Source organism: Streptomyces sp. NPDC086787 (assembly GCF_044745865.1).
Taxonomy (GTDB): domain Bacteria; phylum Actinomycetota; class Actinomycetes; order Streptomycetales; family Streptomycetaceae; genus Streptomyces.
Genome location: NZ_JBIVBC010000009.1, coordinates 57151 through 172493 on the forward strand (window position 1 = coordinate 57151; position 115343 = coordinate 172493).

Here is a 115343-nt window from a genome sequence, read left to right on the forward strand (position 1 = left end):
CTCTTGTGGACCAGTCCCGGCCAGTGGGCCTTCATCACCACCCGGCCGTCCGGGCCGCGCAGCCGCTGGGCCGCGAGGACGGCATCGTCCTCGGTCTCCGCCCACTCCCACGGGATCTGCGGGATGCCGTAGCAGGCCAGCAGGTCGGCGCAGGTGCGCGGGTCGAGCCAGGCGCCGTCCGGATGCGCTGCCAGGAAGATGTCGGTGATCTCCTGGGCTCGGGTGGTGTCGATGCCGTCGAGTGCGGGGACCGTGCCCACGGGCCGGGAGAGCCAGGCCGCGCGGCGGGCGGCGTGAGCCAGCGCCCGTGCCGCCGCTTGCGGTTCGGCGTACGAGGGGATCGTGCCGCCTTCTACGGCGGGCAGCAGCTTGACCGGCAGGTCCTGTTCGAGGCAGACGGCCGCAACCGGTTTGGCCCTGTGCGCGGGGGCGTCGGTGAGTGCCCGGATGAGGTCGTCACCGGTCGCGGCGGCGACTGCCGTGGGTACGAGGGCCACCAGGACGGCGTCGATGCCCGGGTGGTGCGTCAGCCGGTCCATGCAGTCCGCGAGCTGTTCTTCCGTGACGGCCGCGGTGGCGTCGACGGGGTTGCCGACCGCCGCACCCTGCGGGAGCACGGCGAGCAGGTCGTCGAGGACGTCAGCGGGCAGCGGCGGCAGCGCCAGTCCCGCCTCCGTGCAGGCGTCGGCGGCGAGGACGCCTGCACCGCCGGCGTTGGTGACGATCGCGACGCGGGTGCCCGCGGGGAGCGGCTGGGAGTGCATCAGGGCGGCGGTTTCGAGGAGTTCGCCGACGGAGCGGGTGGCGGTGATGCCAGCCTGGGTGAACAGTGCCTGCCGGGTCATGGTGCGGGTGGCGGCGGCCGCGGTGTGGGAGGCGGCGGCCCGGCGGCCCGCCTCGGTACGGCCCGCGTCGACGGTCAGCACCGGCATGCGGCGGGTGACGCGGCGGGCCGTGCGGGAGAACGCGCGGGGGCTGCCGAAGGACTCCAGGTGCAGGAGGGCGAGTTCGGTGCGGCCGTCGCTCTCCCACCACTGGAGCATGTCGTTGCCGCTGACGTCGAATTTGTCGCCGAGGGAGGCGAAGGACGAGACGCCGATACCCAGCCGGGACAGCCCGTCGAGCAGGGCGATGCCGACCCCGCCGGACTGCACGCCGACGCCTGCGGTACCGGGGCGGGGGTGGTCGGCGGCGAAGGTGGCGTCCAGGCGCAGGTCGGGGTCGGTGTTGGAGATGCCGAGGCAGTTGGGCCCAACCAGGCGCATGTCGTGGGTGCGGCAGGTGGCCAGCAGCGCGCGTGCCTGGCCGGCGTCGAGGCCGGCGGTGACGACGAGCAGCGCCCGGACGCCGGCCTTGCCGCACTCCTCGGCCGCGACCGGGACCACTGCGGCCGGGACGGCCACGACCACCAGGTCGGGGGTCTTGGGCAGCGCGCTCACGGACGGGTACGACGGCACGCCGAGGATGTGGTTCACGCTCGGGTTCACGGCGAACAGGCGGTGGGTGTAGCCGCCCGCCTTCAGGTGGTGCAGGATCGCCCGGCCGACCGAGCCCGGTTTGCGTCCGGCACCGACGACTGCGACCACGTTCGGGCAAAGCAGCGGCTCGAGGCTGGCCACGTCGGCGGCCCGGCCCCGGGCCTCCACGGCCGACAGATAAGCGTCGTCCGCGTCGAGCCGGATGGTGCAGCGCACCTCGGGACCCTCGAAATGGCGGGCGGTGCGCAGGCCGAGGTCGGCGAACAGCCGAAGTATCTCGCGGTTCTCGCTGAGCGCGTCGGCGGTGAACGTGGTGATGCCGTCGGCCCGTGCAGCGGAGACCAGGTGCTCGACGAGCAGGGTGCCCACTCCCCGGTGGTGCAACCCGTCGCAGACGGCGATGGATATCTCGGCCTCGTCCTTCTCACCCGCCGTGTCGTACTCGGCGAGCCCGATCACCTGACCATGCGTCTCGGCCAGCAGGGCCCGGTAGCCGGGGTGCGCCGGGGCGCAGGCCCGGTCGGCGGACAGGGCGGCGGACTGCGGGCTCAGCGAGAAGAACCGCAGACGGAGATTCTCCGGCGACATCTCCTCGTAGAGCCCCTGCACCTGGTCGTGGTCGGCCGGGGTCACAGGACGGATGCACACGGTGGTGCCATCCGCGAGCAGGGCGTGAACCGGGGGTCGGTTGAGCACGGCGTCCGACATCAGGGATCTCCTCCAGGCTTCTCGATGGTTCGAGCATCCAGCGGGCGGCAGGGCAGTCCCAGGGGCTGTCCGGGGCCGGGCGTTGGGCCGGTCGGCCCCTGGTTGCGCTGCGACATGGCCTTGGCCTCGGGCCTGGGCGCCGCGTAGCGTCTGACCATGAACAGGCAACTGCGAAAGAACGTGGTGCTCGTTGCCGCCGGCGCGGTCGTCGCTGCAGCCCTGGCGAAGGAACTGCGCCAACCCCCAAAGGCGCGCACATGGACAGGGCGCATCTTCGGCCTCCCGTACGACTTCCGGCGGCCCACACCGGAGAAGATCGCCCGCGAGTTCTGGGATCCCGACAGCGACGCCTTCTTCACGCCGCACGCCTTCGGCGTCGGATACGGGCTGAACCTGGCCCGTGTGACCCCTGTGCTACGCCGTTGTCGTTGACCGGGTTCCAGCGGCCACCCACAACTCCTGGCCGTTGTCCATCAGACGTCGGCGACCAGCGAAGTGAGGTCCAACAGCCGGTTCGTGTAGCCCCATTCGTTGTCGTACCAGCCGAAGACCTTGACGAGAGTGCCGTTGGCCTGGGTGAGCGCGGCGTCGAAGACGCAGGAGGCCGGGTCTCCGATGACGTCGCGGGAGACGATGGGCGCCGTCGAGACGCGCAGGATGCCGTTCAGCGGTCCCTCGGCCGCCGCGGCGAAGCCGGCGTTGATCTCGTCCGCGGTGGCCTCGCAGTTCAGCACCACCGTGAGGTCGGTGAGCGAGCCGTCCTCCACGGGCACCCGGACGGCGATCCCGTCCAGCGCACCGGCCAGCTCCGGCAGTACGAGACCGACTGCGCGGGCGGCACCGGTGCTCGTCGGGATGATGCTCAGTGCCGCCGAGCGGGCGCGGCGCAGGTCCTTGTGCGGGCCGTCCAACAGGGACTGGTCGTTGGTGTAGCCGTGGACGGTGGTCAGCAGGCCACGGTCGATGCCGAAGTTCTCGTCGAGCACCTTGACCATCGGCGCGAGGCAGTTGGTGGTGCAGGAGGCGGCCGAGATGATCCGGTCGCGGTCCCGGTCGTAGGTGTCGTCGTTGACGCCCATCACGATGGTGGCGTCCACGCCCTTACCGGGCGCCGACAGGAGCACTGTGTGGGCTCCCGCCTTCAGGTGGAGGGCCGCGGAGTCGCGGTCGCGGAAGCGCCCGGTGGACTCGATGACGATGCCAGCCCCGTAGTCGGACCAATGGAGGGCTGCCGGGTCGCGTTCGGCGGTGACGGCAATACGTCGGCCGTCGACGGTGATCGAGCTGTCGTCGTGCGTGACCTCGCGTCCGATGTGCCCGAACGTCGAGTCGTACTCCAGGAGGTGGGCGAGGGTGGCGGGCGGGGCGATGTCGTTGATGGCAACGACGCGGACGTCCTGCGTGCCCGCCTCCGCTCGGTCGAGGGCCGCGCGGAGGTAGGTGCGGCCGATGCGGCCGAAGCCGTTGATGCCGACACGTACGGTCATGGTGAGGAGCTCCTTTGGAGTCGGGGGCCCACCGTGGTCGGGAGTGCCTCAGTAAGTCGTCGGTGGTGGAGGCGGCATGGCCGGTATGAAGGCGGCGAAGCTGCCGCGCGAGGGGTATGAGCAGGAACTGCTTCCCCTGCAGACCGAGTTGGTCAAGCTGCAGGAGTGGGTGCGGGCGGAGGGCGCGCGGCTGGTCGTGATCTTCGAGGGGCGGGACGCGGCGGGCAAAGGGCGGCACGATCAAGCGGGTGGCCGAGCACCTCGACCCGCGGGTGGCGCGGATCGCGGCGCTGCCGAAGCCGACCGAGCGCGAGCGGGCTCAGTGGTACTTCCGGCGGTACGTCGAGCATCTGCCGGCCGGCGGGGAGATCCTGCTGTTCGACCGGTTTTGGTACAACCGGTCCGGGGTCGAGTACGTGATGGGTTTCTGTACCGGGGAGGAGCATCAGCTGTTCCTGCGGCAGTGCCCGATCTTCGAGCGGATGCTGGTGGAGGACGGCAGCCTGCTGCTCAAGTAGTGGTTCTGGGTGAGCGACACCGAGCAGCAGGAACGGTTCCGGCGCGGGCTGGAGGTTCCGCTGCGGCGCTGGAAGCTGTCGCCGACGGACCTGGAGTCGATCACCCCTTGGGAGGCCTGCTCGGGGGCCAAGGATGAGATGCTGATCCACACCGACATCAGCGAGGCGCCCTGGTACATCGTGGAGAGCGCGACAAGCGCCGGGCGCGGCTGAACATGATCGCTCACCTGCTGGACTCCGTGCCGTATCACTAGGTGCCGCCGCCGGTGCTGGAGCTGCCGGACCGGCCGGCGTCGACCGGGTACGAGCGTCCGCCGTGCGATCTGCAGACCTACGTCCCCAATCACGCGGCCGGCCTGTAAACCGGTCATCTCGCTCATGCCCGCTGCGGTACGACGGCGACGGGACAGGTGGCGTGGTGCAGCACCGCGTGGGCGACGCGGCCGAGTTGGAGGCCGTAGTGGCCCTCGCGGCGCCGGGCCCCGACGACGAGCAGGTCGGCGTCGGCCGAGGCGTCGAGCAGGACCTGGCGGGCGTGGCCCTCGACGGTACGCCGATGCACCTCCACGTCAGCCGGGACGTCCCGCAGGGCCGCTTCCAGCATCTCCGCGGCCCACTCTTCATGCAGTCGGGCCGGTTCACCCGCCAGCAGGGGGTGGTCGGTCGTCTCGTGCGCGGGGCAGCGCCAGGCCCGTACGGCTTCCAGCGGCACGCCTCGGCGCCGTGCCTCCTCGGCGGCGAAGCGCATCGCAGCCGCGTCCACCGGCTTCTCGCCGACGCCCACGACGATGCGGCCGTGCCTGCCAGATGCGGCCCGGTTGTCGTGGCTGCCACGCAGCACGATCACGGGGCAGTGCGCGTGGCCGGCCACCGTGACGCTGACGGAGCCGAGGAGCGCCTCGGCCAGGCTGCTGCGGCCGCGTGAACCCAGGACCACGGCAGCAGCGGTGCGGCTCTCGCGGACCAGCGCGTACTCGGGTTCCTCGGGCAGCACTTCGACACTGATCTTCACATCCGCCTGACGGCCGTGCGCACGGCGCATGGCGGCCTCCACGATGTTATCGGCCCTCACCTGTTCGGAGGGCTTGCCGAGGTCCTTTGCGAGAACGGTGCCTTCGTACCGTTCCCACAGCGAGGCGTACACCAGTCGCAGCCGCAGCCCGCGCAGGGCGGCCTCGTCGGCCGCCCAGTCGACGGCGCACAGGCTCGGCTCGGAACCATCGACGCCGACGACCAGGGCGAGTTCCATCCGGCTCACCTTCCCGCGTCCAGATCGAAGACGATCCGGGCCTTGATCTCGCCACGCAGCACCGCGTCGATGGACTCGTTGACGGAGGCGAGCGGGCGGGTCTCGTGGATGACCTTGGTGCGGCCGGCCGCGTGGAGCTGGAAGACCTCGGCGAGGTCCTGCCGCGTGCCCACGATCGAGCCGATCAGCGAGGTGCCGTTGAGGACGGTGTCGAAGATCGGGACCTGGAGTGTGCCGTGAGCGGGCAGGGCCACCATGACGAGCTTTCCGCCGCGCCGCAGACCGGAGTTGACGGCCTCGAACGCGGCCGGGTTCACGGCGAGGGCGATCGCGGCGTGGGCGCCGCCGTGCTTCTTCAGCTCCTTGCCGACGTCCTGCTCGCGGGCGTCGATGACGAGGTCGGCTCCAAGTTGCGCGGCGAGTTCGAGCTTGTCGTCGGTGACGTCGATGGCCGCGACGGTGGCCCCGGCGATCTTGGCGTACTGCAGGGCGAGGTGGCCGAGGCCGCCGACACCGGAGATCGCGACGAGCTGGGTGGGCCGGACGTCGGCGACCTTGAGGGCCTTGTACGTGGTGACGCCGGCGCAGGTCAGTGGGGCGGCGTCGAACGAGGTGACGCCGTCGGGCACGGGCTGGGCGAAGTCGGCCCAGGCGAGCATCTTCTCGGCATAGCCGCCGTCGCAGCCGTACCCGGTGTTGATCTGCTGCTCGCACAGCGTCTCCCAGCCGGACAGGCAGTGCTCGCACCGTCCGCACGCCTTGCCGAGCCAAGGGACCGCGACGCGCTGCCCGACGGCCAGGTGGGTGACGCCCTCGCCGAGATTCTCGACGACGCCGACACCTTCGTGGCCGGGGACGAAGGGTGGGGTGGGCTTGACGGGCCAGTCGCCGTGGGCGGCGTGGATGTCGGTGTGGCACAGTCCGCAGGCCTCGACGCGGATGCGGACCTGGCCGGGGCCGGGTTCGGGGTCGGGTCGCTCCTCGATGACCAGGGGCTCACCAAAGGCTCGTACGACCGCTGCCTTCATGACCTGTTCTCTCCTCTGGAGGGGTGCGTCGGTGGTCTCTCAGTCGTGGGCGACGACGGCGACGGGGGCGGTGGAGTGGTGCAGGACGGCGTGGGCGACGGTGCCGATGTGGGCGCCGACGGAGGAACGGCGGATGCGGCGGCCGACGACGACCAGGGAGGCCTCGTGGGAGGCGTCGATCAGGAGGAGCGAGGGGCTGCCGTACTGCGACTGCTGGACGACCTCGACGTCGGGGTACTTCTGCCGCCAGGGACGCAGCACCTCGCTCAGGATGGTGGCGTCGCCCTTCGCCATCTCCCGCTCGACCGCGGGCTCCAGGGCCATGCCGTAGGCGTAGTAGGGCGGCGGGTTCCAGCCGTGCACGACCCGCAGCGGAACCGAGCGGCGAGCTGCGGCCTCGAAGGCGAACCCGAGCAGCGCCTCGTCGGGGCCGGCGACGTCCAGCCCGAGGACAACGGGACGAAACCCCGTGGCCGCGGACGGGATGCCCGCGCGGTCCATCTCGCGCTCGTCCCCGGCCTGCTCGCCGGCGTGGACCAGGACGACGGGCCGTTCGGTGTGCGCCACGACCGCGAGGCCGACCGAGCCGACCAGGAAGCCGCCGATGCCGCCCAGGCGGCGTGAGCCGAGGACGAGCAGTTCGGCGTCCTGCGCCGCCCGGGCCAGGGCCTCGGCGGGGATTCCGGTGAGCTGCTCCGTGGTCACCTCGACGCCAGGGTGGCGCAGCCGCAGTCCCTCGGCGGCCTCGCGGGGAATCCGCTCCGTCCAGTGCTGGAGAGTCTCGGCGCCGCGATGCGTGGCTTCGGCCAGGTGCTCGGGGATCGGCTCCCAGGCGTGGACGAGCTTCACCGGCAGTCCGCGCATCTGCGCCTCGCGGGCCGCCCATTCCGCGGCGGCGCGGCTCTCGGGCGAGCCGTCGAGACCCACCGTGATGGTGCGGGACATGTTCTCCACCTCCTGAATCGGGACCCGAGGGGGCCCGATTCCAGCGTCGTGTCGGGGGGTTGTTCGGGACAGGGGCCGCTGGTCCTTCAGCGGGGGCCATGGGCCCCGGGAGCGGGTCGGCGGGACGGGCCCGGGACGAGGTCCGTCCCACCGCGTGCGGGTCAGCGCAGCCAGGTGCGGTCGCCCACGATCGGCAGCCGCGCCCACAGCCGGCCCAGGCCCCAGGTGGTGCCCGCGCCCGCTGCCGCCACGGTGATCAGCGCGACAGCGTAGATCACGTGGTAGTCGGCGAACGGATTCGTCGACATGCTCGGCGAGCCGTCCGACAGGTGTCTGGCCGGCGGCCACTCGGCCATCCACATCAGCACCATCATCGCCGTCCCAACCACCGCGGCCGGCCACAGCGCCGCACCGGCCGTCACAGCTAGGCCGATGCCGAGCAGACCCAGCATGAACAGCCAGTCTGCCCACGTGTCGCCGGCCCACGAGTGAAACGTCGACTCCATCGGCCCGGCGGCGACGGAGTTGAGGAAGCCCTTGGTCGGCGATCCGCCGTCGATCCAGCCCTTGCCGGAGGCGGTCGCGTAACCCAGGCCGAACGTCTTGTCCAGGAACGCCCAGAGGAAGACGAACCCGGTCAGGATGCGCAGGGATGCGAGTGCGCAAGCCTGCGCGGTGTGCGCGCCCAGACGTGCCGACACAGCGGACTTGGAGCCGGACCTGTGCCGGCGGAAGGCGGCCGACAGGTGGAAGCCCGGGCTCCGGTGAGGGTCTTCGTGCACGGCCATGATGGTGATCCCTTCGGGGATGTGTGAATCGTCTTCTCCTTGACGTGTCTCACTCTCGTCCGATGCCTGACACCACGCCGGATGCCGAAGGTCTCCATCCGATGGGCTGAACGTCCCCGCATGTCGGGCCTGTTGGGCTGGAGGTGGCGAACCGGGCAGGTTGAACACCGGCGAGTGTCGCGGTAGATCGCCCAGCCATGGATGCTGGGCCCAGGCAGAGAGGGGCGGCATATGGCTGAGGACGCGGGCAGACGGTCCTCGTGGTGGCGTCGGCTGGTACCCGGCCTCGACGCCCTGCTCGGTTACCGGCGCTCGTGGCTGAGAGGCGACCTGCTGGCCGGCGTGACGGTGGCGGCGTACCTCGTGCCACAGGTGATGGCGTACGCAGGGGTTGCCGGGCTGCCACCGGTCGCCGGGCTGTGGGCGATCCTGCCCGCCCTCGCGCTGTATGCGTTGTTCGGGTCCTCCCGGCTGTTGTCGGTGGGGCCCGAGTCGACGACCGCTCTGATGACGGCCACCGTGGTGGGCCCGCTCGCCGGCGGGGACGTGGGGCGCTACGCATCGTTGGCCGCGGCCCTCGCGGTTACGGTCGGCCTGCTGTGCCTGGTCGCGCGGGTGGTGCGACTCGGCTTCCTTGCGGACCTGCTCTCCCGCCCGGTGTTGCTCGGCTATCTGACAGGGGTGGCCTTGATCATGATGGTGGACCAGCTGCCCAGGCTCACCGGCATACGGACCACCGGTCCCGAGTTCTTCGCCCAACTGTGGTCCTTCGCCAGGCACCTGTCGGGCGTCGATGCGAAGACGGTCCTCTTCTCGGCAGTCGCGCTGGTGTTCCTGTTCACGGCGAAGCGGTATGTGCCGGCGCTGCCGGGACCGCTGTTCGCGGTGGTCCTCGGCACGGCAGTCGTCACCGTCTTCGGCCTCGACCACCAGTACGGCATCAAGGTGATCGGCGAGGTGCCGTCGGGGCTGCCCTCGCTCGCGCTGCCGGCCCTGGGCGAGCTTCCACACCTCGTACTGCCCGCGCTGGGCGTCCTGATCGTTGCATACACCGACTTCATCCTCACCGCGCGCGCCTTCACCGGGCGCACCGACGACGAACCCGGCCTGGACGCCAACCAGGAGTTCCTGGCGCTCGGCGCGGCCAACCTCGGTGCGGGTGCCCTGCACGGCTTTCCGGTCAGCAGCAGCGCCAGTCGCACCGCGCTTGCCGCCTCGACGGGAGCCCGCAGTCAGGGCTACTCGCTCGTGGCCGGAGCGGTGGTCCTCGCCGTTCTGCGGTTCCTGAGCCCCCTGCTGAGCCGGACGCCTTCGGCGGTGCTGGGGGCGCTCGTCGTGTACGCGGCCGTCCGCATGATCGACCTGGCCGGGTTTCGCCGACTGGCGTCGTTCCGTCGCCGCGAACTACTCCTCGCCCTCGGCTGCCTGGCCGGCGTGCTCGCACTCGACATCCTGTACGGGGTGATCGTGGCGGTCGGCCTGTCGGTGGCCGAACTCCTGACGCGGGTGGCGCGACCGCACGACGCGGTCGAGGGGCTGGTGCCCGGGTTGGCGGGCATGCACGACATCGATGACTATCCGCAGGCCCGCACGATCCCGGGCCTGCTGGTCTACCGCTACGACTCTCCGCTGTTCTTCGCCAACGCGGAGGACTTCCGACGCCGCGCCCTGGCCACCGTCGACCGACAGACCGTGCCCGTCCAATGGTTCGTCCTGAACACCGAGGCGAACGTCGAGGTCGACATCACGGCACTCGACGCGGTGGACGAGCTGCGCCGCGAACTGGCCAACCGGAGCATCGTGTTCGCCCTGGCCCGGGTCAAGCAGGACCTGCTGGGCGACTTGAAGGCGTACGGCCTGGCGGACTCCGTGGGCACGGACCTCATCTTCCCCACGCTGCCCACCGCGGTGGCCGCCTACCGCAAGTGGAATGGCGAGCGATAGGAACCGTCCTGGACGCGACACGGAGCGGGATCGGCCATCCTCTCTGTCACCCGACCGTGAGGTCCGGATCAGCGTGCCCGACCTGGCGTGGACGATCTCGTACGCCGCGTCCAGCGCGCCGATCGCGGCCAGGCCGCCGGTGTGCTCGACGAACCGGTCAGCCGCCTCGGTCTTGGGGCACGATCAGCGGCCACACGGCCCATGCGCGACCCCGATGGTCCCGCTGCCGTGGGCCTGGGCAGCCCAACTCGTCCGTTTCCCGGTGCTCCTGGTCACAGGACATGGGTCGTTCGGTCCACGGCATGGCCCGGTCAGCCCCATCGTCAGCACCGTTGCGAACTGGACCATCGAGGGCAGGAGCTACGGCCGGACCCGCGGCACGGGTGTCGACCGGTCGGCGGTGCCATGTCCTTACGGCTCGCTCGAGATGGGTCCCGCACACCCCATGAGCCGCGAGGGCTTCCGCGCGAGTCCCGTGTTGGGGGTCAGCTGTGCGGGTGGAGGTACGGAACGGTGTCGTGACGCTCACCGGCCATGCCCGGGACACATCCCTGGTCCCCATGGCCGCGCGCCTGGTCCGGGCCGTCGAGGGCGTCGTCGACGTGGAGTTCGAGCTGACGCGCTCGCAAAGCCCTGCGGAGCCAACGGCCGCCCCCGCGAACGGCGGCGAAGACCTGTCGCGGGCCTGACCGGCAACTTCTGGCAGAACAGCGGGATCCTCGCCGGGCCGTACTGACCCTCCACCACCGGCGCCCACCGTGTCCGTGTCACCGGCCAGGGACGGAGTGGTCCCCGGTGGTGGAGGAGGCGACAAGCCGGGCGCTGAGCACGTTGCCCGGCGATTCATTCTGGTCCGCGCCGACTCCGGGATTTCAGTGCCCTTCCTGCCGCTGACGGTCCTGGACCTGGGTGGCGATGACGGCGGCCTGGATACGGCGCTCGACGCCGAGCTTGGCCAGCAGACGGGAGATGTGGTTCTTCACCGTCTTCTCGGCCAGGTACAACCGCTGGCCGATCTGGCGGTTGGTCAGCCCCTCACCGATCAGAGCCAGGATCTCGCGCTCCCGCTCGGTCAGACCTTGCAGTCCGTCGGGCTGCTGCTCCTCCTGCTGGCCGCCCCGCAGCCGGGCCATCAGCCTGGTGGTCGCACTGGCGTCCAGCAGGGACTGGCCGGCGGCCACCGTGCGTACGGCGGACACCAGGTCCGAGCCCTGGATCTGTTTCAGGACGTAACCGGAGGCGCCCGCCATGATCGAGTCGAGCAGTGCCTCCTCGTCGTCGAAGGAGGTCAGCATGAGGCAGGCAAGCTCGGGCATGCGTGAGCGCAGTTCCCGGCACACGGTCACGCCGTCGCCGTCGGGGAGACGGACGTCCAGTACTGCCACCTGCGGGCGCAACGCGGGTACCCGCACCAGTGCCTGCTCCGCCGTGCCGGCCTCACCGATCACCTCGATGTCCGGCTCGTCGTTCAGCAGGTCGCGCACCCCGCGCCGTACCACCTCGTGGTCGTCCATCAGGAAGACCCGGATCGGGTTGCCGGCGCCGGGCTGCTCACTGTCCGCCATCAAAGTGCTCCCTGGTTCCGCGTTGCGTACCGATGTCCGCTCGTGGACGGAATCGGCCCTCAGTGTCGAGAATCCTTTCTCGCACGGGGCCGAAGGACCAGGGCCGGTCGGCCCTGTTTTCCGCACATAATGCCCCTCGGCCGTGAGACATCGCTGCCACCAGGGTGCGAAACGGCCAACTGTGATGAACCTGACATTCGCAGAACGAACTCGCCACTAAGAGTGAAGGTCCAATGGCCCAACTGCTGGGGCCCGACAGCCCTGGGCCAGGACCGGTGCCCGCAGAAGTCTGAAGTCGCTGCGAAACGATCAGAAGGAGCGGAGCACATGACTGCCAAGGACACCAGCACCCAGGTCACCAGCCCGGCCGCCGTGGAGGTGCGCGTGGAGGGCGATGTGGACGAGGAGGCCGTCACATACCTCCGGGAGAAGGTCGACGCGGTCCTCGGCCGGCCCGGGGTGCCGAGCGTGAGCGGTGCGGTGAGGATCGCCAGGGCGGTGGCGCACCACGCCGAGCGGCCCTGGTCCGCCGGGGCCGAGCTCGTCGTGGGGAACACCCTCGTGGTCGCTCATGCCCAGGAAGCCACGGGACACGAACTGGCGGACCGGCTGCAGGACCGGCTGCGCAGCCAGATGAACCGTGTCCTGCACCGCAAGGAGGAGGCTCGCAGGTCGGCCACTCCGCCTCCGTGGCGCGGCGGCGCCACCGACAGCGGCCGGGAGTAGAGCCCTTCGTGAGCCTGCTCTGCGGCGCGGTCGCCCTCCTTCGCGTAGGTGTGGTTCCTGCGCTGGGCGCGGGGGCTGCCCGGACGGATCGCCAGGCCTCGCCGGACCAGTGCCGGTCAGCCCCCGGAAGGGACCATCGGCACCTGGGAGTCGGGATCAGGCGGGACGAGAGTGGAGGCGTGAGCGGCACCGAATCCCCCGCGGTGCCGCTCCGGTCCGCACACTGTCGGCCAACGCCGGCGGCTCTCGTCAACGGAGGCGTCCCCAATGACCCGTCATCAGGCCGGAATCCAGGCAACAGCGGCTGCCGACGCGCCGTCCGACATCGCCATCGCCGTGGACCAACTGGTCACGAACGGACTCAAGGCGCTCGCCGACTACGACGCCCTCACCCAGGAGCAGGTCGACCACATCGTCAAGAAGGCCTCGGTCGCCGCCCTGGACCAGCACACCGCGCTGGCCCGCCTCGCCGTGGAGGAGACAGGGCGCGGTGTCTTCGAGGACAAGGCGGCCAAGAACATGTTCGCGTGCGAGCACGTCACGCACAGCATGGGCCCGATGAAGACCGTCGGCGTCATCGCCCGTGACGACATCGAGGACATGATCGAGGTGGCCGAGCCGGTCGGCGTGGTCTGCGCAATCACGCCGGTCACCAACCCGACCTCCACCACCGTCTTCAAGGCCCTGATGGCGTTGAAGACACGCAATCCGATCGTGTTCGCCTTCCACCCCTCGGCCCAGCGGTGCAGTACGGAGGCGGCCCGGATCGTGCGGTACGCGGCCGTCGCCGCCGGTGCGCCGCAGCACTGCGTGCAGTGGATCGAGACTCCATCGGTGGAGGCGACCGGCATTCTGATGCGCCACCCCGGCGTCTCGCTGATCCTCGCCACCGGCGGCAACGCCATGGTCCGGGCCGCTTACTCTGCGGGCAAGCCCGCACTGGGCGTCGGCGCGGGCAACGTGCCAGCCTACGTGCACAGGAGCGCGAAGCTGTGCCGGGCGGTCAACGACCTAGTGCTGTCCAAGTCGTTCGACAACGGCATGATCTGCGCCTCCGAGCAGGCCGTCATCCTGGACGACGAGATCTACGACGCCGCACTGGCCGAATTCCACACCCTGCACGCTCACCTCGCGACCGCCGAGGAGAAGGCGAAGCTGGAAGCCTTCCTGTTCCCGACCGACTGCACCAACGCGGGCTGCGAGCCCAAGGTCAACGCCGAAGCCGTCGGTCAGAATCCGGCATGGATCGCAGAACAGGCCGGCTTCACCGTCCCGACCGACACCTCGCTGATTCTGGTCGAGGCCGACCGGGTGGGCCCGGACGAGCCGCTGACCCGCGAGAAGCTCTGCCCGGTGCTCGCCGTGCTGCGCGCCGACTCCGAACAGCAGGGCTTCGACCTCGCCGCCGACATGGTCGCCTTCCACGGCCAGGGGCACACCGCGGTCATCCACACCGAGGACCCGGCGCTGGCGGAGGCGTACGGCCGGCGCATGAAGACCGTACGGATCATCGTCAACGCCCCGTCGTCGCAGGGCGCCATCGGCGGCATCTACAACAGCCTACTGCCGTCGCTTACCCTGGGCTGCGGCTCGTGGGGGCACACGTCCGTGTCCAACAATGTCTCCGCCGTCCAGTTGCTGAACATCAAGCGGGTCAGCGCGCGCCGCAACAACCTGCAGTGGTTCAAGGTGCCGCCGAAGATCTACTTCGAGCCGCAGTCCCTGCGCTACTTGTCCTCCATGCCGGACGTCCACCGCGTCACGGTCGTCACCGACGCCACCATGACCCGCCTCGGCTTCGTCGACCGCGTCAGTCGCGTGCTGCAACGCCGTCACGAACCGGTCACCGTCCAGATCATCGACAACGTCGAGCCCGAGCCGAGCATCGACGCCGTGCAGCACGGCGCCCAGCTCATGCGGGACTTCCGCCCGGACACCATCATCGCGCTCGGCGGCGGCTCCTCTATGGACGCCGCGAAGGTGATGTGGCTGCTGTACGAGCACCCGGACATCGACTTCGCCGACATGCGGCAGAAGTTCTCCGACATCCGCAAGCGCGCCTTCCGCTTCCCGGTCCTCGGCACCCGGGCCCGCCTCGTGTGCGTACCCACCACGTCCGGCACCGGCGCGGAGGTCACCCCCTTCGCGGTCATCTCCGACCCCGCGAGCGGCAAGAAGTACCCGCTCGCCGACTACGCACTCACCCCAAGCGTGGCCATCGTCGACCCGCTACTCACTGCGGACCTGCCCCCGGCGCTGGCGGCCGACAGCGGCTTCGACGCCCTCACTCACGCCATCGAGGCGTACGTGTCCGTCTACGCCAACGACTTCACCGACGGCCTGGCCCTGCATGCAATCCGCCTAATCTTCGACAACATCGAAGCGGCGGTGAACGACCGCATGAGCCGACCCGACGCGCGGGAGAGGATGCACAACGCCGGCACCATCGCGGGCATGGCCTTCGGCAACGCCTTCCTCGGCATCGTCCACGCCATGTCGCACACCCTGGGCGCCACCTTCCACATCGCCCACGGCCGCACCAACGCGGTCCTGCTGCCGCACGTCATCCGCTACAACGGGACTGTTCCGGCGAAGCTCACGGGCTGGCCCAAGTACGAGAGCTACCGCGCTCCCGAACGCTTCCAGGACATCGCCCGCGCCCTCGGCCTGCCCGCCTCCACCGCGCTGGAGGGGGTGGAGTCGCTGGCCCGCGCGGTGGAGCGGCTACGCAATGCCGTGGGCATCGAGCCGTCGTTCCAGGCCCTCGGTGTCGACGAGCGCGCCTTCCTCGACGCCCTGCCCCGACAGGCCTTGAACGCGTACGAAGACCAGTGCGCGCCCGCCAACCCACGCATGCCGATGCTCGACGACATGCAGGAGATCATGCGCATGGCCTACTACGGCGACGAACCTCGGCGGGCGGAAACGGACAAGGGCCGAACGGCCCTGGCGTGAAGAACCCTCAGGCCGTTCCAATGACCTGATCGAGCCTGCCCGCGGCCGCCCGACCTGGGGCGCCGCGGACAGGCAGCCGCGCAGGCCTCGAAGGGACGTCGCACATGCCCTACCGGCGCACCGCCCGTCGCCACGGTGACAGACCACGTAGCTGCCTGGTCACGCCGACCGAAGACACACAGCAGTGAGCAACGAAACCGCACGGAAGCCACCCCATGACCCCTGACACCACGCAGACTGTCCCGACCGGGCCGCGCCGGAGCATAGAGCTGGACAGCGCCGAAGCCCTGCGGCTGCTGGGCAGCGTCTCCTTCGGCAGGATCGTCTTCACCCGCCAGGCACTGCCGACCGTCCGCCCGGTCAACCACGTCCTTGACAACGGCGACATCGTCATCCGCACCTACGAGGGCGCAGCTCTGACCGCACGCGCCGGGCAGGCCGACGGCCAAGGAGTCGTGGTGGCATATGAGGCCGACTCCATAGACCCCGACACGCACCTCGGCTGGAGCGTCGTGGTCACCGGCTACGCCCGACTGGTGACCGACTCGCATGAGCTGGCCCGCTACAAGGCACTGCTCACCCCCTGGGTGAACCAGACCATGGACTATGCGGTACGCATCCGTCCCGACCTGATCAGCGGGGTCCGGCTCACTGCGGACGAGGAGCACGATCCCGCCTGATCGCGGTGTTCGATTGCGACTGAAGGCGGCGTGAGGACTGGAGGGTTCTCACGCCGCCTTCAGTGGGATACGGGCTCTGGCTCGCCCGGCAACCTGTCAATCGTGGGGGACCACCGCGACCGGTGCGGTGGCATGGTGCACCACCGCGTGGGCAACCGGCCCGATCACCGTGCCGATCGGCGTCCGGCGCAGGCGGCGACCGATCACGACGAGGGACGCGTCGCGCGAGGCTTCCACGAGGTGCGAACCGGCCTTGCCGATCACGGCCTGCTCTGTCACGTCGACGCCCGGAAACTTGTCCCGCCAGGGCTCCAGCGCCTCGGACAGGGCACGGTGCATCTCCCCGGTGAGTTCGTCGTGCAGTTCGGCGTTGAGGTCGCCGCCGTTGTCGTAGTAGGGCAGTTCCGGGCTCCGACCGTGGACGACACGCAACCTCGTGGCACGCTGCAAGGCTGCTTCGAAGGCGAATCCGATCACGGTGTCGTTCGGAGCCGCGCAGTTGAGGCCCAAGACGACGTCCCGGAACGCCATGGCTCCGGGCCCAACGGCGCCAAGCTGGTGTTCGTCCTCGGAACGCAGGCCACCCCGCACGAGGACGACAGGCCGCCGACTGCCCGCCACGACCGGCTGGGCGACGGAACCGACCAGGAATCCGGCTATACCGCCCAGGCCTCGAGAGCCCAGCACCAATAGGTCGGCTGCCTGAGCCGCACCAAGCAAAGCCGTGACGGGTTCTTCGGTAAGACGGTCGGTGGTGATCCGCAGGCTCGGGTGGCGCCGCGCGATCGTCGCTTCGGCCTTGCGAAGCATGTGGTCCGCCCGGCGAATCCGCTCGTCCGGACTCAGGGACGGCTGGGATGCCCCACCCAGGGGCGCGTAGGGCTGCTGCCGCCCTAAGGCATGGACCAAGTGCAGCGGGAGGTCCCGGAGCAGGGCTTCCCTGGCTGCCCAGTCAGCGGCAGTCAGGCTCTCCGGGGATCCGTCCAAGCCTGCGGTGATGGTGCGGGGCATCTCGGCCTCCTTCAAAGTCACGATTTCAGTTTCGAGGTCAGGTACTTGGGGCAGGAGGGGCTTCAGGTCCCTGTACGGAGGCCGAGTGGCCCACACGCGGGTGAACTTACGGCGGAGATCGGCCTACTCACAACGCCCGTAACCCGTGTCGGTCAGGCGTGCCCAGCGCACCGCTGAGGCCGAGGTCAGGCCCGTCGACATCAAGCACAGCTGCTCTATGCGCAGTTGCCAGGGCGAGGTCAGCAGAGGTGGCAGGGCTGCGAAGAGGGCGACACCTTCTTGGCGCCGCAGTTCCGCCAGGGCCTTGGCTCGCCGGCCCGCCTCGCCAGATTCGGCAACAGGGCTTGCAGCGGCGATGAAGGCGATCAGCAGAACCCCTTCGCCCCGGTACCGGCGTGGCCGTGGTCGACGCCGACGGCAGGGGCGTCAAGACGCTGAAAACCTTCACCAAGGGACGTCCCGCGGTCGTCACAACGACGATCGAGGCCGGCCTCCAGGAGGTGGCCGAGGCGGCGGTCAAGGACGCTCACCTCCTGGGGACGGGCCAGCGCCCAGAGGAAGCCGGGCCCGCGATGGGTCCTCGGCACGCGAGTCTCCCGCCAGATCGCGCGCCGCTCCACCAGGGGGCATCTACATCCGGCGTGACAACGGGATCAACACCTTCATAGACGTTCGCAGCCGGACCACCTTCCTGCGGCCTACTCAAACTGCGCTGCCTGTTGGCTATGGGCCCCCGTCGAAAGTTCTCGACCACCAACGATCAACTGGCATACGATCATGACGATTTATTCATCAAAGGAGTCGATCGCTGATCGGTTTCCACGAGGGGGACTCATGAACACGACCCGCGCGGCGCTCGTCCTGGCTGCCACCGCGCTTGCTCCGGCCCTGCTGCTTGCCACCCCATCCTTTGCCGCAACCCCGGCTGCCACGCCGGCGTCCACGGTGGTCAACTCCGACGACGACAACGCTGTCGCCATCTTCCGCATCCTGGCCGATCCCGCGTCCGGCAAGGCCGTCAAGCGCGAGGCCGGCAAGGCCCTCGACGGCACCCCGGCCGACCGGGCCGCGTTCCTGGAGACCGGCTACGCCAAGGCCCAGGATGAGGACAACACCGTCGCCATCTTCCGCATCCTGGCCGATCCCGCGTCCGGCAAGGCCGTCAAGCGCGAGGCCGGCAAGGCCCTCGACGGCACCCCGGCCGACCGGGCCGCGTTCTTGAAGACCGGTTTCCGGCTCGCCCAGGCCGAGGACGACCGCGTCGCTGTCGCCCGGATCCTGGCCCGCCCCGGCATCAGCAACGCCCTGCGCGCCGCAGCCAACAAGGCTCTCAGCGGTACTCCGGAGGAACTGCGGTACTTCATCACCGTCGGCCAGTACCACGTCTGACCAACACCATCGGCCCCGGAGTGGCAGATGTCGAGCGGTCTGCCACTCCGGTCTGCCGCCGCCGTGGCCGCAGCGTGGACCACTCACTGGGGGCGATCGAGGAATCCGGGCGTACGCAGACGATCAGCCGAGCACACTCCAGCAACAGATGACCAGGCCCAGGCGTCGACGCAGGGCGGGGTTCAGATCAGCTCGAACGAGATCGCGTGGGACGAAAAAAGTGATCATGTCGTTGCCGGAAGCGGGCGGGACGACAGCTCCGGCGTCGAGCCCGGCAGCCTCGAAGCCGGATGCAAAGGTGTCGGCTCCCAGGGCACGTCCCCTGCGGCCCTCACCGAGCAGTGGAGGCCAGCGCATCGGACGACAGCAGCGATGACACCGCGGACGAGGGCGGCGGGGGCCCGCTGTGTATTCGGGTGACATCTTGACCTTCCCCACCTCTCAGGTTCCAGTTCTGCTGGCTACTGAGGTTTTCAGGGTGAGTTCGGTGGTTCGATGGTCAGGCTGGTGGCCCCCGCCGCAAGGGCTTCAAGACGGCCGGCCTCCAGATCGTCCGCAGCCGCCTCCAACAGCAAGGTCACTGCGGCGGCCTGCTCCGGCCCGTGAACCCGAGCCCCACCCCAGCAGGAGCCAGCACGCCTTCCGGCATCTGCTGGCAAATCAGCTGGCCCTGCCCCGCTGAGGCACCCAACCTCGCCAGCCTCTTCGTCGCTGTCGTCTTGATCCTATTCCTCTTCTTCGCCACCCCGGGAACCACCCTCCACAGGTCCTGCGGACGCGGGTCATGGAGCCGGCCGGAAGCCGACAGCCGGTCCGCTGGCCTGGCCGCCGAACCGGGTGCGTGGCCGGTCGAGGTCCTGGACGCTCTGCGCGGTGGCAGGACACAGTCACAGTCCTCCACCTTCGGCAGGACGTGTGTGCCCGAAGGCCGGAACATGGCGTCCGTTCGGCGAACCCTGTCATGCACCACGCAGTCGGGGCTGGCCGCCGTGCGGTCGGGACGGGCCGGAGCCTCGCCTGCGTCCGTCCCGACCGCAGATGGCAGGACGCACGCCTGTGCGTCGAGGGAAGGATGGGCCAAGCACACCGGGGAGCGGCCCCGCCCTGGGCCGGGCCGGTGTCACATGCGCGTGGCCGTGACCGTGAACAGTCCCCCGTCCGGATCCTGCAGCGCGGCCCAGGTCTCCGTGTCGGTCGCCTGTGGTGGCGTGACGACGCTGCCTCCCATACTGCTTGCGGCCTGTGCGGCGGCGTCGACGTCGTCCACGTCGAAGTACACATGCCAGCGGGGACGGATCTGCGGGTCCGGGACGGCCTCCACAGCGCCGCCGATGATCCCGGCGATGGCGCGCCAGCCGTGGCGCAGCACAACCCGGTCGTCTTCGTAGGCCACCTGGCAGGAGTGTGGCCGTTCATCGGCCCAGCCGAGGACCTCGGCATAGAAGATGGCCGCGTCGAGGGCGTCTCGGGTCCGCAGTTCGAGCCGGACTGGCACCTTGTGCCGGCCGGCGGTCCAGTCGGGGATGGCCTCACCCTCCCAGATACCGAAGACCGCCCCGTCCCGGTCGGCGGCGAGCGCCGCCCGTCCGGTGCCGAAGCGCAGCGGGCCCACCGCGAGCGTGGCGCTGCGCTCGCGGATGCGCGCCGCGGCGAGATCTGCGTCGTCCACAGCGAAGTACGGCGTCCAGGCGATCGGCGCGGACAGGCTGCCGGCCAGCGCTCCGATCCCTGCGACCGGGGCGCCGTCGGAGAGCGCGACCGAGAACTCCTCTCCGAGGCGGGTGGGCCGGAACTGCCAGCCCAACACCGCGCCGTAGAAGTCCTCCGCGGCGCGCAGGTCTCGGGTCATGAGGCTGACCCAGCATGGCGCACCGAAGACCGTATGACTGGAGGCAGACACCACTGTCACCCATCGCCGCGTACCGGAACGGTTCCACGGTACGCACAGCCCCGCCGTACAGCGCGGCACGCAGGCCGCGCGCCGCGGCTGAGCATGCAGGATGCCGCCCCGGCCCATTCTTTCGGATCACCTTGCCGACCAGATGAAGATGGCGGCGAAATGGAGTTTCGTAGCGAGTGGCCGGGCCGCGCGACTGTTTGAGCTTGGTGATGCACCGCTCGACGGTGTTCCGCTGCCGGTGGGCCTCCGTCGAAGGCCGGTGGGCGGCCACCGCGGTTACCCGGTCGCTTGCGGTTCGCGGCTTGGTCCGCCGGTTGCCGGAGCACCGCCCGGATTCCGCGGCGCCGCAGATGCCGGCGGATCGCCCGGGACGAGTAGGCCTGGCTGGGCAGCCACTCGCGCCCTCTTGGGGCGCCGGGCTGATCTGGCCGCAGCCGAGCAGGTGCGTTCAGCGGGAAGGGTTGTCGCTCGTCGGAGCAGGCGGCCAGAACGTTGCCGATCTCCTCGTCGGTGAGGGAGACACGCACGCCGAGCATCATGCCCCACTCCCCCGCCCCCCAAGTGGACGGCTCGCGCCGTGCGGTCTCCTCGCTCGCCCACCATCCACGCATCACCGCCCGGCCCCGATGTGGCGATCACTTGGTTGGTGAATGCCTGACTGGCAGCTACGGACCAGCTTGCTTGGGGATCAGAGTCGCCACCCCGTCCAGGATCCGTTCCAGGCCGAAGTCCAGCGGGTCTCCGCCCTGCGGCGCGAAGGCGCCCTCCGCGATCGCTGAGTGCGGGGCGGCGGCCCCGGAGCCTCGACCGCGATCTTCGGGCCGCGCACCAGATCCTGGGAGAAGCACTTCACGATCGTCCGCTGGGACATGCGCGGCTCCCTCAAGACCTTCGGCCGCAGCGACGCCGACGGACAGGGCGAGATGACCTTCGGCCGGATCTACGCGGACGCGATCGAGGTCACCGACCACATACGCACCCGCCTGCGCGTCGACAAGGTCGTCCTGCTCGGCCACTCCTTCGGCAGCGCCTTCGGCCTTCGGCTCGCCCGCGAGTTCCCCGAGCGCTACGCCGCGTACATCGGCACCGACCAGAACATCCACGACGCCGGCCGCGACGACTCCGTACACCAGGCCCTGCTTGCCCGGCTGCGGACGACCGGGAAGCGCAAGGAACTGGCCGCAGTCGAGGCGCTCGACCCCGATGAGCGCCGCTGGACCGCCCGCGAGCGCGCGATGCAGGCCAAGCTGCTGGCCACCAGCGACCCGCTGACCCTGGACACGATGAAAAGGGTCGTCATGGGGTCCATGTGGTTCTCGCCGCAGCACTCGCTACGGGAGCTGGGGCTGTTCGTCAAGGGCATGACCTTCTCGGAGCAGATCACCCTGGGCACGTCCGGGTTCGACGACTGGCCGGACGGCACCGACTTCGAGATCCCGTTCTTCGTCTTCCAGGGCGAGAAGGACGTCCTGACGTCGCCCGCGCTCGCGCGTCGCTTCTTCGACGACGTCCAAGACGCTCCCGAGTGCTGGGGAGTCCAAGGGGAAGCCGGTGCTCCTGGCTGCCTGTGAGGTCAACGTAGGCGATGAAAGTGGGACTTCGGGGTCCAGAGCGACTGGATCCACCTGCGAAGCCTCCCTCGTGGCTCTGGACCGGTCCGGCGCCCAGTTCAGAAACGGCGTCCTGGTCGAGCGCGAGGAGGTCGCCGCAGCGTGAACAGCAGAGCCTATGCTGCGGGGATGATCAAGGCCATTGAACTCGTCATATTCGACTGCGACGGAGTGCTGGTCGACAGCGAGCGCATCGCCGCACGCGTCCAAGTCGCCCTCGGAGCCGAACTTGGGTGGCCGCTGACCGAGGACGAGGTCGTGGACCGGTTCATCGGGCGCTCGCACGCGACCATCCACGAGCAGGTTTCTGCTCAGCTCGGCTCGGACACGGCCGCGATCTGGTCGGAGAGTTTCGAGCGGCTCCACCGCGAGGCCGTGGACGCAGGGCTTGCCCCGGTAGACGGCCTGCCGGAAGCACTCAACGCGCTGAGTTTGCCGACCTGCGTCGCGTCCAGCGGCTCCCACGACAAGATGCGGCACACCCTGGGCCGCACCGGGCTCTACGAACGCTTCGCAGGACGCATCTTCAGTGCCACCGAAGTCTCTCGGGGCAAGCCCGCCCCCGACCTGTTCCTCTACGCCGCCCAGAAGATGGGCGTCGATCCCGCAGCCTGCGTGGTAGTCGAGGACAGCCAACCCGGCGTCCATGCTGCCCGCGCCGCCGGCATGCGAGCCTTCGGCTACGCCGGCGGACTGACCCCGGCCGAACGCCTCGAAGGCCCCAACACCACCGTCTTCCATGACATGCGCGAGCTGCCGACCCTCATCGCCGAGCGGTAGCCACCTCTCCACCAGGCACTGCCCACCCACAAGGTTTGACAATTGCTCATCAGCTTCCGACCCTCATCCGTACTCATCCAACGATGGTCGTGCAGCATCAGGCACCCGGCAAGCGAATTCAACCCGTCGTCACAGGCGCCTCAAGCAGCAGCCAGACACGCTCCATCACTGATCGGCCGGACAGCTCCCAGCCAGTGTCCTGCTCGTGGAGCCGTTCGGCCTCTGCCTCGACACCGCGAAGCCGGCCGGCCTGCTTGAGCAGGGGCTGCAGCTGTCGGCGCGTCATCCTCGCGACCGTGGTCAGCGTAGGAGCCGCTGCCAGGATGGTCAGGCCTCCCTGGAGCACAGTCCGTCGGCGAACGCTGCGAGGAAGCCCGGGCAGAAGAGGCTGTGACCGCAGCTTGTTGTGGGCCTGGCCGGCCAGTCCTCGCACAGACGCCACGAGCAGTCCGCGCGAGACCTCGATCGCCACGGGGATCGGAGCGTCCTTATCATCACCGTGCTCGATCAGTAGGGCGGGGAGCTGGGCAAAACCGGCTGCATCGTCGCTGATCCACTGCTTGGCGAGCTGGTTCCCGCCGACGTCGGCCCACGCGTTGCCGTGGTGGTCTTCGGCTCAGTCCCCCTCGCGGAATACCTGCGTCCGTAACCCCACGATCTCCATCCAGAACCAGGCGTAAGTGCTGGGCCCATCCCTGGCCTTCGTCCACTCGTCAAGACCGGCGGTAGTCCGCCGCCCTTGACGGACCGAACGGCTCAGACGGCGACTGCCGCCACCCGAGCATGGCTGAGCGGCGATGGAGTGAGCACCAACGGTGTCCAGCGCGGTACTGATCTTGAGTCAGACACCCACCAGCTAGAGCACCAGCTGACGTCCTCATCAACTGACAGAAGAACGCGGCTCGTCAGACAAAGAGCCCCCAATCGGGTCAATCCGATGCCCCGTCAGGGGGCCCGCGTCCACGTGCCACCACCGAGTGAACCCCGCCCCCCGCCAAGCTGAAAACTGCCTGTCATGCCCGGCCGCCTCCCGAGGAACACGAGAAGAGGACCCCCCATGGCGTATGCGACGGCACACTTCCCCGCAGCCGACCCGATGCCGACGCCCTCCCCGACACGCAGCGCACGCCGGGCCCGCCGCCTCGCCTCCTCCATTACGCTCACCCTCGCCACCGGAGCGGTCACCCTCTCGTCACTGAACCCCTTCCTCGCCACCCCCGCGCACGCAGCGGACCCGTACTGCGGAACCAACACCGCCACCAGCGACACCACAGGCATCACCGCCACCCAAAGCGGGGGCACGGTCACCTGTTCCTACACCGTGTCCGGCAACACCGGCGGCGAATTCACATTCACCACCCCCATCGGCGTCATCCAACTCACCAACATCAACGCAGTCGGCGCTGCCGGCGGCCCCGGCAGCAGCCTCGGCACAGTAGTCGGGTTCGGCGGCACCGTCACGGCCACCAGCCTCACCACCTCCCCCGCGCAAACCCTCTTCGTCGAGATCGGCGGCAACGGCACAAATGCCACCAGTCCCGGTATCGGCGGCGGGTACAACGGCGGCGGCAACGGCGACAACGGTGGTGGTGGAGGCGGCGGCGCCACCACCATCCAGACCTGCGCCACGACAGCCGGAAGCCCCTGCACCAGCCTCTACGGCACCGGCAGCGAGCCCCGCCTCATCGTCGCCTCAGGCGGCGGCGGCAGCTACCTCGATGACGCAGGCAACGGCAACGGCAACGGCGGCAACGGCAGCAGCGGCAGCACCTTCGGCGGTGGCAACGGCGGCGGCTTCGGTATCGGCGGCGGAGGCGGCGGCGGGAACACCGGCTCAGGCGGCAACGGCACCACCAGCAGCGGCGGCGCGGGCGGGACGGGAGGAGGCGGCGACGGCGGCGATGCCTCCACCACCACCGCAGGCGGAGGAGGAGGCGGCGAGGATGACGATCTCTTCCCTGGCGGTGGCGGAGGCGGCAGCACCGGTGGCGGCGGAGGGACGGGTGACGCGGGGACCGGCCAGAATGGCACCGCCGGCGTGGGCGGCGCAGCCGCCACCAACAGTTTTGGGGGCGGCGGCGGTGGAGGCTTCTTCGGCGGCGGCGGCTCCTCCGGCGGCGGCGGCGGAGCCGGATCCTCGGCTTACGCCACGTCGGTGGTAAGCGGGGCAGTCGCGACAACTGACACCACCGCCACCCCAACCCTAAGCTTCACCTACGACCTCACCGGACCGACCGGACCGACCGGGCCGACCGGGCCGACCGGGCCGACCGGAGCGACCGGAGCGACAGGACCCACCGGAGCCACCGGAACAGACGGCGCAACCGGCGCCACCGGACCCACCGGCGCAGACGGCGCCACCGGAGCAGACGGACCCACCGGCGCAGACGGCGCCACCGGAGCAGACGGACCCACCGGACCCACTGGACCCACCGGCGCAACAGGCACAGACGGCGCCACCGGACCCACCGGAACAGACGGCGCCACCGGACCCACCGGACCCACCGGAACAGACGGCGCCACCGGACCCACCGGCGCAGACGGTGCCACCGGCGCAACTGGACCCACCGGCGCAGACGGCACCACCGGACCCACCGGCGCAGACGGTGCCACCGGCGCAACCGGACCCACCGGCGCAGACGGCACCACCGGCGCCACCGGAGCCACCGGAGCCACCGGAGCAACTGGACCCACCGGCGCAACCGGACCCACCGGCGCAGACGGTGCCACCGGCGCCACCGGCGCCACCGGACCCACCGGCGCAGACGGCACCACCGGCGCCACCGGACCCACCGGCGCAGACGGCACCACCGGCGCCACCGGACCCACCGGCGCAGACGGCACCACCGGCGCCACCGGCGCAGACGGCACCACCGGACCCACCGGCGCAGACGGCGCAACCGGAGCCACCGGAGCAACTGGACCCACCGGCACAACCGGCGCAACCGGACCCACCGGCGCAACTGGACCCACCGGCGCAGACGGCACCACCGGACCCACCGGCGCAGACGGTGCCACCGGAGCCACCGGAGCCACCGGCACAACCGGACCCACCGGCGCAACCGGTGCCACCGGACTCACCGGCGCAGACGGCGCAACCGGATCCACCGGACCCGCGGGACCCACCGGCGCAGCCGGTGCCACCGGACTCACCGGCGCAGACGGCGCAACCGGATCCACCGGACCCGCGGGACCCACCGGCGCAGACGGCGCCACCGGAGCCACTGGAGCCACTGGAGCCACCGGAGCCACCGGAGCCACCGGAGCAGACGGCGCAACCGGACCCGCTGGGCCGACGGTCAGCATCACCTCAGCCGTCAGCGGGAGCAGCATCTACTGGGCAGAAGTCGATACACAGGGCACAGCCTGGATTCGAGAAGAACTCACCCGCAGCCGCAACCAGTGGTACGACCTCTCGAACATCCCCGGCTATCCCCCAAGCCGCGCCACCGGCGTCTCCCTGACCACCGCCTCCGACCGTGCCCACAACAGAGACCGCACCGGAAACGATCGCCTATACATCAGCGTCCTCACTGAAAACGGCCTCTACAAAGCCACCTGCCCCACCAACCGCCCCCTGTCGGAACACCTCCTCCGGACCCAGTGCGAACCCTTCAAATTCGTCACCGGCCCGGGCGCACCCAGAAACACCAACCCCACACCCCTCCGACGCCCCTGACGAAACTCATCGCCCATGAGACAACTCCCCGAGCACACGGCTCCGGCGCACGGGAGTGTCTGGTCAACGGCGGATCCGATGATCAAGGAGACGCCTCATGAGCGCCGGAGTGAGCAGGAGCGACTCCGACAGCGCGCCGACGAGCAGCGCCAACAAGGCCAGGAGTCCTTCGACGACATCCAGGACGAGATGGACGACCGTCGCCAGCCCCCGCAGCAAGCCAGGCCCGCATCCCCACAGTGGGGGGATGCGGGCCTCCGGCATCGGAACGGCGGTCAGCCCCGCCATCCGCGGTCACCCGCGCGTGACGACCCTGCTCCACCGCCCGGAAGCGGGGTTGTCTCCACTACCCGGCAGCCTCACCCGCCGAGCGAGAACGTTGTTGTCGAAATCGAGCTGTCCGGCCGAGTCGCCACGGCCGCGCGGAACTCTGCCCTGGTCACCGGTCCCGCCTTTGCGAGCGGGTGGTTCTCGCCCGCTTCACGGTGGCTCGTCCAGGAGAGTGGTTCTCCGGGCCGATACCGTGCGACACCGCGCGACCGGCGCTGAAACCCCGTCACCAGGTGGCTTCATCGTTGCAGGCGCAGGGTTGACGGACACATCGGCGACCCGAGGCGCACGAGCCGGACAGCGGACGAGGGAGCGGTGCCATGCCTGACTATCGGTCGACGAGGCGGCTGCGCCGAGTCGGTTCCGCGTGCGTCGCCGGGGTGGTGACCGCGCTGGCGGTCCCGGCCGCTCCCGCGGTGGCGTCCACGATCAATGTGCCCTGCAGCACCGTAGCCCTCATCGCCGCCATGCTCAGCGCCGGCCCAGGTGACGTCCTCAACCTCAGCCCCGCCTGCCTCTACTCCGTCACGAGCGCGTTCTCCGGCGAGGACGGCCTGCCGCCCGTCACAAACCCGGACCTGACCATCCACGGCAATGCCGCCGTCATCGAACGCGCCACGGGCTCCGCCGGCTTCCGCCTCTTCGACATCGCGAGCGGGGGCATCCTGAACATGGACAATCTCACCGTCACGGGCGGTTCCACGGCTACGGACGGCGGCGGCATCCTCGTCCAGAACGGCGGCAACCTGACCACCGACGCCATCCTGGTGAAACGCAGCCGGACCACCCAGCGCGGCGGTGGCGTCGGCGTCGAAACCGGTGGCAGCGCCGACCTGCACAACAGTCGGGTTTTCAACAACTCCAGCGTCGGCGCGGGCGGCGGGATCGACGCCGAGGGAAACGTGACACTGCTGCAGACGACCGTGGACCTCAACCGTGCCCAGGGAGGTGGCGGCGGCGTCAACACAGACCCGGGAGCGCAGCAGCTCCTCATCGCGAACAGCACGGTCAAGAACAACGTCGGCCAGACGTCCAGCGGCGGCATCGACCTGGGCGGCGGCATCACGACGATCAACGGCACCAGCATCGTGGACAACTCCGCGCCCAACGGCGCCTTCGCGGGAGGCATCTACAACGGCCCTGCGAGTACCTTGCAGATCAGCGCCTCCGCGATCGCCGGCAATACCGCCACGGCCAATTCCGCGCCAGCCGCAGGCGGCCTCCGGTCCGACGGCTTCACCACGATCAACGGCGCCGAGATCACCAAGAACATCATCGTCGGCCAGCAGGGGACCGGGGGCGGCATCGCTCAGCTCGACGGCACCCTGACCCTGAACAACGTCGACGTGACGGAGAACCTCGCCTCCGGGCAGTCCTCCGTAGGCGGTGGCATCTTCAGCCAGTCAGCCGACGGACTCTTCCTCAACTTCTCGCACGTCGACAGCAACAAGGTGACGGGCCAGAACTCCTCCGCCGCCGGCATCCACAACGACACCACGCCGGTCACGCTGACCAACAGCACCGTGCACAACAACAACGCCGTCATCTCCCCCGGCGGTATCTGGACCAACGTCGCCTTCACCCTGAACGGGATCAACACCGTCAGCGGCAACACGCCGAGCAACTGTCTCAACAGCCCCGTCGTCGTCTGCGCCGGCTGAAGGGCGCTCGGCCCTCTTCGGTGACCGGGCCTCATGTCCGGCTCAGTTCTGGGCCCGCGCGCTCGGCCGACGGTCGTCGCGTTCACCGTTCAGCAGAACTCCGACCTGAGGCCCGGCTCGCTGGTCAGCGTCTCCACCCAGGTCATGGGTAAACCACGGCGCTTGCAGTGCTTACGGACGGTGCGGACGACGGCCGAGAGATTGCCCTGCAGGCTCTTCTTCTCCATGTCCAGGCGGCGTCCGAGCGCGGTGTAGCTCACACAGGTGTCGGGTTCCCGCGCCAGGACGTCGCGGACGCGAGTGATCGGCTGGACCGAGCCAGCGGTTCGATCATCAGCCGGCGGAAGTCCTCGACAGTCCACTCCAACGCCGGGGGCGGGTCACCGTCCGGCGATTTCTGCGGCGGGGCCGGGGAGTCGGGGGCGGGCACCGGGGCGTGGACGGCGGTGTGCCGGCGCCCGATTCGGCGCCGACTTCCGGGGTGGGGGTCGGTGTGGTTCAGACATACGTGGCTGGCCGGGAGTTGAAGGCGGCCACTCGCTGCGGATGGGGCCCGCCTTGAGATCATGGGCCCGGCCGGCAGCCGCATCCGCCTGACCTGTGGCCAGGACGTCGAGGCGGCGAACGCCCTGATGGCCGCCACCGGCGACGGCGTCAGGATCATCCGGTCCTGCCGGCTGCGATCAAGGACGGTTCGGCGTCCTCCCCAATCGGTGGCGGTCATTCGACGGCCCACCACGCCGCCGTCCACCCACCGACGAGCAGGACCGTACGTCGGGGTGGTCTCCGCCACCGCCCCCGGGCCCTCATCGAGATGGCCATGAACAACGGCTTCCCGGCCGACAAGGCAATGGCCCTGAGTCTGGCCGCCGCCGAACCCGTCCGTGGCCAGGCGTCGCCGCCGCCATGTTCAAACGGACCGGCAGGTCCACCAGCAACTCGCCCATTTCCTGCTGTACGGCTTGTACGAGGCCGACCGCGACCTGACCGCCTTCCACACCCGGTGCGGCTATACCGCCCACGCCCCCGGCGAGACCTTCCCCTGGCCCCTGGACCGTATCGCCCTGCCGTTCCGGTGCCGCCCGCGTCCGCGCCCCCAACGCGCGGGCGCCGTCGATCGAGACAGGCCCGTCGGGCATCCTGGAAAGGGACCGTCGACTGTAAGGAGAGCTGTGGTGGACGAGCGCGGGCAGGATTCGCGTGTGGTGGAGACGCCCGGGGTGGCTCCGCAGCTGCGCCTGGACGCGCTGCTGGACGACCTGCAGCAACAGGTGACACAGGTCCGGGCTGCCCGGGACCGGGTGCACACTTTGCTCGACGCGGTGTTGGCGGTCGGTTCCGACCTCGACCTGGAGGTGGTGCTCCAACGCATCGTGGAGTCGGCGGTCGCCCTCGTCGACGCCCAGTACGGGGCGCTCGGCGTGCTGGGCGAGGACGGCACGATCAAGCAGTTCATCACGGTCGGCATGGACGAGGATGTCATCGTCGGCATCGGGCCCTACCCGCGCGGTGAGGGCATCCTCGGCCAGCTCATCAGGCACCCGGAGCTGCTGCGCCTGGCAAACCTGGCGGAGCATCCGGCGTCCAGCGGCTTTCCCTCCGGGCACCCCCCGATGACCACCTTCCTCGGCGCCCCCGTCAGAGTGCGTGACCAGGTCTTCGGGAACCTGTACCTGACGAACAAGCAGAGTGGCACGGAGTTCGACACCGATGACGAGGCGGTGCTGCGCACCCTGGCAGCGGCGGCCGGTGTGGCGATCGACAACGCCCGGCTGTACGAAGACGCGCACCGTCGGCAGCGGTGGTTGGCGGCCAGTAACGAGCTGACCCGCAGCCTGCTGTCCGGTGCGGAGCCCTCTGCGGTGCTGGAGTCCTTCACGGCCACCGTGCGGGAGATGACCCGCGCGGATCTGGTCACCCTGGCGGTTCCGGTCGGCGACCGCGGCGAACTGGTCGTCGAGGCATCCTCGGGCACGCGGGCGAACGAGGTCCGCGGTCTGGTCCTGCCGGCCACGGCACTGGCCGCACAGGTCTACATATCCGGGGAGACGATCACGAGCGAAGCTGTGAGCGCCGACCCTCGCGCCGAGGGCGGTAGCGCATCGGTGGTGGAGCTCGGTCCCGCCTTCTTCGTACCCCTGGGCACTCGGGAGCGCGTCCGCGGGGTGCTGCAGGTGGCGAACCTGCCGGGCGGCGTCGACTTCACCGACCCCGTCGTCGCCATGGTCACCGGGTTCGGCAACCAGGCCGCATTGGCGCTGGACGTCGCCGAGCACCGGCAGAACGCCGAGAGCATGGTCGTGCTCAACGACCGCGACAGAATTGCCCGTGATCTGCATGACCTCGTCATCCAGCGAATGTTCGCCGGCGCGCTGTCCCTGCAGTCCACGCTGGGCCGGGTCGCCGACCGCCCGCAGGTCGGCGAGCGGATCCAGCGTGTCGTGGACGACCTCGACGACACCATCAAGATCATCCGTTCCACCATCTACGCTCTCCGTGAGCATGACCGGTCCCGTCATGGCAGTGGACTGCGCGCCCAGGTGGTGGCAGCCACCGAGCGGGCGACCGAGTCACTCGGCTTCACCCCTGCGCTGCGCATGACCGGGCTGTTGGACACGGTCGTGTCCACCTCACAAGCCGATCAGTTGCTGGCCGTGCTCGGCGAAGCCCTATCCAACGCCGCCCGACACGCGCAGGCCACCACCGTCGATGTCAGCGTCGAGGTCGCGGACGCCGCCGTGAGGCTGCGTGTGGCCGACAACGGCAGAGGGATCGACGCGGCGATCACCCGCCGCAGTGGCCTGGACAACCTTCAGCAGCGGGCCGAGGACGTCGGCGGCACGTGCAACCTGTCCGCGAACCACCCGAGCGGCACCATTGTGGAGTGGACGGCCCCGCTCTCGTCAACGGCCTGACACGCCGACGCCTTCTCCGCCCGCCTCGGCGTGCCCGCGTGTTTGGTCCGCTGGGGGGTCTGCGCGCGGGCGAAGCCGAGTACGCAATCGAACAGCGGGGTCACCCTCCTACATTCAGCAGCAGGTCGACCCCGCAACGCGCCGTCGACTCCCTCCTCCGCCTTGCAGCCGCACGCACCAGACCCCGCTCACCCCCGCCGACAAGCACCGTCGGCATCCTGCGACCTGAGCCAAACGACAGGCCCTAGCCGTCCCAGGCCCAGTCGGCGACCTCGGGCAGGTCCACCCCGTGCTCGCGGATCCACACATGGTGACGCTGCCGAGCGTCCTCCATACGCTGGCGTACGCTGGCCGCGCGGACGGCCAGGCCGGGGACGCGGTCGATGACGTCCATCACGAGGCGGTATCGGTCGAGGTCGTTGCGGACGACCATGTCGAAGGGCGTGGTCGTCGTGCCGATCTCCTTGTATCCGCGCACATGCAGGTTTCGGTGGCCGGTGCGCCGGTAGGCCAGCCGGTGGACCAGCCACGGGTAGCCGTGATAGGCGAAGATCACCGGCTTGTCCGGAGTGAACAGCCCGTCGTACTCGAAGTCGCTCATCCCGTGCGGGTGTTCCTCGGCCGGCATCAGTCGCGCGATGTCCACCACGTTCACCACTCGCACGCCCAGCTCGGGCAGGTGTCGGCGCAGCAACTGGGCGGCGGCCAAGACCTCTTGCGTGGGTACGTCGCCCGCGCAGCCGAGCACGACGTCCGGTTCGCGGGAGCCGTCCTCGGTGCCGGCCCACTCCCAGATGCCCGCGCCGCGGGCGCAGTGGACCCTCGCCTGGTCCATCGACAGCCAGTCGAAGCATGGTTGTTTGCCCGCCACGATCACGTTGACGTAGTCACGGCTGCGCAGGGCGTGGTCGGCCACCGACAGGAGGGTGTTGGCGTCCGGTGGGAAGTAGACCCGGACCGCCTCGGGGCTCTTGTTGAGGATGTGGTCGACGAAGCCGGGGTCCTGATGGGAGAAGCCGTTGTGGTCCTGTCGCCAGACATGGGACGTCAGAAGGTAGTTGAGGGAGGCGATGGGTGCACGCCAGGGCAAGTGTCGTGTGGTGCGCAGCCATTTGATGTGCTGGTTGACCATGGAGTCGACGATGTGGACGAACGCCTCGTAGCAGGAGAACAGGCCGTGTCGGCCGGTCAGCAGGTAGCCCTCCAGCCAGCCCTGGCAGGTGTGTTCGGAGAGAATCTCCATCACCCGGCCGTGCGGGTCGAGGTGTTCGTCCACGTCGAGGGTTTCGGCCTGCCATGCCTTGCCGGTGGAGTCGTAGACGGCCTGGAGGCGGTTGGACGCGGTCTCGTCGGGGCCGACGATTCGGAAGTCGCGCCGCTCGGTGGTGGCCGCCATGACGTCCTGGAGCATGTTGCCGAGGACGCGGGTTGGCTCGTGGAGGGTGCCGCCTGGTTTGTCGATGTCGACGGCGTGCTTCTCCAAGGGGGGCAGCGGAAGTTCCCGCGTCAGCAGTCCGCCGTTGGCGTGCGGGTTGGCGCCCAGGCGCCGGGAGCCCTGAGGGATGCAGGCCAGCACGTCAGGGCACGGGGCGCCGTTCTCGTCGAACAGTTCTTCGGGCCGGTAGGAGCGCAGCCACTGCTCCAGTTGCCGCAGATGCTGCGGGTTGTCACGTACGGCGGCCAGCGGGACCTGGTGGGCGCGCCAGGTGCCCTCCACCGGCAGGCCGTCGACCTCGGCCGGGCCGGTCCAGCCCTTCGGGGTCCGCAGCACGATCACGGGCCAGCGGGGCCGTTCGCCGGCACCGTCCTGACGGGCGGCGTGCTGGATCGCCGCGATGCGGTCCAGGGCGGCGTCCATCGCCTGGGCCATCGCTCGATGGACGTCTGCCGGCTCGCTCCCGGTGACGTGGATCGGGTCGTGCCCGTAGCCGCGCAGGAGTTCGTCGAGTTCGGTCTCCGGGATGCGGGAGAGCACGGCCGGGTTGGCGATCTTGTAGCCGTTCAGATGCAGGATCGGGAGGACGGCACCGTCGTGCACGGGGTCGAGGAACTTGTTGGAGTGCCAGGACGCGGCCAGTGGTCCGGTCTCCGCCTCGCCGTCGCCGATGACGCAGGCGACGAGCAGGCCGGGGTTGTCGAGGGCCGCGCCGTAGGCGTGAGAGAGGGAGTAACCCAGCTCGCCGCCTTCGTGGATCGAGCCCGGTGTCTCCGGCGCGACGTGACTGGGGACTCCGCCGGGGAAGGAGAACTGCCTGAACAGCCGGGCCATGCCGGCCGCGTCCCGTGTGATGCCGGGATAGGTCCCCGAGTAGGAGCCGTCCAACCAGGAGTTGGCGAGCACGGCGGGCCCGCCGTGGCCGGGGCCCCAGATGCACAGGGCGTCCAGGTCGCGGGCCTTGATGACTCGGTTGAGGTGTGTGTATACGAGATTCAGGCCCGGGGAGGTCCCCCAGTGACCCAGCAATCGCGGCTTGACGTGGTCGGGGCGCAGCGGTTCGGTCAGCAGGGGGTTGGACATGAGGTAGATCTGGCCGACGGCCAAATAGTTCGCGGCGCGCCAGTGGGCGTCCAGGGATCTCAGCTCATCCTGATCCAGCTGCCCGGGCATCTGCTGCGTGTCGACGGACATCGGGGGGGTCCTTTCCGTGTGGGCGGCGTAAGAGGAGACGTGTGCGCGGGTAGTACGAACCACCCTCCGCCGAAGCATGGGTGCCGGACAGGGCCGTTCGGGCCACAGCTGAGGGGCCTTCGGATGGGAGCATCCCGCGCAGCCGGCTCTCACGCCTCAACAGACACGCCAGGACGTAGAAAGGGGCGCGGACGCGTCGCCGCCACCCCATCGGGTCGAGTGGGCCGTAGAGACCGGGCTGTGTGGGTCCCGCTGCCGCGCGGCGCGGCCCGGGAATGTCGAACCTGTCGTCACCCCGCTCCGTACGCCGTGAGCAGCCGACCGCGTGCATGTGGAACACCTCCGCGAGGTCCTGCCGTGTCCCCACGACGGATCCGATCACCGACGTGCCGCGCAGGACGGTGTCGAAGATCGGTACCTGGACCGTGCCGTGCGCGGACAGGGCCACCATGACGAGCTTCCCGCCCGGCCTGAGACCGGATCCGATGGCCTCGAACGTCGCCGGGTCAGCCATTGCGATCGCTGCGTTACCACCTCCGTGCCTTCGCAACTCCGCCCCGACGTCCTGCGTCGAGCACCGATGACGATGTCGGCGCCGAGCTTCGCGGCAAGCGCCAGCTCTCGTCGGTGACGCCGACCGCGGCAACCGTCGCACCGGCGACCTTGGCGTACTGCAGGCGAGATGACTGAGGCCGCCGACCCCCGAGATCGCGACGAGCTGGGCCGGCCTGACGCCGACGACTTCGACCGCCTTGTACGTGGTGACGCCCGTACAGGTCCGCGGGGCCGCGTCGAAGGCCGAGACACCGTCGGACACCAGCGGCAAAGTCGGCCCGGGCCAGCAACTTCTCAGCATGCCCCCGTCGCACCCGTATGCGGTGTTGCCCTGCTGCCCGCACAGCGTCTCCCAGTCGGACAGGCAGTGCTCGCATCGCCCACACACCTCGCTGAGCCACGGAACGGCGACATGCTGTCCCCACAGCCGACCTGGTGCGCCTTCACCGAGCCTCTCGACCAGACCGACGTCTTCGTCGCCGGGCACGAACGGCGGCCCCGGCCTCACCGGCCAGTCGCCGTGCGCGGCGTGGATGTCGGTGTGACAGAGCCCTGACGCCTCCCGCCGGACGAGGACCAGGCCGAGCTCGGAGTCGGGCGCTCCTCGATGACAAGAGGCTGGCCGAAGGCTCGTACCACCGCTGCTCCCCTCCCTCTGGGGGGCTTCAATCGTGTGCGACGACGGCGACTGGGGCGCTCGCGTGGTGCAGTACCGCGTGGGCCACCGATCCGATGTGGGCGCCGGTGAGGGAGCGGCGGACGCGGCGGCCGACGACGACCAGGGACGCCTCGCGGGAGGCGTCGATCAGGAAGAGCGAGGGGCTGCCGAGACGGGACTGCACGACTACCTCGACATCGGGGTACTTCTGCCGCCAGGGACCCAGCGCCTCGTGCACGGCGTCGGCCTGGCTCTGCGCCAACATCGAGATGACCTGGGCATCGGGGGCCATTGCGTAAGCGTAGGACGACGGCAGGTTCCAGCCATGTACCACCCGCAGCGGCGCCGAGCGCCGGGCCGCGGCGTCGAAGGCGAACTCGACCAGTGCCGCGTCAGGGGCGCCCGCGTCCAGCCCGAGCAGGACCGGCCGGAACGGGGTGACAGCCGAAGGGACGCCCGCCGGATCGTTCTCGTGTTCGTCCACGGCATGCTCACCGGCGCGGACCAGGACGACGGGCCGCTTGGCGTGCGCCACGACCGAAAGCGCGACCGAGCCGACCATGAAGCCGCCGATACTGCCGAGGCCGCGTGATCCGAGGACGAGCAGTTCGGCGTCTCGCGCTGCGCGGACCAGGGCATCGGCGGGCGCTCCAGTGGGGTGTTCGGTGATCACCTCCACACCGGGGTGCCGCAGTCGCAGTCCTTCGGCGGTCTCGCGTGGTACCTGTTCGGCCCAGTACTGCTGAGTCTCGGCACCGAGCAACGGTGCCTGCGCGACCAAGCCCGTTACCGGCTCCCAGACCTGCACCAACTTGACCGGCAGTGCGCGTAGCTTCGCCTCGCGCGCCGCCCATTCCGCAGCGGCGCGGCTCTCGGGAGAGCCGTCGAGGCCCACGGTGATGGTGCGGGACATGATCTCCACCTCCTGAATCGGGAACCCGATTCCAGCATCGTGTGTGAAAGGCAGGGCTCGGCGGACAGGACCACCGATCCCGTCGCCCCGTTCGGGATGTCGGGCGTCGTCTCTCCGCCGCCGCCTACTCTCGTCGGATGCCCGACCCCGCGGCGGATGCCGAAGGGCTCCACATTCTGGGCCGAAAGTCCCGGCTGCCGGGAACCGTCGCGTGGGCGGGACCACCGCATACGGCCGGGTTGTGTGTTGGGCACCAGCCGCATCGCGCTGGCGGAATACAGCTGGGTCCGACAATTCCCGTCGTCCGCCCGGAAGGCGGGCCTCGCGGGGGCCGGCCCGCTGAGGGTCCCCCCTGCTCGAAGAGCTTGAGGGAGGGCGTGCCAGCCCCCGCGAGGCAGGCGGCAATTGTCAGGCACGCCCCCTAGGTCGTGTCTGACAAATGATCTCTGCGAAGCTTCGTTGTCCGAAGCCGAAGGAGGGGTCATGGGGATTGAGCTGGAACTGCACTCGGGGCGACCCACGCGAAAGGGTTCGTCCCGGGAGACCTTGCTGCGGGGCTCTTACGAGCACGGTGAGGCGTTGGCGAGTGTGCTGAGCACCCTCGACCGGCATGGCTCGGGCAAGCTCGGCTGGGTGGATCCGTACGGCGACACGCTGTTCAGCGAGCAGGAAGCTCAAGTCGCCCGCCAGGAAGTCACCGCGCTTACACGGGCGTGTACTGACGATCAGCAGAAAGCGGCTCTGCTCGACCTTGCCGAGCTTCTCGAAGCGTGTGCGGCGACGCCGGGCAGCTACTTGTGGTTCATGGGTGACTAGCCATACCTGATCATTGATCTTGTGGTTGGCCGGGGTGAACTGACCGATGCGGCGTGGGAGCGGATAGGCCCACTGCTGCCGCGTGTTGATGGTCGTGGGCGGCCGTGGCGGGATCACCGCCAGGTGATGAACGGCATGCTCTGGCGGTTGCGGACCGGGGCACCCTGGCGTGACCTGCCCGAGCGCTATGGTCCCTGGCAGACCGTCTACGAACGCTTCGCCCGCTGGGAGACGGACGGAACCTGGGCAAGGTTGCTGGAGTACGTGCAGGTCAAAGACGATGCGGTGGGCACGGTGGAGTGGACCGTGTCGGTGGACTCCACCATCAACCGCGCCCACCAGCACGCCGCCGGAGCCCGCAAAAGGGAGCACTGGCACAAGACGAACTGGAAGATCCGCTACATCCGACGCTTGGCCAGGCGCTCGGCCGGTCCCGCGGCGGGCTGACCACCAAGGTCCACCTCGCAGCCGACGGCCGTGGCCTGCCTCTGGCCATCGTCGTCACTCCAGGCAACGTCAACGACTCAACGGTCTTCGACACGGTGCTGGACGCGGTGCGAGTGCCCCGCCTGTCCGCAGGCCGGCCCCGTCGCAGGCCCGAGACGGTCATCGCCGACAAGGCGTATTCGTCACGAGCCATCCGGACCGGCTTACGACGGCGCGGCATCCGAGCGGTCATCCCGGAACGGTCCGACCAGATCGCCAACCGAAAGCGCCGAGGATCGGCCGGGGGGCGGCCGCCAGCCTTCGATCCAGAGCAGTACAAGGCCCGTAATGTGGTCGAACGCTGCTTCAACAGGCTCAAGCAGTTCCGGGCCGTGGCCACCCGCTTCGACAAGTTGGCTGCCCGCTACCTCGCTGGTCTCCGACTCGCCTCGCTCATCCTCTGGCTCCGTGAACCGTGATCATTTGTCAGACACGGCCTAGGCCGCTTTCGAGCGGGCTGTGCGCCCGTACACCCCTCAGCCGGCCGTCAGATCGGGCCGGATGAGTGTGCCGGAGCGACCGTGGACGATCTCGTACGCGGCGTCCAGGGCTCCGATGGCGGCCAGCCCTGCCGTGCGTTCGACGAACCGGGCGACGGCTTCGGCCTTGGGCCCCATCGATCCGTCCGGGAAGGCGCCCTGGCGCAGTTCCGCGGGCGTGGACCCGGCTACGGGCCGCTGGTCGGGGGTTCCGTAGTGCTCGTACACGCAGGGCACGTCGGTGAGGACGAGTAGGAAATCCGCCTTGAGGTCCTCGGCAAGCAGGGCGGCCGTGAGGTCCTTGTCGATGACGGCTTCGACGCCGGTCAGGGCGCCGGTGTCGCGGTCCGCGGTGACCGGGACGCCTCCCCCTCCCGCGCAGATCACCAGAGTGCCGCCGCCGAGCAGTTCGCCGATGGTGTCGGTTTCGAGAATGCGTTCCGGAGCCGGGGACGGTACGACGCGACGCCAGCCGCTGGTGTCCCGGCCGATGTGCCAGCCGTGCTCGCGGGCGTGGCTCTCGGCCACATTCTGGGAGTACACCTGTCCGACGAACTTCGTGGGTCGGGCGAAAGCGGGATCGTCGGCCCGCACGAGGGTGTGTGTGACGAGGGAGACGATCCGGCGGCCGGGCAGGGCGTGGTGCAGGGTACGGGCGAGAAGGGAGCCGATCATGCCCTGGGTCTGCGCGCCGAGCAGGTCCAGCGGGTATGGGGCGCTGAGTGCGGGGTCGGACTCGCTCTCCATGGCGAGCAGGCCGATCTGCGGGCCGTTGCCATGGGTGATGACGATTTCGTGTTCCTGGGCCAGGGCGGCCAGAGCGGTGGCGGCGCGGTCGATGTTGGCCTGCTGGACGGCGGCGTCGGGGTGTTCGCCGCGGTGGAGCAGGGCGTTGCCGCCGAGGGCGACGACGATGCGCATGGTGTCAGTCCTCCAGGGTGGCGACGAGCACAGCCTTGATGGTGTGCAGTCGGTTCTCGGCCTGGCCGAAGACAATCGAGGCGGGCGAGGAGAAGACCTCGTCGGTGACTTCAAGACCGTCCAGGCCGTAGGAGTCGAAGAGGTTCCGGCCGAGGTCGGTCCGACGGTCGTGCAGGGACGGCAGGCAGTGCATGAACTTCACCTCCGGGTTGCCGGTGAGGGCGAGCGTCTTGTCGTTGACCTGGTACGGGAGAAGCAGTTCGATGCGCTGGTGCCAGGTGTCGGCGGGCTCGCCCATGGAGACCCAGACGTCGGTGTGCAGGAAGTCAGCGCCGCGTACGGCGGTTTCGACGTCTTCGGTCAGCGTGATACGCGCTCCGCTGCGTATGGCCAGGGCGCGGCAGGTGGCCACCAGTGCGGGATCGGGCCACAGGGTGGCGGGGGCAGCGATACGGACATCCATGCCGAGCAGGGCGCCCATGGACAGAAGGGAGTTGCCCATGTTGTTGCGGGCGTCGCCGAGGTAGCAGTAGGCGATGTCCTGCAGCGGCTTGGTGCTGTGTTCCTGCATGGTGAGCATGTCGCACAGGCTCTGCGTGGGGTGTGCGGTGTCGGTCAGTCCGTTGAAGACGGGGACACCGGCGTGGGCCGCGAGCTCGGTGACGATCGGCTGGGCGGAGCCTCGGTACTCGATGCCGTCGAACATGCGACCGAGGACGCGCGCGGTGTCGGCTATGGACTCCTTGTGGCCGATGTGGGTGTCGCCCGGGCCCAGGTAAGTGGTGGCGGCGCCCTGGTCGGCGGCGGCGACCTCAAAGGCGCAGCGGGTCCGGGTGGAGGTCTTCTCGAAGATCAGGGCGAGGTTCCTGCCGGTGAGCCGGGGTTGCTCGGTGCCAGCACGACGCGCTGCCTTGAGATCGGTGGCGAGGTCGAGAAGGCGGTGGATCTCGGCGGGGGTGAAGTCGAGTTCGCTCACGTAGGAACGGCCTCGCAGGTCGACGGTCATGATGATGTCCTTGGTGGTCAGTGGGTCCCGTCGCCTGACGACGACACCCTGCGGGAGTGAGAAGAATGTGCGGCTGTCCGGCGGAGTCGTCCCGCCTTGACGCGTCCCGATGAGCCGTGCCGAGCCGTGGGTCAGGTGGCCGGGTCGCGTTCAATGGGGCAGCTCATGCAGCGGGGACCGCCCCGGCCGCGGCCGAGTTCGGCGCCGGCGATGGTGACGATCTCGATTCCCTGTTTGCGGAGGTAGGTGTTGGTGGTGACGTTGCGTTCGTATCCGACGACGATGCCGGGTGCGACGGCAAGGAAGTTGCTGCCGTCGTCCCACTGCTCGCGCTCGGCGCCCCGGGTGTCCTGCGGAGCGGACAGCATGCGGACCTTGTCCAGGTCCAGGGCCTTGGCGAGCGCGGTCGCCAGGTCGGAATTCGGGATCACGTCGAAGCCGGTGGCACGGGTCTCGCTGGGAAGCAGGGTCCAGGAGCGCAGGGAGTCGGCGAGGCCCGGGTAGATGGCGAACGCGTCACGGTCGACCATGGTCAGCACGGTGTCGAGATGCATGTAGGCGCGGGCGGCAGGAAGCTGGACCGCGATCAGCCGACTCGCCGTGCCGTTCGCGAAGAGCCGGGCGGCCAGGTTCTCCACCGCCTGCGCGGTGGTGCGCTCCCCCATGCCGACCATGACCGCGCCGTTGCCGAGTACGTGTACGTCACCGCCCTCCAGGGTGCCCACCGTGGAGTCGAGGAGCGGCTCCGGCGCGGCGGAGGCAAACATCGGGTGGAACCGGTAGACGGCCTCGGCGTGCAGGCTCTCTCGACGCCGGGCCGGCTTGGCCATCGGGTTCACCGAGAGCCGGTCATACATCCAGCAGGAGTTGTCGCGCGGGAAGAGGTGGTTGGGCAGCGGAGGGAGCGCGAAGTCGTCGGCGTTGAGTGCATTCCACACCAGGCTGTGCGGGCTGCGCAGTGGCAGATCGCTCTTGAGCAGGCCGCCGATCAGGTGGCCCGCGAGGGTCTCCCCGTCGAGCTCGGCGCACAGTTCACGAACCGGGTCGATCAGGGCGGGGCCGACGATGGCGGGGGTTGCGATGCGGTCGAGGAGCCAGTCCCGGGCCGCCGGGACATCGAGGGTCTGGGCGAGGAGGTCCGCGAAGTAGTGGACGCGTGCGCCGTGGTCGCGCAGCACCTGGGCGAAGGCGTCGTGCTCCTCGCGGGCCCTCTTGGCCCACAGGATGTCGTCGAAGAGCAGCGCGTCGACGTTGCGCGGGGTCAGGCGGGAGAGTTCGAGGCCGGGGCGGTGCAGGATCACCTGGCGCAGCGGGCCGACCTCGGAGTCGACGTGGAAGGTGTTCATGGGTGGTAGATCCTCTGGCTCAGGGGGTCAGTCGTGGTGGGGAAGTTCGTCGTGCTCGCTGGTCTGACTGGCGCGCTTGGTGTTCGGGCCGTGAAGGACCCGCCGGGCGGGCGGAGGCACCTCGGGCGCCCGGCGCTGCTGGGCCGGGCTCGCCACGGCCCCCGGCTGCGCGGCCTGGCCGTCGGTGGCCTCGCCGCGTTTGAGCCAGACATAGACCGGCACGCCCAGGAGCAGAACGAACAGGCCGTAGTAGACGGTCTGATAGCCGCTGCCCTGGATCGACCAGTACGAGAAGGCGAGGGCGAGCGTGGCGACACTGGTGTCACGGATCAGCCGACGGGAGCTGGTCCGCTCCCCGCCCCGCGCGAGCAGCCAGTAAAGCTGGGCGGCGGCCGAGAACAGGTAGGGGATCACAGCGGTCAGCACGCTCAGCAGCACGATCTTCGTGAAGACGTCCTGGAAGCTGGTGTAGCTGAACACGGTGATCAGCGAGGCCAGTACGGTCGAGGCGATGATGCCGAAGGCGGGGACCTCGTTCTTTCCGCGCAGTCGCGCGAAGGCCCGGGGGAACAGCCCGTCGCGGGCTGCGGCGTAGGGCATCTCGGCGCAGAGCATGGTCCAGCCGTTGAGGGCTCCAATACCGGAGAGGATCGCTGCGACGGCGACGATGTCACCTGCCCAGGTGCCGCCGAAGATGTTGTTCGCGGCATCGGTGAATGGCGCCGTCGAAACCCCCAGCTTGCTGTGTGCGACGGTGCCGAAGACCGCGAGGGTGCCCAGGATGTAGATCACCGCGCAGACCAGGGTGCCGTAGACCGTGGCCCGCGGAACGTTGCGTCCCGGCTCTCGGACCCGCCCGGCGACCACCGCGGCGGCCTCCAGCCCGAGGTAGCTGAACAGAGCGATGGCTCCCGCGGCCGAGATCGCGCCGAGGGCCGACTGGCCGCTGGCGTTGAAGGGACCGAAGTTGTCCGTGTCGATGAAAAGCAGCCCGACGGTGGCCATGAAGACCAGCGGGACGAACTTGAGTACCGTCGTGATCACCTGGAACGCGCCCGTGTTGCGTACGCCGGTGAGGTTGATCGCCGCGGGAATCCACAGTCCCGCCACCGCGAGGAGCGCTGAAATCCATTTCTGGTGACCGGTGTTGACGAACACCTCGACATAGCCGACCCAGGCCACCACGATGGCGGCGTTACCGGCCCAGGCGGTGATCCAGTACGACCACGCGTTGAGGAAGCCGGCGAACTCGCCGAACGCCTCACGGGCATAGACGTACGGGCCGCCGCTGGCCGAGACGCGCTTCGACAGCGCCCCGAAGGTCAGCGACAGCGCGAGCGCGCCGAGGGTGACGATGCCGAACGCGACGAGGGAGATGGGACCGTACGGGGCAAGTGCGGAGGGCAGCGCGAATACTCCGGTGCCGATGATGCTGCCGATCACGAGCGCGGAGGCGGCGGACAGACCGAGCGTCTTCGGCGCCGTCCCTCTTCCGCCTGGTGTGGGTCTGGGCATAGGGGTACTCCTCGCAGAGTTCGTCACGGGTGATTCGATCCGCGAACGATCTTTCTGCGCCGCGTGGAACGAGGTCAGTACCCACAGGGCCCGGCCAGCGGTCCGATGGTCCCGCGCCGTCATCCCGCCCAGCCCGCGGCTCAAACGACGGGACAGCCGGCCACGAGGCAGAGCCCTTCGGCCCATGGCACCGGTCCTCGCCGGCACTGCCGGGTTCCTTGTCCGGGTACGGATCGCCGCCCCGTCTACCCTGACCGCCTCGCCTGCATACGGTCCTGCCGCCTTCTCCGTACTGTCACAGGGGCGCTCACCCGGCGTGCCGTTTCCGTCCTGCCGAAGGACACGCTGCCCAGCAGCCACAGTGCCTCGTCGCTACGCAGCTCGCTGCTCCGGCGCGGCGCGGCGGAGGGGTCCTGGCCTTTCGCTGGTCATGGCGGGATTCCGTAGGGATTCGTCGCTCCCTGCGGTGTGTCTCCGGCGCGCGAACCGGGATGCGGACGGTTCCTGTCCACGGCACGCGAACGCGGCAACCGCCACGGACAGGACCTGATCGAGCCACTGCAACGGCCCTGCGACCTGCCGCACTGGTGACGGGCAGTGCGCGTGATCTCCCGCTTGGGGTCGGACTGCGGCGGCGTCCCGGGACTCACCGGGACAAGACCGAAAGGGGACGTCAGCCCCCAACGGCCGCAAGCCGTGCTCCCGCGCCGCTCGAGAGGTCAGGACGAAACGTCGACGCGGGGGCCCGAAGGTCCCTTCTGGCGCGCCCATGGGCTCGGGTCTGCTGTGACCATGGTCGAAACCCTCCTCAGGCCCTCACACACCAGCACCGGACCCGCTGCCGACGGGACGGCCGTCGTGGCACTGCGCGGCGAGATCGACATCTTCGTGGCACCACCCCTGACAGCATGCCTCGACGATCTGACGGCCACCGGCCGCCCCGACCTCGTGGTGGACCTCCGCGCCGTGTCCTTCATCGACTGTGCCGGGTTGCGACCGCTGTGCAGAACGCAGCAAAGAGTCATGGAGCGGCAGGGACGCCTGCGGCTCGTCACCAACAGCGACCACCTGCTGCGAATACTCCGCGCCGCCGGACTGGCCGACGCCTTCGAGATCTGCGACCGCCTGCCCGACGGCCTGACTCCCGGGCCCGGTCAGAGCCTCGCCTGAACAGCGCGCTGGGACGACCGGCGTAGCGGCCTGGGACTGGTGCTGACGGTGTCTCGCGGCAGCAACTCCGAGACTGGCCAAGCGGGCTCAGCTGTCTGCGGAGGCTACCGGGAGCGCGATCCCGCCGGCCCGTGGGAGTTCGGGTGCTCAGATGCCGACGGCTGGATAGGTCTCGATGTAACTGTCGCCGTCAGCTCCGTGATAGGTGCAGGTGCGCGCCGCCAGGTCGACGTCGAAGCGGGTGATGCCGGCCTTCCAGCAGCCCCGGAGGAACTCCGGGAAATCGGTTTCGCCTGCCTGGTCGGCGCGCAGCGCCGCAATCAGTGCCGCACGGTCGAACGGAGCTACGTCCACCATGCCGGTGACCAGCGGTTCTCCTTGCGCGGCCACGGGCCCGGCGTCGGTAAGGTAAAGCGCCGCGTTGGAGGGAACCACCATCCTGATCCCGGTGACGCCCGCCTGTCGCAAGGCTTCTGCGAAGTAGGGAAAGCCGCCCACTCGAGGGCGGACGGCGGCCGCGCTTTCCAGGGCGGCCTGCAGGTTCGCGGTCGCGGTAATGCTCATGGTGTTCAGCCTCATCGGTGGAGTGGGTGTGCCCCTTGTTGACTCACGGGACATATAATGACAACAGATTTACGTAACGACAACACATTGTCAATTTGGAGTGTCATGTCGGATGAGATCGCACTGCTGGTCGCGAACGTGTTCGAGGCCGCTGGTGCACTACGCAGATCGGGCGATGCCCTCGCGGCGGGCCTGGGACAGAGCCAGGCCCGATGGCAGCTGCTCAGCGTCGCCTCCGGGAATCCCGTGACCGTCGCACAGGCTTCCCGCCGCCTCGGTGTCACCCGTCAAGGAGTGCAGCGCATCGCCAACGACCTGGTCCGCGAAGACCTGGCCGCATTCCAGCCCAATCCCGACCATCGGACATCCCCCCTCCTGGCTCTCACCCCTGCCGGAGACCGCGTCCTGCGCGAGATCACCGAACGGGCCACCGAGGTGAACCGCATCCTCGCCACCGACCTGTCGCCCGACGAGATCACCACCGCCCGATCCCTGCTCCGGCTCCTCACCGACCGAGTACGCCAACTCGAACACACAGACGCACTCACGCGTGAGAGCGGTCGGCCCAGGCCGCCCACCTGACCGAGCCGGGGGACGTTCACAACCGCCGCGCGCCCCATGCCAGACGCCTCTGGACCGGCGCCAGCAGTTGACGCTCCAGGTCCTCAAGCACCGCTTGCGCAGCCTCCCGTTCGGCAGCCGCTGTTTCCACCTTGCTCCCCATGGGAAGCGTTGCGTTCCTGACCCACACCGCGGCCTCGCCGGGCAGCGGCCGACACCGCCGACAGCCCTACACCGAAACGGAGTTCACCGTCGTGACCGTACGTGCGGGCGTCAACGGCTTCGGACGCATCGGCCGCGCCGATCTGCGCGCCGCCCTCGACCGCTCCGACGCGAGCGTCCAGGACGTCAGGGGCGTCGCGATCAACGACATCTCATCCCCGGCCACCCTGGCCCAGCTTCTGGCGTACTCGACCTTCGGCCGCATCGGACACGAGATCCTCCACGACGAAAGCTCCATCAGCTTCGACGGCACACACATCGCCGTCACGGCCGAAGCGCGATGCCGCGTCTCTCCACCGGTCCGACTGGGGCGCCGACACGGCTAAGGGGTGACATCCGCGCCGGTGCGGGACGTGCTGGGTACACCCACCAGGCGAGCCCGTATTCCGAGGCCCGGGAAACGAATGGCGCGCCAGCGGATGTCGGGGAACTTCTGTCGCATGTCCGCGAAGCGTTGTCCGGGTGCTCGTCGGGCAGCCAGATCACTTGGCCGCGTTCATCGGAGAGCCGCCGCCGAGCGGGATGATCGTGTCCGAGGAGAAGCCGCACATGAGTTGGGCGCCGCGCTGGACGGCGTTGATGCTCGGCTCGGGTTCGACTCTGTCGATGATCTGGAGGGTGACGGGCTCGTGGCGGCGCCGGAGCATACAGCTGACGCGGTCGGTGAAGCCGAGGCAGGTCACAGTGGGGGCCGTGACGCGGTGAACGTCCGACCATGGACGCAAGGTACCGGACGGCCTGCGTCCAGCTGTCGTCGTGAGGAATCATGCTCGTCGTCGACGTCAGCGGTGGGAATCCTGGTACCGCCGCAACGGCGCAGGGCCCGTGTCCCGCCGTCTGGCGAGACACGGTGGGGCAGCGGCCCGTCCCCGCCCTGGGCACCTCGGCTGCGGAACCGTTCCGTGACCGGTGAAGGGTAGGCGGCAGCTCTCTCGCCCTGCGGGGGAAACCCCGGATCCGGGCATGCGGAATCGGCCCGTTCCGGCAGTCGCGCCACGGGCGGCAGTCCGCGCCGGGCGGCCGACCGGCCGGAACCCGGAGGTGCCGATCTCAGCGGACGGATGAGCCCGCCGCATGGTCACGCGCGGCCTGGGTCTGGGTGGCGATGACGGCGGCCTGAACGCGGCGCTCGACTCCGAGCTTGGCCAGCAGACGCGATATGTGGTTCTTGACGGTCTTCTCAGCGAGGTACAGCTTCTGGCCGATCTGGCGGTTGGTCAGGCCCTCACCGATCAGTGCGAGGATCTCCCGCTCACGGTCGGTGAGCTGAGGGAAGTCCGGCGTCCGCGGGCTGGCGTCTCGGCGCAGCCGAGACATCAGCCGGGCGGTGGCGCTGGGGTCGAGCAGGGATCGCCCCGAGGCGACCGTGCGTACGGCGGAGACCAGGTCGGTGCCGTTGATCTGCTTGAGAACGTATCCGGCGGCCCCGGCCATGATCGAGTCGAGCAGTGCCTCCTCGTCGTCGAAGGAGGTGAGCATCAGGCAGGCCAGATCCGGCATCCCGGAACGCAGCTCGCGGCACACGCTGACGCCGTTTCCGTCAGGCAGGCGCATGTCCAGGACGGCGACGTCCGGACGCAGCGCCGGGACGCGCGCGAGCGCCTGCTCGGCGCTGGCGGCCTCGCCCACGACGAGCAGATCGGGTTCGGCGTCCAGCAGGTCGTGCACACCGCGCCGGACGACCTCGTGGTCGTCCAGGAGGAACACCTTGACCGGGGTGACCGTCCGGTCCGCCGGGTTGTCTGTCATCGCTTCTCCGTACGTCCGAGTTCGCTGCCGGAAGGAGGCGGTTGAACTTCTGGCAGTCTCCGTGCGCCCCTAGCTCGCGCTGAAGGGCCGTACGGCCCCATTCTGGTGCCAACTGCTGTGACGAGTCGCACGTCAGGTCCGAAGCCACGGCCACGCACCGGTCCGACTGCGCGATCCAGCCGTACCCATGTCCGCGGTGCCGATGTCTGGATGCCGGCAGATCCGAACGGCCGGGCGGGACGGGGCGTCGCCTCCCGCCGGCGTGGCGGTGGCGTCTGCGGCAAGTGACTGGTGATCTGATGCGCCCCTCTTCCAGTGAGGCCGCGGCCGAGACAACCGTCCGCGGGCTCAGGCGGTGGTCCGCACCAGCTCAGCCGCGCCGGGAGTCGTCGTTGCCATGTCTCCGGGAGACCCGGCCGGTCCAGACGGGTTCCACCTCGGCCCAGGAGCACTGCCAGACGGTGTCGGCGCGCCGGTTCAGGCGGCCCAGGCGGAGACCGAGACCACTGGCGACAATCACAAACAGACAGCCGGCGACGAGCAGGCCGAAGTACATCGCGTCGAGGAGCAGTCGCGTCGTGCGAGGCGGGGCAGCCGAGAGCTGGCCCGTGTCCCCTGTCCAGACTCTGACGATGGACCCCGACGAGGCGTACTGGGGCACCTCCACCGAGCCGGTGTGGTGCCGCTCGGGCGGATAGGTCCATGCGACGGTGGCCTCATAGCGCACAGCTGTCCCGGAGTTGGCGTCAGTTGCTACCAAGGGCGGGGTGAGCAGGACCGCGTCGGCGCGATGGAGGTGGGGTGCCGCCGCTGCCGCGCGTCGTTGGGCCGAGTCGAAGTCCGCCCAGGCCGACGCGGCGCCGAGCAGGGCCGCCAGGCCGACCGCGAGTGCGGCGAAGAGCAGGGCACGACTGCGGGCCCGGTCCGTCGGGCGGGCCAGCTCATTGCGCTCGGCGCCGAGTGCCCTGCGCAGGTGGCGGCCCAGGACATGGGTGGGGCGAGTGCGACAGGTGCTGAGCATCGGGACATCCCTCCGGACGGGTGCGCGGTCGAGAAACACGGGAGGAGGCGGTGCGCCAATGGCACCTGCCGATCATGTGAGGAGAACTCTGCCAACAGGCTCCGGGCCAGCCCAGGGACCAACCGGGCAGGGTGGTGGACCGGTGGTCCCGACACCGAGAAAGACGCCTGCTACAGCACCGCCTAGCTGCAGGACCTCCTCGACGAATGGCTGGTGCACTACTACTCCGTGCCAAACCCGCTGCACCGCGTGGTCACCGTCTGCCGGTAGGCTGCACGTGCACAGCGGGTGAGCCAACGCGGTGCACAAGTTGCGCCAATCGGTTGATCGTACAGAGATCCCACCGCGTGACCTCTGGCATCGGGGAATCCGTTTCCGGACGTGTGAGAACCCGTTATCGGTCACCTCCCGGAGTACGGCACGAGTCCTGAGAACAGGAGCGAATGCCGTACGGACGGGGAATGGAGTCGCGGAAGCCGAAGTCCCGCTGTCGAACCGGCACCTGTCCATGACGGTCCCGTTCGCATCCCCAACCCGGCGGTCGCGCGCTCCCTTGGTCTGGTGACCTGCTGACCGCTGACGAGACCAGGCATCGCATGGCAGGTCGTTCGACATAAGACGTGGAGGAGTGCAGATGGTCAAACAGACGAGACTCGTCGGCGCGATGCGCTCGGTGGCTGCTGTCACCGCGGCCACCGCGGCCGCCGTGGTGTTTCCGGGCGCGCTACCGGCTCATGCGGCCTCAGTAGGCTGCTCAACCGGTGCGCTGATCACTGCGATCAACAACGCCAACAGCGGGATCAACCCCATTTTGGACCTTGAGCCCTACTGCGTATACGTCGTGTCCTCGGTCTCTTCGGGCGAGGACGGGTTGCCGCCGATTACCGACTTCGTCACCATCAACGGCAACCACGCCACGATCCAGCGTTCCGGTACCACCGCTTCGTTTCGCCTCCTGGACGTCACCGTCGATGGCGACTCGTCAGGATTCCTCTCGGTCAACAACCTCACCGTCATGGGTGGCTCCCTGACCACCGGAGGGCGGGGCGGCGGCATTCTTGTACAGGCCGGAGGCAAGCTCGATGCCACCGCCAACTTGACCATCCAGGGCAACTCCACCACGAGCCACGGCGGCGGCCTGGCGGTCGACTCCGGGGCCACCGCGACCCTCACCGGCAGCCTCGTCAACGACAACAGAGCCACGAACGGCAACGACGGCGGCGGCATCCGCAGCCGAGGGACACTCACCCTGGCCGGCACGGTGGTGTCCGGGAACCGTGCGACAGGTTTCGGTGGCGGCGTGTCGAGTGGCGGAACGCTGAACATCACCACCAGCACCATCAGGAACAACACGCTCGGGGGGACTCCGGCGGGTCAGGACGGCGGTGGTCTGGAGGTCAGCAATACCACCGTGGTGCAGGACAGCGTCATCCGGGACAACTCCGTCATCAACGGCGGCGGCGGGGGCGTCTATGTCAACTCTGGCGCAGATTTCACCGCACAAGGCACCACAATCTCCGAAAACACCACGAGCACCACCAACACCACTGTCAGTCCCGCCGACGGTGCCGGCATTCTCGCGGACGGTCTGAGTTCCGTGACCCTGGACAGCAGCCATGTCACCGGGAACAGGATCATCAGCGCGAACGGGCACGGCGCCGGCGTCCTGGTCTTCGCGTCCTCGCTGACAACGCAGAACACCACCACCATTACCGGCAACATCGCCTCCGGCAAGTACTCCCAAGGCGGCGGCATCTGGGCCATGGGCGGCACCGCGAACGTCTCCCTGTCCGGCACCTCCATTACCGGCAACAAGGTAACGGGTACCGGATCCTTCGCTGCCGGCATTTACAACAACGGCGGTACCGTGTCTCTGACCGGCAGCTCCGTCAGCAACAACACAGCGCCAGTCGCCCCCGCACCCGGTGGCATCTGGACCAATGTGGCCATCACCTCGGTCCCGGGGTCCACGATCACCGGAAACATCCCCACCAACTGCCTGTTCAGCCCAGCCCCCGTCACCAACTGCTCTGGCTGACCATCCCGACCGGGTCTGTCATCAGCTGGTCGTCCACAGCCTTCGCCGACACAGCCTCCGTGGGCTCAGCGGTCTCGGACCCGGACATGTTCTCACTGGTCATCGATGCATCTTCCATGTTCCGGAGTGACACCGAACGATTTGCGGTCCCGGAGCTGAGCCATGACCAACCGCATCGGCCGAGCCCGGTCCGACCGCAATCAATCCCCGGTGGACCTCCCGCCTCCCCCAATACGGCGTCAGGTCCACCGTGCCACCCGCGGCGCCGTCCGAACGCAACGCCGCCTCCGAACACGTGGTCACCGCCTGCGCCGGAACCGCCGCCGATCCCGCGAGCGGCACCTCACCGTCATCCCAAGAATGACACTTCGCCGGCACATGGGCGTTCCTCCGCCGGCTCACACCAAGTCGTCCGTTCTACGGGTGCCGAACGAGAGCACCGAACCCAGTGAGCGCATACGGACACAAAAACTGACATGCCGTCATCCAGTCGGAGGTCATACGGTCAGCTCTGGCCACTTCCCATCGGCGGCCTCGACGAACTGGTTGACCAGCTCGGTCACCGGGAGGGACCTGGCTCGGCAGCCGGCCATTGAACCGGCGGCCGGGGAACAGGTGACAACTGCTCCAGGCTCGGCCGGTGCGCGTCGGCCAAACCGAACCGCCGCGTCACCGACAAGGTGGCCACAGGGTCTCCGGTGTGTGGTTCTTCTTGGCCGCCCCTTGCCGGAGACCTCGCTCCTTCCCGATCGGGACCTACTGCCGCGCTCAACTCACTTAGAACACGCCCTATTTGCGCTTGGGCCAGATGGGGCCCTGGTCGGTCCAGATGACACCCTTGTTGCGGCAGAGACAGAAGGGGTGGCCGATGGGGTCGACGTAGACACGGAAGCCGTAGCCGTCGGGGCCGGTGCAGTCGCGCTTCAGGGTCGCGCCGAGGGCCAGGACGCGGCGCTGTTCGGCCTCGATGTCGTCGACTTCGAAGTCGAGGTGGAACTGCTTGGGGTGCTCGCTGTCGGGCCACTGCGGGGCGCGGTAGTCCTCCACCTGAATGAAGGCCAGTTCGATCCCGCCGAACTGGATGCCAGCCCAGTTCTCGTCACTGCTCTCCTTGACCGGAAGCCCCGTCACCTCGGAGTAGAAGGCTGCCAGCTTCATCGTGTCCGGGCAGTCGATGATGAAGTCGGTTAGTCGTAGCATTCCGCGATCTTGCCACAAGATCAAACGAGCCGGTGAGCAGGACTTTGAGAGAGGCTCTGATGGGCTGAACACGAGGGGTGACAGCAGCCGGCTCGGCCTGTGCAGACCTCGCGACCTTGGCAAGACTGATTCCAGAGAATGCGGGTGTGGCATGCCATGCGGCTGGGGCGTATCGACCGCGAGATCGAGGCAGTCCGGCAGATTCAGGCAGTGCAGGAGCACAGTCGACGGTTGAATTCGCGACTATCCGGGGGGGATCGTGGAGCCCGGGATCGGTGTCGACCGGCCGCCCGTGCAGGTCCACCAGGGCACTCGCCACATGGCGGGCAAGCGGTACCCCGGTGGGGCGAGAGGAGGCACGTCGGCGCCTGACGGGTAGCCACTGCCGACCCGGGCAGCAGCTCGGAATCGCGGGCCGTATCGGTTCGGCGGTGCCCGCGCGGACCGCGGGGGCCGAGCCACTGGCATTGGCTTCGGCCCCCTGTCTGTGCGGCGGGCGGTGGCCGGGGGGAAAGCCCGCCACCGCCGCTCGTGGGGCTGGAGTCTTCGGCTCAGCGCACGTCGACGAAGACCGGGTTCCCGTCGCTGTTGAAGTGCGTGGCGTCACCGAAGTACTGGATCAGCCAGACACCGTCGACGGTCGCTTTGCCCTTGAGCTTGACCCTGCCCGCCGAGTCGGTCGTTCCGGAGGCGAGGTAGGTCCATTGCTTCGAGCCCTTCTTCTGGAAGAACAGCTCGACGTGCTGGCCCTTGTACGCCCTCCAGGATGTGCTCGGATACTCCTGAAGCGTGCCCGAGACCGTCACCACGGTGTTCTTGCGGACCTTGGTGGCGGACGCTTTCATCGAGGCGACGCGGGTTTCGGTGCGGTGCAGCCGGACCGGGGCGCTCGCGGCCTCCGCGAGCGCGTCGGAGGCCAGGTGGTGCACCCGGTAGTAGCCGTCGGAGTAGCCCCACGCACTCATCGTGAACTGAGCGGGACCGGAGCCGGATCCGGAGCTGTGGGCGGTGAGAGTGGCGAGCTTCGTCCAGCCGGTCCGGCCGTCATGTGAGTACTCCAGGAGGACGGGCTCGTCGGTGGCGAGGTCGCCGACGCCGTACGTCTCCCCGAGCCGGCCGGACACCGTGACCCGGCCGTTCGCGGAGAGCGAGGAGCTCACCTTGCGGAATACGCCTTCCGCCGGCACTGCCAGTGGGCCGGTGGCGTCGCCGCCGTACAGGAAGGGCCCGCTCGGCATCGCGTACCACTCGACGGAGTGGCTGCTCGCGGCCGGGGACAGCTCGGCGGTGAAGCGGCCGTCGGCTCCGGCGGTGAGGGTCAGAGACTTTCCTCCGTGGTACTTGTCCAGCCCGACGACCACCGACGCCCCGGTCACCACCGGGGAGTTCGCGGCGGTGCCGGTCCGCACGACACCCGAGACGGTGACCGTCTGGCCGGGAAGTACCCGGGTGCGGTCGGCGGAGGCCGTGACATACACGGCCCTGCGCTGGATGTTCACGCCCCGGACGGCGTCCGCCGTGCCGTGGGCGTCGGTGGAGTCCTCGGAGAACCGGGCTGTCACGGATGTGGCGCCGGTGACCGTGAAGTCCCCGGTGGTGAAGCGGCCGTCGGTGTCAGTGGTGAGCGACCGGGTGCCGTCGGCTGCCGCCGACCTGTCGGTGTCGCGGACGACCTCGACCGTCCGGCCGTCCAGCGGCACCAGGTCGCGGCTGCCTGGCTGGACGCCGACGAGGCGTCCGGTGACGGCGGTGTCCGGGTGCTCGAAGTCCGGGACGACGGACTGGGCGAGGGCGCCGAAGCCGCCGTCGTCGGCGACGAACTCCGGCCGGAGGGTGAAGTCCAGCGCGCCGGCACCGGTACGGGTCGCGGTGTGGCCCTGGTCGTCCGCGGCGGTGATGTCGATCGCGTAGCGGCCGAGGTGCGGCATCGGACCGCCGTCCTCGGTGAGCTTCAGCAGCTCGTCGTCGGGCAGCGACCAGTGCCCGTTCTGCCCGGTGAGGGCCAGCGGGCCTGCCACGACGCCATCCTCGTCACGGATGGTGGCCGTGACGGAGGAGAGCGAGGCGCCCGCGGCGTCCGTCCACGCCGGGACGGTGAAGTCGCCGTGCTCGCCCGAGACCGTGCGGGCGGTGCCGATGCCGATCGGGCCCGCGTTGTCGGCGAAGGCGGGCGCGGCGCCGGTCAGCGCCGTGACCACGGCGAGCGCGGTGGTCAGGCTGAGGGATACGCGCTTAGCGGGCATTGACGTACTCCGTCTTCGACTCGCTGTAGAAGTGCTTCGCGTCGGGGGCGTAGACCACGGCCCACGTGCCGTCCTGGTAGGCCTTGGTCTTCAGGCTGAATCTGCCGTGGCTGTCGGTCTTGCCCTTGACGGTCCAGTACCACTCGCTCTCGCCCTTGGGCCGGAACAGTACGGTGACGTTCGCGCCCTTGTAGGCCACCCACTTGGCGCCGGACTTGTACTGCACGGTGCCCTTGGCGGTCAGCGGACCGTTCAGGCGGGGCGCGTTCGGCGTCATGTCGAAGGACGCGAAGCGGGTGGCCACCCGGGCAAGCTTGACCACCGGGGAGGTGACGCCGAGCAGGGTCGGGCTCTCCGTGTGCGCCAGCCGGTAGTAGCCGGAGTCTCGGGGCGCGCGGCCCCGCACGGTGAAGGGGCAGTACCCGGCGGTGCCGCCTTCCGCCTTGGCGGAGGCGACGTTCTGCCAGCCGCTCCGCCCGTTCGCGGAGTACTGGAGCGACACCGACTGGTCCGCGCAGGTCCAGTCGGGCAGCAGGTGGCCGGTGGCGGTGACGGCGCCGTAGGCGTCCAGGCCGATCCTGACCTTGTCCAGCTTGGCGGCCCTGGGAACGGTGACGTCGTCCTGGACCGAGCCGGCTTCCCTCAGGTAGTCCGAGGGCGCGACAAAGGTGTAGTGATGGGTTGTGTAGGTCGCCGTCACGTCGTAGGAGAAGGAGCCGTCAGCGGCGGAGGTGCCGCGGCCCATGACCCCGGTCAGATTGTGGTCCCAGGCATCGGGCCGGCGGTCGGTGGTGACGACGGGCGCCCCGGCGAACGGCACCCAGCCGTCCGGGCCGAGACGCTGGACCCCGCCGCTCATGGTGAACGTCTTGCCGCTGTGGACGCGCGTGTTGGACGCCTCACCGGTGATCCGGTATGTCAGCGGTACGACGTCAACCGACGGCAGCTCGCGAGCCGGCCCCGGGACAGTGCCCTCGGCCGGGAGGACGGCAATGGTGCCGTACTGGACCGTCCCACCAGAGGCGATCTTCAGCTCGAAGGCCCCGGAGGCATCGGTGACGACGGTCTCCGACGGCCTGTACCAGGTGCCGTCGCGGAACGAGCTCCAGGCGACCCTCACCCGGGTGCCCGCGTCGGCCGGGCGGGTGTTTCCGGTGGCCGGGTCGAACACGGTGGCGGTGCCGCTCAGCACGACCTCGCGGTGGTCGTAGTCGATGGACGCGCGGTCGAAGCCGACCTTGGCGATGTCGGTGTGCAGGCGGTAGTGGAACAGCCCCGAGACGCCGTGTTCGGCGCCCTCCCAGTGCTGGACGGTGCCACCGGGCATCCGGTAGTCGATGTCCACCGGGTAGTCGCCGTAGGCCGTGCCCTGGGGCAGGCTCAGCACCCGCTCGGTGGACCAGTCACCCTGCACGGAGTACGTCAGGTCGTCGGTCGACGCCAGCACGGCCGCGTCCGGCGCGGCGGACGCGCGGACGCTCACCTTCACCCACAGCGCTTCACCGCCGGCGGACAGGGCGACGGACAGCCTGCCGTCGTGCCCGGTGGTCAGTTGCCCGACGGTGACTCCGTCGGCGAAAGCCGGCCCCGCCGCGGCCAGCGGCCCGGCGCCCAGGCCGGTGACGATCAGAAGTATGCCTGCCGCACGTATGGCGGCAGGCCGATGTGCGCGCGAAATGCGCATCCAGGGACCCCCCACAGGTCAGAAGACGGCGTCCAGCCCTTCGGACACCGAATACCGCAGGGTAACCGACCAGTGGGACAGCAGTGGGGGCCGGGGCAGTAGGGCCAGTAGGGGTGCGGGGGTCCATCCGTCAGTGCGTCGGTGCACCGCCGACTACGACCGTCGCAAACGCCGAGACCGGAAGCGGGACCGCGGCCAAGCCGGACCCCGTTCCCGAGGACCGGCCGGCGCACGAGCCCAGCGGTCCCCGGGGCACTGATGTCCGGGTCAGATGACTCCGAGGAGTCCGTTGCTGCCGAGGAGGGTGTTCTCCTTCTGCGGGAGGCCGACGGACGGGGCGGTGAGCACGTGGCTGCGCTTGGCGGTGGGGCCGTTGCTGCCGCCGGGGAGGATCCAGACCGCGCCGGTGAAGGAGTTCTCCCCCGCGGCGGTGATGAGGAGTTCCGGTTTGCCGTCCTTGTTGAGGTCTCCGACGGCCACGGTCGTACCGAACGAGTCCTCGGTCTCGTCGGTGTCGGGGATGTCGGCGGTGTTCTGCGTGAAGGCGTAGGAGCCGCTGCCCAGGGCCCCGGTGCGGCGGCCGGGGATGACCGTGACCTGCCCGGCGTTCGTCCTGCTCGTGTCCTCCAGTGGTGAACCGATGACGATGTCCGCCACCTTGTCTCCGTTGAGGTCGGCCACCGCGAGAGCAGCGCCGAAGTTGTCTCCGCTCTCACTCGAGTCCGGGACACCGGGCGTGTTCTGTGTGAGCTGCACCGGTTTCGCGTCCCGCGCGATGCCGTTCGCCGAGCCGTACCAGAGCAGCACCCTGCCGCCGAGCGCACCGTCGGCTCCGGCGAGGTTCGGGTCGTCCGGGTCTCCGACCACGAGATCGGTGTATCCGTCGCCGTTGATGTCCCCGGTGACTGCGTGCAGGCCGTTGCCCAGCTGCTGTGCGCCTCCGTAGACGGGGTCGATGTACACCTCGCCGCCGCTCAGGCCGCTCAGCCGGAGGGTGAGAGCCACCCCGTTCGGGGAGCCGTCTTGGTCGAAGTCGCCCAACGCGACGGCTCCGACGGAAGGGGTCTCCTGGTTCGCCACGGCCCGGCCGTAGGTGCCGCGGTTGCTGAACGGCCCCGTGAAACGCATGACCCCTTCGTACCCGGCGACGAGCACCTCCGTCCTCGCACCGGGGCCGGTGCTCAGCGCTGCCACGTCGAGGCCGTAGTAGTAGCTGCGGGGAGTGGTCGCCGGCAGGTCCGTGCCGGACGTCAGCCCCTTCTTGCTGCCCCACAGGACCGTCACCGTGCCGGCGTCCCTGCCCTTCGCGGTGTCCTCGTACGGGGCGGAGACCACGAGATCGGCATAACCGTCCCGGTTCAGGTCGGCCGTCGCGGTGGCGGTGCCGAAGCCGTCGTGCGGCTCGGCCGTGTCCGGTACCCCTGCGGTGTTCTGCGTGATGGTCGCCCGCCTGGCCGTCGACAGCCCCGACCTCGATCCGTACAGCACGACCACGGCCCCGGCACCCTCCTTGCCGGCGACGTTCGCCCCCGGCGCGGGCAGCACGGCATCGCGGTAGCCGTCACCGTTGAAGTCACCGGGCACCGCTCCGTGCAGAGCCACAGCCGGCGTGGCCGACAGCAGCGGAACGCCCATGACGCCGGCGATCAGTACAGCTGCGGTTCTCCATCCGGCGCGCACGCCACGTCTGTTCCCCATGAACATGTTCCCCCTCTGCACGGCGCACCTGGCGTGCGCCGCAATCAGGGCATCGTAAGGGGAATCCCTGACTGAGGATGATCATTAAAGGGCATCGCCAGCAGCCGACGTGCGCCGCCAGACCGCAAGTTGACCCCCCTCATGGCTCGTTGAACAGTCACGCCCCTCGGCGACCAGGTGTTCGACCCAGTCGCTATATTCATTGATCACTCGGTCACGATCCATACCGGACGAACGGTGACGTCGGGACGGGTACCGGAAAGGCCTCCTGAGCCGGGGCCATGTGATCCTGTGGGGGGACACCACCGTGCGACGTACTGCTCTGGTTTCGACCGTCACTGTCACGGCGCTGGCCGTCTCGATGTTCAACGGGTCCGCGCCGGCCCGTGCCGACGCCACCCCAGGCGGTGGACCTGTCCTGGATGCCGCAGACGCCTGGTACGACTTTCCCGGAATGGTCTTCGTCACCGCTCACTCGGACAATCCGATCACCCGTATCACCGCCCACTTCACCCCCGTCGACGCCCAGGACGGCGCGCCCGAGGCCGGGTTCACCGATGACTTCACCCAGCAGTCCGGCACGGACGGCCGGTCCGGAGTCTGGCGGGCACCGGTCCACCTGGCGGAACTCGGTGAGTACCGGATAACCGTCGACATGGAGGACTCCTCCGGTGCCACGGTCACCGGCGCCGTGTCACGGTGGACACTGGAGTACCAGACCATTGTCACGGTCTCGGGCCTCACGGTGGCGCCGGCCAGGCCGGACTTCTTCCATCAGAAGGTGACCGTCAGCGGTACCGAACTCGCCGAAGACCCACGGACGCCCGACAGCCCAGTGCCGGTCGCCAACGCGCCGGTCCTGATCACCTCCCAGGGCACCTCTCCATTCGGCAGGTTCAACACGCAGACCGGCGCCGACGGGCACTTCACCTTCTCGTTCGTCCCCACCTTGCACTGGGCCGACATGACGGCGTGGCCACAAGCCTCCAGCGCCTACCCCGGGGCGATCGTCCTGAACTCGCCCGTGCAGCACATGCACCCCGTGCAGGCCCCGACGCGGTTCACGGTGAACACACACGCCCTCAACCTGCGCCAGGGCACGACGGGTACGGTTACCGGCCGTGCGGAGATCCAGACGGCGAACGGCTGGCAGCCACTGCCGCACACGTCGCTCAGCCTCATGGGTACCGGCTCCTCGCAGGGCGGCTTCGGGGGGACGGCCACCACGGACGACAGCGGGTTCTACACCCTGCGCGTTCCCTCGGAGGAACCGTTGCCGACGAGCCAACTCGTACTCGGCGAAACACCGTTCCTGCAGCCCGCCACCCAGCCCTTCAGCCTCCACGTGGCATACACGACCGACCTCACCATGGACGCCACACTCGGCGACGACTCCAGGCTTCACGTCTCGGGATACATGTTGTACAGCGATTCCCGCGCCCACTGGCCGTCCAACACCGCCGTCAGCATCGAATACTCCAAGGACGGCAAGACCGGCTGGAAGTCCGCGTCCACAATCCCAGTGAGGATCAAGCGCAACAAGCCCAACTTCCAGGAGGATTTCAGCGCATCGTTCACCGCGCCGAACAACGCTTACTGGCGTGCCCGCTTCAGCGGTAACCCCGACCTCGCGAGCAGCACCACCAAGCCCGTCCACTTGCGCCGCTACCCCACCCGGATCACTGGGTTCGACGTCTCCCCCGAACCGGTCCGCAAAAACGGCTTCATCCACCTCAAGGGCACGCTCCAGTACTTCACGGGTACCACCTGGAAGCCGCTCGCCGACGCCAGCCCCGCCCTGTACTTCCGGCCTCGCGGAGCCTCCGCCTACCGCTACGACAGCGACCTGAGCACCGACTCCAAGGGCCGAATCCGCAACATCACCCTCAAGGACGCCCAGGACGGCACTTGGGCGGTCGCCCTGAACCGCAACATAGACGACCAGTATCTGAAGAGCCCCATGGCCACGGACTACGTCGACGTGCGATGACCATGCCACGCAGCCCGGCCTCCCGCTACTCGCTCATGTACGCCGATCGTGCTCGTCGCCGGCAAGGTCGACCACGGGCACGACTGCTTGGGTGTGCTGCGGGCGGGTGCCCATGGCCCTCAGTGTCTCGAAGGCGGCTGCCGTCGGGCTGGCAGGTTCGGCTTGGTAGACCACCAGTTGCTGGTGTGGGGCACCGTTGACAGTGAACGCGGCGAATTTGATGTACAGGTCTCCGACCTGGGAATGCTTGAGGTGCTTGCCCTCCTGGGACTTGCCCTTGACGTCGTGCAGCTTCCAGAGTTCGGCGAACTCCTCGCTCTGCGCGGACAGTTCTGCTACGACTTCGGCGATGCGCGCGGATTCGGGGTGGTGTCCGTAGGCGGCCCTGATCTCAGCGACACAGGAGTGGGCAGCTCGCTTCCATTCCTGGTAGAACTCGCGCCCAGCTGGGTCGACGAACACCATGCGGGCGAGGTTGTCGAAATCCTCGAACCCGCTGTGGAGGGCCGTGGCGAGTGAGTTGGCCGCCATGATGTCGAGGGCTGGGCCAACGACGAAGGCCGGCGTGTGCTCCCATCCGTCCATCAGCTGCAACAACTGCTGGCTGACGTCCGCCTCACCCCAGTCGCGCGGCCGTTGCGAGGCAGCGAGCCGGAGGCGGTTGAGATGGTCGGTGGCCTCCGCGTCCAGTTTCAGCGCCTGCGCCACGGCGTCGAGAACCTGCGGGGACGGGCTGTTCTCACGGCCCTGCTCCAGACGGCTGTAGTAGTCGGCGCTCACTCCGGCGAGCAGCGCGATTTCCTCTCTGCGCAGTCCCGGAACCCGGCGTCGCCCGTATTCCGGCAGACCGACGTCTTGTGGCTTCAGGGCTTCCCGGCGGGCTCGGAGGAAGACACCCAAACGTGTCCCATTGCTCATGCGGCAAGGCTAGATGGTTTCCAGTCGGCAAGAAATGTCGGTGGCTCAATATGGCGCCACGTAGCGTGAGATTCACGAAGGGTAGCAGTCTGCCCCTGCCATGACTTGCTGCGGTCCATCGCACGATTTCCCTCGGGGAACCCGCAGTCCTGGGTGTAACGCACCCACCATCGGCCGAACCGTGCCCGACGTTTTCCGCCTACCTTGGCAGGATGGACAACGCAACGCACCCTGACCCGGTTGGAGGGCTGGGCCAGTTCCTCCGCTCCCGCAGAGAAAGCCTCAGCCCTGCCGCAGCGGGATTGTCCCCGTCCGGCGCGCGTCGGCGAAGGGTGCCCGGTCTGCAACGTGACGAGGTCGCGACACTCGCAGGTGTCAGCCTGAGCTACTACAGCCGACTCGAGCAGAGCCGTGAACTCGGTCCCTCTCCCCGGGTGCTGGAGGCTCTTGCCCGCGCGCTGCAACTCGGTGATCAGGACAGGGAGGAGCTCCTTAGGTTGGGCCGGCCGACAGCCCGCCGCCCCAAGTCCCCCGTCCGGATCGAACGGATCCGCCCGCACCTGCGGCAATTGATCGAAAGCTGGACCAGAACACCTGCCTTCATCGTCGGGCACGCCCAGGACCTGCTGGCCACCAACGCGTTGACCGATGCCCTCTACGGTGACTTCGCACAGCACGACAACGTGCTGCGCATGCTCTTCCTGGACCCTGCGGCGAAGTCCTTCTACCGGAATCCGGAGCGGGCCAGGCATCGTGCGGTCGCCGACCTGCAGCAGACCGCGGCCGGCGCTCCCGACGATGCCCGCGTCCTGGAACTCGTCGGCGAACTGTCGGTGCGTAGCCGCGAGTTCCGAGCCTTGTGGGCACGCGATTACCCCCGGGTTCCGCCCTACGACGTAAAGCAGATGTACCACTCCGTCGTGGGAGAACTGGAGCTGCGCCACGAGGCCCTCAACATCCGCAGCACCCCGGGACAGCAACTCATCATCCTGCAGGCCGAGCCGGGATCGCCCTCCGCCGACGGACTGGACCTGCTTGGTTCCCTCACCGCACCCGAAGCGCCTCACCGGCAGAATCCCGCACACGGCGCCTGAGTCGGAAGGCAGCACGGCGAGGTGTCTGATCCGATGGTCCTGGGCTCATTGGAAACGCTGCTCAGAATTCGCTGTCCCGCCCGGATGTACGCCTCGGCGTCCTAGGTGCGGGGCACGCAGGAATACCGTAACTTTCAAGGCTCTGCAGCGGACGGGCACACTCGAATTACGGCAACAGGGAATCCGGAAAAGAGACGCTGTCCCTTGAGATGGCCGCGTTCAGGATCCAGTCGATGGTCGTCGAGCCGGGCGTCTTCCGCACCACTTCGCCAGCTCCCTTCGGTCGCCGCGGACCGCATCGCCGACCACGACGACACCCCCGCGCACGTGACGCTGGACTGTATCGGCCGGCCGAACCACGCCCAAGTCGGTGACCTCGTCAAGGGAGCCGCGCTCATCGTCGAGGTCGCCTGACATCCCGCCGGGAGCCCTCGACTTCGGGCGCCCGCGGCCCACTCGTTCGTCAGGCGGGGGTTTCGGCAGTGGCGGTCAGAACCGCGCGGCCGAGGATGTGGCCGGCCATGGTGAAGCCGAGGACGGCTGGGGTGGCGTCGGTGGGGACGCCAATGGTGTCGACGTCGAGGGCGTGCACCACGATGAAGTAGCGGTGCGGGCCGTGACCGGCCGGCGGGGCGGCGCCGATGTAGCGGGCCGCGCGGGCGTCGTTGGGCAGTTGGAAGGCGGCCTCGGGCAGGCCCGAGCCGGTGTCGTCGCCGGCGCCTTCGGGCAGTTCGGTGACGGTGGCGGGGATGTCGGCGACCGCCCAGTGCCAGAATCCGGAGCCGGTGGGGGCGTCGGGGTCGTAGACGGTGACGGCGTAACTCCTGGTGCCTTCCGGAGCGCCGCTCCAGGACAGCTGTGGGGAGATGTCCTTCCCTCCGGGGACACCGAAGAGGCCGGAGTGCTGCTCGATCGGCCAGGCGGCGCCGTCGGTGACGGTGGTGCTGACAACAGTGAAGGAGGCCGTCTCGGGGAGTCGGGCGAAGGGGTTGTTGGCGCGCATGGCGTCGTTCCTTTCGTGTCGTGCTGTGGAGTGGAGTCGAGTGGAGTGTCGGTGCTGCGGCCTCCGGGGCCCCCAGCGGCGCCAGGGAGGCACTGCCATCGCGCTTCACCCGCCATCGAGATCGACCATAGCATCAATAATCGATTATCTATCCGATCGTCTATGATGCAGACATGAGTCAGACGACCTCCACCGCGCCATCGACGGGGAAGCAGATGCTCTCCGAGCAGGTCTTCACACACCTGCGGGACGCGATCATGCGCGGGGACCACGCCCCCGGTGACGCCCTCAAGCCCCAGGACCTCGCCAAGGAGCAGGGCGTAAGCCTGGCCGTCGTGCGAGAGGCGCTCGTGCGGTTGGTCGGCGAGGGCCTCGCCGACCGGCTGCGCAACCGCGGCTTCGCCGTCCCGGCCTTCTCCGACCGCCGCTGGCAGGAAATCGCGGAGGCCCGCCGCAGCATCGAACCGGTCGTACTGCGCATGTCCATCGAACGCGGCGACGTCGACTGGGAGGCCCGAGTACGAGCAGCCCACCATCGTCTGGCCCGCACCCCGGCGTACGCGCCGGAGGAGGGTGAGCACTACACCGACGCATGGGCCGAGGCCCACCGGGTCTTCCACCGGACCCTGCTGGAGGGGTGCGGCAACCCCGTCCTGCTGGAGACCTTCGACCGGATGTGGACCGCGAGCGAGCTGGCCCGCCGCTGGTCGGCGCACCGCAACCCCGACCGGGACGGCGCTCTGGAACATCGCCGGCTCGAAGAGGCCGCGCTTGCCCGCGACGCCGACACCGCAGCCGAGGTCCTGGCCCAGCACCTCACGCAGACCGCGGCCGGACTGACCGACCGCCCCCACGACAAGCACGCCAGAGAAGCCTGATGCGTCTCGCGCATCCGACCGCACCGCCACACCTGGTCACCGACACCGGAGCCACCACATGACTTCCTTCGAGGCGAGCACAGGCCGCCACTGCCACAACGCCGTCAGCCCCCTGCACGCAGCCATGTACTTCGCACCGGAGCGGCAGGACGAACTCGCGGCGCTCGGACTGGAGCGAGGAGCCATGTCCTACTACGCGGGCCGCGCCGCCCCGCTCGGCACGGTCGGCGCGAGCACGGTCACCGCGACGTTCTACAACTTCAACCACGATCACGTGAAGCGGTACATCCCCGCCGCATGGACGGTCACCACACCAGAGGCGGTACTCGCCGCGCTACTGCGCGGCGTGGACGGGATGCTGCGGCGACAGCTCGGGCAGGAGGTTCTCGCGTCGAAGGAGATCGCCGAGGCAGCCGGACTGGCGCTGCGCGCCACCGAGGCGTGCCGCCGCGAGGCGCGCCCGCTGTACGCCGCGCACGCCGACCTCCCGGTGCCCGAGGAGCCACACCTGGCCCTGTGGCACGCCGCGACGCTGCTGCGCGAGCACCGGGGCGACGGCCACCTCGCCGCCCTGTCTGTAGCCGGCCTGTCCGGCATCGAGGCGCTGGTGCTGCACAACGCCACCGGCACGGCACCGACATCGGCACTGTTCATGCGGACCCGAGGCTGGTCCGCGCAGCAATGGGACGCCACCCGGGACCAGTTGCGCGTGCGCGGCCTGCTGGACGAAGCAGGAGACCTCACACAGGCGGGCTCGGTCCTGCGCGGTGAGGCCGAGGTGCTCACCGACCGCCTCGACGCCGCCCCGTACGACCACCTCGGCCCGGCCGCCACCGCACGCCTCACCGAACTGGCCGGCGGCTTCTCCAGAACTCTCAGGGCAGCGGGCGCCTTCCCCGCGGTGCACTTCGGCAAGGGCTGAGGGACGGACTCTCGTAATCATGGACAGCTTCGAGATCGATGAGAACTTGGTGCGCTCTCTGGTGCGTGAGCAGCATCCCGACCTTGCGGGCTTGGACGTGCGCGAGGTGACCGGCGGTTGGGACAACCAACTGTGGCGTCTCGGAGACGAATTGGCGGTGCGCATGCCGCGCACGGAGCGTGCGCCGTCCCTCCTTCGCAAAGAGCACCGGTGGCTGCCCGTCCTGGCCCCGCGTCTACCCCTTCCGGTCCCGACCCCCGTGCGGATCGGTGAACCGTCCGCACGCTTCCCGCGGCCATGGACCATCGCGACATGGGTTTCCGGCGAACCAGCCGACCGCGCCCCGATCAGCCACGGCAGCGCTGCCGATACCTTGGCGGGCTTCCTCCGGGCACTCCATGTGAAGGCGCCCACAGACGCACCGGTCAGTCAGGATCGCGGTGTTCCTCTCAAAACGCTCTCAGACGGTTTCGAAGAGGGACTCAAGGAAGTTGCTTCCGTGGGCGATGCGGCTGACCTGTGGGGCGTCCGGGACGTATGGGACGAGGCCGTTGCGGCTCGCGATTGGGAGGGCCCGCCTGTATGGCTGCACGGCGACCTTCATCCAGCGAACGTCGTCGTCTCGGACGGGACACTCTCGGGCGTGATCGACTTCGGTGACATGTGTGCCGGTGATCCGGCGGTCGATCTCGCCGCTGCCTGGGTGCTCCTTCCCGCAGGCGCGGACGCACGGTTCCTCGACGCGTACGCACACGCGGACGAGGCGATGATCCGGCGCGCACGGGGGTTGGCTGCCGCGAAGAGCCTTTTCCTCATCCTCATGGGTCGGGCCGGGGAGCGGGGCCTGCCAGGCGGCAAGCCGGCTTGGGGACCCGCGGGGCGGGCGGCGCTCGACCGAGTCCTGGCGTCAACTTAGGAGAATGGCGGGCCAGGTCACCTGAGACCGCAAACGAATCGGGCCAGATCACCGAAGACGAGGACCAGGTCTTCCAGGGCAAGCGCGGTTCGGGTCGCCGACCGGATCCGCAAGGCAGGCGGCGGCCCCTTGGTCACCCTGACGCGGCGTAAGGCGCCGAGGAGGCCGCGCGGCTGGGCGGCTGGGCGGCTGGGCGGCTGGGTGACGTCACCGAACGCCTTGCGCTGGTCGGTCGTCCGGCGCGGTGCCGGTGCCGGTGCCATGTGTGGGCGTCATCCGTGGGAAGCATGGTCCCGGCCCGATAGGGCAGGTATGACAGGTCCGCGCCAACTTCTCCGGAAGGCTGCCACGTGAAGCGCACGTCCTGGGTCTCCTTAACAGCCCTGACCACCTTGCCGCTGGTGCTGTCCAGTGCCGTCGCCGTCGCCCGGCCGCCTGCCGTCAGCGACGCGACGACCGCCGCCGCCTGCACCTACACCTCGGCGGTCCCCGCAGACAATTTCAAGGGACTCCCCGTCTTCGACGCGAAGAAGGCCGCGAAGCCGTACAGTGCGACGCTGCGGACCAGCCAGGGCTCCGTCACCTTCAAGGCGTTGACCGACAAGGCCCCGTGCACCACCCTTTCGTTCCGGTTCCTGGCCGAGCACAACTACTTCGACCGCAGCCACTGCCACCGGCTCACCACGCAGCGGATCTTCGTGCTGCAGTGCGGCGACCCAACCGGTACCGGCAGCGGTGGCCCCGGCTACTCGTTCCCGGACGAGAACCTGGAAGGCGCCACCTATCCCGCCGGAACGGTCGCCATGGCCAACGCCGGTCCGAACACCAACGGCAGCCAGTTCTTCTTCGTTTGGAAGGACACCAAGCTCTCGCCCAACTACACGCCGTTCGGCCGGGTCACAGTCGGGCTCGACGTCCTGCAGAAGATTGCGGCGGGCGGCGAGGACGACCAGAACAGCCCCGGCGACGGCTTCCCGAACCTGCCCGTGAACATCCGGCACGTGGCCATCACCAAGCGCTGACCGGCGCGCGATCGCATCGCGCGTCGGCCGGGAACGGGACGCCGGGCGTCCAGCTTCTCCGCCGCCGTTGCCGGTGGTCCGTCCGATACCCGCACCGGACGGGCCACCGGCCGGGGGTGCCCCTATGTCTTTGGTCTAGGGAAACGGGGGTGCGTCGAGTCGGCGAGCCGGGGCAGCATGGCGGGGTGGCTGATCTGCTGTGGGATGACGTGAAGTGCTCCTTCGACCCTGACTTGATGGGGTCGCTGCCGGACGTGCGTGTCCCGGATACCTCGGTGGAGGACTGGCAGACGGTCCTTGATCTTGTCGCGGAGAAGGGCTGGAAGTGCCAGTACTCCGAGGGAGAGACGGTGTTTCCAGTGCCCCGGGCGAAGGCCGTGCTGTCCCGCCCGGCGGATGCCGAGTGCCCGGAACTGCGGGTCTGGCCGACTGCAGATGTATTGGCGATCTTCCGCTTCCATGCTGCCGATGAAGTCGACTTCGACGTCGACCTGCGGGAGTTGCAGGGCCAGGAGCGACTGGATGTGTTCTGCGACTTCCTCCGGGAGATCGGCCGACGGCTGGGCAAGCCCGTGCGGATGGACCCGGAGGGCGACGATGGCCATCCGGTGATCGGCTTCGACGTCGAGGCCGATCGAGTCGTCCTCCTCGCAGACCCGCAGGTCAGGTGACTGCGGCCGACGGCTGCGGTTCATAGAAGGTTCCGTCGCGGAGCATCGCGAACAGGACGTCGGCCCTGCGGCGGGCGAGGCAGAGCAGGTCCTGGGTGTGGTGCTTTCCCTGGGCGATCTTCTTGTCGTAGGAACTGCGGGTCGCGGGTGCGAGTCCTGCGTAGGCGGCGAGGTGGCCGGTGGTCGGGAAGGTGCTGCCGTCGCCGACCTCGATCAGGATCCTGGCTCCGGTCCTGACGCCGACGCCCGGCATGGACGTCAGGACCTTCGAAAGAGGGTGGTCCTCCAGCAGTTCCTCGATCCGCCCGGCCGGCAGCTTGCACTGATCGAGCACGGCGGCGAGCGATCCGGCCAGACTCGGGACGATCAACGCGGCCGCTTCGGTCCCCGGAACGGTGACGGTCTGCTCGTCCAGCGCGGTGAAGATCTCCTCGACCAGCCGCTCGGCCCCCCTCGGCGCCTTCGGCCGCAGCAACGTAACCAGCCGCCGATGGCCCGCCTTGCGTATCTGTGCCGGTGAGCCGAACCGCTCCAGCGAGGGCCAGGACGGCAGGGTGCTGCAACCGCGGTCCCAGGACCCGTTCCAGACCGAGGACGAAGACTCGGCCGAGGTCGCGATGCGGGCCGCGCTCGCGAACCGGTACGCCACGGTGCGTCCGTTCCTGTCGCTGCTGGGCGAGTCGAAGGCGCTGGACGCGGCGAGCGCCGGGAAACGGGTCCTGGCCGGGGTGCGCGGCCTCGGCGAGCTGCTTCCATCCAGCGTCCAGGCCCCGCACCAGCTCTGCCAGGTGCTCGGTGACGGGCATGTCACGGCTCAGCCCGGCCGGCACGTCATCCTCGACCGCGTCCCAGTCGCGCCCGTCCAGCATGCGGGCGCCCGGGTTGGACCAGCGGTGCGACGGGGCGGCGAACACATCGCGGTTGTTCAGGGCCCGGTGCAGCTGCTCCAGCACGCACACCACGTACGCGTCCCGGTCCACCGCGCCCTGCGGCAGATCCGGGTTGGCGTACACCGCCTTGCGCCAGGCCGGCGGCACGAGCTTGTCGTCTACCTCGCGCGGCAGCAGCGGCTTGACGCCCACCTTCCGCCGGGCCGGCGCCGGTAGCGACGGGCGGGTGAAGCTGAACGTCGACAAGCTCGGCGCGCCTGGCGAGCCGAAGTCCCTGACCTGGCTGCGCAAGCGGGTCGAGAGGATGCTCCCGAAGATCGACCTGGCGGACCTGCTGTTCGAGGTGAACGCCTGGACCGGGTTCCTCGACGCGTTCGTGCACCTCGGGGACGGCACGACCCGGATGAAGGACCTGTCCACCTCGGTGGTCGCGCTGCTGGTGTCGGAGGCGTGCAACATCGGCCTGGCCCCGGTGGTGAACCCCGGCTACGAGGCGCTGACCCGGGCCCGGCTCGTGCACGTCGACCAGTAACCTGCGCGCCGACACGATCGCTGCGGCGAAGGCCGCGCTGATCGCCGCCCAGGCCGAGGTGCCCGTCGTGAAGTTCTGGGGCGATGGTCTGCTCGCCTCGGTGGACGGTCTGCGGTTCGTCGTCCCGGTCCGTACGGTCAGCGCGGCGCCGTCGCCGAAGTACTTCGGGTTCAAGCGTGGCATCACCTGGCTCAACGCCGTCAACGACCAGGCCGCGGGCATCGGGCAGATGGTCGTGCCCGGCACTCCGCGCGACTCCCTGCACATCCTGGACGCGCTGCTGAACCTGGACGGCGGCGTGAAGCCGGAGATGGTGGCGACCGACAACGCCTCGTACTCCGACATGGTGTTCGGCCTGTTCAAGATCCTCGGCTACAACTTTTCCCCGCGGTTCCGCGACCTGGACGACCAGCGGTTCTGGCGCGCCACGATGCCCGGCGTCGAGACCGGCACCTACGGCGCGGTGGAGGGCCTGGCCCGCAACCGCGTGAACCTGAACAAGGTGATCACGCACTGGCCGGACATGCTGAAGGTCGCCGGCTCCCTGGTCACCAACCAGGTCCGCGCCTACGACCTGCTGCGCATGTTCGGCCGCGACGGCCGCCCGACCCCGCTGGGCGCGGCGTTCGCCGAGTGCGGGCGTATCGCCAAGACCGAGCACCTGCTGCGCGTGGTCGACCCGGTCGACGACGCCTACCGCCGCCAGATGAACCGGCAGCTCACCGTGCAGGAGTCCCGCCACAAGCTGGCCCGGGACGTGTGCCACGGCAAGCGCGGCACCATCCACCAGGCGTACCGCGACGGGATGGAGGACCAGCTCGGCGCACTAGGCCTGGTCCTCAACGCCATCGTGCTCTGGACGACGAAGTACATCGACGCAGCCGTCGCCCAGCTGAAGGCCGAGGGTCACGAGATCCGCGACGAGGATGTTGCCCGGCTCTCCCCGCTCACACACAAGAATCTCAACCTGCTCGGCCGCTACAGCTCACCGCCGGCGTCCCGCCCGCCGGCGCCCTCCGCCCGCTGCGAGACCCGGACGCGCTGGAGCCGGACGAGGACGACGAAGTAGAAGGCTTCTGACACCTCACTCACGGTCATCCCGTCACTTCTGCTGCAACGCCTGGTTCCGGCCGGGTCCGCATGCCCCAGCGGGCAAGAGATGGACCGACAGCGCCCAGTGCCGCGAAGAACGCCGCCAGCAGCAGCCAGCCTGTCGTGCCGAGGCCGAGTACCACCGTGGTGAGGATCGCGGGGGCGAGAGCCTGGCCCGCGCTGAAGCCGAGACCGAAGACACCTTGGTACTGGCCCTGTGCATGGTCGGGGGCAAGACCGAAGCCCAGGGCGAAGGCCGCCGATGACTCCCACACCTCTCCCAGACTGTGGACGAAGATCGCGGCCAGTACTAGTCCCGCCGCCGCCCAGACAGGGGTGTACGCCGCCAGCGCCATCATCGGGCAGCTGACGAGGAAGAGCAGCCCCGCCGTGCGAAACGCCAGGCCGCCGTCGTGCGGGGTCTCGATCCGCGAGCCGATCCTGGTCTGCATCAGCACACAGAACAGAGAGTTGACGGCGAACAGCGCGGCCACCGTCCAGCGCGGCGCCTCGGTGTGCTCGGAGATCCAGATCGGCAGGAGCAGCGAGACCACCGGGTACTGCAGTCCCATGGCACCGTAGAAGGCAGTGAACGCCAGGAAGGGACGATCCGCAAAGACGAGCCAGCGTCGCCGGCGTGGCGGCGCTGCCAGCACCGGATAGCGGGGCAGCAGGAGCAACAGCACCGCGCACAGGGCGAAGCTCGCCGCGTTGCCGAGGATCAGCGTGACATAGGCACCGCGGGTGTCCACGGCCAGGGCCAGCCCTGCACCCACCGTTCCCAGAACGACGCCCAGGTTGACGAACGTGCGCAGCTTGGCCCGAAACAGGGCCGGGCGCTCACCCCCGACCCGGACCACCAGCGCGCCCCACGCCGCTCCACCAGCCGCCGCGGCGATCTGGTCGGCCGTCGCGATGATCGTGAGCGCAGCCCAGCTCTCGACGCGGACGAGGGCCGCCATCGACACGGCCTGGACCGCGAGGGCCAACATCATGATCATGCGCGCCCCTCGCCGATCTGCGAGATGCCCGCCTGGTATCCCCGCGCACAGACCGATCACTCCGGCGATGGTGAGTGCGGCACCGACCTGCACCGCAGGCAGGCCCACGACCAAGGTGAAATAGAGCGCCGACGCCGCGTTGAACAGACCATTGCCGACTCGGTTGACGAAACTGGCGGCGACCAGCACGCGCTCCGGCCCACTGTCCCCCGCCATCCGGCCTATTCGACCCGCCAAGTCGCCCTTGATCATGGACGGCACGCTAGCAGCGTCCGCAGATCCAGCGGGGTAGCACCAAGGTTGCGTGCTCTGATTCCGCCAGGGGCCCGAACCAGGGCCGCGCCCCCGAGGAATCTGTCGTCAAACGATGGCGAGTTCAAGCGGTCAGCGCATCACTGCTGTTCAGGAGGTCAGCGGAGACCTCTGCCGGAGTGCGGTAGTCGTGGGTCTTGCGCGGACGGTGGTTGAGTTCGTGAGCGATGGCGTCCAGGTCGGCCTGGCTGAACGTGCGGAGGTCGGCGCCCTTGGGGAGGTACTGCCGAAGCAGCCGGTTGGTGTTCTCGTTGGTGCCGCGTTGCCACGGGCTCCGCGGCTTGCAGAGGTAGATCGGCATCCTGGTCTCGGTGGTGATGGCCTGGTGCTCGGCGATCTCCCGGCCCCGGTCCCAGGTGAGCGTCCGCCGCAGGTGGGGCGGGATGCCGAGGAGGCTCCTGGTGAGGTGCGGGGTGACCTGCTCGGCCTAGATGCCGTCCGGCAGCGCGACGATGGTCGTGTAGCGGCTGGTGCGCTCGACGAGCGCCCTCCCAATGACCGGGGGCCTTCCGGTCCTCGACCTCGGCGGGGCGGGCGGTGATGGACACCAGGCCGCGGATGATGCCCCGTCCGGTAGGCCGACGGGCGATCTTCGGGCAGCGCATGGGCCGGGCTGACCGCAGGCGCTGAGTGAGGCTGCGGTCGATTGCCTGGCGGCGACGAGGGTCGTAGAGGAGAGGTAGATCGCTTCGTGCGAGATCTGCATGGCGGTGTCACCAGGGAACTGGCGTCGCAGCCACTCTGCGATCTGATCGGGAGACCAGCACAGAGCCAGCTTCGCCTCCACCAGAGCGCGCAGAGCCGGTCGTTGGGCAAGCTTGGCCTGCTTTGGGTCGGCGCCCGCGCGCGTAGGCGGCCTCATCGGCGGATGCGGCACGGTAGCGGCAGTTCGGCGAGGTCGGCGATCGTGTGCTCACCGGAGGTGTGTTCCTTGACGAGGTGGGCCTGCTGGCGGGCCGTCAGCTTGGGCTGCTTGCCCTTCAGCTTCCCCTTCGCCCTGGCGACGGCCATGCCCTCGCCGAGCAGAGACGAAAGCCCAGGTGCTCGCGGATCTGGGAACGGTGGTACTCGATTGTGCTGCCAGTCCACGGATAGGACGCGAACTCCCTGACCGGCACTTTCATCTGCCGGGCAACGAAGCCCACCGCCTCGTCCGGGAAGTCTCCCCGGCCCCGTGGGAACCGGCCGCGCCGGGTGTAGTACTTCAGCAGTAGCGCGAACCCCAACGTGTCCCGCCCCGCTTACCCGCCACGAGCTCCATCTCGTCATCGAGCACCGTCCAGTGCTCGACCAGCTCGTCCATCCCCACTGGCTGCCGACTCATGGCCGCAGATCATGCCGGAGAAACGCAGGTCACAACCATCCCTCCATCAAAGATCCACACCTCGTTTGGGGCTCATGACACGTTCGTTAACGGCACCCGCAAGGGGGCGGCTCCGGTGCATGAAAATCATCTGGGCTCCTACGTCCATTTTCACATGAACCCCTTCAGTGACCCCATTGCGCCCTGTTGCCCATGTTGAACTTCTGGCGTAATGAATTCAGGTGAACTTAGCGGCGCGCTCTTGAATCCCGGCGCCAATATATTTTCATCCCGGGACACTCTTGGACCCTGGCTAAGCCGGGAAACGGGCTTCACACAAAGTCGCCGCGACTGGCAGGGCGCCGACGCAACTCCGGCCGCGGTAGTCGCGGACCACGAGCGATCCCGGCTCGTCGGTCTTCTCCGCGTTTTTCTCACCCCGCCGGTACACCGGGATGCCTCTCGCGAACTGGACCGAGTGCGGCAGCACCTTCCTGCCCTTCGGATTCACAGAACACAATCAAAGGAAAGGCATGGCAACTCTCACATGACTGGTCGACACCGCCACCTCCACCAACCAGGGTAAGGCCGGTGACACGCTCCACATCAACAACACGGGCCTGGGGACCACCACGAGGGTGAACTTCGGTTCGGTGACGGTCACCAGCGGACTCACCGTCACCTCAACGCAGGTCTCCCTCACGATCCCCTCGGTGCAGTGCGCCGGTCAGGTCTCCGTCAGCGTGACCAGCAACACCAACGTCACCAGCAACGCGCTGCCCTTCTTCCTCATCTCGTCACCGGCCGCCACAGGTGTGAACACCACCTGCGGACCGGCCGGCGGCGGGACGTCGGTCACGCTGTTCGGAAGCAACTTCCTCACCGGCACCGGCGTCACCGTGGGCGGCACCGCGGTCACCCCCACCCCCACCTTCTCCTCGGCCTCACAGGTCACCTTCACCACCCCGGCCCACACGATGGTCAACGCGTGCGTCGACACGGTGGACATCGCCATCACCACCGCCGGCGGCACGAGCCCTCCGACCAGCAACCTGACCCAGTTCTCGTACTACGCGGCCCCGACCATCACGTCACTGTCGCCCGCCACGGGCACGGACGGTGACCTCATCACCATCAACGGAACCTGCTTCATCAACGTCTCCACGGTGGATTTCAGCGACGGAACCAACACCTTCGCCGCGGACTGGACGAGCTTCGGTGCCGGTCAGCTCACCGCCACCGTTCCCGCCGGACTCACTCCCGGCGCCGGGGCCATCACGGTCACCACGTGCGGCGGCCCCTCCAACGCCCAGGCGTTCAACATCGTCTGATCCACCGACAGAAATGGACGGACAGCACCACGCCGCCCCCGATTCCACGGTACGTGGAGTATGGGGCGACCTGCCCGCCGCCTTGGCGGAAACCATCTGCCGAGGCGGCCAATGGCACGAAAAGGAACGCCATGGCCCCACCCGTCGTCTCCAGTGTCAGCCCCAACCAGGGACCTCCTCTTGGGGGCACTTCCGTCACCCTCACCGGTACCAGTCTGGTCCGGTTCGGCGCCACCCCCGCCACCAACGTGGTCGTCGTCAGCAGCACGCAGATCACCGCCAAGACGCCCGCCGGCAGCGGCACGGTCAACGTCTCCGTCACCACGCCGGGCGGCACCAGCACCCAGACGGTTCCCTTCACCTACACCACGGTCAGCGTTCCGACACTCACCAGCCTCAACCCCACAGCAGGACCGACGGCAGGCGGCAACACGGTCACCCTCAACGGCACCGGCCTCAACGGCGCCACCACGGTCCGGTTCGGTACCAACCCGGCCACCAACGTGGTCGTCGTCAACAGCACGCAGATCACCGCCACAGCTCCCGCCGGTACCTGCCCCGCCACAGTCAATGTCACCGTCACCACGCCAGGCAGCACCAGCAACTCGCTGCCGTACGCCTATGCCGCCGCTCCAACCGTCACCGATATGGACCGTCACTTCGGCCCGGCCACCGGAGCCAACACCGCCGTCATCTTCGGCACCAACCTGACACTCACCAGCGCTGTCAAATTCGGCGCCACCCCGGCCACCAGCATCACAGCCATCTCCGACAGCCAACTGACCGCCACGGCCCCGGCCGGATCCGGCACCGTGACCGTCACCACGCCGGGCGGCACCAGCAGCGCAACGAACGCGAACATCTACTACACCTACCTCGCAGCCCCCGTCATCCATACCCTCACCCCACCCCAAGGGCCGGACACCGGCGGCAACTCGACCGTCCTCACCGGCGCCAACCTGACCTACAGCGACACCGTGGCCTTCGCAGGCATTCCCGCCCTGTTCGCCGCGATCTCCGACACCCAGGTGATCGCCACCGTCCCCGGCGGCCCGCCCGGCACCGTCAACGTCATGGCACACACCCCGGCCGGAAACAGCAACGTCCTCCCCTACCTCTACGAGCTGACATAGCCCAGCCCCACACCTCACGGCCGTCGATATCACGCCGACCACCACAGTCCAAGACGCGCAGACCCCGTCGTCCGACCGTCGAAGGGGACATAACCCGTGCCCGGGCAGCTTTCCTGACCCGTCCGCGCAGCCGTCCACGTACAGAATTCCCGCTATGCACCAAGGAGACGCCATGGCGCCTACCATCACCACGATCAACCCCACTCAGAGCCATAACGGCGTCACCATGACCATCACCGGCACCGGGCTGGGCACCACGGTCAGGGTGAACTTCGGGGGCCTGTCCGTCTCCCCCGCAAGCGTCACGAGCGTCACCGTCACCTGCGTGATTCCGCAGCTGTGCCCAGGCCAGAGCAACGTCAGTGTGACCAACGCAGCAGGCCAGACCAGCAACTCCCTTCCCTTCTTCTACATCGGCCCCCCACAGGTCACCGCCCTGAGCCCCGCGATCGGGTCCGCCGCTGCCGTGCCGGTGTCCGTCTACGGCAACAACCTGCTCACCACCACCGAGGTGGACTTCGGCGACGTCGGCCCCGCCACCAACCTGACCGTCGTCTCGAGCAGCTCCCTTACGGTTGTCGCGCCCGCGCATCCGCCCTTCACGCCCGGCGTCTGCACGGACACGGTAGACGTCATCGTGACCACCGCAGGCGGGATCAGCGGTTCCCCCGGCCCCAGCAGTAGCCAGTACACGTATTACAACGCCCCGACGATCACCGCTCTCAGTCCCTCCTCCGCAACCCCGGGATCGGACGTCACCGTCTTCGGCACCTGCCTGATGGACATCATCGCCGTGACCCTCACCCCGGTAGGAGGCGGGCAAACGTATCAGTCCACCTTCGTCTCCATCTCCCCGTCCCAGATCGACACGGTCCTCCCTCTCACCCTCCCCAGAGGCACGTACGCCATCCAGATCACCACACCCGGCGGCCAGAGCCCCATCACTCCCGCCGGGCAGTTCACGGTCTGACCTCGATTCCCGGGAGGCGGGCGACGCTGAAGCGAACGACTCCATCGCTGGTCAAGACGGATCCCACGTCGTTGACGCAGGGCGTTTCGTTCCCGCTCGGCTGATTCCGCCTCAGTAATTCTCTCTGGCGACATCACCTCGGCCCGCGCGGGCTTCGACGACGGCCCAGGTCAAAGAGGTGGCGCCACTGCGGTTCCCTTCCTCTTCGGAGGACTCTGTGCCGCCAAGAGCATCCAGCGGGGCTCCTTGTTCGTGAGCCACACAGCTGTGGCCGGCGGGAACGCCGCTCTGACCTCAACGGGATTTCCGCACCAGGATTCGAGGCCGACCCCGGTACCCCGGACCGGTCCCCGCCTGAGTGGAGGCCGGCCGCTGCCTACGGCCCCCTGCAACCCCTGCAACCGGCTCCCCGCAGGCATACGTCGGCCGGCCGCCAACACCTCCTCGGACCCGCGGGGCGCGGACGCGGACCCGCCGTCTTAGCCGATGCAGCCGGTGACGGTGGCGGGGCTGAGAAGGCAGTTGGTGGGGGTGTTGCCGGCGAACGTGGTCGCCGTGACGCTGGTGATCGGCACGTGATCGCCGCTCGCAGCGCCGCCTCCGTACACGCCACCGGTGTCACCGCGTACGCCGGGACCGTCGCCGCTCCCGCGAGCAGCACCCCCGTCACCACTGTCACCCGACACACATACTTCGCCTGCCCATCCCGTTCCTCCGCTGCCTGGTACCGGCTCATCCGGTCCCCCGGTGCGGAACGGCAGCGCCAACCCAACCAGAAAATACCGTCACTCAAGCGGCAGACGAGACGACATCGTGCTCGCCACGAAGGTGCACTTTCCCCTGGGGGAAGGACGCAACCGCAGCGGCAACTCGCGCCGCTGGATCCTCAAAGCCGTCGAGGACAGACGAGGACAGCCTGCGACGGCTGGACACGGACTGGATCGACCTCTACCAGGTGCATCGTCCCGACCACACCACCGACCTCGAGGAGACCCTCTCCGTCCTCAGCGACCTGGTGACGGCGGGCAAGATCCGGACGTTCGGCTGTTCCACGTTCCCCGCCGAGGACCTCGTCGAGGCTCACCACGTGGCTGAGCGGCGGGGACTGATGCGGCTGCGCACAGAGCAGCCGCCGTACTCGATTCTGGCGCGCGGCATCGAACGGTCCGTGCTGCCCACCGCGCAGCGTCTGGGTATGGGAGTGCTGACCTGGTCCCCGCTCGCCTCGGGATTTCTGTCCGGCGCCTATCGTGAGGGGCGGCCCGTCGACCTCACCACCGGCCGCGCCAAGCTCACTCCGCACCGCTTCGACCCCGCCGTCCCGGGCAACGCCGCGAAGCTCGCGGCGGTCGAGCAACTCGTCGCCCTGGCAGAGGAGATGGGCCGCACCCTGCCGGAACTGGCCGTGGCCTTCCCGCTGGTGCACCCGGCCGTCAAGTCGGTGATCATCGGTCCGCGCACCATGGATCGCTCACCTCGTTGCTCAAGGGGGCGGATCTGCTGCTCGACGACGCGGTACTGGACCGTATCGACGAGATCGTGGCTCCTGGTACCGATCTCTATCGGGCGGACGGTGCCTGGCAGCCGCCGTCGCTCACCGAGCGCGCGGGGCGCAGGCGCCCGGCCGCGGACCGGGCCGCCGGGGACTGAGCCGTGCAGTCCACATCCACATCCACTTGTGGGCCGTGACCCGACTCGGCGCCGTCGGCATCCTGCGAACTGATCCAGACGACGGGCCCCAGCCCGTCAGGGCTGGGGCGGCCTGTGGCGGACATGCAGATGGCCCTCGGTCGGAAACGCGGGCGGTTGGGCAGGCAGCACCGCTTCGAGCCCGAAGTCGCATCTCTCCGCCACACGACATGAGGCATGGTTGCCCACCGCGTGGAGCAGATCCAGCCGGACCGCCGGCACCGGAGAATCCTTGCCGAAGGCCCATAGCACGACCGCCTCCAGGGCCCGGGAGGCCAGTCCCTGCCCTCGGACCTCGGCCGCTGTCCAGTAGCCCACTTCCGCGGAGCCCTCGTCCGTGACCTTCACGGTCACATGGCCGACGGCCGCGCCGAGGCCTTCAGCGCCGTCGTTCAGGACGGCGAAGCTGAACCGGGTGCCGGCGGCCCAGCCCCGACGCCGGCTGTCGATCCAGCGACGAGCATCGACTTCGTCGCTGATCACACTCGTCAGCCAACGGCGCAGGGCAGGGTCCCGGTGCGCGGACACAAGAGCGTCGGCGTCGGCGACCTGCCAGGGGCGCAGCAGCAGGGCAGGCAGGGACGCGGTCGGCACCACGGGCAGTTGGACGCTCATACAGCTCTCCGATCAGCTCTGCTGCTGATCAACAACCTAGCCGCCGGGCACCGATCGTGCCGCTCCGGACGGAGTGCGTCCCGTCCGCGCGTACCAACTCGTCGGCGGACAGGAGGGGGCGGAGCATGCGCCTGCCAAGCGCTGCTCAATAGGATGGGCCGATCCTGCCCCGCCGCCGCCGACCAGGAGGAATCCCCATGGCCACCGCCCAGCGCAGCCTGGAAGAGTTGACGATCGAACTCGGTGAGCACCGATACGACGCCCTGGCTGCCGGCTCCCGAGACGGTGACTTCGTCCTGCTCCTGCACGGCTGGCCCGAGTTCGCCAACTCCTGGACCGAGGAACTGCACGCCCTGGCCGACGCCGGGTACCGGGCCGTCGCCGTCGACCAGCGAGGCTACTCCCCCGGCGCCCGCCCGTCGGAGATCTCCGACTACGCAGTGGAGCACCTGGTGGCCGACGCGCTCGCGTTCGCCGACGCGCAGGGCGCGGACCGGTTCCACCTCGTCGCGCACGACTGGGGCGGCCTGGTCGCCTGGGCCCTGGCCTCCGCCCACCCCGAGCGGCTGAAGTCCCTGTCCGTGCTCGCCACCCCCCACCCCCGGGCGCTGAACGGGGCCGCCGCGGCCGACCCGGCTCAGTACCACCGGCTCGATTACGTACGCTTCTTCCGCCGGCCGGGCCAGGTCGCCGAGGCGGCTCTTCTGGCCGACGGCGCTGCCCGGCTGCGTCGCGCCTACACCGGCCGCGTTCCGGACGAACTGGTGGAGAGCAACGTCCGCCGACTCTCCGAGCCCGGGGCGCTCAGCTCGACCCTGAACTGGTACCGCGCCGTCGACGACGAACTCACCGTGCCCGCCGACCGCATCACCGTCCCCACCTTGTACATCTGGGGCAGCGAGGACGGCGCTCTGGGCCGTGAAGCGGCACACGGCACCAAGGACTTCATCGACGCGCCGTACCGTTTCGTAGCTCTTGAGGGTGCCAGTCACTGGCTGCCCGAGGAGGTTCCCGACCTGGTGATTCCGCCCATCCTGGAACACCTCGCAACCCACGGCGGCTGACCGTCGAACCCGGCGGGCGTTTCCCACGCGTGGCGGGAATAGCCGGTCCGGTCAGCGCTGTTGCACCGCCCAGGGGGCGGCACCGCGTGGGCGGAAGCAGCGGGACCAGTGACCGTTTGTGCGCCTGCCGCAGACTCGGACCGAGCCCTTTTCCCACAGGAGGACTGTTTGATGAACGACCGGCCCTTGACGCTCATGGCGGTGCACGCCCACCCCGATGACGAGGCCACCGGAACGGGGGGTGTCCTCGCGCGGTACGCGGCGGAGGGCATCCGCACGGTCCTCGTGACGTGTACCGACGGCAGTCGCGGTGACGGGCCGGGCGGTGTCAAGCCGGGCGATCCCGGGCACGATCCGGCAGCCGTCGCCCTGATGCGGCGTCAGGAACTCGAGGCGAGCTGCGACATCCTGAAGGTCAGTCATCTGGAGATGCTGGACTACGGCGACTCCGGGATGATGGGCTGGCCGACCAACGACGCCCCGGGATCCTTCTGGCAGACACCCGTGGCGGAGGGCGCTGCCCGACTCGCGGAACTCCTGCGCCGCCACCAACCCGATGTGGTCGTGACCTACGACGAGAACGGCTTCTACGGCCACCCCGACCACATCCAGGCAAACCGCATCACGATGACGGCGCTGGCGATGACCGGGCTGACACCGAAGGTGTACTGGACGACGGCGCCTCGCTCGATGATGCAGCGGTTCGGTGAGGTCATGCGTGAGTTCGGTGCGGACTGGCAGGAGCCGGATCCCGCCGAGGCCGCCGCGATGGCCGAGATCGGGCTCCCCGACGAGGAGATCACCACCTGGGTGGACACCTCCGCGTTCGGCGCCCAGAAGTTCGATGCGCTGGCTGCGCACGCCAGCCAGGGGGAGAACATCTTCTTCCTCAAGATGGGCCAGAAAAGGTTCACCGAACTGATGGGCGTCGAGACCTTCGTACGTGTCCAGGACACCACTGGCGCGGCCGTGCCCGAGAACGACCTCTTCGCCGGACTGCGCTGATACGCCCGCTTCCCGGGCCCGCGAAGCCTCATGGTTCGTGGTTCGTACGGCTCGATCGAGCGTGCGTTCGCACACCTGGAGGCCCGCACGGCGCTCTGCGCGCGTCAGGCCACCGCGCTCGGCGCGTCCGCGAGGCGTCCGCGGGCCGCGCGGGAGGCCGGCAGTGCGGCCAGTCCCGCCGCCCCGAGAACCGCCGCCGCGCCCAGCAGGAGCAGCAGCCCGGGAGAGGGGGACTGGGCGATGCCGGCGCCGATGCCGCTGGAGTCGCCCTGCGCGTCGATCAGCCGACGGCCCAGCGGCAGCCCCAGTGCCGTGGCGGCGACAGCCGCGGCCAGCGCCGTGCAGCTCGTCGCCGTAACGGTGATTGCGGTGATCTGCCGCGCGGACATGCCGACCGCCCGGAGCGCCAGCACGTCGCGCTCGCCCTCACGGACGCTGCCGCCGATCGCGGTGAGCAGTTCGACGAGCCCGATGAGGGCCAGGACGGCGATCAGTCCGGCGACGACCGCCCGCAGTGGTGAGAGCCCGTCGGCGGGGTTGGTCACGGGGTGCACGTCCAGGTGGCCCTGACCGGCCTCGGTGAGCGCGGCGGCCACACGGTGCGGGTCGGCGCCGGGGCGCAGGCGCAGTTCGTAGAAGGCCGGGGACAGCCCGGGGTCGTTCTCGCGGAGCGCGTCCAGCGAGGTGCTCACCACTCGGCCGGCGTTCTGCGGTTCGATGCTGCGGCCGACGATGTGCAGGATCTGCGGCCGGTCACCCACCGTCATCCGCACCCAGTCGCCGACCCGCGCGTGCAGCAGGTCCAGCAGTCCCTGGCCGGCCACGGCCTCGTCGGGTCCGAGTGCGGCGCGGCCCTCGGCGAGCGCGTAGGGATAGGGCCGGGTGCGGGTGCCGATGCCGCGCAGGGCGATGGTCGCGGTCTGACCGGGGACCAGCGCGGCCACCTCGACTCCCGGATAGGCGGCGGCGACACGCGAGTCACGGGTGAGCCGGGCCGGTACGTCCGCCATGTCGGCGGTGTCATCGGTGCGGACCGTGAGCGCGGTCGGCATGCCCACCCGGCCTGGGCTGCTGCGGAAGCCGTCGATGGTGGTCCACGCGCTCAGCGCCACCACGATCAGCAGCAGCGGGAGCGTCAGCCGGGCCACGGTCGCCAGTGACCGGCCGCGCCCGGCGAACGCCTTGTGGCAGCCGAGGACCAGCGCGGCCGGCAAGCGCAGGCCGAGCGCCTGCCGTCTGGCCAGGGAGGTCAGCCGCCAACCCGCCGGTGCGGATCCGCGTGGCACCGGAACGGGCGGCACCCGCCCCGCCCGCCAGGCCGCGAGCCCGGTGGTCAGGCCGATGAACAGCACCGCCCCGACCGGCACCAGGAACAGCGCCGGGGTGTGTCCGGGCAGTCCCTGCCACACTCCTACCGCGTCGCCGAGCCGTCCGGGGATCCGGCTGCCCAGGGTTTCGGTGAGCGCTGCCGCGCCCACGGCGCCGAGCAGCGCGTACGCGAGATGTTGCAGGAGGAAGACGCGCACCACCTGGCCGGGCGTGAACCCGATCGCCTTGAGCACCGACAGGTCCCGCAGGTGTCCTCGGATGCGGGTGGCGATGGCGCCGTGCATCGCGAGTCCCGCGGCGATGAGGGCGCCCAGGCCGAACAGCCCGAGCACCTGACCGAGCAGCCGGTCGTTGCCCTGGGCCTCGGAGCGTGCCTGCTGCCAGGTGGACACCTCGCCGACGGCGCCCGTGCCCAGCACGGTCACGGCCCGTTGCACCGCGTAGTCCGTGTCGGCCGGATCGCCGAGACGCAGCCCGATCACCTGGCCGACGGGCGCGCGCACCGCGGAGGGCAGCGCCCACACCAGCCCCGGCTGTTCCCCCGGACTGTAGTGCGGTTCGGCGCTGTCGGCGATGCCCTCGACGGTGAGGGTGCGGGCGGTGCCGGGCAGGGTCAGGGTGTCTCCGGGCTCGGCCAGCAGCGCGCGGGCCAGCTGGCTCTCCAGCACCACTCCGTCCGGCTCGGCCGGGTCCAGCCAGCGCCCGGCGGTGATCAGCGGGCGGCCGACGGAGGGCGGCTCGGGGGTGCCGCGCAGCTCCACGGCGGCGCGGGTGCCGCGCGAGGACACGGTGGCGGCCTCGGTGCGGTAGGGGCCGGCGACGGACTCGACGCCGTCCAGTCGGGCCAGCTTGCGGACATCCGCGGACGGGGCGGTGTGGATCCACACGTGCGCCCCGTGGGCCTGGGTGAAGGTTCGCTGCCAGGGATTCGTGGCGTAGCCGAACAGGGCCGAGGCCAGCAGCAGGGAGGCGACGATGCCTGCGGTGGCCAGCACGAGGAACAGTGCCTCGCCGCGATGCGTCCGCAGATCGGAGTGCGCCCAGCGCAGGGTCGCCCGCACGTGTCAGCCCCTCGCCCCGCGGGGGACGGCCGTACATCCGGCGGCCCGCGGCCACAGACTCGCCGTCGGCGGTCGGCGCCTCGGGGCCGTCGGCCGCGACAGCGACAGCGACAGCGACAGCGACAGCGGGTTCGTCAGCCGCGCCATCAGTCCCTCAGCTCCAGTACGCCGGATATGCCTCGGCGGCGGGACGGCGCACCGTCGAGGGCGGCGTCGTCGGCTATACGGCCGTCGAAGAAGCTGATCACGCGGTCCGCGGCGCTCGCCAGCCGGGCGTCGTGGGTGACGAGGACGATGCTCTGCCCGCGCTCGTGGAAGTGCGACAGCAGCCGCGTCACCTCGCGGGTGCCCTTGCTGTCGAGGCTGCCGGCGGGCTCGTCCGCGAGCAGCAGCGGCGGGTGGTTGACCAGGGCCCGGGCGAGCGCGACCCGCTGCTGTTCGCCGCCGGACAGCTCGCCGGGCATGCTGCGCTCCTTGCCCGTCAGAGCCAGCTCGGCGAGGAGGGTCTCGCGCTCGGCGCGGGCCTTCTTCGGCGGAATGCCGGCCAGCAGGGCGGGCAGCTCGACGTTGTCGGCGACGGACAGGTTCGACACCAGGTTGAAGAACTGGAAGACGATGCCGATCGCCCTGCGGCGCTCGACTGCCCAGCGTGCCTCGCTGAAGGAGTCCGCGCACCGCCCGTCGAGCCAGATGCTGCCCGCGTCCGGTCGTTGCAGACCGCCCAGCAGATGCAGCAGTGTCGACTTCCCGGCCCCGGACGGGCCGGTGATCGCCACGAACTCGCCCCGTGCGACGACCAGGTCAACCCCGCGCACGGCATGCGCGGGAGCGCCCTCGCCGTGGTGGGTCTTCACCAGTCCTTCGGCGCGCAGCAGGGGTCCGGCTGAGCTGTCGCTCATTCCAGCTCCTCCAGTTCCTCCTGGCACCGCTCCAGCCAGTCGAGGTCGGCCTGCAGATGCAGCATCGCGCCCTCGATCAGCAGGTGGGCGATTCGGTTGTCCCGGTTCTCGGCCGCGGCCAGTTTCGACAGGTTGCGCATGGTGTTGAGGTACTGGCGCCGCTGCCGGTTGATGAGGGCGATCTGGTCGGCGAGACCGGTCTGCGGGGCGACGGCGAGCTTCATGAAGAACTCGTCCCGCACCCGCGGCTCGTCCTCGGTCTCCTCGAACCAGGCGTGCAGCGCCTCGCGCCCGGCGTCGGTGAGGTGGTAGACCTTCTTGTTGGGTCGGCTGGACTGCTCGACGTCCTCGCCCTCGATCAGTCCGGACTTCTCGAGGCGGGCGAGGGTGACGTAGATCTGGCCGACGTTCGGCTGAGGGTACGCGGTGCCCAGCAGTTGCTCAAGGTCCTGCTTGAGCTCGTAGCCATGGGCCGGACCACGGGCGAGGAGTGCCAGGAGGGGCAGGCGCACTCGTGCTGTCCTCCTGTCTGCTCAATGTGCTCCAGGCCCTAGTATCGCCCATACCTAACAGGTATACATGGCCTCTGACCCCCGGGCGAGGGCGCCCGCGGTGCCGGTGTACAGGGAGGAACCTATGCGGTGGATACGCGCCACCGGTAGGGGCCTGCTCGTTCTCGCCGTGATCATGACCGGTTACGTCGCCTCCGGTGCCCGCGCCGAGGAGGGGGGCACCCGGGGCCGAGGTCCGCTGACCCTCGCCACCGCCGGTGACCTCACCGGCTATCTCGGCCCGCTGCTGGAGGGCTGGAACCGCGGCCACCCCGGCGAGAAGGTCACCCTGGTGGAGCTTCCGGACTCCGCCGACGAGACCCATGCGCAGATGACCACCGATCTTCGCGGTGGCGACCGGGGCCGCTTCGACGTCCTGAACATCGACGTCAACTGGACCTCGGAGTTCGCGGCGGCCGGCTGGATACGCCCGCTGGACCGCGACCGCTTCCCGCTGAAGAGCTTCCTGGCGCCGGTGGTCGACACGGCCACCTACGACGGACGCCTGTACGCCGTCCCGTACGTGACCAACGCCGGGCTGCTGCTGTACCGCAAGGACGTGCTGACCGAGGAGGGTGTGCCGCCGCCGCGCACCTGGGCCGAGCTGGAGCACGACGCGAAGACCATCGCGCCCCGGCACGGACTCGGCGGCTACGCGGGCCAGTTCCTGCCCTACGAGGGCCTCACCGTGAACGCGGCCGAGGCCGTGTACTCGGCGGGCGGCACGATCCTCGGCGCCGAGGGCACACGCGTCACCGTGGACTCGACGGCCGCCCGTGAGGGCATCGGGTTCCTCGCCCGGGGCATCCGCGAGGGCTGGATACCGCGGCAGGCGCTGACGTACAAGGAGGAGGAGTCCAAGCAGGCGTTCCAGGACGGAAAGCTGCTCTTCCTGCGCAACTGGCCCTATGCCTACGCGGTCGCGTCCGCCAGGGGTTCCAAGGTCGCCGGGAGGATCGGCGCCGTGCCGCTGCCCGGTCCGGACGGGCCGGGGACGAGCGTCCTCGGCGGTTCCAACCTCGCCGTCAACAGCCATGCCCGGCATCCCGACTCCGCCGCGCGCTTGATCTCCTACCTCACCAGCGAGCCGGTCCAGCGCCAGGTGCTCACCCGGGGCGCACTGCCTCCGGTGCGCACCTCTCTGTACGAAGACCCTGGTCTCGTAAGGCAGTTCCCGTATCTGCCGACCCTGCGCACCGCCGTGCTCACCGCCGCGCCGCGTCCCAAGAGCCCCCACTACGACCAGGTGAGCCTGGCGGTTCAGGCGGTGGTGCAGGACGCGCTCACCGGGCGCCAGACACCCGGGCAGGCCGTGCGCCGACTGGCGCGCGAGCTCGACGCGATCACTCGTCGATAGTTACTTGTTAAGTAACGCCGACATCACAAACACCTTCCCCTTGGGCTGAAATGCCCGGTTCTGCACCGCGAACCCGTCGGTAGTGTCTATTCATCTCATTGACACCCTCGTGAGACCCCTACCTAACATGCATGCATAACAGCCCCCTTCCAGAGACAGGTCCACAGGGTTGAACAGGCATCATTGGTGGCGGGACGCGGTGATCTACCAGGTGTACGTCCGCAGCTTCCTGGACAGCACCGGCGACGGCATCGGCGACCTGGCCGGCGTCCGGGCCGGCCTGCCGTACCTGAAGAAGCTCGGCGTCGACGGCATCTGGCTGAGCCCGTTCTACCCGTCGCCCCAGCACGACCACGGCTACGACGTGGCCGACTACTGCGGTGTCGACCCGCTCTTCGGCGATCTCGCCGAGTTCGACCTGCTGATGGCGGCCGCCCGGCGGCTCGGCATCAAGGTGCTCCTCGACATCGTCCCCAACCACTGCTCCGGCGAGCACCCGTGGTTCCGCGAGGCGCTGGACGGAGCGCCCGGCGGCCCGGCCCGCGCCCGTTTCCACTTCGCCGACGGCCGCGGTCCCGACGGCAGCGAGCCGCCCAACAACTGGCACGCGATGTTCGGTGGTCCGGCCTGGACCCGGGTGACGGAGCCGGACGGCCGTCCTGGCCAGTGGTACCTGCACATGTTCACGCCCGAGCAGCCCGACTGGAACTGGCGCAACCCCGAGGTCGCCACCGAGTTCGACCGCGTCCTGCGCTTCTGGCTGGAGCGGGGCGTGGACGGCTTCCGGATCGACGTCGCCGCCGGCCTGTACAAGCACCCCGCGCTGCCCGACTCGGACGACCCGGAGGCCGACGCCCGCACCCGCGACTCGGTCAACCCGCTCGCCTGGAACCAACCCGAGGTGCACGAGGTGTGGCGCGACTGGCGCGCCGTCTGCGAGGAGTACCGGGAACGCGACGGCCGCGAACGCCTTCTCGTCGGCGAGGTCTCCGTCCCCACCGCCCGCGAACACGCCCGCTACGTCCGCCCCGACGAACTCCACCAGGCCTTCTTCTTCGACCTGCTCGGCGCCTCCTGGGACCCCGACGCCTTCCGCAAGGTCATATCCGAGGCCATGCAGGACATCGCGGGCACCGGCTCGACCGTCACCTGGGTGCTCAACAACCACGACCAGGTCCGCACGGTGACCCGCTACGGCGAACCCGCCACCGAGGGCAGCGGCCTCGGCCCCGCCCGTGCCCGGGCCGCCGCCCTCCTGATGCTGGCACTGCCCGGAGCCGCGTACATCTACCAGGGCGAGGAGCTGGGCCTGCCCGAGGTCGTCGACCTGCCCGACGACGTCCTCACCGATCCCATCTTCCGCCGCACCGGCAGTCGCGCCCGCATCCGCGACGGCTGCCGGGTGCCTCTGCCCTGGTCCGGGCACGCCTCGCCGTTCGGCTTCACCTCCGGAGCCGAGAGCGCCAAGCCCTGGCTGCCGCAGCCCGAGTACTTCGCCGAGTACGCCACCGACCGCGCCCTCGCCGACACCCGCTCCTTCTGGCACCTGTACCGCGACGGACTCCAGCTGCGTCACTCCCTGCCCCAGCTGGGCGAGGGCACGCTGCACTGGCTGGACACCCCGCCCGGCGTCCTCGGTTTCGTCCGCGGCGACGGGCTGGTCTGCGCCGTCAACTTCGGTACGGCCCCCACGCCCGCGCCCGTCTCCGGCACTCCCCTGCTGTCCAGCGGCCCCTGCCCACCAGGCGTCCTGCCCGGCTCCACGTCCGCCTGGTGGCTGAACGACCTCTGAACCGACCCGTCAACGCCCACTCCCCCGAAGGGACATCAACGATGATGCGACGTCGTACGACCCTGCTCACCGGCTGCACCACCCTCACCCTGGCCCTTGCCACCGCCTGCGGCGGCGGACCGGTCTCCGCGGGCGGCGGTGACAAGGCGCTCAGCGGCCAAACCGTCACCGTGGCCGGTGTCTGGTCCGGCAGCGAGCAGAAGAACTTCCAGAAGGTGCTGGACGCCTTCACCGAGAAGACCGGCGCCAAGACCCGGTTCGTGTCCACCGGTGACAACGTCTCCACCGTCGTCGGCAGCAAGATCGAGGGCGGCAACGCACCCGACGTCGTCATGGTCCCGCAGGTCGGCGTGCTCCAGCAGTTCGCGAAGAAGGGCTGGCTGAAGCCGCTGTCGCCGACCGCACAGCACACGATCACCGGCGACTACGCCCCGGTGTGGAAGAAGTACGGCAGCGTCGACGGCACCCTCTACGGCCTCTACTTCAAGGCCGCGCACAAGTCCACCGTCTGGTACAGCCCCGAGGCCCTCTCCCAGGCCGGCGTCAAGCCGCCGAAGACGTACGACGAGTTGCTCAAGGCCGGGCACACCGTCTCCGACTCCGGTCTCGCCGCCTTCGCCGTCGCCGGACAGGACGGCTGGACCCTCACCGACTGGTTCGAGAACATCTACCTCTCCCAGGCCGGCCCCGAGAAGTACGACGCCCTCGCCGCCCACAAGCTGAAGTGGACCGACCCCTCGGTGGTCGAGGCGCTCACCACCCTCGGCAAGCTGTTCAAGGACCAGCAACTGATCGCGGGCGGGCGGAAGGAGGCCCTCAACACCGACTTCCCGGGCTCGGTGGAAAAGGTCTTCGGCCCCAAGGCCGAGGCCGGCATGGTCTACGAAGGCGACTTCGTCGCCGGAGTCGCCCACGACCAGTTCGGCAAGACCATCGGCAAGGAAGCGAACTTCTTCCCCTTCCCCGCGGTCGGCGGCGGTACGGCACCGGTCGTCAGCGGCGGTGACGCGGCGGTCGTCCTGAAGGACGCCAAGAACGCCAAGGCCGGCATGAAGCTCCTGGAGTACCTGGCGACCCCGGAGGCCGCGGGCGTGTGGGCGAAGGCCGGCGGCTTCCTCTCGCCCAACCGGAAGCTCGACCTCGCCCAGTACGGCGACGACGTCAGCCGCGCCACCGCCAAGTCCCTGGTCGGCGCGGCCGACTCGGTCCGCTTCGACATGTCCGACCAGGCCCCGGCGGCCTTCGGCGGCACAAAGGGCACCGGCGAGTGGAAGCTGCTGCAGGACTTCCTGCGCGACCCGTCCGACCCGAAGGCGACCGCCGCGAAGCTCGAGGCGGCCGCGGCCAAGGCCTACCAGGACTGAACGGCAGCATCATGACCGCCACACTCACCAAGGAGCAGGCGGGCCCGAGGGCCGCCGGCGCGGCGCGCGGGCGCCCCGGCCGGCGGCGCGCCCGGCTCGTCGCCCTGCTCTTCGTGTTCCCCGCGCTGCTCCTGCTCGGCGCGCTCGTCGTCTACCCGGTGCTGTTCACCGTCGGCCGCAGCTTCTTCGACGCCTCCGGCGACCGGTTTGTCGGCGGCGGCAACTACGCCGAGATGTTCCGCGATCCGGCCACCGTGAAAGCCATCCGCAACACCACCATCTGGGTGGTCGTGGCCCCGGCCCTGCTCACCGGTCTCGGACTGATCCTCGCCGTACTGGTGGAGAAGGTCCGCTGGGCCACCGCCTTCAAACTGCTGCTGTTCATGCCGATGGCGGTGTCCTTCCTGGCCGCAGGAATCATCTTCCGGCTCGCCTACGACGAGAACCCGGACAAGGGCGTGCTCAACGCGGCCGTCGTCTCCGTCCACGACGCCTTCGCGGGGACGTCCGCATATCCGACGGCCAGGGGCCGCCAGGAGCTGCTGGACCGGACCCACGACGGTTCCTGGCTCAGCCACGCCGGGGTGTCCCCGGGCGAGTCGGTGGCGCTCCCGATGGTCGGGGTGCTGCCCAAGGACCTGCCCGGGCGCGCCGAACCGGCACGGACGGCGGCCTCACGCAAGGCCGCGGACAACGAGGTGCGCGGTGTCGTCTACCTCGACTTCACCCCCGGCGGAGGCGGCGGACAGGGCACGGTAGACCCGAAGGAGAGCGGCCTGCCCGGCATGAAGGTCGAGGCGCTGCGCGACGGACACTCCATCGCGAGCACGACAACCGCGGCCGACGGCTCCTTCCGCTTCGCCGGGCTGGCGAAGGGCTCGTACACGGTCAAGCTGCCCGCCGCGAACTTCGCCGCGCCCTACCAGGGCATCTCATGGCTCGGCCCGGCCCTCGTCACACCAGCGATCATCGGCGCGTACCTGTGGATCTGGACGGGCTTCGCGATGGTACTGATCGGCGCGGGGCTCGCCACGCTTCCGCGCGACACGCTGGAGGCCGCCCGGATGGACGGCGCGAACGAGTGGCAGGTCTTCCGCCGCATCACCGTCCCCCTGCTCGCCCCCGTGCTCACCGTGGTCTTCGTGACCCTCGTGATCAACGTGATGAAGGTCTTCGACCTCGTCTACATCATCGCTCCCGGGCCGGTGCAGGAGGATGCCACGGTCCTCGCGACCCAGATGTGGCTCGTGTCCTTCGGCGGCGGCAACAACCAGGGCCTCGGCAGTGCCCTGGGTGTGCTCCTGCTGCTCCTGGTGATCCCCGCGATGGTGTTCAACGTCCGCCGCTTCCGCAGGAGTCAGCGATGAGGAGTCAGCCATGAACGCGATCAGGCGGGGCCTGGGCAACGGCCTCGTGCAAGCCTTCCTGGTGGTGATCGGCCTGGTCTGGCTGACCCCGCTGGCGGGACTGTTCCTGTCCTCCCTGCGCTCGGCACAGGACACGGCCAAGGGCGGCTGGTGGACCGCGGTAACCAGTCCTGGCCAGCTGTCCTTCGACAACTACTCGGCGCTGCTGAAGAACTCCGGCATCACCCAGGCCTTCTGGAACACCGTGCTGATATCGGTGCCGACCACCACCCTGGTCGTCGTCATCGCGGCGCTCGCCGGATACGCGTTCGCCTGGCTGGACTTCCCCCTGCGGGAGCCCCTGTTCCTCCTGGTGGTGGCCCTGCTGGTGGTGCCGGTGCAGATCGGTCTGCTGCCCGTGGCCAAACTCTTCGGCCAGTTGGGCCTGTTCGGCACGATTCCCGGTGTGGTCCTCTTCCACGTGGCGTACGGGCTGCCGTTCGCGGTCTTCCTGCTGCGCAACTACTTCGCCGAGGTCCCCAAGGAAATGCTGGAGGCCGCGAGGATGGACGGTGGCAGCGAGTGGCGCATCTTCACCCGGCTGATGCTGCCGGTGGGACGCCCGGCGATCGCCTCGCTCGCCATCTTCCAGTTCCTCTGGGTCTGGAACGACATGCTGGTCGCCCTGCTCTTCGCCGACAGCTCGTCCCAGCCACTGACCGTGGAACTCCAGTCGCAGATACGCCAGTTCGGGAGCAACATCGACGTCCTGGCACCGGGCGCGTTCCTGTCCCTGATTGTTCCGGTGGCGGTGTTCTTCGCCTTCCAGCGGCACTTCGTGCAGGGAGTGATGGCAGGATCCGTCAAGTGACCTGACTCCAGCGGCAGTCGTCTGCGACCGCCATCCTGGAAAGTTCAGCCTCGTGCCTGGGTGCGTCGCACCCAGGCACGACTTGTCCTGGCTCCCTTCCTCCGGCTCGCCCAGGCTGGTGTTCAGCAACCGCGAACAGAAGGAGCGCAAAGTGGGGAACCGGGACGTGGACGTGGTCGGTATGTGGGTGACCGCGGACGGGCACATCCGCCAGGAACTGCGCGCCGACGGCCGCTACGACGAGGCCCGCGGCAGCCGTCGCAGCGCGTACACCGGCCGCTACACGGTGACCGGACACCACATCGACTACGTCGACGACACCGGTTTCACCGCCACCGGTGACATCCGCGACGGCGTGCTCTTCCACGAGCACCTCGTCCTCCACAGGGAAGACCGGGCCTGACACACACGTCCCAGGAAGGCGTTCCAGGAGCTCGGTATACCCGCAGGTCGGACCCCATTTCGGCGTTCCGGCTTCCCGCGTTGGCCAGGGTTCGTTGCTCCACGGGCCGCTCACGCCACATGGTTTGTGCAGCACCACCCGAGCGGGAGCCGCCGTGCGGACCCGCCTCGGTGCCGGGGACGTTGTCGCGACCGGCGTACTGATCCCGTACCTGCGGTCCCGATGGTGCTGATCGACCGTCGCCAAGAACCATCACCACCACGGGGAGCCGACCCACGATGAACATCTTCCGTATCCGCGCAGCCATCGCCACCGTAGGGCTGGCGTCGGGGCTGGGGTTGTGCTTGACCGCCTTCTACGACAACGACAAGGCCGGCGCCGCATCCGGATCCGCTTCCGCCTCGGCTTCCGGATCCGCCTCCGGCCTCGGATCCGCCTGCACCGACGCCGACACCGAGGTCCGGGTCAGCAGGGTCGCCAGTCCCGTGGATCACCTTCTGCTCACGGTCACCAACACCGGATCCGGTGGCTGCACCGCCTACGGAGCTCCTGGCCTCCGCTTCGACGACGGTCAGGAAGTCGTGCCCTGCATCGAGGACAGCCGACCGCAGAGCGCCGTGAGCCTCGCCGCCGGCCAGTCCGCCTACGCCGCACTCAGGTTGACCGGCGACCCGGGCAATGGCGTCGGAGGCTTCACCGCGTCGCAGCTGTCCGTGCTGTTCGCCACGCAGGACCTCAACGGTTCGGTCGGCGCACCCGTCACCGTCGCTCTGCCCGCGGAGACCTTCACGGACAGCGGCGCGGCCGTCACCTACTGGCAGAGCGACAGGCAGGACGCACTCCGCTTCTGACGCCGGTCGCCTCCGCCGCCACAGCGCGCGGCGGCGGCAGTTGCAGACCTTGTGATCGGCGCCCCACGCCGGCGCCGTATCCGACGTACCCATCCATGACCGGGCAGCGAGCGCGGACGAGTCCCGCCGCGACCAGCGGCCCCGAGGAGCACACCCGTGCAGCAGTTGCTACTGCCCCATGCCCCCACGCCGACGGCCCGCCCCACAGCACGCGCCGAACACTCCCGGCACGCCCCGAGGAGCCAGGAAGCCGGCGCCGTCCGGGACTTCCAGGAAGCCGAGTTCATCGGCGACCTCTACCGGCGCCACGGAGCGATACTGCTGCGCTTCGCCGCCCGCCTGCTCGGGGGCGACTGGCACCGTGCCGAGGACGTGGTGCAGGAAGCGGCGATCCGGGCCTGGCAGCACGCCGCCGAACTGGGCTTCGAGGCCGAGTCGGTCCGCTCGTGGCTGCTCACCGTGGTCCGCAACCTGGCCATCGACTCCTACCGCGCCCGGCAGGCGAGACCGCCGGAGATCGAGGAGCAGGAGGCGATGCATGTACCGACCGCGGACGGTGTCGACCTGGCCCTCACCACAGGGATCGTCATCGAGGCGATGCGGGAACTGGAGCCGTACCACCGCGAGGTTCTGCTGCACGTCCACTACGTGGGCCGCAGTGTCCGCGAGACCGCCCTCATGCTGGGCGTGCCACCCGGCACGGTCAAGTCACGTACCTACTACGCCATGCGCGCACTGCGCGAGACACTCCGCGATCGCGGCATCGCCGTATAGGCCGTATAGGCCGCACTGAACGCGGTATCGCCGTCCGCCGTCCGTCGTGCTTCATCCGTTGTCCAGAAGGCTTCAGGCCGGGCGGCCGGCATGGCGGCCCACCCGCAGGCCCAGCGAAGCGGTGTCCAGTGACCCGTCGGCGGCGATCCGGAAGCACCAGCCGGAGTCGGGGGCGTCTCCGAGCACGAGCAGCGCGTCGGCCGGGGCCAGGTGGCTCACCGATTCCCGCTCCTCGCGGTACTGGGCGGCTGCCATGACGAAGAGCCGTGGGGCGCGGTCGCGCAGGGCGCCGGGGTTGCGTCCCTGGATCAGCCGGTAGACCTGGGTGACGGGAGCCGCCGCGAGGAACTCGGCCGACGCCTGGGACGCGCCCTCGGCCCGGCCCAGCGCCTCCCGGAGCGTGGCGGCCGTGTGCAAGCGCGTCGACTGCAGACCGGACGTGATGGCCGTGCTGTCGTGGGCCGCCGAGCCCACGAGGGTGACCTCCGCGTCCCGCCCGACCGGTCCGGTGATCAGCTCGGCCACCATGGCCCGCACCAACTGCCGTACATCCCCGTCGCTACCGGTGACCGATATCGCCGCCGCCGCTCGTGACAGGTCGACCAGGACCCGCTCGCCGCCCTCCAGGCCGACGGTGACGGTCAGCGCATACGGGTGCACCGCGTCGGCCGAGTCGCCTCGACCCGTGTCGTTGAGCCGCTCGGGCTCGGCCCACCACTCCTCACCCTGGTCGTTCACGTTCCACGGAGCAGGAGCGATGGAGTCGGACCCGGCCAGCCGAAGCGTCAGACGTTCCCCGGAGTAGGTGACCGCGTAGACATCGGGCAGGGTGCGCTCGGCGCGGACGCACTCGACGGCCAGGTTCCGCAGACCACGGTCGATGGCGTCCAGAGCCTCCCGACCGAGGACGGCAGCTGGGGTGGGGCGCGGTCGGGTCCTGACGCGGAAGGCGACTTCGGTGACGATCAGCGCCACGACGGAGCCGGCCAACCCCACGCTGAACACGGCGGTCAGGGTGCTGGACGAAAGCATGCGATCACCTTTGTCAGGGCCTTGATGGCCTTGAGGGCCCCGAAGGTCTTGAAAGCCTTGAAGGTCTTGAAGGCCTTCGGGAACGGTCGATTGCTCCCTACGGCCCCGGCACCGAAACGGTTCACGAACGGCTGCGATCCGGTGAACCTCCTCGCTGTCCCGTCCGTAGGGCCGATGGGTCCGGGTGACCTGTGTGCCTGCCGCGGTCCGCCGCGCGGGCGCTGCTTCTTTTGTCTGCGACTGTTTGCGACCTGCTGGAGTTCCACGTGCGCCTGATGTTCACCGTGGTCGACGATGTCGGCGAAGCCTTTGACGTACACCTCGACGCCGACCCCGGCACACCCATGGCCGCCGTCGCGCAGGCGCTCGCCGAGACGGCCGGCGCCGCCCTGCCCCTCAGCGGCTCGGGCCTGTACGTCGAGGGCGTAGCCCTGCCGGAGGACCTGCCGCTGCGGGACTCGCCGCTGCGCGACGCGGCCGTGGTCGGTCTGGGCCGATCCGCGGGCACTCCCGCGGCCGAGCCACGCGGCCTGGTCGAGGTACGGGCCGTCGGTGGTCCGGGAGCCGGAGCCGTGCACCGTCTGGACATCGGTGACTACCGGGTCGGCGTCGCCGTCGACGGTACGCCGTACATCGGCCGGGGCACCCCCGACCGGCACTGCGCCGAACTCCGCGTGGGCCCCGGTGGGCGCTGTGTCGTCACCCCCGCGGACGAGGTGTCCCTGCGACTGGACCACGCCGATGTCGACGGCGAGCGCCCCTGGCCGCTCGGTGCCCAACTCCTCGTCGACGGCTGTCTGCTCGAACTCGTCGCGCCGGAAGAGCCCGACGCCGCCGTGCAGCCGTCCGAGGACGGCACCGGATGGGACTACAACCGGCCGCCGCGACTGCTGCCGACGAAGCCCGAGATGCGGTTCACCCTGCCTTCCCCGCCGTCGCCACCGGCCAAGCGCCCGCTGCCCTACATCGCGGCGATCGTCCCGCTGGTCCTGGCCGGGGCCGGCGTCCTGGTCTTCGGCCGGATCTACATGCTGCTGTTCGGCCTGCTCTCGCCGGTCGCCATCGTCGGCAACTATCTGGTCAACCGGCGCTCCGGGCGCGAGACCCACGCCACCTCGCTCGCGAAGTACGAGGAGAAGAAGGCGCGGATCGAGGCCGACGCCGAAGCGGCCGTGATCGCCGAGCGCACCGCCCGGCGGACGGGCTTCCCCGACCCGGCCACCGTGCTGCTCACGGCCGTCGGGCCGCGACGCAGGCTCTGGGAACGCCGTGCCACCGACAGTGACTTCCTGGAACTCCGCGTCGGTACCGACGATCAGCCGTCCGGCGTGGTGGTGCAGGACCCGACCCTGGACGAGCACCGGCGCCAGGTGTCACCGGACGCGTTCGACGTGCCCGTCACCGTCTCGCTGCGCGAGCACAAGGTGCTCGGCATCGCCGGGCGGCGGCCGGCCGTACTGGCCGCGGCGCGCTGGGCGGTGGCTCAGGCCGCCGTCCTGCACAGCCCGAAGGACCTGCTGATCCATGTCCTCACCACCGGGGACACCGGCGAGGAGGCCTGGGCGTGGACCCGGTGGCTGCCGCACCTGCGGCAGCGTACGGGAGACACACCGGCCAGCATCGGCACCGACACCGAGACCTCGGCTCGCCGGGTCGCCGAGCTGACGGCACTGATTTCCGCCCGTGCGGGTGCGACGGGCGAGCGGAGGGCCGCCGATCGACCTGACGTGCTCGTCGTGTTGGACGGCGCCCGCCGACTGCGCTCGCTCCCCGGTGTGGTGCAGATCCTGCGCGACGGCCCCGCCGTCGGTGTGCACGCCCTCTGCCTGGACGCCGAGGAGCGCTTCCTGTCGGAGGAGTGCCAGGCCGTGGTGGTCGAGGAACCCGGCGGCACCCTGCGGGTCGGGCGGAGCCGGTCCAACACCCGTGCCGGAGTCCGCGCCGACGGGGTGTCCGTCGACTGGTGCCGTTCGGTCGCCCGAGCGCTCGGTCCGCTGCGGGACTCCAGCGCTGTGGAGGAGGAGGGTTCCGTGCTCCCCTCCTCGGCACGGCTGCTCGACGTCCTCGCGCTGGATCCGCCCACGGCACAGGAGGTGGCCGGCCGCTGGAAGGCCGGCGGTCGCTCCACGTCGGCCGTAGTCGGGGCCTCGCTGGACGGCCCGTTCGCCCTGGACCTGCGCCGCGACGGCCCGCACGGGCTGATCGCGGGGACCACCGGCTCCGGGAAGTCGGAACTCCTCCAGACGCTCGTCGCCTCGTTGGCCGTGGCCAACCGGCCGGACGCCATGACCTTCGTCCTCGTCGACTACAAGGGCGGCTCCGCGTTCAAGGACTGTGTGTCCCTGCCCCACACGGTCGGCATGGTCACCGACCTCGACGCCCATCTCGTGGAGCGCGCGCTGACCTCTCTGTCGGCCGAGCTGAAGCGGCGGGAGCACCTGCTGGCGGATGCAGGGGCCAAGGACATCGACGACTACGTGGAGCTGCTGCGGCGTGAGCCCGGCCGTCCCTCGATGCCCCGGCTGCTCATCGTCATCGACGAGTTCGCCTCGATGGTCCGCGACCTTCCCGACTTCGTGAAGGGGCTGGTCAACATCGCCCAGCGGGGACGATCCCTGGGCATCCACCTGATCCTGGCGACCCAGCGCCCCGGCGGAGTCGTGTCCCCGGAGATCCGTGCCAACACCAACCTGCGTATCGCCCTGCGTGTCACCGACGCGTCGGAGAGCCAGGACGTGCTGACCTCACCCGAGGCGGCTCACATCTCCAAGAACACCCCCGGCCGGGCCTTCGTGCGACTCGGCCAGACGTCCCTGGTGCCCTTCCAGGCCGGCCGGGTCGGTGGCCGCAGGCCCGGTGTGTCCGCGAACGCGGTCCAGGCGCCGTGGGTCGTGCCCCTCGGCTCGAACCAGCTCGGCCGCCCGCTGCCCGCGCGGCCTCACGCCTCGCACCGCCGGCCGGAGGCCGACGCGACCGACCTCGCGGACCTGGTCGAGGCGATCCGCGGTGCCGCGACCGATCTGAACGTCCCGCCGCAGCACAGCCCTTGGCTGCCACCGCTGCCCACGACGCTGGTCACGGCCGAGCTGCCGTCCGTCGCGGGGTCCGCCGCCGCGTCGTCGACCGCGTACGACCTCGCGCCGGTGACGTACGGCCTTGTCGATCTGCCCGCCGAGCAGCGACAGGTGCCGGTCGTCCTGGACCTGGCCACGCTCGGCCATCTGCATGTCGTCGGCTCGCCCCGGGCCGGACGGTCACAGACCCTGCGCACCATCGCCGGGGTGCTGGCGCGTGCCCACTCCAGCGCGGACGTCCACCTGTACGGCATCGACTGCGGCAACGGCGCCCTGCTCGCCCTCGAACCCCTGCCGCACACCGGTGCCGTCGTCCAGCGCACCCAGCCCGACCGGCTGGCCCGTCTCCTGGGCAGGCTCACCGCCGAAGTCGCCCGCCGCCAGGAGCTGCTGGCCTCCCGGGGCGCCGCCGACCTGCCCGAGCTGCGCCGGACCCTTCCGGACGAGGAACGGCCCGCACACATCGTCGTACTCCTGGACCGCTGGGAGGTGTTCGACAAGACGCTCGCCGACTACGACTCCGGTGCCCTGCTGAACAGCGTGCTCGCCCTTCTGCGCGAGGGGGCGAGCGTCGGCGTGCACGTCGTGCTCGCCGGTGACCGGACGCTGTTCTCCACCCGGGTCAGCTCCTCGACCGAGGACAAGCTGGTGCTGCGTATGAACGACAAGGCCGAGTACTCGATGATCGGTATCTCACAGCGCGCCGTGCCGGACGACATCCCCTCGGGACGTGCGCTGCGCGCCGTCGACAAGGCCGAGGTGCAGATCGCGCTCCTGGACCGGGACCCCGCCGGTCAGGCCCAGGCGGCCGCGCTCCAGGCCATCGGTGCCGAGCGCACCGGCCTCGACGCGGAAGTGCCGCGCGCCCGCCGCCCCTTCCGTATCGACACGCTCCCGGACCGGCTCACTCCCGAGCAGGCGGCCGCTTACCTGCCCGCTGAGCGTCCCGGCGAGATGTGGGCGATGGTCGGTGTCGGCGGGGACGAACTCACGGCCCAGGGAGCGGACTTGTCCCTCATACCGTCGTTCGTCGTCGGCGGCCCGCAACGCTCCGGCCGCAGTACGGTCCTGCTCACCATGGCCCTGTCCCTGCTGTCGGCCGGCACCTCGCTGATCGTCGCCGCGCCGCGCCGCTCACCGTTGCGGGCGCTCGCCGGGCGGCCGGGCGTGCTCGCGGTGTACGAGGGCCCGGATGTACCCAGGGCCGAACTGGAGCAGATGCTGGCCGAGGCCGCCCATCCCGTCGTGGTGATGGTCGATGACGCGGACCTGCTCCAGCAGACCACTGCCGAGCCCGTGTTCAGCCAGATCTGCCGAGTCGGCGGCGAGTACCGCCGAGGTCTTGTCCTCGCCGGTCAGACCGAGCGGCTGGCGAGCGGGTTCTCCGGCTGGTTCACGGAGGCCCGACGGGGGCGCCAGGGCGTTCTGCTCAGTCCGCAGTCGGTCGGTGACGGTGAACTCATCGGCGGCAGGATTCCGCGCAGCCGACTCGGCGCGGGACGTCCGGGGCGTGTGTTCTTCAGCGCCGGGGACGGGAAGCTGCGGATGCTTCAGGTCCCGGAGACCACTGTGTGACAGGTACCCGGGACGACGATCGCCCTTTCTCCCACCAGTCCTGGTGGGAGAAAGGGCGATCGTGTGTGTGCGGAGGCGACTGCGTCGCCGAGGGGAGTGGTCAGACCGGCCGCAAGGTCTCCCCGTTCTTCTTCGCCTGGTCGACCTGGTATCCGCCGTAGCCCAGACCGGCCAGTCCCACCGGGATGTTGAGGTAGTCGGCCCACTTCCCGAACGACTCCAGCTTCGACGGTTGTGTCGAGCCGCTCGCCTGCGTCGGAGCCGGCGACACGTGAGGCGACGCGGGCGGTGACGCGGGCGGTGACGCGGGCGGTGACGCGGGCGGTGACGCGGGCGGTGACGCGGGCGGTGACGCGGGCGGTGGGGGTGGAGGCGAAGTGGGCGGCGCGGGCGGGTTGGGCTGAACCGGGGAGGCCTGCGGCGGGTGCTGCGCCGGACCGGGCGTCGGCGGTCGTGACGGCGCCGTCGCGAAGCTGTTGTTGGACGCGGTGCTGGGTGTGGGCGACGGCGGCCGCGAGGGCGGGGTCGGCGCGGTCGCGAAGCTGTTGTTGGACGTGGCGCTGGGCGTCGGCGACGACGGGCGCGGGGGCACTGGTTGCAGGGGGATGCCCTGGGAGTTGTTGCCGCCGGTGCCCGCGTTGCCGCCCGAACCGCTGGTACGGGTGGTTCCCGCGGCTCCGGTGCCTCCGGTCCCGGTCGCTCCGGTGCCTCCGGATCCGGTTGTCGTGGGCTTGGGTTTGGGCCGTATGAGGTTCTTGCCCCCCTGCGCGAAGTTCTTCAGCGAATTCGCAGCCGACGGGATCTTCGCGATGGCGACCACGCCGAGCCCCAGCCCCAGGGCTCCCAGGACCAGTCCGGGGATGTCCCAGTCACCGGTATCGATCCCCTTCGCGATCGTGAGTGCCAGGCCGCCCGCGCTGAGTGCGATGCCGATCGCGATGCCGACCACCTGGAGACCCGGAATGAACAGCGTCACGACCGCCACGATCGCGCCCGCGATGCCGATGACGAGCCCCAGGACCTCGTCCCACAGGGTGTCCCAGAAACTCTTCTTCTTCACGGCGTCATGGCGTGCCGTGTCCAGCTCGTGGGCCGCGGTACGGGCGTCGGACTCACGGAGCGCCTTCGCGTCCGCGGCGAGCCGCTGTGCGGCCGACAGATCGGCCTGGGCCGAGTCCACGTCCTTCTGCGCCGCGTTCCGCTCCGACTCCGCCTTGCCGACGGCGTCCCGGGCCGCGTCGCGTGCCGTCTGGTCGTCCATCGACGGCTCGGGAGCGTTCTGCAGGGACGACAGATTCGCCCCGGCCGCGTCCAGCGCCGCCATGGCGGCATCGAGCCGCCGACGCGCCTCTCGCCCCTGCTCCAGGGCCCGATCCGCCTGGTCCTGATGAGCCTCCAGCTTCGGCACGTAGTTCTTGACCGCGTCCGAAGCCTGCCGGTAGGAGTCGCGAAGCTGCCCGACCTGTTTGGGCAGTTCGTCCAGCACCCCCCGGAGCTTGTCCATGGACTTGCCCTTACCCAGCTGTCCATTGTCGATGTTGTTGATGGAGGAGAAGGAGCTCTCCGCGTCGTCGGCGATCGTGTCGTACTCGGTGGCGAGCCTCTTCAGGATGTCGGGGTCGCCGGGAGTGGGGTCCGCCGACAGATCGAGGACTTCCCATTCGGCCGTGGGTGGCCGTGCCATGTCAGGTGTCTCGCTTTCTCGGGGCGTGTGTCCGGTACATGCGGATCACACGTCGAACTTGAGCGTGCCTGCGATCGCGTCGAACACATCGAAGAACTGGTCCGTCAGTGGCAGGTTCGGTGTGGTGCCGGCGATGACCAGGATCGAGTCGGTGCCGGGCACCGGGACGATGGTCTGCATGATCGCCACACGGATCGAGGCCCGTCCGTAGAAGTCGATGTCCTCCACCGAGGTGACCCGACCGGCGGGACCCGCGTGCGGGAGTTCGACGACCCCGGTCTGCCGGGCACGTGTGCCCTTGCCCAGGGAGTTCCCGGCACCGTGGTTGGCGAAGGCGAGCATCAGCTCCGCCAGGTCGGGGGTGGCTCCCTCCGGCAGGTCGTGCCGCAGCACCATGACGTTTCCGATGAGGAAGGAGCCGTCCTCCAGCACGTCGAACATGCCCGCGAACTGGAGCGCGCCACGGGCATGCGCCTCACGCGCGCTTCGGCGGGCCGCCCTGATCAGCGAGTCGAGCCCCTCACGTGCGTCGGCGGGGACGTTGTCACCGATGTCGGCCATGATGCGGCGACGGATGGACGCGTCCCGGGTGCTCGGGTCGAGATCGAGATTCCACCAGGATTCGGGCATCCGCAGCCCGTAGGTGTTCGGTGTCTGCGTGGCGGACGCGGGGCCGCTCATGCCGGCTTCTCCTTCGCTTTGTCCAACTCCTCGTTCAACTTGTCGTCGGTCCCACGGAAGTTGTCGATGATGCCCTGGGACGCCTCCTTGAACGTGTCGACGTTCTCCTGGACACGTTCCTGGCCCGACTTCCACGCGCCGTCGAAGCTGTTGATGGCGTGGCTGAGGGTCTCGTCGCCGACGTCCTCGTCCGAACCGACGGAGCCGAGGCTCGCCGTCCTGGAGATCGCGGAACGGATCTCGTCGAGCATCCTGATCACCTCCCCGAGCTCCTCCATCGGAATCTGAATCTGATCCTGGGTCCCTGACATGGGGTACCTCCGAACTCCCGTGATTCCTCGTGACCTGAGGCCGGATACGCGAACCCTCGGAATCGCGGCCCGGCCCGGACGCACGGATACCGTGCGTCCGGGCCGGGCCGGGCACATGTCAGCCGATGGACCCGGCCGTCTGGTCGTCGGTGCTCACGAAGGCGTCGGCCACCGCGGCGAGGAACTGACTGACGCCCTCCAGCCCCTCGATGGCGTTGCGCGTACCGGTGTTGTACTCCTCCCAGTACGGCTTGAACTTCGTCTCGGAGCCCGGCGTGCTGTAGGCCGCGGCGACGACGTCGCCCATCTTGGAGTCGGCCTCCTGGAGGCTCTGCTGCATCAGCTCCTTCTGGCTACGGAGCCAGGAAGCCGCCTGCTCGATCTCCGCCGGGTCGATGTTGATCTGGCCACCAGCCATGACACTTACCTCCATTGGTTCGGAAATGCGGCGGTTTCACGACCACCGCACCCGGCCCTACGGGGCGTCGCGCCAAACGGTTCACGATCCGAGGCGAAAACATCCGGTGGACAACACCTTGGATTCCCGGCGCGTCCTGACCTTGCGGAGAACCCACGACGCGGTGCGGCCGCCTCCCGGCTCCGGACGCTAGAGGTAGTCCTCCAGGCGGGCCACAGTGAAGCCCTGCTCCCGTATGTGGCGCAGCATGTTCGCGGTCATCTCGGTCATCGTCGTGCCCTTGAGCTCGGACGGTCCTCGAAAGTGGGCGAGAATGATGTCGCCGGGGTGGAGCTTCTTGTCACCGCGCTGGTACTGCATGTTTTTGATCTGCATGGACTCCCGCCAGAGCACGACCGACTCGACCCCGCAGGACGCGGCGGCCGACCGGGTGTCCTCGTTCCAGTTGCCGTAGGGCGGGCGAAAGAGCCGCGGCGTGATGCCGTATCGATTCTTCAACTTCTCCTGCTGGCCGCATATCTCCCGCTTCTGGGCAGCGGCGCCAAGAGTGCGCAGGTTCGGGTGGGTCAGCGTGTGGTTGTTGACATCGCCACCGAGCTTCTGGAGCTTGCTGAAGTAGCCGTAGTCGGAGCGGATCGCGGCGTCCGTCAGGAACATCGTGAAGGGGAGGTTCAGCTCCCGCATCATCGTCACGAACTTCGGGTCCTTCTCCGCCCCGTCGTCGAACGTGAGGAAGACGACCTTCTCCTTGGTGGCGATCTCGCTGACCACCGGCACCTGGCCGCGACCGGCCCGGCCTCCGCCGGGCTTGGCCGCGGGCGGAGCCGGCGGGGCGGCCAGCGGCTCAAGGCCCCACTTGCGGTAGGCGGCCTCGGTCTTGGCCCGTGCGCCGGCCGCGTCCGTGCCGGACTCCCCGGCCCGCGGGGCGGACGCGGACGGTTCCGCACTGCGGGAGGCCGAAGAGCCTCCGCTCGAACACCCCGTCGCGAGGCCCATGAGAACGGCGCAGGCCAGTGCCGCGCCCCTGATCCGCCCGCCCACCGCGTCCACCTCACGTCGTGCCTACACCCAGCTCTGCCTTTCTTGAGGGGGAACAGGCGTCCGAGGTTCCACCGGACGACCCGCAGGGGGGCACCGGCCCCGAGACCGGCCGGCTTCGGCCGCAGCCGTCATTCTCTTCCCGGCACGCCTCACCAGCACCAGCTGGTGAGACGCCATGCGCAGGTCCTGGCCTTGACGGGGGTGGGATCCACCGCGGTGTGGGTCATGGCGTCGCCGCCGCCGGTGACGGTGGCCGAGTTGACGACGTGCCGGGGCGCGTCCTTGGCGACGTTCACGGTGAGGTGGATGGGCGGATAGGCGGCTCCGGCGGCCAGGATGTCGTCACGGGTGCACGTCAGCGCGGACACCGAGCAGGTCCAGCCGGTCCCCGAGAGGGCGGTGGCGGTCAGGCCGTGGGGCAGGGTGTCCGAGACGGTGACGGGAGTGCCGTTGGTGGGTCCCGAGCCGACGGCATTGGCCACCTTGAGGGTGTAGACGGCTCCGCGCTCACCCTGGCGGAAGACACCGCGGTGGGTCTTGGTGATCGTCAGGGCGGGTGCGTCCGTGCAGATGCCCTCCGGTCGGCTCGTTGCGCCGATGTCACCCGTCCAGGTGTTCGCCGTGCCCGCCGTGCCGGACCCGGTGCTGTCGTCCTCGCAGTCGAGTACGGCACTGCCGTGGGCCGTGTTGTGGGTGATCTGGAGCCCGCTGTTCCCGGCCTCGATCAACAGTCCCACGTTGCTGCTACCGGTGACGTAGTTCGTGTCGATGGTCCCGTCGGTCTCGCCGCCGCTGATCCGCACCCCGTTGCGACGCGACGTGACGGTGTTGCCTGTGATGTTCAGGCCCGTGCTGGGCGCGCCGAACAGACTGGTCACCCTGATGCCGGACGCGTCTCCGCCGGTGATGGTGTTCCTGTTGATCCGCAGCCCATCGGTGTTCCCGCCGACGAAAATGGCACTTCCCGCGGTCGGATCATCGGGGTCCGTGTGTGTGGCCACATTGTCTTCGACCCGGGAGGACCTCGCGTTGACCATCACGGCGAACGAGGCGTCATCGGTGCTCGTGTTGTGGGTGATGAGCAGGTCGTGGGAGAAGTCCGACGAACTTCCGGTGCTGTTGACGGCGGCGGAACTGTGACCGGAGAAACTGTTCTCGGTGATGGTCGTGTCATTGGCGGGCCCGTTCGAGACGAACACGCCCGCGCCGCCCGCGGCTCCAGTCTGGTTGTTGCTCACGAAGCGGTTGTGCCTCACCAGCGTCGGAACCGTTCCGTCGGACGCCAGATTGATGCCGTACGTGTTGTTGGTGATGATGTTGTCAAGGAAGGAGAAGCCGCTGCCGCCGTGGAAGGCTTCGATTCCGTCGGCATTCTGTGTGGGCGCACCGGCGCCTCGGATGGTGAACCCGTCGATGGTCACGCTGCTGACCCCGGCCAGAATGTTGAAACCACCGGTGCTTGATTCGACGATGGATTCCTCGCTCGGCACCGCACGTCCGGTGCGGGCGTCGACTCCCGCCTGTGCTCCGAGGAAGGTCAGTGTCTTGTCCACCGTGACGGTCTCCGGGTAAAGACCGGCGCACACCCTGATCGTCGCGCCGGGTACCGCGTCGACCACCGCGGCCTGAATCGTCGCGTACTGCGGATCCACACACGTGGCACTGGCAGTCCCCACCACCAGCTCGTCCACCAAGGCGGCGGGGGCGGGAACAGCAGTGCCCGCACTCCAGACCACAGCCGCCACGAAAATGCCAAATGTCTGCCCGAAACGCAATCTCACGCTCATATCACTCCCTTTTGGAGCGATCAGAGCATGGGGCTCCTCCTTCCTCGGCCTCCAGAACCCGACCGCAGTCAATATCCGCTCCTTCGGAGCATCCTTGATGCGCCCGCTTGGTAGGGTTTGCGGCTTGGGCGGTCTGTGGATCTGCGGCCCCCAGAGTCCAGGGAGGGTCGGATGGCGGTGAAGTTCTCCTACCAGAACGCCGGTGCGCCGGACCTGTACAGGCGCGGCGTCCAGCCTTCGACGGCATCCCTGGAAATGCTGCTCGTCGACATCGAGGCCGACCTGGTCATCCGGGATGGCGACTGCGTGGTGTGGGCCGAGGAAGGGTTTCCCGTGGCTGAGCTGGCGCGCGCTCTGATGGACTGGCTGCACCAACCGGATGGCGAGCGCGATGACTTCGAGTTCGACTCGATGTCCTACGCAGAGCTGGGGGTGGTGCGGATTTCGCGATCTGCAGAGGCCTGGCGGGTCGGTTCCGTCTTCCAGTCGGACACGTGGACCTCGCCGGTTGGCTGGGATCTCCTTGTGGCGGAGATCAGGCAGTTCGTGGCGGCGGTCCGTAAGGACGTGGCGGATCTCGGCGTCGAAGCCGGTCTGATTCCTGAACTCTGAGGCATGGCCCGGAGGCGCGCGTGGTGTCCGTGAGCGGGCCAGGGTGCCCCGGTCGCGTATCTGGACCAAGGTCCTCGCTCCTCCGGAGGCCGGTTCATTCGCCCCGTGTCGCCGAGGCGACCATGGCGGAGAGGACGCCTGTCACGAGGAGGCTGCAGATCATGACCAGGCCCACGCCGATGACGAAGAGGCCGCTGGAGTCGTCCGACCAGTCGTAGTACGCGGCAGCCGTCAGCCCGGCAGTGGTGCCGATCACGGCGCCCGCGTAGTAGCGGCGTAGAGCAGCCGAGCACACGGGTACCAGCAGAGTCACCCCCAGTCCGGCTACCTGCCATGCCCCGTACGGCTGCTGGCGCCAACCCAGCCACAGGGCCCACCCGGCGATTGCCAGCCCCGCCACGACGACGACCGACAGCAGTTGGGGCACGGGCTTCCGCAGTTCTTTCCTCATGCGGCGAGTGTTCGGCTCGCCCGCGTCACCAACCAGCGCACAGATACTCAGCTCCGCCTGAGTACGTGTCCGGGTCAGGGGGTGGGCGGGGTCCAGTCGGCGGGCAGACCGGACTGGGCGAGGACGGTGGCGAGGCTGTAGTGGTCCTGGTCGGAGGCGATCCGGCGGTGGTTCCGGTCGAGGTCGAGGAGAGTGGTCATCGGTACGGCGAAGGGCTCGGGCGCACCCTTGAGATGGCCGGCGTAGACGGCTTCGACGGTGATACGGTCGCCGTCGCTGCGGGTGGAGCGCACCGTGACGTGGACGTCGTCGATGAGGCTGTCGGCGCGAGCCTTCCATCCCGTTATCTCCTGGCGGCCGTGGAAGGTGACACCCACGGCTTCGTCGATGTAGGTGCCGTCGGCGGTGAACAGGGCGCCGAGCGCCCGAGGGTCGGTGCCGTTCCAGGCGCGGGCCCACTCCACGACGATCCTCGGCGGCCGCAGTCCGGCATCCTTCGCGGCGTGGGCGGCGGTGGCAGCGGCGGCGTTGAGGGCTGCGGCGGCGATCATTATCGTCTTGGCGCGGGACGGGCGGGACGTCATGGTGATGATCCTTCAGGTGTGGGCGTGGCCGCGGCCTGTGCGGCCGGGAGGGCGTTACGGGCAAGTCGACTCGGGGCGCCGCCTGGAATGAGCGCGCGATCGGCCGCGCTTCGTCCAGGCGGTGCCGGGTCAGTCCCAGAGGGAGATCGCGAGGACCAGGGCGGCGACCGGGACCAGCAGCCACGGCTCAGCCAGGACCATGAGCCCGGTGAGGACGAGGGCGAAGTACGCCAGTGCCTTGGCGGTACGCCGACGGGCCTTGCTCTTCTTCGTGCCCTTGCTCTTCTTCGCCTCCTTGTCGTGCGGCGCCTTCCCAAGGAGAGCGGTTGCGGTAGCGGTTGCGGAGTTCGTCTCGGTGTTCGTCATGGCACTCAGCTTCGCCGCGGGAGCACCGCCCTCGCGTCGGTGAAGTCTGCCTACATGGGTGACGGCCACCGACGCGTACGTAGGGCCGGCGCGCGGAGCGAGACGTACGCCCCTGACCTCGACGGCCGTACAGCCGCCCTTGCTCGGCGTCGGCCGCACCCGAGCCAACTCGCCGATCAGCGGATCGCGTCGACGGTGTCGCAGCGGAGCTCGAGGCTGTCGAACGGAGCACGCGTGGGCACCATTCTCGCCACGCAGAAGGCCCCACGCGCACACCTCTCGTTTCGCAGTTGACAGCAAGAACACGGCACGCCAGAGTCCCGGCGTGACCGAGACGAACGAGCTGTCGCCAGCCGAGATGCGTGTATGGCAGGCCTTCCCGCGAGGCGAGTCCGTGGACTTCCGGCCCGAGAACGAGGATCCGGCACTCGGCGACACCTGGAGCGCCGAGCGGACCGTACGGGCGAGTGTGCTGCGGGCGCTGCTTCTCAAGGCTCCGCGGGAGGAGGGCGAGATAGCCGCGCTCAAGGTCACCGGAGCGCGAATCACCGGCGTACTGGATCTGAAGTACGCCACGATCGACGCCGCCGTCCGCCTGAGTCACTGTCAGTTCGACAGCGTCCCAAACCTCTACGGTGCCAAGCTGCGTCAGCTCAATCTGAGCAAGTCCGTTCTTCCAGGCCTGACCTCGGGGACCTTACGGGTCGAGGGGGTGCTGCGAATGACGGACTGCCGGATGCGGGGCCCGGTACGGCTCGGCGGGGCGCAGATCTCCGGGGCGCTGTTCATGGAGCGGGCGGAGTTCACGGCGTCGGACGACTCCGAGCCAGTGCTGCAGCTCAACCAGGCAGCAATCGGAGACGACCTGTGGGCGCCGGAGATGCGCGCGCACGGACAGGTACGGCTCACTGGTGCCTCCGTCGCCGGGCGAATCAACGTTCAGGATGCCGAGTTCATCAAGCCCGGCGGCACCGCGCTGGACGCCCAGAACCTGCAAGTCGGAGCCCACATACGGGCGCGGTGCGTACGTACGCAGGGTCGGATCGAACTCCGAGGTTCTCGCATATCGGGCCGTCTCGACCTGCTCCACGCTCAGCTGTCGCATCCGGGCGACACGGCACTGCGGGCGAGCAGTTGTGTCATCGGTGAACTGTGGTTGCGCGGTGGTGATCGCATCAAGGGCGCCTTGAATCTGCGGCGTTCTCAGATAGAAATCCTGACCCTCGAACCGGAGATGCTGCCCGAGCAGGTGCATCTCAGCAATCTCAGGTACACGGTGCTCAGTCCGCACGAGCCCGCCGAGCGCCGCCTGCCGATGCTGGAACGGGATGGTGGCCGGTATGAGCCACATTCCTACGAGCAGCTCATGGCGGCATATCGCCATGTCGGCGACGACGACGCGGCCCGTCTCGTTCAGCTCGCCAAACAACGTCGCCGGCGCACCACGCTCGCCTGGTACGGACGGCTGTGGGGGTACGTTCAGGAGGCCACCGTCGGCTACGGCTTCCGCCCGTTGCGTGCGGCCGTTTGGCTGTTGTCCCTCATGGCCGTTGGATCGATTGCGTACGGCCTGCACCACCCTCGCCCCGTCAAGGCGGGCGAGGCCCCTGACTTCAACCCTGTCTTCTACACTCTCGATCTGCTCCTGCCGGTCATCGATTTCGGCCAGGAGTCGGCGTTCGCCCCTGAGGGCTGGTATCAGTGGCTGTCGTACGTCCTGATCATCACCGGCTGGATACTGGCGACGACGATCGTCACGGGCGTGACCCGTACGGTCAGCCGTCAATGACCCCGTCAGAACTCGCGAGGATCCTCGCAGAACACCGTCTCATGGCTGTGCCTCGACAAGGCTGAGTGATCCGTACGGGCCGTTCTCAGGCCCCCGGGTGCGCCGGTGAACCATGGGGCGGGTTCGTGGCTTTCGTCATGGCCCCGCACGGTCCGCGTACCGAATCCCCGTCAGTCGCGCCGAGGGAGCCGGACGGTGAACGTGGAGCCGGTGCCGGGGGTGCTGACGACCGAGGCCGTCCCGCCGTGCGCCTCGGTCAGTTTGCGGACGATGGCCAGTCCGAGGCCGCTGCCGCCGGTCTGGCGGTTGCGGGACTTGTCCGCACGCCAGAACCGGTCGAACACATGGGGCAGGTCCGCCGGATCGATGCCGCAACCGGAGTCGGTGACCTCCAGGACCAGTTCGTCGTCCTCCTCCCGCGCCCGCAGGACCACCCGGCCGCCGCGCGGGGTGTGTCTGATCGCGTTGGAGACGAGGTTGCTCATCACCTGGCGCAGTCGCACCGGGTCGGCCTGGACCTGGAGTTCGTGGGCAGCATCGATGAACAGCGCGACGCCCGCCGGTCCGGCTTCCCCGTGGTGCGCCACCGCCGCCTGCTCCAGCACCTGCCGTACGGCGAGCGGCTCCCGGCTCAGTGTCAGGCTTCCGGCGTCGGCCGCGGCGAGGTCGCGCAGGTCCTCGATGATGTGCTGGAGCTGCATCGCCTCGTCCATGAGCAGGACCAGCAGTTGTGGGTCGGTCGGTGTCAGTCCGTCCTGGGCGGCCTCCAGCCAGCTCCGGATGTTGGTCAGCGGGGTGCGAAGTTCGTGTGCCACGTCGCTGACCATGGCCCGGCGTTGCCGTTCCAGGGCCTCCCTGCGCTCGGTGAGGTCGTTGAAGGCCACGGCGACACGGCCGATCTCGTCCTTGGTCAGCACCGGGACGCGTGCCGCTTCGCCGGCCGGGCGTTGGGCCGCGGTGATCAGTGCGCGCAGTGGCCGGACCAACCGGCTGCCCAGCAGGACGGTCACGGCACAGGTGACGGTGAGGACGATGCCCGCGGCGCCTGCGACGCGCAGGGTGTTCGCCCTGGAGAGCCCGACTGCCGCGGTGGTCGGATGCCCCGGGTCGGAGACGAAGAGCAGGACGGGCGGCGAGACATAGGGCCGTAGCTGCTGTCTGCGGCCTTCGTAGACGCAGTCCTGCGCGGCGCGGTCCGAATTCTCCTGGCGTTTGCTGCGGCCGGTGAAACGCCAGGAGAAGTCCGCGAAGATCTCGACGGGCGGTCTGCCCTGCTGTCTCAGGCACTCCGAAGCCAGTTCGGACGCCTGACGGAGCGGCACGGTCTCCGACGGCAGGGCGGCCTTGAGGAAATCGAGCCCGCAGTCCGCCGATGCCGCCGCGCGGGCGTCGGCATCGGCATCGCTTCCGTGCTCGGTGAGCTGGATCGTGGCCCGCCCGCTGGGCAGGGTCACGACTTTGTTGGCGACCCGGCGGCCGGTGAGACAGCGGGCGATCTCGTGCACACTGGCCTGCGCCTTGGCCCGGTCATGGTCCTCCAGGCGGAACGGGCCCACCGCCTGTGGGTCGATCGGGCCGACGGCGTTCTCGTGGGACGACAGGACGGGGTCGAGTCGAAGTGGGTCGACGGATGCGGCCGGCCGGGCGGGCAGGGGCACGGCCGGCCGGGAGGCGGCCAGACGGGTGTGGGCGGCGGTGGTGATGGTGATCGCTCTGCCGGTGCGCGCCGCCAGATCACGGATCAGGGGCTGCACCCCGCCCCAGTCGGTGTGGGTGGCGGAGTAGGAGATCAGGGCGTCGTAGATGAGGACGTCGGCCTTCGACGACCGGCCCTGTTCCGTGCTGATCGCCTGTGTCGTGGTGGTGACGGCGGCCCAGGTGGTCGCGGCCACCGAGCACAGGGCGACCAGCAGGGACGCGGCGAGCAGCCGGACGAAGAGGCTGGTGTGCAGCGGCACCCCGGACCGGCGCACGTCAGTTGCCCGCCAGGTCGGTTCCCGACGACAGCTTGTAGCCGATGCCGTGGACGGTGATCAGGTGGGCCGGGCGGCGCGGGTCCGACTCGAGCTTCTTGCGCAGGTTCATCACATGCATGTCGATGGTGCGAACGGTCGAGGCGACGTCCCAGCCCCGGGTGCGTTCGAGGAGTTGCTGGCGGGTGAACACCCGGCCGGGTTCCGCGGCCATGGCGGCCAGGATGGTGAACTCCCCGCGGGTACAGGTGACGAGCCGGCCGGAGGCGCCCCGTACCTCGTGCCGCAGCGGGTCCACCGTGAGGGCTCCCACGCGCAGGATCCCGTCGTCGGGCGGTGCGCTCCGCTCGACGCGGCGCAGCAGTGTCCGGACCCTGGCCATCAGCTCACGTGGGCTGTAGGGCTTGGTCATGTAGTCGTCGGCGCCGAGATCGAGGCCGAGGAGCAGGTCGTCCTCGGTGGAGTTGGCGGTGAGCATCAGCACCGGCAGGGCGGATTCCTGCCGCAGGATCCGGCACACGCTCAGCCCGTCGACCTTCGGCATCATCACGTCCAGGATCAGCAGGTCGGGGCGGATCCGGCGGGCGGCGTCGATCGCCGCGCGGCCGTCGTGCACGATCACCGTGCTGTAGCCCTCGGAATCCAGGTACATCCGCAATACCTGGGCCTGCGTGACGTTGTCCTCGGCGACCAGGATCCGTGCGTTCATGACGGTGACTATAAGCAGCGCTCTGGGCTGAACTGAATTTCTGACAATCTCAATACATTGTGCTGAAAGCATTCTGAGACCGGTCCGGCATGGTCGGTCGCGTACTCGAAAGCGAGCCCTCCTGGCTCACTTGCCGCCGCCGGACGCGTCCCTGTTCGTGGCGGTCGACCGTGCCGTTCCTGGGAGTTGTCTGCATGATTCGCGTCCAAGCCCGAGTCGCCGCGCTCGTTACGCGGAGTTCCTTCGGGGAGCGCGCACGCGCCGTCGTCACGGCGGTCGGCATCCGTCCCGGCAGCGCGGCACTGTTCCCGAGCCTGCCCGCCCCAGGGTGCGCACGGTGAGCCGACGACGGAAGACCGGTGCCGCGAGCGGCATGGACGACGACGCCACCGTTCCCCTCCAGGTGGTCGTCGCACCGCGAAAGGGTCGTGTCCGCATCGCCGCCGCGGTGCTCGCGGTGGGGCTGGCCGGGACCGGAGCCGCGGTGCTCGTGCCCTGGGGACAGGGCGGCACCACCACGGCGGCCAAGCCCGATCCGCAGGCGGGCACGGCCAAGGTCGAACGGAAGAACCTGTCCGACAGCCGATCCCTGGACGGCACCCTCGGCTACGCCAAGCCGCAGACCGTCAAGGGATACGGGACCGGCATCGTGACCTGGCTGGCTCCCACCGGGACCACCGTGACCAGGGGCAAGGAGCTGTACCGCGTCGACGACCGCAGAGTGCCGCTCCTGTACGGCGCGGTGCCGCTGTACCGGCGCCTCGAAGGGCAGAACCTGGTCGGGCGGGACGTGCGGGTGGTCGTCGACAACCTGCGGGCCCTGGGATACGACGTCGGAGTCCAGCCGTCGCCGGGACGCGTCGTCAACACGATCACCCCGGCGGCCCAGGAGGAGACGGCAGCGGCAGGGAAGAACACGGCACCGGCCGGCGGCCCTTCGGGCTCTCCCGCCGGTGCGGCGGCCGACGGCAGGAGCCAGTCCCCCTCGGCTTCCCGGACGGCGGGCGGCGGGTCGGCCGGCAGCGGCACCGTGATCACCCGGACGACGGTCGGCTCCGGCGACGGCGTCCTCACGTCCGCCCTGGTGAACGCGATCAAACGCTGGCAGACACACCTCGGGGTGCCGGTCACCGGTGTGCTCGGCCCCGGTGACGTGGTGGTCCTCAGCGGGGCGGTCCGGGTGGACAGTGCCAGTGCGCAGGTGGGCGACGACGTGGCGGCGCCGCTGCTGAAGGTGACCTCCACCGACAAGGCCGTGAACGTCTCGGTGGACGCCACCGACGTGGGCAACATCCAGCGCGGTGACGCGGTGACCGTATGGCTTCCCGACGGCACTCCGGTCCCCGCCAGGGTGGCCGGTGTCGGCAAGGACGCCGAGGCGCCCGAGGGCTCGGCGGGACAGGCAAAGGTGACCGTGACGGTTGCCTTCACCGACCCGGGCAAGGTGCGGAAGCTCGACTCGGCGCCGGTCCGGGTGGCGTTCGTGTCCGAGACCCGGCGCGACGTGCTCGTGGTCCCGGTGACCGCGCTGCTCGCGCTCCGCGAGGGCGGTTACGGGGTGCAGACTCCCGAGGGGCGGACCGTCGCGGTGAAGACGGGCCTGATCGCCAAGGGGATGGTCGAGATCTCCGGAGCCGGGATCGCCGAAGGCACGAAGGTGGTGACGTCCTCGTGACGGACGTACTCACCCCGGTGCTGTCGGTCCGCGATGCCGCGGTCCGCTACCCCGGCGGGGTCAGTGCGCTGGCCGGGGTCTCGCTGGACATCCATGACGGCGAGTTCCTGGCCATCGTCGGCCCGTCGGGCTCGGGCAAGTCCACCCTTCTGAACATCATGGGCACCCTCGACCGGCCGACCGGCGGCACCGTCGTGATCGGCGGCCACGACGTCACCAGTCTGTCGGACCGTCAGCTGTCGTCGCTGCGGGGACGCTGGCTCGGGTTCGTCTTCCAGCAGTTTCATCTGTCGGAGGGCCTGACCGCCACCGAGAACGTGACCACCGGTCTGCTCTACGCCGGCGTGCCGAAAAGGCAACGCCGCCCGCTCGCGCTCACCGCGCTGGAGCGGGTCGGTCTGGCCCACCGGGCCGACCACCGGCCGCACGAGCTCTCCGGCGGTGAGCGGCAGCGGGTGGCCATCGCGCGCGCCCTCGTCCACGAACCGACGCTGGTACTCGCCGACGAGCCGACCGGCGCTCTGGACACCGCGAACGGAATCGCCGTACTGAACCTGCTCACCCAGCTCAACCACGAAGGGACCACCATCGCGCTCATCACCCACGACCGGGACATCGCCGCGCAACTGCCACGGCGGGTGGAGATCCAGGACGGCCGTATCGTCAACGACACCGCTGCCGCCACCGGTCTCCCGCCGAGCAGCGGCACGCCTGCCGGGGTCTCCTCCACCGGGGTTTCCGGCACCAGGGCTTCGGGCACCGGAGGCACCCGGTGAAGCCGGCGAAATGGCACCCCGGCGCACGGAACACGACGGACGGCGCGAGCCGCCGGACCTCGTACGGCCCCCTGCACCGACCCGTCCGACTTTCGCCCGCCGACCTCCTGCGCCTGGGACTTACTGGCATCCGCACCCGCCGGATGCGGGCGGCGCTGTCCGCACTCGGCATCTCCATCGGTATCGCCACCATCATCATCGTCACCGGGATCCCGGCCTCCAGCCAGAAGGCCCTGGACGCGGAACTCACCGCGCTGGGCACCGACAGGCTGCAAGCGGTCGGACACACGTCGGGCCCGGATGACAAACCGGCTTCGTTCCCGCCCGAGTCGGTCGGCATGGCCGAACGCGTCGGTCCGGTGAAGGCCGTGTCCCCGGTCGCCAACACCCATGCCCGGGTGCGGCGTTCCGATCATCAGGACCCCATCGACGAGGCCGGGCTGACGGTGTTGGCGGCTCGACCGAACCTCCTCGGGCTGGTCAACGCCCGTGTCCGCTCGGGTCGTTACTTCTCCACGGCGACCGAGCGGCTCCCGACCACCGTGCTCGGCTCGGTCGCGGCGGCCCGGCTGGGCTTCAGCGATCTGCGCCCCGGAGAGCCGGCGCCCTTGGTACTGATCGGCAACCGGTGGTTCACCGTCATCGGCATCCTGCACGCCGTCCGTCTGTCCCCGGACCTCGACCGCTGCGTTCTGGTCGGCTGGGAGACCGCACACCGCAGCCTCGGCTTCGACCTGCGCCCCACCCAGCTGTTCCTGCGGGTGGACGAGGCAGCGATCGATGACGTCCGCGCGGTCCTGCCCGCCACCATCAACCCACAGTCCCCGAGCCAGGTGCTGATCAGCCGGCCGTCGGACGTCCTGGCCGCGAAACGCTCCACCGAGGCCACGTTCTCGTCCCTGTTCGTCGGACTGGCCGGGGTCGCACTCCTGGTCGGCGGTATCGGTGTGGCCAACACCATGGTGATCTCGGTGCTGGAACGCCGTCGCGAGATCGGGCTGCGTCGTGCGCTGGGCGCCCATCGGGGCCAGATCCGTGGCCAGTTCCTCACCGAATCGATCGCACTGTCCGGTCTCGGCGGCGTCGCCGGAATCGTCCTCGGCGTCCTCGGCACCCTGGGCTACGCGGGCTACAAGGACTGGCCGCCCGTCATCCCCGTACCCGCGGTGGCGGCCGGACTCGGCGGCGCGGTGGTCGTCGGTATCGTCGCCGGTGTCTACCCGGCCGTCCGCGCCTCCCGGCTCTCCCCCACCGCCGCCCTGGCCTCGGCATGACGCGGCGAACCCGCCGACCCGCGGCTCCTCACCCTCCCCTCCCGGCCCTGGAATTCCCGAGAAAGGCCCACTCCATGCGAAACACCGACACCTCTCGCCCATCGAGAGCCACGCAGGTGACGGCCGCCTGCGCCGCTCTCGCCGCGACCTTCCTCCTCGGAGCCTGCGGAGGATCCTCCGGCTCGTCGGCGAGCGAGGACGGGGGCAAGTCGGGAGTCGCCAGCGTGACCGGCGGCAAGGACGGGACCCAGGCGCCGCAGCAGTCGCAGGACGTGCGGCCCCTCATCAGGCCGGACACCTCCGACGAGGAGTCCTCCAGGGTGTTCTACCTCTACTACGAGTGCCTTCAGCGCAACGGCGTCAAGACGATCAAGCAGGGCGAAGTGCTCAAGCCCTTGGAGTCCTCCGGCCCGGTGTTCGAGAAGGCGCACAAGCAGTGCTGGCAGAAGGAACCCGAGTACCTCGCGGAGCGGGCCTCCCGGGAGGATCCGGAGTACCACGACAAGATGGACCGCTGGGTACGCTGCCTGAGCGAACACGGCGTCAGGGCGGTCGTCGGGGAGAAGGGCAACATCGTTCTCCCGGACAACCTTCCGCCCGAGCCGAAGGCGCAATGGATCGACAAGTGCGAGCTCCAGGCATTCGTCGCGAAGTGACAGCCGGCGGGCGGCCCACGGCCCACCGGCCCGCCGTCCCTTCCCGGGTGGCGGGCCGGCGGGTCTTGGGCCGCACCGGGCAATGAACCGCTCGCGTTCCGGGAGGCGGACCGGGACTGCGGATGTGGTGTCAGCCGATGCAGCCTGTGGGGATGACGGGGCTGAGGAGGCAGTTGGTGGGGGTGTTGCCGGTGATGGTGGATCCCGTGACGGACGTGAACTGGATGTCGGTCCAGATGCCGCCGGGGGCGGGGGCGGGGGGCGCGGTGTTGTTGTCGACGTGGGAGCCCGTCAGGGACACGCTGGTGCCGGTGTTGTAGATGCCGGCGGCGTAGGAGCCGGTGCCGGTGACCTTGTTGTTGTCGACGAGGGTGTTGTTCTGGATGGTCATGCCCGCGCCGCCGGCGTAGATGCCGCCGCCCACGGCGTACTGACCGGAGGCGAGGTTTCCGGTGAGGGTGACCCCGTCCAGGGTGAGCGAGCCTGAGTTGAGGTAGATCCCGGCGCCGGATGCGTTGGCCCCGATGGCCCGGTTGTTGGTGATCCGCGTACTCGTGATCACCACGGAGGTGCCGTCCGCCTCGATGCCCCCCGCCTGGCTGGCCGTACTGGCGGTGTTCGTGTTCCCGCTGATCACCGAGTTCTGGATGACCAGAAATCCGCCGGAGTAGATCGCGCCGCCGCCCGTGCCTCCCCGCGAGGTGTTGTCGGTCATGGTGGTGCGGGTGATGAACGCGTTGGCGTCCAGGTCCATTCCGCCGGTGACACCGCTGTTGTTCCTGACGACGGCGTCGCTGACGTTGAGCATTCCGGCACCGACGTCGTTGTTGATGCCTCCCCCGAATCGTGTCGCGCGGTTGCGGGAGACGGTCGTGCCGGCGATGTTGACGGCTCCCTCGGCGTCGATGCCTCCCCCGTCGAGGGTGGCTCTGTTGTCGCTGACAACGCCACCGCTGATGGTGGAGGTCCCCAGTGCGCCGGCGGCGACGCGGACGCCTCCGCCGTCCTGGTCGGAGGCGTTGCCCTGGAAGTTCACGTTGGTGGCGGTCAGTGGGCCGGCACCGCTGTTGACCAGCACACCGCCGCCGCCCGTCGCGTCGGCGTGG

93 protein-coding genes and 9 pseudogenes (2 of these 102 only partly in view) are annotated in these 115343 nt (G+C 69.4%); 48 read left to right on the top strand and 54 right to left on the bottom strand.

The window, feature by feature from the left end:
* A protein-coding gene (locus ACIPK3_RS21720; RefSeq protein WP_402571952.1) for a GNAT family N-acetyltransferase crosses the window boundary here: on the bottom strand, positions 1–2186 show its 5' portion. The gene continues 508 nt to the left of window position 1, outside the view; only the first 2186 of its 2694 coding nucleotides appear in the window; it begins with the start codon at positions 2184–2186; its stop codon lies off the left edge, out of view.
* A 156-nt stretch (positions 2187–2342) separates the two neighbouring features.
* On the opposite strand from ACIPK3_RS21720, the gene ACIPK3_RS21725 reads away from it, so the two are divergent.
* On the top strand, positions 2343–2618 hold the full coding sequence (locus tag ACIPK3_RS21725; RefSeq protein ID WP_402571954.1) for a DUF5808 domain-containing protein: 276 nt from the start codon (positions 2343–2345) through the stop codon (positions 2616–2618).
* 41 nt (positions 2619–2659) lie between these two features.
* On the opposite strand, the gene gap is transcribed toward ACIPK3_RS21725, so the two are convergent.
* Positions 2660–3673, bottom strand: a complete 1014-nt coding sequence (gene gap / locus ACIPK3_RS21730) for a type I glyceraldehyde-3-phosphate dehydrogenase (RefSeq protein WP_402571956.1) — start codon at positions 3671–3673, stop codon at positions 2660–2662.
* 76 nt (positions 3674–3749) lie between these two features.
* Here gap and ppk2 point away from each other — a divergent pair.
* Positions 3750–4553 (top strand): annotated as a pseudogene (ppk2, locus tag ACIPK3_RS21735) (polyphosphate kinase 2).
* Positions 4554–4567: 14 nt separating this feature from the next.
* On the opposite strand, the gene ACIPK3_RS21740 reads toward ppk2, so the two are convergent.
* The 4 genes from ACIPK3_RS21740 to ACIPK3_RS21755 form a co-directional block, all read right to left on the bottom strand.
* Positions 4568–5440 carry a universal stress protein gene (locus ACIPK3_RS21740; protein ID WP_402571958.1) on the bottom strand — a complete coding sequence of 291 codons (873 nt, stop codon included), beginning with the start codon at positions 5438–5440 and terminating at the stop codon, positions 4568–4570.
* Positions 5441–5445: 5 nt separating this feature from the next.
* Positions 5446–6468: an alcohol dehydrogenase AdhP gene (gene adhP, locus ACIPK3_RS21745; protein WP_402571959.1), complete on the bottom strand. Its 1023-nt coding sequence runs from the start codon at positions 6466–6468 to the stop codon at positions 5446–5448.
* A gap of 39 nt (positions 6469–6507) precedes the next feature.
* Positions 6508–7413, bottom strand: coding sequence for a universal stress protein (locus tag ACIPK3_RS21750; protein ID WP_402571960.1), 906 nt, complete (start codon positions 7411–7413; stop codon positions 6508–6510).
* 161 nt (positions 7414–7574) lie between these two features.
* Positions 7575–8201, bottom strand: a complete 627-nt coding sequence (locus tag ACIPK3_RS21755) for a hypothetical protein (protein WP_402571962.1) — start codon at positions 8199–8201, stop codon at positions 7575–7577.
* A 231-nt stretch (positions 8202–8432) separates the two neighbouring features.
* Here ACIPK3_RS21755 and ACIPK3_RS21760 point away from each other — a divergent pair, with 231 nt between their 5' ends.
* Entirely contained in the window at positions 8433–10145 is a 1713-nt protein-coding gene (locus tag ACIPK3_RS21760; RefSeq protein ID WP_402571964.1) for a SulP family inorganic anion transporter, read from the top strand.
* Between the two features lie 63 nt (positions 10146–10208).
* Here ACIPK3_RS21760 and ACIPK3_RS21765 read toward each other — a convergent pair.
* Positions 10209–10322 (bottom strand): annotated as a pseudogene (locus tag ACIPK3_RS21765) (carbamate kinase); the annotation flags it as partial.
* 308 nt (positions 10323–10630) lie between these two features.
* Between ACIPK3_RS21765 and ACIPK3_RS21770 the strand changes: the two are divergent.
* Positions 10631–10834: pseudogene (locus ACIPK3_RS21770) on the top strand (BON domain-containing protein); the annotation flags it as partial.
* Between the two features lie 183 nt (positions 10835–11017).
* On the opposite strand, the gene ACIPK3_RS21775 reads toward ACIPK3_RS21770, so the two are convergent.
* Positions 11018–11710: a response regulator gene (locus tag ACIPK3_RS21775; protein WP_402571965.1), complete on the bottom strand. Its 693-nt coding sequence runs from the start codon at positions 11708–11710 to the stop codon at positions 11018–11020.
* A 327-nt stretch (positions 11711–12037) separates the two neighbouring features.
* Between ACIPK3_RS21775 and ACIPK3_RS21780 the strand changes: the two genes are divergently transcribed.
* The 3 genes from ACIPK3_RS21780 to ACIPK3_RS21790 all read left to right on the top strand — a co-directional run bounded on the left by ACIPK3_RS21780 (position 12038) and on the right by ACIPK3_RS21790 (position 16071).
* Positions 12038–12436, top strand: a complete 399-nt coding sequence (locus ACIPK3_RS21780) for a hypothetical protein (RefSeq protein WP_402571967.1) — start codon at positions 12038–12040, stop codon at positions 12434–12436.
* A 267-nt stretch (positions 12437–12703) separates the two neighbouring features.
* A complete protein-coding gene (gene adhE / locus ACIPK3_RS21785) occupies positions 12704–15391 on the top strand; it encodes a bifunctional acetaldehyde-CoA/alcohol dehydrogenase (protein WP_402571969.1) in 2688 nt (895 codons plus the stop codon).
* 215 nt (positions 15392–15606) lie between these two features.
* Positions 15607–16071 carry a pyridoxamine 5'-phosphate oxidase family protein gene (locus ACIPK3_RS21790; RefSeq protein WP_402571970.1) on the top strand — a complete coding sequence of 155 codons (465 nt, stop codon included), beginning with the start codon at positions 15607–15609 and terminating at the stop codon, positions 16069–16071.
* 96 nt (positions 16072–16167) lie between these two features.
* Here the strand turns inward: ACIPK3_RS21790 and ACIPK3_RS21795 are convergent, their stop codons facing one another.
* Complete coding sequence (locus ACIPK3_RS21795; protein WP_402571972.1) at positions 16168–17082, bottom strand: universal stress protein; 915 nt, start codon at positions 17080–17082, stop codon at positions 16168–16170.
* A gap of 834 nt (positions 17083–17916) precedes the next feature.
* On the opposite strand from ACIPK3_RS21795, the gene ACIPK3_RS21800 reads away from it, so the two are divergent.
* Complete coding sequence (locus ACIPK3_RS21800) at positions 17917–18471, top strand: ALF repeat-containing protein (protein ID WP_402571973.1); 555 nt, start codon at positions 17917–17919, stop codon at positions 18469–18471.
* Between the two features lie 1120 nt (positions 18472–19591).
* Here the strand turns inward: ACIPK3_RS21800 and ACIPK3_RS21805 are convergent.
* The gene (locus tag ACIPK3_RS21805) at positions 19592–20320 is read right to left on the bottom strand and encodes a VOC family protein (RefSeq protein WP_402571975.1); all 729 of its coding nucleotides are present in this window, start codon (positions 20318–20320) and stop codon (positions 19592–19594) included.
* A 177-nt stretch (positions 20321–20497) separates the two neighbouring features.
* Positions 20498–20811: pseudogene (locus ACIPK3_RS21810) on the bottom strand (IS5/IS1182 family transposase); the annotation flags it as partial.
* 339 nt (positions 20812–21150) lie between these two features.
* Between ACIPK3_RS21810 and ACIPK3_RS21815 the strand changes: the two are divergent.
* The gene (locus ACIPK3_RS21815) at positions 21151–21942 is read left to right on the top strand and encodes an alpha/beta fold hydrolase (RefSeq protein WP_402571976.1); all 792 of its coding nucleotides are present in this window, start codon (positions 21151–21153) and stop codon (positions 21940–21942) included.
* A gap of 168 nt (positions 21943–22110) precedes the next feature.
* Positions 22111–22761, top strand: a complete 651-nt coding sequence (locus tag ACIPK3_RS21820) for an HAD family hydrolase (protein ID WP_402572311.1) — start codon at positions 22111–22113, stop codon at positions 22759–22761.
* A gap of 118 nt (positions 22762–22879) precedes the next feature.
* On the opposite strand, the gene ACIPK3_RS21825 is transcribed toward ACIPK3_RS21820, so the two are convergent.
* Entirely contained in the window at positions 22880–23047 is a 168-nt protein-coding gene (locus tag ACIPK3_RS21825; RefSeq protein ID WP_402571978.1) for a hypothetical protein, read from the bottom strand.
* Between the two features lie 771 nt (positions 23048–23818).
* Here ACIPK3_RS21825 and ACIPK3_RS21830 point away from each other — a divergent pair.
* Positions 23819–26440, top strand: a complete 2622-nt coding sequence (locus ACIPK3_RS21830; RefSeq protein WP_402571980.1) for a hypothetical protein — start codon at positions 23819–23821, stop codon at positions 26438–26440.
* A gap of 63 nt (positions 26441–26503) precedes the next feature.
* Here ACIPK3_RS21830 and ACIPK3_RS21835 read toward each other — a convergent pair whose 3' ends face one another.
* Positions 26504–26728 carry a hypothetical protein gene (locus ACIPK3_RS21835; RefSeq protein WP_402571981.1) on the bottom strand — a complete coding sequence of 75 codons (225 nt, stop codon included), beginning with the start codon at positions 26726–26728 and terminating at the stop codon, positions 26504–26506.
* Positions 26729–27090: 362 nt separating this feature from the next.
* Here ACIPK3_RS21835 and ACIPK3_RS21840 point away from each other — a divergent pair, with 362 nt between their 5' ends.
* Positions 27091–28431 (top strand): hypothetical protein, encoded by a 1341-nt coding sequence (locus ACIPK3_RS21840; RefSeq protein ID WP_402571983.1) that lies wholly within the window; start codon positions 27091–27093, stop codon positions 28429–28431.
* An 89-nt stretch (positions 28432–28520) separates the two neighbouring features.
* Here the strand turns inward: ACIPK3_RS21840 and ACIPK3_RS21845 are convergent, their stop codons facing one another.
* Complete coding sequence (locus tag ACIPK3_RS21845) at positions 28521–28691, bottom strand: hypothetical protein (RefSeq protein WP_402571984.1); 171 nt, start codon at positions 28689–28691, stop codon at positions 28521–28523.
* Between the two features lie 915 nt (positions 28692–29606).
* Between ACIPK3_RS21845 and ACIPK3_RS21850 the strand changes: the two genes are divergently transcribed.
* Entirely contained in the window at positions 29607–31346 is a 1740-nt protein-coding gene (locus ACIPK3_RS21850; RefSeq protein WP_402571986.1) for a GAF domain-containing protein, read from the top strand.
* Positions 31347–31590: 244 nt separating this feature from the next.
* Here the strand turns inward: ACIPK3_RS21850 and ACIPK3_RS21855 are convergent, their stop codons facing one another.
* From ACIPK3_RS21855 to ACIPK3_RS21865, 3 genes and pseudogenes are all read right to left on the bottom strand, one after another.
* On the bottom strand, positions 31591–33975 hold the full coding sequence (locus ACIPK3_RS21855; RefSeq protein WP_402571988.1) for a phosphoketolase: 2385 nt from the start codon (positions 33973–33975) through the stop codon (positions 31591–31593).
* Between the two features lie 307 nt (positions 33976–34282).
* Positions 34283–35199: pseudogene (locus tag ACIPK3_RS21860) on the bottom strand (zinc-binding dehydrogenase); the annotation flags it as partial.
* A complete protein-coding gene (locus tag ACIPK3_RS21865) occupies positions 35196–36101 on the bottom strand; it encodes a universal stress protein (protein WP_402571990.1) in 906 nt (301 codons plus the stop codon). The pseudogene ACIPK3_RS21860 and the gene ACIPK3_RS21865, both read right to left, overlap by 4 nt.
* 483 nt (positions 36102–36584) lie before the next feature.
* Between ACIPK3_RS21865 and ACIPK3_RS21870 the strand changes: the two genes are divergently transcribed.
* Both ACIPK3_RS21870 and ACIPK3_RS21875 read left to right on the top strand, forming a co-directional pair.
* Positions 36585–36917 (top strand): hypothetical protein, encoded by a 333-nt coding sequence (locus tag ACIPK3_RS21870; RefSeq protein ID WP_402571991.1) that lies wholly within the window; start codon positions 36585–36587, stop codon positions 36915–36917.
* 21 nt (positions 36918–36938) lie between these two features.
* Positions 36939–37822, top strand: a protein-coding gene (locus ACIPK3_RS21875) for an IS5 family transposase (RefSeq protein ID WP_402571992.1) whose coding sequence is annotated in 2 segments (ribosomal slippage) — positions 36939–37278 and positions 37278–37822 — 885 coding nt in all. Because the reading frame shifts where the segments join, the coding sequence is not laid out codon by codon here.
* Between the two features lie 57 nt (positions 37823–37879).
* On the opposite strand, the gene ACIPK3_RS21880 is transcribed toward ACIPK3_RS21875, so the two are convergent.
* The 4 genes from ACIPK3_RS21880 to ACIPK3_RS21895 all read right to left on the bottom strand — a co-directional run bounded on the left by ACIPK3_RS21880 (position 37880) and on the right by ACIPK3_RS21895 (position 42670).
* Positions 37880–38803, bottom strand: coding sequence for a carbamate kinase (locus ACIPK3_RS21880; protein ID WP_402571993.1), 924 nt, complete (start codon positions 38801–38803; stop codon positions 37880–37882).
* 4 nt (positions 38804–38807) lie between these two features.
* Positions 38808–39809 carry an ornithine carbamoyltransferase gene (gene argF / locus ACIPK3_RS21885; protein WP_402571995.1) on the bottom strand — a complete coding sequence of 334 codons (1002 nt, stop codon included), beginning with the start codon at positions 39807–39809 and terminating at the stop codon, positions 38808–38810.
* Between the two features lie 131 nt (positions 39810–39940).
* Entirely contained in the window at positions 39941–41155 is a 1215-nt protein-coding gene (locus ACIPK3_RS21890; RefSeq protein WP_402571997.1) for an arginine deiminase, read from the bottom strand.
* Between the two features lie 27 nt (positions 41156–41182).
* On the bottom strand, positions 41183–42670 hold the full coding sequence (locus ACIPK3_RS21895; protein ID WP_402571999.1) for an APC family permease: 1488 nt from the start codon (positions 42668–42670) through the stop codon (positions 41183–41185).
* A gap of 792 nt (positions 42671–43462) precedes the next feature.
* Between ACIPK3_RS21895 and ACIPK3_RS21900 the strand changes: the two genes are divergently transcribed.
* Positions 43463–43840: an STAS domain-containing protein gene (locus ACIPK3_RS21900; RefSeq protein ID WP_402572001.1), complete on the top strand. Its 378-nt coding sequence runs from the start codon at positions 43463–43465 to the stop codon at positions 43838–43840.
* A 147-nt stretch (positions 43841–43987) separates the two neighbouring features.
* Here the strand turns inward: ACIPK3_RS21900 and ACIPK3_RS21905 are convergent, their stop codons facing one another.
* Positions 43988–44404: a DUF1398 family protein gene (locus ACIPK3_RS21905; RefSeq protein WP_402572003.1), complete on the bottom strand. Its 417-nt coding sequence runs from the start codon at positions 44402–44404 to the stop codon at positions 43988–43990.
* Positions 44405–44509: 105 nt separating this feature from the next.
* Between ACIPK3_RS21905 and ACIPK3_RS21910 the strand changes: the two genes are divergently transcribed.
* Complete coding sequence (locus ACIPK3_RS21910; RefSeq protein ID WP_402572004.1) at positions 44510–44986, top strand: MarR family winged helix-turn-helix transcriptional regulator; 477 nt, start codon at positions 44510–44512, stop codon at positions 44984–44986.
* A gap of 140 nt (positions 44987–45126) precedes the next feature.
* The gene (locus tag ACIPK3_RS21915) at positions 45127–45513 is read left to right on the top strand and encodes a glyceraldehyde 3-phosphate dehydrogenase NAD-binding domain-containing protein (protein WP_402572006.1); all 387 of its coding nucleotides are present in this window, start codon (positions 45127–45129) and stop codon (positions 45511–45513) included.
* Between the two features lie 156 nt (positions 45514–45669).
* Here ACIPK3_RS21915 and ACIPK3_RS21920 read toward each other — a convergent pair whose 3' ends face one another.
* The 3 genes from ACIPK3_RS21920 to ACIPK3_RS21930 form a co-directional block, all read right to left on the bottom strand.
* The gene (locus ACIPK3_RS21920) at positions 45670–45834 is read right to left on the bottom strand and encodes an iron-containing alcohol dehydrogenase (protein WP_402572007.1); all 165 of its coding nucleotides are present in this window, start codon (positions 45832–45834) and stop codon (positions 45670–45672) included.
* A gap of 403 nt (positions 45835–46237) precedes the next feature.
* Positions 46238–46936, bottom strand: coding sequence for a response regulator (locus ACIPK3_RS21925; RefSeq protein ID WP_402572008.1), 699 nt, complete (start codon positions 46934–46936; stop codon positions 46238–46240).
* Between the two features lie 370 nt (positions 46937–47306).
* Positions 47307–47957 carry a hypothetical protein gene (locus ACIPK3_RS21930; RefSeq protein ID WP_402572010.1) on the bottom strand — a complete coding sequence of 217 codons (651 nt, stop codon included), beginning with the start codon at positions 47955–47957 and terminating at the stop codon, positions 47307–47309.
* 634 nt (positions 47958–48591) lie between these two features.
* On the opposite strand from ACIPK3_RS21930, the gene ACIPK3_RS21935 reads away from it, so the two are divergent.
* Positions 48592–49995, top strand: a complete 1404-nt coding sequence (locus ACIPK3_RS21935) for a right-handed parallel beta-helix repeat-containing protein (RefSeq protein WP_402572012.1) — start codon at positions 48592–48594, stop codon at positions 49993–49995.
* Between the two features lie 789 nt (positions 49996–50784).
* Here ACIPK3_RS21935 and ACIPK3_RS21940 read toward each other — a convergent pair.
* From ACIPK3_RS21940 to ACIPK3_RS21955, 4 genes are all read right to left on the bottom strand, one after another.
* Positions 50785–51195, bottom strand: coding sequence for a VOC family protein (locus ACIPK3_RS21940; RefSeq protein ID WP_402572014.1), 411 nt, complete (start codon positions 51193–51195; stop codon positions 50785–50787).
* 551 nt (positions 51196–51746) lie between these two features.
* Complete coding sequence (locus ACIPK3_RS21945; protein ID WP_402572015.1) at positions 51747–53438, bottom strand: hypothetical protein; 1692 nt, start codon at positions 53436–53438, stop codon at positions 51747–51749.
* Positions 53428–55122, bottom strand: a complete 1695-nt coding sequence (locus ACIPK3_RS21950) for a hypothetical protein (RefSeq protein ID WP_402572016.1) — start codon at positions 55120–55122, stop codon at positions 53428–53430. Before ACIPK3_RS21950 ends, ACIPK3_RS21945 begins: the two co-directional genes overlap by 11 nt.
* 267 nt (positions 55123–55389) lie before the next feature.
* Complete coding sequence (locus ACIPK3_RS21955; protein WP_402572018.1) at positions 55390–56820, bottom strand: VCBS repeat-containing protein; 1431 nt, start codon at positions 56818–56820, stop codon at positions 55390–55392.
* 307 nt (positions 56821–57127) lie between these two features.
* Between ACIPK3_RS21955 and ACIPK3_RS21960 the strand changes: the two genes are divergently transcribed.
* Entirely contained in the window at positions 57128–58810 is a 1683-nt protein-coding gene (locus tag ACIPK3_RS21960; protein ID WP_402572020.1) for a hypothetical protein, read from the top strand.
* Between the two features lie 33 nt (positions 58811–58843).
* Here ACIPK3_RS21960 and ACIPK3_RS21965 read toward each other — a convergent pair whose 3' ends face one another.
* Positions 58844–59710, bottom strand: a complete 867-nt coding sequence (locus ACIPK3_RS21965; RefSeq protein ID WP_402572021.1) for a helix-turn-helix transcriptional regulator — start codon at positions 59708–59710, stop codon at positions 58844–58846.
* A 230-nt stretch (positions 59711–59940) separates the two neighbouring features.
* Here ACIPK3_RS21965 and ACIPK3_RS21970 point away from each other — a divergent pair, with 230 nt between their 5' ends.
* On the top strand, positions 59941–60822 hold the full coding sequence (locus ACIPK3_RS21970; protein WP_402572022.1) for a helix-turn-helix transcriptional regulator: 882 nt from the start codon (positions 59941–59943) through the stop codon (positions 60820–60822).
* 463 nt (positions 60823–61285) lie between these two features.
* On the opposite strand, the gene ACIPK3_RS21975 is transcribed toward ACIPK3_RS21970, so the two are convergent.
* Positions 61286–61825 (bottom strand): YbhB/YbcL family Raf kinase inhibitor-like protein, encoded by a 540-nt coding sequence (locus tag ACIPK3_RS21975; protein ID WP_402572024.1) that lies wholly within the window; start codon positions 61823–61825, stop codon positions 61286–61288.
* 173 nt (positions 61826–61998) lie between these two features.
* Between ACIPK3_RS21975 and ACIPK3_RS21980 the strand changes: the two genes are divergently transcribed.
* The 5 genes from ACIPK3_RS21980 to ACIPK3_RS22000 all read left to right on the top strand — a co-directional run bounded on the left by ACIPK3_RS21980 (position 61999) and on the right by ACIPK3_RS22000 (position 66234).
* Positions 61999–62703: a GntR family transcriptional regulator gene (locus ACIPK3_RS21980; protein WP_402572025.1), complete on the top strand. Its 705-nt coding sequence runs from the start codon at positions 61999–62001 to the stop codon at positions 62701–62703.
* A 58-nt stretch (positions 62704–62761) separates the two neighbouring features.
* Positions 62762–63625, top strand: a complete 864-nt coding sequence (locus ACIPK3_RS21985; protein ID WP_402572027.1) for a hypothetical protein — start codon at positions 62762–62764, stop codon at positions 63623–63625.
* A gap of 19 nt (positions 63626–63644) precedes the next feature.
* Complete coding sequence (locus tag ACIPK3_RS21990; protein ID WP_402572029.1) at positions 63645–64541, top strand: aminoglycoside phosphotransferase family protein; 897 nt, start codon at positions 63645–63647, stop codon at positions 64539–64541.
* Positions 64542–64891: 350 nt separating this feature from the next.
* Positions 64892–65563, top strand: a complete 672-nt coding sequence (locus ACIPK3_RS21995) for a peptidylprolyl isomerase (RefSeq protein WP_402572030.1) — start codon at positions 64892–64894, stop codon at positions 65561–65563.
* 185 nt (positions 65564–65748) lie between these two features.
* Positions 65749–66234 carry a hypothetical protein gene (locus ACIPK3_RS22000; RefSeq protein ID WP_402572031.1) on the top strand — a complete coding sequence of 162 codons (486 nt, stop codon included), beginning with the start codon at positions 65749–65751 and terminating at the stop codon, positions 66232–66234.
* Here ACIPK3_RS22000 and ACIPK3_RS22005 read toward each other — a convergent pair.
* Positions 66227–66851: pseudogene (locus ACIPK3_RS22005) on the bottom strand (transposase); the annotation flags it as partial. The gene ACIPK3_RS22000 and the pseudogene ACIPK3_RS22005 sit on opposite strands and share 8 nt — an antisense overlap.
* 120 nt (positions 66852–66971) lie before the next feature.
* Positions 66972–67343 (bottom strand): annotated as a pseudogene (locus tag ACIPK3_RS22010) (Tn3 family transposase); the annotation flags it as partial.
* Here ACIPK3_RS22010 and ACIPK3_RS22015 point away from each other — a divergent pair.
* Positions 67342–68736 (top strand): annotated as a pseudogene (locus ACIPK3_RS22015) (transposase); the annotation flags it as partial. The pseudogenes ACIPK3_RS22010 and ACIPK3_RS22015 sit on opposite strands and share 2 nt — an antisense overlap.
* 14 nt (positions 68737–68750) lie before the next feature.
* Here ACIPK3_RS22015 and ACIPK3_RS22020 read toward each other — a convergent pair.
* From ACIPK3_RS22020 to ACIPK3_RS22035, 4 genes are all read right to left on the bottom strand, one after another.
* Positions 68751–70001 carry an MFS transporter gene (locus ACIPK3_RS22020; RefSeq protein WP_402572033.1) on the bottom strand — a complete coding sequence of 417 codons (1251 nt, stop codon included), beginning with the start codon at positions 69999–70001 and terminating at the stop codon, positions 68751–68753.
* Between the two features lie 124 nt (positions 70002–70125).
* On the bottom strand, positions 70126–70446 hold the full coding sequence (locus ACIPK3_RS22025; RefSeq protein ID WP_402572312.1) for an IS30 family transposase: 321 nt from the start codon (positions 70444–70446) through the stop codon (positions 70126–70128).
* Positions 70447–70919: 473 nt separating this feature from the next.
* Positions 70920–71072, bottom strand: coding sequence for a hypothetical protein (locus ACIPK3_RS22030; protein ID WP_402572035.1), 153 nt, complete (start codon positions 71070–71072; stop codon positions 70920–70922).
* Complete coding sequence (locus ACIPK3_RS22035) at positions 71042–71287, bottom strand: DUF4158 domain-containing protein (RefSeq protein WP_402572036.1); 246 nt, start codon at positions 71285–71287, stop codon at positions 71042–71044. The genes ACIPK3_RS22030 and ACIPK3_RS22035 overlap by 31 nt, the downstream gene beginning before the upstream one ends.
* 730 nt (positions 71288–72017) lie before the next feature.
* Here ACIPK3_RS22035 and ACIPK3_RS22040 point away from each other — a divergent pair.
* From ACIPK3_RS22040 to ACIPK3_RS22055, 4 genes and pseudogenes are all read left to right on the top strand, one after another.
* Entirely contained in the window at positions 72018–72695 is a 678-nt protein-coding gene (locus ACIPK3_RS22040; protein WP_402572038.1) for an IPT/TIG domain-containing protein, read from the top strand.
* 131 nt (positions 72696–72826) lie between these two features.
* A complete protein-coding gene (locus ACIPK3_RS22045; protein WP_402572039.1) occupies positions 72827–73828 on the top strand; it encodes an IPT/TIG domain-containing protein in 1002 nt (333 codons plus the stop codon).
* A gap of 172 nt (positions 73829–74000) precedes the next feature.
* Positions 74001–74798: an IPT/TIG domain-containing protein gene (locus ACIPK3_RS22050; protein WP_402572041.1), complete on the top strand. Its 798-nt coding sequence runs from the start codon at positions 74001–74003 to the stop codon at positions 74796–74798.
* 795 nt (positions 74799–75593) lie between these two features.
* Positions 75594–76448: pseudogene (locus ACIPK3_RS22055) on the top strand (aldo/keto reductase); the annotation flags it as partial.
* 96 nt (positions 76449–76544) lie between these two features.
* On the opposite strand, the gene ACIPK3_RS22060 reads toward ACIPK3_RS22055, so the two are convergent.
* The gene (locus tag ACIPK3_RS22060) at positions 76545–77102 is read right to left on the bottom strand and encodes a GNAT family N-acetyltransferase (RefSeq protein ID WP_402572043.1); all 558 of its coding nucleotides are present in this window, start codon (positions 77100–77102) and stop codon (positions 76545–76547) included.
* A gap of 197 nt (positions 77103–77299) precedes the next feature.
* On the opposite strand from ACIPK3_RS22060, the gene ACIPK3_RS22065 reads away from it, so the two are divergent.
* Positions 77300–78166 carry an alpha/beta fold hydrolase gene (locus tag ACIPK3_RS22065; protein WP_402572045.1) on the top strand — a complete coding sequence of 289 codons (867 nt, stop codon included), beginning with the start codon at positions 77300–77302 and terminating at the stop codon, positions 78164–78166.
* A 171-nt stretch (positions 78167–78337) separates the two neighbouring features.
* Positions 78338–79171 carry a PIG-L family deacetylase gene (locus ACIPK3_RS22070; RefSeq protein WP_402572047.1) on the top strand — a complete coding sequence of 278 codons (834 nt, stop codon included), beginning with the start codon at positions 78338–78340 and terminating at the stop codon, positions 79169–79171.
* A 104-nt stretch (positions 79172–79275) separates the two neighbouring features.
* Here the strand turns inward: ACIPK3_RS22070 and ACIPK3_RS22075 are convergent, their stop codons facing one another.
* The 3 genes from ACIPK3_RS22075 to ACIPK3_RS22085 all read right to left on the bottom strand — a co-directional run bounded on the left by ACIPK3_RS22075 (position 79276) and on the right by ACIPK3_RS22085 (position 82972).
* Complete coding sequence (locus tag ACIPK3_RS22075; RefSeq protein WP_402572049.1) at positions 79276–81561, bottom strand: FtsX-like permease family protein; 2286 nt, start codon at positions 81559–81561, stop codon at positions 79276–79278.
* Positions 81562–81707: 146 nt separating this feature from the next.
* Positions 81708–82460 carry an ABC transporter ATP-binding protein gene (locus tag ACIPK3_RS22080; protein ID WP_402572050.1) on the bottom strand — a complete coding sequence of 251 codons (753 nt, stop codon included), beginning with the start codon at positions 82458–82460 and terminating at the stop codon, positions 81708–81710.
* Entirely contained in the window at positions 82457–82972 is a 516-nt protein-coding gene (locus ACIPK3_RS22085) for a PadR family transcriptional regulator (RefSeq protein WP_402572052.1), read from the bottom strand. Before ACIPK3_RS22085 ends, ACIPK3_RS22080 begins: the two co-directional genes overlap by 4 nt.
* Positions 82973–83096: 124 nt before the next feature.
* Between ACIPK3_RS22085 and ACIPK3_RS22090 the strand changes: the two genes are divergently transcribed.
* The 8 genes from ACIPK3_RS22090 to ACIPK3_RS22125 all read left to right on the top strand — a co-directional run bounded on the left by ACIPK3_RS22090 (position 83097) and on the right by ACIPK3_RS22125 (position 91769).
* Positions 83097–84368 (top strand): ABC transporter substrate-binding protein, encoded by a 1272-nt coding sequence (locus ACIPK3_RS22090; RefSeq protein WP_402572054.1) that lies wholly within the window; start codon positions 83097–83099, stop codon positions 84366–84368.
* Between the two features lie 169 nt (positions 84369–84537).
* Positions 84538–86160, top strand: a complete 1623-nt coding sequence (locus tag ACIPK3_RS22095) for an alpha-amylase family glycosyl hydrolase (RefSeq protein ID WP_402572056.1) — start codon at positions 84538–84540, stop codon at positions 86158–86160.
* 41 nt (positions 86161–86201) lie between these two features.
* Positions 86202–87524: an ABC transporter substrate-binding protein gene (locus tag ACIPK3_RS22100; RefSeq protein ID WP_402572058.1), complete on the top strand. Its 1323-nt coding sequence runs from the start codon at positions 86202–86204 to the stop codon at positions 87522–87524.
* Positions 87525–87535: 11 nt separating this feature from the next.
* Positions 87536–88891: an ABC transporter permease subunit gene (locus ACIPK3_RS22105; RefSeq protein ID WP_402572060.1), complete on the top strand. Its 1356-nt coding sequence runs from the start codon at positions 87536–87538 to the stop codon at positions 88889–88891.
* A 10-nt stretch (positions 88892–88901) separates the two neighbouring features.
* Positions 88902–89741, top strand: a complete 840-nt coding sequence (locus tag ACIPK3_RS22110; RefSeq protein ID WP_402572062.1) for a carbohydrate ABC transporter permease — start codon at positions 88902–88904, stop codon at positions 89739–89741.
* A 181-nt stretch (positions 89742–89922) separates the two neighbouring features.
* On the top strand, positions 89923–90144 hold the full coding sequence (locus tag ACIPK3_RS22115; protein ID WP_402572314.1) for an Atu4866 domain-containing protein: 222 nt from the start codon (positions 89923–89925) through the stop codon (positions 90142–90144).
* A 278-nt stretch (positions 90145–90422) separates the two neighbouring features.
* Complete coding sequence (locus tag ACIPK3_RS22120) at positions 90423–90995, top strand: DUF4232 domain-containing protein (protein ID WP_402572064.1); 573 nt, start codon at positions 90423–90425, stop codon at positions 90993–90995.
* A 156-nt stretch (positions 90996–91151) separates the two neighbouring features.
* On the top strand, positions 91152–91769 hold the full coding sequence (locus ACIPK3_RS22125; protein ID WP_402572066.1) for a sigma-70 family RNA polymerase sigma factor: 618 nt from the start codon (positions 91152–91154) through the stop codon (positions 91767–91769).
* A gap of 72 nt (positions 91770–91841) precedes the next feature.
* On the opposite strand, the gene ACIPK3_RS22130 is transcribed toward ACIPK3_RS22125, so the two are convergent.
* Complete coding sequence (locus ACIPK3_RS22130; protein WP_402572068.1) at positions 91842–92801, bottom strand: hypothetical protein; 960 nt, start codon at positions 92799–92801, stop codon at positions 91842–91844.
* 275 nt (positions 92802–93076) lie between these two features.
* On the opposite strand from ACIPK3_RS22130, the gene ACIPK3_RS22135 reads away from it, so the two are divergent.
* Entirely contained in the window at positions 93077–97450 is a 4374-nt protein-coding gene (locus tag ACIPK3_RS22135) for an FtsK/SpoIIIE domain-containing protein (RefSeq protein ID WP_402572316.1), read from the top strand.
* A gap of 100 nt (positions 97451–97550) precedes the next feature.
* Here the strand turns inward: ACIPK3_RS22135 and ACIPK3_RS22140 are convergent, their stop codons facing one another.
* The 6 genes from ACIPK3_RS22140 to ACIPK3_RS22165 all read right to left on the bottom strand — a co-directional run bounded on the left by ACIPK3_RS22140 (position 97551) and on the right by ACIPK3_RS22165 (position 103366).
* The gene (locus tag ACIPK3_RS22140; protein WP_402572070.1) at positions 97551–99134 is read right to left on the bottom strand and encodes a hypothetical protein; all 1584 of its coding nucleotides are present in this window, start codon (positions 99132–99134) and stop codon (positions 97551–97553) included.
* Between the two features lie 45 nt (positions 99135–99179).
* Positions 99180–99815 (bottom strand): hypothetical protein, encoded by a 636-nt coding sequence (locus tag ACIPK3_RS22145; RefSeq protein ID WP_402572071.1) that lies wholly within the window; start codon positions 99813–99815, stop codon positions 99180–99182.
* Positions 99812–100093, bottom strand: coding sequence for a hypothetical protein (locus ACIPK3_RS22150; protein WP_402572073.1), 282 nt, complete (start codon positions 100091–100093; stop codon positions 99812–99814). The genes ACIPK3_RS22145 and ACIPK3_RS22150 overlap by 4 nt, the downstream gene beginning before the upstream one ends.
* Positions 100094–100244: 151 nt before the next feature.
* Entirely contained in the window at positions 100245–100544 is a 300-nt protein-coding gene (locus tag ACIPK3_RS22155; RefSeq protein WP_402572075.1) for a WXG100 family type VII secretion target, read from the bottom strand.
* 189 nt (positions 100545–100733) lie between these two features.
* Positions 100734–101585: a polysaccharide deacetylase family protein gene (locus ACIPK3_RS22160; protein WP_402572077.1), complete on the bottom strand. Its 852-nt coding sequence runs from the start codon at positions 101583–101585 to the stop codon at positions 100734–100736.
* 149 nt (positions 101586–101734) lie between these two features.
* Positions 101735–103366, bottom strand: coding sequence for a right-handed parallel beta-helix repeat-containing protein (locus ACIPK3_RS22165; RefSeq protein WP_402572078.1), 1632 nt, complete (start codon positions 103364–103366; stop codon positions 101735–101737).
* Between the two features lie 177 nt (positions 103367–103543).
* Between ACIPK3_RS22165 and ACIPK3_RS22170 the strand changes: the two genes are divergently transcribed.
* The gene (locus ACIPK3_RS22170; RefSeq protein ID WP_402572079.1) at positions 103544–103984 is read left to right on the top strand and encodes a hypothetical protein; all 441 of its coding nucleotides are present in this window, start codon (positions 103544–103546) and stop codon (positions 103982–103984) included.
* 94 nt (positions 103985–104078) lie between these two features.
* On the opposite strand, the gene ACIPK3_RS22175 is transcribed toward ACIPK3_RS22170, so the two are convergent.
* The 3 genes from ACIPK3_RS22175 to ACIPK3_RS22185 form a co-directional block, all read right to left on the bottom strand.
* A complete protein-coding gene (locus ACIPK3_RS22175; RefSeq protein ID WP_402572081.1) occupies positions 104079–104435 on the bottom strand; it encodes a hypothetical protein in 357 nt (118 codons plus the stop codon).
* Between the two features lie 74 nt (positions 104436–104509).
* Complete coding sequence (locus ACIPK3_RS22180) at positions 104510–105019, bottom strand: nuclear transport factor 2 family protein (protein ID WP_402572083.1); 510 nt, start codon at positions 105017–105019, stop codon at positions 104510–104512.
* A 129-nt stretch (positions 105020–105148) separates the two neighbouring features.
* Positions 105149–105385, bottom strand: coding sequence for a hypothetical protein (locus tag ACIPK3_RS22185; RefSeq protein WP_402572085.1), 237 nt, complete (start codon positions 105383–105385; stop codon positions 105149–105151).
* 358 nt (positions 105386–105743) lie between these two features.
* Here ACIPK3_RS22185 and ACIPK3_RS22190 point away from each other — a divergent pair, with 358 nt between their 5' ends.
* Entirely contained in the window at positions 105744–107174 is a 1431-nt protein-coding gene (locus ACIPK3_RS22190; protein WP_402572318.1) for a membrane-associated oxidoreductase, read from the top strand.
* 170 nt (positions 107175–107344) lie between these two features.
* Here ACIPK3_RS22190 and ACIPK3_RS22195 read toward each other — a convergent pair whose 3' ends face one another.
* Positions 107345–109147, bottom strand: coding sequence for a sensor histidine kinase (locus ACIPK3_RS22195; protein WP_402572086.1), 1803 nt, complete (start codon positions 109145–109147; stop codon positions 107345–107347).
* A 1-nt stretch (position 109148) separates the two neighbouring features.
* Complete coding sequence (locus ACIPK3_RS22200) at positions 109149–109856, bottom strand: response regulator transcription factor (RefSeq protein ID WP_402572088.1); 708 nt, start codon at positions 109854–109856, stop codon at positions 109149–109151.
* 337 nt (positions 109857–110193) lie between these two features.
* On the opposite strand from ACIPK3_RS22200, the gene ACIPK3_RS22205 reads away from it, so the two are divergent.
* From ACIPK3_RS22205 to ACIPK3_RS22220, 4 genes are all read left to right on the top strand, one after another.
* Entirely contained in the window at positions 110194–111531 is a 1338-nt protein-coding gene (locus tag ACIPK3_RS22205; RefSeq protein WP_402572089.1) for a peptidoglycan-binding protein, read from the top strand.
* A complete protein-coding gene (locus ACIPK3_RS22210) occupies positions 111528–112307 on the top strand; it encodes an ABC transporter ATP-binding protein (RefSeq protein WP_402572091.1) in 780 nt (259 codons plus the stop codon). The genes ACIPK3_RS22205 and ACIPK3_RS22210 overlap by 4 nt, the downstream gene beginning before the upstream one ends.
* On the top strand, positions 112304–113581 hold the full coding sequence (locus ACIPK3_RS22215; RefSeq protein WP_402572093.1) for an ABC transporter permease: 1278 nt from the start codon (positions 112304–112306) through the stop codon (positions 113579–113581). Before ACIPK3_RS22210 ends, ACIPK3_RS22215 begins: the two co-directional genes overlap by 4 nt.
* A 116-nt stretch (positions 113582–113697) precedes the next feature.
* Positions 113698–114237: a hypothetical protein gene (locus ACIPK3_RS22220; RefSeq protein ID WP_402572095.1), complete on the top strand. Its 540-nt coding sequence runs from the start codon at positions 113698–113700 to the stop codon at positions 114235–114237.
* Between the two features lie 130 nt (positions 114238–114367).
* On the opposite strand, the gene ACIPK3_RS22225 is transcribed toward ACIPK3_RS22220, so the two are convergent.
* On the bottom strand, positions 114368–115343 hold the 3' portion of the coding sequence (locus ACIPK3_RS22225) for a right-handed parallel beta-helix repeat-containing protein (RefSeq protein WP_402572097.1). 293 nt of this gene lie beyond the right edge of the window; 976 of the gene's 1269 nt are visible here — the last part of the coding sequence; the start codon falls outside the window, past its right edge; its stop codon occupies positions 114368–114370.

Bases quoted from the DNA above. Each gene is read 5' to 3' on its own strand.
- ACIPK3_RS21725 (WP_402571954.1), top strand. From the start codon at position 2,343: ATGAACAGGCAACTGCGAAAGAACGTGGTGCTCGTTGCCGCCGGCGCG.
- gap (WP_402571956.1), bottom strand. From the start codon at position 3,673: ATGACCGTACGTGTCGGCATCAACGGCTTCGGCCGCATCGGCCGCACC.
- ACIPK3_RS21740 (WP_402571958.1), bottom strand. From the start codon at position 5,440: ATGGAACTCGCCCTGGTCGTCGGCGTCGATGGTTCCGAGCCGAGCCTG.
- adhP (WP_402571959.1), bottom strand. From the start codon at position 6,468: ATGAAGGCAGCGGTCGTACGAGCCTTTGGTGAGCCCCTGGTCATCGAG.
- ACIPK3_RS21750 (WP_402571960.1), bottom strand. From the start codon at position 7,413: ATGTCCCGCACCATCACGGTGGGTCTCGACGGCTCGCCCGAGAGCCGC.
- ACIPK3_RS21755 (WP_402571962.1), bottom strand. From the start codon at position 8,201: ATGGCCGTGCACGAAGACCCTCACCGGAGCCCGGGCTTCCACCTGTCG.
- ACIPK3_RS21760 (WP_402571964.1), top strand. From the start codon at position 8,433: ATGGCTGAGGACGCGGGCAGACGGTCCTCGTGGTGGCGTCGGCTGGTA.
- ACIPK3_RS21775 (WP_402571965.1), bottom strand. From the start codon at position 11,710: ATGGCGGACAGTGAGCAGCCCGGCGCCGGCAACCCGATCCGGGTCTTC.
- ACIPK3_RS21780 (WP_402571967.1), top strand. From the start codon at position 12,038: ATGACTGCCAAGGACACCAGCACCCAGGTCACCAGCCCGGCCGCCGTG.
- adhE (WP_402571969.1), top strand. From the start codon at position 12,704: ATGACCCGTCATCAGGCCGGAATCCAGGCAACAGCGGCTGCCGACGCG.
- ACIPK3_RS21790 (WP_402571970.1), top strand. From the start codon at position 15,607: ATGACCCCTGACACCACGCAGACTGTCCCGACCGGGCCGCGCCGGAGC.
- ACIPK3_RS21795 (WP_402571972.1), bottom strand. From the start codon at position 17,082: ATGCCCCGCACCATCACCGCAGGCTTGGACGGATCCCCGGAGAGCCTG.
- ACIPK3_RS21800 (WP_402571973.1), top strand. From the start codon at position 17,917: ATGAACACGACCCGCGCGGCGCTCGTCCTGGCTGCCACCGCGCTTGCT.
- ACIPK3_RS21805 (WP_402571975.1), bottom strand. From the start codon at position 20,320: ATGACCCGAGACCTGCGCGCCGCGGAGGACTTCTACGGCGCGGTGTTG.
- ACIPK3_RS21820 (WP_402572311.1), top strand. From the start codon at position 22,111: ATGATCAAGGCCATTGAACTCGTCATATTCGACTGCGACGGAGTGCTG.
- ACIPK3_RS21825 (WP_402571978.1), bottom strand. From the start codon at position 23,047: ATGACGCGCCGACAGCTGCAGCCCCTGCTCAAGCAGGCCGGCCGGCTT.
- ACIPK3_RS21830 (WP_402571980.1), top strand. From the start codon at position 23,819: ATGGCGTATGCGACGGCACACTTCCCCGCAGCCGACCCGATGCCGACG.
- ACIPK3_RS21835 (WP_402571981.1), bottom strand. From the start codon at position 26,728: ATGGCGGGGCTGACCGCCGTTCCGATGCCGGAGGCCCGCATCCCCCCA.
- ACIPK3_RS21840 (WP_402571983.1), top strand. From the start codon at position 27,091: ATGCCTGACTATCGGTCGACGAGGCGGCTGCGCCGAGTCGGTTCCGCG.
- ACIPK3_RS21855 (WP_402571988.1), bottom strand. From the start codon at position 33,975: ATGTCCGTCGACACGCAGCAGATGCCCGGGCAGCTGGATCAGGATGAG.
- ACIPK3_RS21865 (WP_402571990.1), bottom strand. From the start codon at position 36,101: ATGTCCCGCACCATCACCGTGGGCCTCGACGGCTCTCCCGAGAGCCGC.
- ACIPK3_RS21870 (WP_402571991.1), top strand. From the start codon at position 36,585: ATGGGGATTGAGCTGGAACTGCACTCGGGGCGACCCACGCGAAAGGGT.
- ACIPK3_RS21880 (WP_402571993.1), bottom strand. From the start codon at position 38,803: ATGCGCATCGTCGTCGCCCTCGGCGGCAACGCCCTGCTCCACCGCGGC.
- argF (WP_402571995.1), bottom strand. From the start codon at position 39,809: ATGACCGTCGACCTGCGAGGCCGTTCCTACGTGAGCGAACTCGACTTC.
- ACIPK3_RS21890 (WP_402571997.1), bottom strand. From the start codon at position 41,155: ATGAACACCTTCCACGTCGACTCCGAGGTCGGCCCGCTGCGCCAGGTG.
- ACIPK3_RS21895 (WP_402571999.1), bottom strand. From the start codon at position 42,670: ATGCCCAGACCCACACCAGGCGGAAGAGGGACGGCGCCGAAGACGCTC.
- ACIPK3_RS21900 (WP_402572001.1), top strand. From the start codon at position 43,463: ATGGTCGAAACCCTCCTCAGGCCCTCACACACCAGCACCGGACCCGCT.
- ACIPK3_RS21905 (WP_402572003.1), bottom strand. From the start codon at position 44,404: ATGAGCATTACCGCGACCGCGAACCTGCAGGCCGCCCTGGAAAGCGCG.
- ACIPK3_RS21910 (WP_402572004.1), top strand. From the start codon at position 44,510: ATGTCGGATGAGATCGCACTGCTGGTCGCGAACGTGTTCGAGGCCGCT.
- ACIPK3_RS21915 (WP_402572006.1), top strand. From the start codon at position 45,127: ATGGGAAGCGTTGCGTTCCTGACCCACACCGCGGCCTCGCCGGGCAGC.
- ACIPK3_RS21920 (WP_402572007.1), bottom strand. From the start codon at position 45,834: ATGCTCCGGCGCCGCCACGAGCCCGTCACCCTCCAGATCATCGACAGA.
- ACIPK3_RS21925 (WP_402572008.1), bottom strand. From the start codon at position 46,936: ATGACAGACAACCCGGCGGACCGGACGGTCACCCCGGTCAAGGTGTTC.
- ACIPK3_RS21930 (WP_402572010.1), bottom strand. From the start codon at position 47,957: ATGCTCAGCACCTGTCGCACTCGCCCCACCCATGTCCTGGGCCGCCAC.
- ACIPK3_RS21935 (WP_402572012.1), top strand. From the start codon at position 48,592: ATGGTCAAACAGACGAGACTCGTCGGCGCGATGCGCTCGGTGGCTGCT.
- ACIPK3_RS21940 (WP_402572014.1), bottom strand. From the start codon at position 51,195: ATGCTACGACTAACCGACTTCATCATCGACTGCCCGGACACGATGAAG.
- ACIPK3_RS21945 (WP_402572015.1), bottom strand. From the start codon at position 53,438: ATGCCCGCTAAGCGCGTATCCCTCAGCCTGACCACCGCGCTCGCCGTG.
- ACIPK3_RS21950 (WP_402572016.1), bottom strand. From the start codon at position 55,122: ATGCGCATTTCGCGCGCACATCGGCCTGCCGCCATACGTGCGGCAGGC.
- ACIPK3_RS21955 (WP_402572018.1), bottom strand. From the start codon at position 56,820: ATGGGGAACAGACGTGGCGTGCGCGCCGGATGGAGAACCGCAGCTGTA.
- ACIPK3_RS21970 (WP_402572022.1), top strand. From the start codon at position 59,941: ATGGACAACGCAACGCACCCTGACCCGGTTGGAGGGCTGGGCCAGTTC.
- ACIPK3_RS21975 (WP_402572024.1), bottom strand. From the start codon at position 61,825: ATGCGCGCCAACAACCCCTTCGCCCGACTCCCCGAGACGGCCTCCTTC.
- ACIPK3_RS21980 (WP_402572025.1), top strand. From the start codon at position 61,999: ATGAGTCAGACGACCTCCACCGCGCCATCGACGGGGAAGCAGATGCTC.
- ACIPK3_RS21985 (WP_402572027.1), top strand. From the start codon at position 62,762: ATGACTTCCTTCGAGGCGAGCACAGGCCGCCACTGCCACAACGCCGTC.
- ACIPK3_RS21990 (WP_402572029.1), top strand. From the start codon at position 63,645: ATGGACAGCTTCGAGATCGATGAGAACTTGGTGCGCTCTCTGGTGCGT.
- ACIPK3_RS22020 (WP_402572033.1), bottom strand. From the start codon at position 70,001: ATGATCAAGGGCGACTTGGCGGGTCGAATAGGCCGGATGGCGGGGGAC.
- ACIPK3_RS22030 (WP_402572035.1), bottom strand. From the start codon at position 71,072: ATGGCCGTCGCCAGGGCGAAGGGGAAGCTGAAGGGCAAGCAGCCCAAG.
- ACIPK3_RS22045 (WP_402572039.1), top strand. From the start codon at position 72,827: ATGGCCCCACCCGTCGTCTCCAGTGTCAGCCCCAACCAGGGACCTCCT.
- ACIPK3_RS22050 (WP_402572041.1), top strand. From the start codon at position 74,001: ATGGCGCCTACCATCACCACGATCAACCCCACTCAGAGCCATAACGGC.
- ACIPK3_RS22060 (WP_402572043.1), bottom strand. From the start codon at position 77,102: ATGAGCGTCCAACTGCCCGTGGTGCCGACCGCGTCCCTGCCTGCCCTG.
- ACIPK3_RS22065 (WP_402572045.1), top strand. From the start codon at position 77,300: ATGGCCACCGCCCAGCGCAGCCTGGAAGAGTTGACGATCGAACTCGGT.
- ACIPK3_RS22070 (WP_402572047.1), top strand. From the start codon at position 78,338: ATGAACGACCGGCCCTTGACGCTCATGGCGGTGCACGCCCACCCCGAT.
- ACIPK3_RS22080 (WP_402572050.1), bottom strand. From the start codon at position 82,460: ATGAGCGACAGCTCAGCCGGACCCCTGCTGCGCGCCGAAGGACTGGTG.
- ACIPK3_RS22090 (WP_402572054.1), top strand. From the start codon at position 83,097: ATGCGGTGGATACGCGCCACCGGTAGGGGCCTGCTCGTTCTCGCCGTG.
- ACIPK3_RS22100 (WP_402572058.1), top strand. From the start codon at position 86,202: ATGATGCGACGTCGTACGACCCTGCTCACCGGCTGCACCACCCTCACC.
- ACIPK3_RS22105 (WP_402572060.1), top strand. From the start codon at position 87,536: ATGACCGCCACACTCACCAAGGAGCAGGCGGGCCCGAGGGCCGCCGGC.
- ACIPK3_RS22110 (WP_402572062.1), top strand. From the start codon at position 88,902: ATGAACGCGATCAGGCGGGGCCTGGGCAACGGCCTCGTGCAAGCCTTC.
- ACIPK3_RS22115 (WP_402572314.1), top strand. From the start codon at position 89,923: ATGTGGGTGACCGCGGACGGGCACATCCGCCAGGAACTGCGCGCCGAC.
- ACIPK3_RS22120 (WP_402572064.1), top strand. From the start codon at position 90,423: ATGAACATCTTCCGTATCCGCGCAGCCATCGCCACCGTAGGGCTGGCG.
- ACIPK3_RS22130 (WP_402572068.1), bottom strand. From the start codon at position 92,801: ATGCTTTCGTCCAGCACCCTGACCGCCGTGTTCAGCGTGGGGTTGGCC.
- ACIPK3_RS22135 (WP_402572316.1), top strand. From the start codon at position 93,077: ATGTTCACCGTGGTCGACGATGTCGGCGAAGCCTTTGACGTACACCTC.
- ACIPK3_RS22140 (WP_402572070.1), bottom strand. From the start codon at position 99,134: ATGGCACGGCCACCCACGGCCGAATGGGAAGTCCTCGATCTGTCGGCG.
- ACIPK3_RS22145 (WP_402572071.1), bottom strand. From the start codon at position 99,815: ATGAGCGGCCCCGCGTCCGCCACGCAGACACCGAACACCTACGGGCTG.
- ACIPK3_RS22150 (WP_402572073.1), bottom strand. From the start codon at position 100,093: ATGGAGGAGCTCGGGGAGGTGATCAGGATGCTCGACGAGATCCGTTCC.
- ACIPK3_RS22155 (WP_402572075.1), bottom strand. From the start codon at position 100,544: ATGGCTGGTGGCCAGATCAACATCGACCCGGCGGAGATCGAGCAGGCG.
- ACIPK3_RS22170 (WP_402572079.1), top strand. From the start codon at position 103,544: ATGGCGGTGAAGTTCTCCTACCAGAACGCCGGTGCGCCGGACCTGTAC.
- ACIPK3_RS22175 (WP_402572081.1), bottom strand. From the start codon at position 104,435: ATGAGGAAAGAACTGCGGAAGCCCGTGCCCCAACTGCTGTCGGTCGTC.
- ACIPK3_RS22180 (WP_402572083.1), bottom strand. From the start codon at position 105,019: ATGACGTCCCGCCCGTCCCGCGCCAAGACGATAATGATCGCCGCCGCA.
- ACIPK3_RS22185 (WP_402572085.1), bottom strand. From the start codon at position 105,385: ATGACGAACACCGAGACGAACTCCGCAACCGCTACCGCAACCGCTCTC.
- ACIPK3_RS22190 (WP_402572318.1), top strand. From the start codon at position 105,744: ATGCGTGTATGGCAGGCCTTCCCGCGAGGCGAGTCCGTGGACTTCCGG.
- ACIPK3_RS22200 (WP_402572088.1), bottom strand. From the start codon at position 109,856: ATGAACGCACGGATCCTGGTCGCCGAGGACAACGTCACGCAGGCCCAG.